At 52.7% G+C, this 115,343-nt stretch carries 102 protein-coding genes and 1 tRNA gene (2 of these 103 cut by a window edge); 57 read left to right on the forward strand and 46 right to left on the reverse strand.

Annotated features, from left to right (window positions below; all coding sequences use genetic code 11):
• The 5 genes from OGV93_RS02885 to atoS all read right to left on the reverse strand — a co-directional run.
• A protein-coding gene (locus OGV93_RS02885) for a TIGR00366 family protein (RefSeq protein ID WP_016153794.1) crosses the window boundary here: on the reverse strand, window positions 1–721 show its 5' portion. Its footprint begins 602 nt before the window's first position; only the first 721 of its 1,323 coding nucleotides appear in the window; it begins with the start codon at window positions 719–721; the stop codon falls past the left edge of the window.
• Window positions 718–1,368: a 3-oxoacid CoA-transferase subunit B gene (locus OGV93_RS02890; RefSeq protein WP_287109347.1), complete on the reverse strand. Its 651-nt coding sequence runs from the start codon at window positions 1,366–1,368 to the stop codon at window positions 718–720. The genes OGV93_RS02885 and OGV93_RS02890 overlap by 4 nt, the downstream gene beginning before the upstream one ends.
• A gap of 2 nt (window positions 1,369–1,370) precedes the next feature.
• Window positions 1,371–2,030: an acetate CoA-transferase subunit alpha gene (gene atoD, locus OGV93_RS02895; RefSeq protein WP_016153792.1), complete on the reverse strand. Its 660-nt coding sequence runs from the start codon at window positions 2,028–2,030 to the stop codon at window positions 1,371–1,373.
• 199 nt (window positions 2,031–2,229) lie between these two features.
• Window positions 2,230–3,615, reverse strand: a complete 1,386-nt coding sequence (atoC, locus tag OGV93_RS02900; RefSeq protein ID WP_019077262.1) for an acetoacetate metabolism transcriptional regulator AtoC — start codon at window positions 3,613–3,615, stop codon at window positions 2,230–2,232.
• On the reverse strand, window positions 3,612–5,450 hold the full coding sequence (gene atoS / locus OGV93_RS02905; RefSeq protein ID WP_032947136.1) for a two-component system sensor histidine kinase AtoS: 1,839 nt from the start codon (window positions 5,448–5,450) through the stop codon (window positions 3,612–3,614). Before atoS ends, atoC begins: the two co-directional genes overlap by 4 nt.
• Before the next feature lie 168 nt (window positions 5,451–5,618).
• Here atoS and rcsC point away from each other — a divergent pair, with 168 nt between their 5' ends.
• On the forward strand, window positions 5,619–8,465 hold the full coding sequence (gene rcsC, locus OGV93_RS02910; RefSeq protein WP_287109348.1) for a two-component system sensor histidine kinase RcsC: 2,847 nt from the start codon (window positions 5,619–5,621) through the stop codon (window positions 8,463–8,465).
• A gap of 112 nt (window positions 8,466–8,577) precedes the next feature.
• Here rcsC and rcsB read toward each other — a convergent pair whose 3' ends face one another.
• Both rcsB and rcsD read right to left on the reverse strand, forming a co-directional pair.
• Window positions 8,578–9,228, reverse strand: coding sequence for a response regulator transcription factor RcsB (gene rcsB / locus OGV93_RS02915; RefSeq protein WP_003027592.1), 651 nt, complete (start codon window positions 9,226–9,228; stop codon window positions 8,578–8,580).
• Window positions 9,229–9,244: 16 nt separating this feature from the next.
• Window positions 9,245–11,914 carry a phosphotransferase RcsD gene (rcsD, locus tag OGV93_RS02920; RefSeq protein ID WP_016157016.1) on the reverse strand — a complete coding sequence of 890 codons (2,670 nt, stop codon included), beginning with the start codon at window positions 11,912–11,914 and terminating at the stop codon, window positions 9,245–9,247.
• Window positions 11,915–12,652: 738 nt separating this feature from the next.
• Here rcsD and OGV93_RS02925 point away from each other — a divergent pair.
• The 6 genes from OGV93_RS02925 to mgtE all read left to right on the forward strand — a co-directional run bounded on the left by OGV93_RS02925 (window position 12,653) and on the right by mgtE (window position 19,976).
• Window positions 12,653–13,753 carry a porin OmpC gene (locus tag OGV93_RS02925; protein WP_016153787.1) on the forward strand — a complete coding sequence of 367 codons (1,101 nt, stop codon included), beginning with the start codon at window positions 12,653–12,655 and terminating at the stop codon, window positions 13,751–13,753.
• Window positions 13,754–13,868: 115 nt separating this feature from the next.
• A complete protein-coding gene (gene apbE / locus OGV93_RS02930) occupies window positions 13,869–14,921 on the forward strand; it encodes an FAD:protein FMN transferase ApbE (protein ID WP_016153786.1) in 1,053 nt (350 codons plus the stop codon).
• 79 nt (window positions 14,922–15,000) lie between these two features.
• Complete coding sequence (gene ada / locus OGV93_RS02935) at window positions 15,001–16,065, forward strand: bifunctional DNA-binding transcriptional regulator/O6-methylguanine-DNA methyltransferase Ada (RefSeq protein ID WP_101700081.1); 1,065 nt, start codon at window positions 15,001–15,003, stop codon at window positions 16,063–16,065.
• Entirely contained in the window at window positions 16,065–16,715 is a 651-nt protein-coding gene (alkB, locus tag OGV93_RS02940) for a DNA oxidative demethylase AlkB (protein ID WP_019077256.1), read from the forward strand. Before ada ends, alkB begins: the two co-directional genes overlap by 1 nt.
• 75 nt (window positions 16,716–16,790) lie before the next feature.
• Window positions 16,791–18,434 (forward strand): multidrug ABC transporter permease/ATP-binding protein, encoded by a 1,644-nt coding sequence (locus OGV93_RS02945; RefSeq protein WP_287109349.1) that lies wholly within the window; start codon window positions 16,791–16,793, stop codon window positions 18,432–18,434.
• Between the two features lie 105 nt (window positions 18,435–18,539).
• The gene (mgtE, locus tag OGV93_RS02950; RefSeq protein WP_016153782.1) at window positions 18,540–19,976 is read left to right on the forward strand and encodes a magnesium transporter; all 1,437 of its coding nucleotides are present in this window, start codon (window positions 18,540–18,542) and stop codon (window positions 19,974–19,976) included.
• Here the strand turns inward: mgtE and OGV93_RS02955 are convergent.
• Complete coding sequence (locus tag OGV93_RS02955) at window positions 19,939–21,186, reverse strand: SulP family inorganic anion transporter (RefSeq protein WP_286455414.1); 1,248 nt, start codon at window positions 21,184–21,186, stop codon at window positions 19,939–19,941. The genes mgtE and OGV93_RS02955 overlap by 38 nt on opposite strands.
• A 278-nt stretch (window positions 21,187–21,464) precedes the next feature.
• Between OGV93_RS02955 and mqo the strand changes: the two genes are divergently transcribed.
• Window positions 21,465–23,126 carry a malate dehydrogenase (quinone) gene (mqo, locus tag OGV93_RS02960; RefSeq protein WP_016153779.1) on the forward strand — a complete coding sequence of 554 codons (1,662 nt, stop codon included), beginning with the start codon at window positions 21,465–21,467 and terminating at the stop codon, window positions 23,124–23,126.
• A gap of 47 nt (window positions 23,127–23,173) precedes the next feature.
• Here the strand turns inward: mqo and eco are convergent, their stop codons facing one another.
• Window positions 23,174–23,671, reverse strand: coding sequence for a serine protease inhibitor ecotin (gene eco / locus OGV93_RS02965; protein ID WP_029139607.1), 498 nt, complete (start codon window positions 23,669–23,671; stop codon window positions 23,174–23,176).
• A gap of 412 nt (window positions 23,672–24,083) precedes the next feature.
• On the opposite strand from eco, the gene napF reads away from it, so the two are divergent.
• The 15 genes from napF (at window position 24,084) to OGV93_RS03040 (ending at window position 36,269) form a co-directional block, all read left to right on the forward strand.
• Complete coding sequence (gene napF, locus OGV93_RS02970; protein ID WP_016157008.1) at window positions 24,084–24,575, forward strand: ferredoxin-type protein NapF; 492 nt, start codon at window positions 24,084–24,086, stop codon at window positions 24,573–24,575.
• Window positions 24,565–24,828, forward strand: a complete 264-nt coding sequence (gene napD / locus OGV93_RS02975; RefSeq protein WP_016153776.1) for a chaperone NapD — start codon at window positions 24,565–24,567, stop codon at window positions 24,826–24,828. The genes napF and napD overlap by 11 nt, the downstream gene beginning before the upstream one ends.
• Window positions 24,825–27,311, forward strand: a complete 2,487-nt coding sequence (napA, locus tag OGV93_RS02980; RefSeq protein WP_016153775.1) for a nitrate reductase catalytic subunit NapA — start codon at window positions 24,825–24,827, stop codon at window positions 27,309–27,311. Before napD ends, napA begins: the two co-directional genes overlap by 4 nt.
• A 6-nt stretch (window positions 27,312–27,317) precedes the next feature.
• Window positions 27,318–28,013: a ferredoxin-type protein NapG gene (napG, locus tag OGV93_RS02985; RefSeq protein WP_016153774.1), complete on the forward strand. Its 696-nt coding sequence runs from the start codon at window positions 27,318–27,320 to the stop codon at window positions 28,011–28,013.
• A complete protein-coding gene (gene napH / locus OGV93_RS02990) occupies window positions 28,000–28,863 on the forward strand; it encodes a quinol dehydrogenase ferredoxin subunit NapH (protein WP_287109350.1) in 864 nt (287 codons plus the stop codon). The genes napG and napH overlap by 14 nt, the downstream gene beginning before the upstream one ends.
• Window positions 28,860–29,309 carry a nitrate reductase cytochrome c-type subunit gene (gene napB, locus OGV93_RS02995; protein ID WP_016153772.1) on the forward strand — a complete coding sequence of 150 codons (450 nt, stop codon included), beginning with the start codon at window positions 28,860–28,862 and terminating at the stop codon, window positions 29,307–29,309. The genes napH and napB overlap by 4 nt, the downstream gene beginning before the upstream one ends.
• Before the next feature lie 9 nt (window positions 29,310–29,318).
• Window positions 29,319–29,921, forward strand: a complete 603-nt coding sequence (gene napC, locus OGV93_RS03000; protein ID WP_003027548.1) for a cytochrome c-type protein NapC — start codon at window positions 29,319–29,321, stop codon at window positions 29,919–29,921.
• A gap of 20 nt (window positions 29,922–29,941) precedes the next feature.
• Window positions 29,942–30,562 (forward strand): cytochrome c biogenesis heme-transporting ATPase CcmA, encoded by a 621-nt coding sequence (gene ccmA, locus OGV93_RS03005; protein WP_016153771.1) that lies wholly within the window; start codon window positions 29,942–29,944, stop codon window positions 30,560–30,562.
• On the forward strand, window positions 30,559–31,218 hold the full coding sequence (ccmB, locus tag OGV93_RS03010; RefSeq protein WP_287109351.1) for a heme exporter protein CcmB: 660 nt from the start codon (window positions 30,559–30,561) through the stop codon (window positions 31,216–31,218). The genes ccmA and ccmB overlap by 4 nt, the downstream gene beginning before the upstream one ends.
• Window positions 31,219–31,294: 76 nt before the next feature.
• Window positions 31,295–32,032 carry a heme ABC transporter permease gene (locus tag OGV93_RS03015; protein WP_016153769.1) on the forward strand — a complete coding sequence of 246 codons (738 nt, stop codon included), beginning with the start codon at window positions 31,295–31,297 and terminating at the stop codon, window positions 32,030–32,032.
• On the forward strand, window positions 32,029–32,241 hold the full coding sequence (gene ccmD / locus OGV93_RS03020) for a heme exporter protein CcmD (RefSeq protein ID WP_016153768.1): 213 nt from the start codon (window positions 32,029–32,031) through the stop codon (window positions 32,239–32,241). The genes OGV93_RS03015 and ccmD overlap by 4 nt, the downstream gene beginning before the upstream one ends.
• Window positions 32,238–32,717 carry a cytochrome c maturation protein CcmE gene (gene ccmE, locus OGV93_RS03025; RefSeq protein ID WP_016153767.1) on the forward strand — a complete coding sequence of 160 codons (480 nt, stop codon included), beginning with the start codon at window positions 32,238–32,240 and terminating at the stop codon, window positions 32,715–32,717. The genes ccmD and ccmE overlap by 4 nt, the downstream gene beginning before the upstream one ends.
• Window positions 32,714–34,669 (forward strand): heme lyase CcmF/NrfE family subunit, encoded by a 1,956-nt coding sequence (locus OGV93_RS03030; protein WP_016153766.1) that lies wholly within the window; start codon window positions 32,714–32,716, stop codon window positions 34,667–34,669. Before ccmE ends, OGV93_RS03030 begins: the two co-directional genes overlap by 4 nt.
• Window positions 34,666–35,223 (forward strand): thiol:disulfide interchange protein DsbE, encoded by a 558-nt coding sequence (gene dsbE / locus OGV93_RS03035; RefSeq protein ID WP_003834613.1) that lies wholly within the window; start codon window positions 34,666–34,668, stop codon window positions 35,221–35,223. Before OGV93_RS03030 ends, dsbE begins: the two co-directional genes overlap by 4 nt.
• Window positions 35,220–36,269 carry a cytochrome c-type biogenesis protein CcmH gene (locus tag OGV93_RS03040; RefSeq protein WP_101700079.1) on the forward strand — a complete coding sequence of 350 codons (1,050 nt, stop codon included), beginning with the start codon at window positions 35,220–35,222 and terminating at the stop codon, window positions 36,267–36,269. Before dsbE ends, OGV93_RS03040 begins: the two co-directional genes overlap by 4 nt.
• Window positions 36,270–36,328: 59 nt before the next feature.
• On the opposite strand, the gene narP is transcribed toward OGV93_RS03040, so the two are convergent.
• The 4 genes from narP to OGV93_RS03060 form a co-directional block, all read right to left on the reverse strand.
• Complete coding sequence (gene narP / locus OGV93_RS03045) at window positions 36,329–36,976, reverse strand: nitrate/nitrite response regulator protein NarP (protein ID WP_016153764.1); 648 nt, start codon at window positions 36,974–36,976, stop codon at window positions 36,329–36,331.
• Between the two features lie 207 nt (window positions 36,977–37,183).
• A tRNA-Pro gene (locus tag OGV93_RS03050) sits at window positions 37,184–37,260 on the reverse strand.
• 74 nt (window positions 37,261–37,334) lie between these two features.
• Complete coding sequence (gene yejM / locus OGV93_RS03055; RefSeq protein WP_065554077.1) at window positions 37,335–39,095, reverse strand: LPS biosynthesis-modulating metalloenzyme YejM; 1,761 nt, start codon at window positions 39,093–39,095, stop codon at window positions 37,335–37,337.
• 31 nt (window positions 39,096–39,126) lie between these two features.
• Window positions 39,127–39,354, reverse strand: a complete 228-nt coding sequence (locus OGV93_RS03060; RefSeq protein WP_047500945.1) for a YejL family protein — start codon at window positions 39,352–39,354, stop codon at window positions 39,127–39,129.
• A gap of 134 nt (window positions 39,355–39,488) precedes the next feature.
• Between OGV93_RS03060 and yejK the strand changes: the two genes are divergently transcribed.
• A complete protein-coding gene (gene yejK / locus OGV93_RS03065; RefSeq protein ID WP_016157002.1) occupies window positions 39,489–40,496 on the forward strand; it encodes a nucleoid-associated protein YejK in 1,008 nt (335 codons plus the stop codon).
• 120 nt (window positions 40,497–40,616) lie between these two features.
• On the opposite strand, the gene rplY is transcribed toward yejK, so the two are convergent.
• Window positions 40,617–40,901 (reverse strand): 50S ribosomal protein L25, encoded by a 285-nt coding sequence (gene rplY / locus OGV93_RS03070; protein WP_016153758.1) that lies wholly within the window; start codon window positions 40,899–40,901, stop codon window positions 40,617–40,619.
• A gap of 124 nt (window positions 40,902–41,025) precedes the next feature.
• Window positions 41,026–42,786 (reverse strand): DNA repair helicase RadD, encoded by a 1,761-nt coding sequence (gene radD, locus OGV93_RS03075; RefSeq protein ID WP_019077249.1) that lies wholly within the window; start codon window positions 42,784–42,786, stop codon window positions 41,026–41,028.
• Window positions 42,787–42,936: 150 nt separating this feature from the next.
• On the opposite strand from radD, the gene rsuA reads away from it, so the two are divergent.
• From rsuA to OGV93_RS03090, 3 genes are all read left to right on the forward strand, one after another.
• The gene (gene rsuA / locus OGV93_RS03080) at window positions 42,937–43,644 is read left to right on the forward strand and encodes a 16S rRNA pseudouridine(516) synthase RsuA (protein ID WP_047359190.1); all 708 of its coding nucleotides are present in this window, start codon (window positions 42,937–42,939) and stop codon (window positions 43,642–43,644) included.
• Between the two features lie 15 nt (window positions 43,645–43,659).
• Window positions 43,660–44,850 (forward strand): Bcr/CflA family multidrug efflux MFS transporter, encoded by a 1,191-nt coding sequence (locus OGV93_RS03085; RefSeq protein WP_287109352.1) that lies wholly within the window; start codon window positions 43,660–43,662, stop codon window positions 44,848–44,850.
• Between the two features lie 333 nt (window positions 44,851–45,183).
• A complete protein-coding gene (locus OGV93_RS03090; protein ID WP_029139605.1) occupies window positions 45,184–45,528 on the forward strand; it encodes a YejG family protein in 345 nt (114 codons plus the stop codon).
• A 3-nt stretch (window positions 45,529–45,531) separates the two neighbouring features.
• Here the strand turns inward: OGV93_RS03090 and yejF are convergent, their stop codons facing one another.
• The 9 genes from yejF to OGV93_RS03135 form a co-directional block, all read right to left on the reverse strand.
• Complete coding sequence (gene yejF, locus OGV93_RS03095) at window positions 45,532–47,121, reverse strand: microcin C ABC transporter ATP-binding protein YejF (protein ID WP_047500955.1); 1,590 nt, start codon at window positions 47,119–47,121, stop codon at window positions 45,532–45,534.
• A gap of 1 nt (window position 47,122) precedes the next feature.
• Complete coding sequence (locus tag OGV93_RS03100; RefSeq protein WP_287109353.1) at window positions 47,123–48,148, reverse strand: ABC transporter permease; 1,026 nt, start codon at window positions 48,146–48,148, stop codon at window positions 47,123–47,125.
• Window positions 48,148–49,242: a microcin C ABC transporter permease YejB gene (locus OGV93_RS03105; protein WP_016153751.1), complete on the reverse strand. Its 1,095-nt coding sequence runs from the start codon at window positions 49,240–49,242 to the stop codon at window positions 48,148–48,150. The genes OGV93_RS03100 and OGV93_RS03105 overlap by 1 nt, the downstream gene beginning before the upstream one ends.
• Entirely contained in the window at window positions 49,243–51,057 is a 1,815-nt protein-coding gene (locus tag OGV93_RS03110; RefSeq protein WP_287109354.1) for an extracellular solute-binding protein, read from the reverse strand. It lies immediately after the preceding gene.
• A 99-nt stretch (window positions 51,058–51,156) separates the two neighbouring features.
• The gene (locus OGV93_RS03115) at window positions 51,157–52,716 is read right to left on the reverse strand and encodes a cyclic di-GMP phosphodiesterase (protein WP_016156997.1); all 1,560 of its coding nucleotides are present in this window, start codon (window positions 52,714–52,716) and stop codon (window positions 51,157–51,159) included.
• Between the two features lie 172 nt (window positions 52,717–52,888).
• A complete protein-coding gene (mepS, locus tag OGV93_RS03120) occupies window positions 52,889–53,458 on the reverse strand; it encodes a bifunctional murein DD-endopeptidase/murein LD-carboxypeptidase (protein ID WP_287109355.1) in 570 nt (189 codons plus the stop codon).
• A gap of 413 nt (window positions 53,459–53,871) precedes the next feature.
• A complete protein-coding gene (locus OGV93_RS03125) occupies window positions 53,872–54,585 on the reverse strand; it encodes a phosphatase PAP2 family protein (protein ID WP_046275466.1) in 714 nt (237 codons plus the stop codon).
• 35 nt (window positions 54,586–54,620) lie between these two features.
• Window positions 54,621–55,607, reverse strand: coding sequence for a CobW family GTP-binding protein (locus OGV93_RS03130; RefSeq protein WP_016153747.1), 987 nt, complete (start codon window positions 55,605–55,607; stop codon window positions 54,621–54,623).
• 119 nt (window positions 55,608–55,726) lie between these two features.
• Window positions 55,727–57,193: a mannitol dehydrogenase family protein gene (locus OGV93_RS03135; protein ID WP_287109356.1), complete on the reverse strand. Its 1,467-nt coding sequence runs from the start codon at window positions 57,191–57,193 to the stop codon at window positions 55,727–55,729.
• A 202-nt stretch (window positions 57,194–57,395) separates the two neighbouring features.
• Here OGV93_RS03135 and uxuA point away from each other — a divergent pair, with 202 nt between their 5' ends.
• The gene (gene uxuA, locus OGV93_RS03140; protein ID WP_016156994.1) at window positions 57,396–58,586 is read left to right on the forward strand and encodes a mannonate dehydratase; all 1,191 of its coding nucleotides are present in this window, start codon (window positions 57,396–57,398) and stop codon (window positions 58,584–58,586) included.
• Window positions 58,587–58,631: 45 nt separating this feature from the next.
• Here the strand turns inward: uxuA and pdxR are convergent, their stop codons facing one another.
• On the reverse strand, window positions 58,632–60,104 hold the full coding sequence (pdxR, locus tag OGV93_RS03145; RefSeq protein WP_046275464.1) for a MocR-like pyridoxine biosynthesis transcription factor PdxR: 1,473 nt from the start codon (window positions 60,102–60,104) through the stop codon (window positions 58,632–58,634).
• A 165-nt stretch (window positions 60,105–60,269) separates the two neighbouring features.
• Between pdxR and torC the strand changes: the two genes are divergently transcribed.
• From torC to torD, 3 genes are read left to right on the forward strand one after another with little or no spacing between them, the layout of a single operon-like run.
• On the forward strand, window positions 60,270–61,409 hold the full coding sequence (gene torC / locus OGV93_RS03150; RefSeq protein WP_287109357.1) for a pentaheme c-type cytochrome TorC: 1,140 nt from the start codon (window positions 60,270–60,272) through the stop codon (window positions 61,407–61,409).
• A 3-nt stretch (window positions 61,410–61,412) separates the two neighbouring features.
• Window positions 61,413–63,911 (forward strand): trimethylamine-N-oxide reductase TorA, encoded by a 2,499-nt coding sequence (gene torA, locus OGV93_RS03155; protein ID WP_287109358.1) that lies wholly within the window; start codon window positions 61,413–61,415, stop codon window positions 63,909–63,911.
• Window positions 63,901–64,533: a molecular chaperone TorD gene (gene torD / locus OGV93_RS03160; RefSeq protein ID WP_016156990.1), complete on the forward strand. Its 633-nt coding sequence runs from the start codon at window positions 63,901–63,903 to the stop codon at window positions 64,531–64,533. The genes torA and torD overlap by 11 nt, the downstream gene beginning before the upstream one ends.
• Before the next feature lie 56 nt (window positions 64,534–64,589).
• Here the strand turns inward: torD and yeiP are convergent, their stop codons facing one another.
• The gene (gene yeiP, locus OGV93_RS03165; RefSeq protein WP_016153740.1) at window positions 64,590–65,162 is read right to left on the reverse strand and encodes an elongation factor P-like protein YeiP; all 573 of its coding nucleotides are present in this window, start codon (window positions 65,160–65,162) and stop codon (window positions 64,590–64,592) included.
• Between the two features lie 157 nt (window positions 65,163–65,319).
• Between yeiP and OGV93_RS03170 the strand changes: the two genes are divergently transcribed.
• Window positions 65,320–65,574 (forward strand): YkgJ family cysteine cluster protein, encoded by a 255-nt coding sequence (locus OGV93_RS03170; protein ID WP_287109359.1) that lies wholly within the window; start codon window positions 65,320–65,322, stop codon window positions 65,572–65,574.
• Here OGV93_RS03170 and setB read toward each other — a convergent pair.
• A complete protein-coding gene (gene setB / locus OGV93_RS03175; protein WP_016153738.1) occupies window positions 65,571–66,752 on the reverse strand; it encodes a sugar efflux transporter SetB in 1,182 nt (393 codons plus the stop codon). The two genes, OGV93_RS03170 and setB, sit on opposite strands and share 4 nt — an antisense overlap.
• Before the next feature lie 368 nt (window positions 66,753–67,120).
• Here setB and fruB point away from each other — a divergent pair, with 368 nt between their 5' ends.
• From fruB to fruA, 3 genes are read left to right on the forward strand one after another with little or no spacing between them, the layout of a single operon-like run.
• Window positions 67,121–68,251 carry a fused PTS fructose transporter subunit IIA/HPr protein gene (gene fruB / locus OGV93_RS03180; protein ID WP_287109360.1) on the forward strand — a complete coding sequence of 377 codons (1,131 nt, stop codon included), beginning with the start codon at window positions 67,121–67,123 and terminating at the stop codon, window positions 68,249–68,251.
• Window positions 68,251–69,189 (forward strand): 1-phosphofructokinase, encoded by a 939-nt coding sequence (gene fruK, locus OGV93_RS03185; protein WP_003834544.1) that lies wholly within the window; start codon window positions 68,251–68,253, stop codon window positions 69,187–69,189. Before fruB ends, fruK begins: the two co-directional genes overlap by 1 nt.
• A 16-nt stretch (window positions 69,190–69,205) precedes the next feature.
• The gene (gene fruA, locus OGV93_RS03190) at window positions 69,206–70,894 is read left to right on the forward strand and encodes a PTS fructose transporter subunit IIBC (RefSeq protein WP_016153736.1); all 1,689 of its coding nucleotides are present in this window, start codon (window positions 69,206–69,208) and stop codon (window positions 70,892–70,894) included.
• 79 nt (window positions 70,895–70,973) lie between these two features.
• Here fruA and OGV93_RS03195 read toward each other — a convergent pair whose 3' ends face one another.
• Window positions 70,974–72,272 carry an anaerobic C4-dicarboxylate transporter gene (locus OGV93_RS03195; RefSeq protein ID WP_019077234.1) on the reverse strand — a complete coding sequence of 433 codons (1,299 nt, stop codon included), beginning with the start codon at window positions 72,270–72,272 and terminating at the stop codon, window positions 70,974–70,976.
• A 76-nt stretch (window positions 72,273–72,348) separates the two neighbouring features.
• A complete protein-coding gene (cuyB, locus tag OGV93_RS03200; protein ID WP_016153734.1) occupies window positions 72,349–73,068 on the reverse strand; it encodes a cysteate racemase in 720 nt (239 codons plus the stop codon).
• A gap of 353 nt (window positions 73,069–73,421) precedes the next feature.
• On the opposite strand from cuyB, the gene hypT reads away from it, so the two are divergent.
• The 4 genes from hypT to OGV93_RS03220 all read left to right on the forward strand — a co-directional run bounded on the left by hypT (window position 73,422) and on the right by OGV93_RS03220 (window position 77,848).
• Window positions 73,422–74,333 (forward strand): hypochlorite stress DNA-binding transcriptional regulator HypT, encoded by a 912-nt coding sequence (gene hypT / locus OGV93_RS03205; protein ID WP_016153733.1) that lies wholly within the window; start codon window positions 73,422–73,424, stop codon window positions 74,331–74,333.
• A gap of 303 nt (window positions 74,334–74,636) precedes the next feature.
• A complete protein-coding gene (locus tag OGV93_RS03210; RefSeq protein WP_016153731.1) occupies window positions 74,637–75,578 on the forward strand; it encodes a pseudouridine kinase in 942 nt (313 codons plus the stop codon).
• Complete coding sequence (locus OGV93_RS03215) at window positions 75,566–76,501, forward strand: pseudouridine-5'-phosphate glycosidase (protein WP_169329957.1); 936 nt, start codon at window positions 75,566–75,568, stop codon at window positions 76,499–76,501. The genes OGV93_RS03210 and OGV93_RS03215 overlap by 13 nt, the downstream gene beginning before the upstream one ends.
• 96 nt (window positions 76,502–76,597) lie before the next feature.
• A complete protein-coding gene (locus OGV93_RS03220; protein ID WP_016153729.1) occupies window positions 76,598–77,848 on the forward strand; it encodes a NupC/NupG family nucleoside CNT transporter in 1,251 nt (416 codons plus the stop codon).
• A 43-nt stretch (window positions 77,849–77,891) separates the two neighbouring features.
• On the opposite strand, the gene OGV93_RS03225 is transcribed toward OGV93_RS03220, so the two are convergent.
• The 3 genes from OGV93_RS03225 to OGV93_RS03235 all read right to left on the reverse strand — a co-directional run bounded on the left by OGV93_RS03225 (window position 77,892) and on the right by OGV93_RS03235 (window position 80,961).
• The gene (locus tag OGV93_RS03225) at window positions 77,892–78,980 is read right to left on the reverse strand and encodes a sugar kinase (protein WP_169329958.1); all 1,089 of its coding nucleotides are present in this window, start codon (window positions 78,978–78,980) and stop codon (window positions 77,892–77,894) included.
• A 2-nt stretch (window positions 78,981–78,982) separates the two neighbouring features.
• Complete coding sequence (gene nfo, locus OGV93_RS03230; RefSeq protein ID WP_016156981.1) at window positions 78,983–79,840, reverse strand: deoxyribonuclease IV; 858 nt, start codon at window positions 79,838–79,840, stop codon at window positions 78,983–78,985.
• 71 nt (window positions 79,841–79,911) lie between these two features.
• Entirely contained in the window at window positions 79,912–80,961 is a 1,050-nt protein-coding gene (locus OGV93_RS03235; protein WP_016153726.1) for a YeiH family protein, read from the reverse strand.
• 245 nt (window positions 80,962–81,206) lie between these two features.
• On the opposite strand from OGV93_RS03235, the gene yieE reads away from it, so the two are divergent.
• Both yieE and lysP read left to right on the forward strand, forming a co-directional pair.
• Complete coding sequence (gene yieE / locus OGV93_RS03240; protein WP_016153725.1) at window positions 81,207–82,079, forward strand: DNA-binding transcriptional regulator YeiE; 873 nt, start codon at window positions 81,207–81,209, stop codon at window positions 82,077–82,079.
• A 203-nt stretch (window positions 82,080–82,282) separates the two neighbouring features.
• Window positions 82,283–83,752 carry a lysine-specific permease gene (gene lysP, locus OGV93_RS03245; RefSeq protein ID WP_016153724.1) on the forward strand — a complete coding sequence of 490 codons (1,470 nt, stop codon included), beginning with the start codon at window positions 82,283–82,285 and terminating at the stop codon, window positions 83,750–83,752.
• 65 nt (window positions 83,753–83,817) lie between these two features.
• Here lysP and OGV93_RS03250 read toward each other — a convergent pair whose 3' ends face one another.
• Window positions 83,818–85,803, reverse strand: a complete 1,986-nt coding sequence (locus OGV93_RS03250; RefSeq protein ID WP_016156980.1) for a ligand-gated channel protein — start codon at window positions 85,801–85,803, stop codon at window positions 83,818–83,820.
• 348 nt (window positions 85,804–86,151) lie between these two features.
• Window positions 86,152–86,988 (reverse strand): S-formylglutathione hydrolase, encoded by an 837-nt coding sequence (gene fghA, locus OGV93_RS03255; protein ID WP_016153722.1) that lies wholly within the window; start codon window positions 86,986–86,988, stop codon window positions 86,152–86,154.
• 321 nt (window positions 86,989–87,309) lie between these two features.
• Here fghA and folE point away from each other — a divergent pair, with 321 nt between their 5' ends.
• The 6 genes from folE to mglC all read left to right on the forward strand — a co-directional run bounded on the left by folE (window position 87,310) and on the right by mglC (window position 94,230).
• Window positions 87,310–87,978 carry a GTP cyclohydrolase I FolE gene (folE, locus tag OGV93_RS03260; protein WP_003027410.1) on the forward strand — a complete coding sequence of 223 codons (669 nt, stop codon included), beginning with the start codon at window positions 87,310–87,312 and terminating at the stop codon, window positions 87,976–87,978.
• 14 nt (window positions 87,979–87,992) lie between these two features.
• The gene (yeiB, locus tag OGV93_RS03265; RefSeq protein WP_287109361.1) at window positions 87,993–89,150 is read left to right on the forward strand and encodes a DUF418 domain-containing protein YeiB; all 1,158 of its coding nucleotides are present in this window, start codon (window positions 87,993–87,995) and stop codon (window positions 89,148–89,150) included.
• Between the two features lie 144 nt (window positions 89,151–89,294).
• A complete protein-coding gene (galS, locus tag OGV93_RS03270; RefSeq protein WP_047359172.1) occupies window positions 89,295–90,320 on the forward strand; it encodes an HTH-type transcriptional regulator GalS in 1,026 nt (341 codons plus the stop codon).
• Between the two features lie 293 nt (window positions 90,321–90,613).
• A complete protein-coding gene (gene mglB / locus OGV93_RS03275; RefSeq protein WP_016153719.1) occupies window positions 90,614–91,612 on the forward strand; it encodes a galactose/glucose ABC transporter substrate-binding protein MglB in 999 nt (332 codons plus the stop codon).
• 71 nt (window positions 91,613–91,683) lie between these two features.
• Window positions 91,684–93,204: a galactose/methyl galactoside ABC transporter ATP-binding protein MglA gene (mglA, locus tag OGV93_RS03280; protein WP_016153718.1), complete on the forward strand. Its 1,521-nt coding sequence runs from the start codon at window positions 91,684–91,686 to the stop codon at window positions 93,202–93,204.
• A 15-nt stretch (window positions 93,205–93,219) separates the two neighbouring features.
• Window positions 93,220–94,230 (forward strand): galactose/methyl galactoside ABC transporter permease MglC, encoded by a 1,011-nt coding sequence (mglC, locus tag OGV93_RS03285; RefSeq protein WP_003027393.1) that lies wholly within the window; start codon window positions 93,220–93,222, stop codon window positions 94,228–94,230.
• 57 nt (window positions 94,231–94,287) lie between these two features.
• On the opposite strand, the gene preA is transcribed toward mglC, so the two are convergent.
• The 8 genes from preA to OGV93_RS03325 form a co-directional block, all read right to left on the reverse strand.
• Window positions 94,288–95,523, reverse strand: coding sequence for an NAD-dependent dihydropyrimidine dehydrogenase subunit PreA (gene preA / locus OGV93_RS03290; RefSeq protein WP_019077224.1), 1,236 nt, complete (start codon window positions 95,521–95,523; stop codon window positions 94,288–94,290).
• A complete protein-coding gene (locus tag OGV93_RS03295) occupies window positions 95,517–96,758 on the reverse strand; it encodes an NAD(P)-dependent oxidoreductase (RefSeq protein ID WP_287109362.1) in 1,242 nt (413 codons plus the stop codon). Before OGV93_RS03295 ends, preA begins: the two co-directional genes overlap by 7 nt.
• Window positions 96,759–96,990: 232 nt before the next feature.
• Window positions 96,991–97,230: a DUF2542 family protein gene (locus tag OGV93_RS03300; protein WP_016153715.1), complete on the reverse strand. Its 240-nt coding sequence runs from the start codon at window positions 97,228–97,230 to the stop codon at window positions 96,991–96,993.
• A gap of 2 nt (window positions 97,231–97,232) precedes the next feature.
• The gene (sanA, locus tag OGV93_RS03305) at window positions 97,233–97,952 is read right to left on the reverse strand and encodes an outer membrane permeability protein SanA (RefSeq protein ID WP_016153714.1); all 720 of its coding nucleotides are present in this window, start codon (window positions 97,950–97,952) and stop codon (window positions 97,233–97,235) included.
• A gap of 181 nt (window positions 97,953–98,133) precedes the next feature.
• The gene (gene cdd, locus OGV93_RS03310) at window positions 98,134–99,018 is read right to left on the reverse strand and encodes a cytidine deaminase (protein WP_016153713.1); all 885 of its coding nucleotides are present in this window, start codon (window positions 99,016–99,018) and stop codon (window positions 98,134–98,136) included.
• A gap of 148 nt (window positions 99,019–99,166) precedes the next feature.
• The gene (locus OGV93_RS03315; RefSeq protein ID WP_016156974.1) at window positions 99,167–99,862 is read right to left on the reverse strand and encodes a CidB/LrgB family autolysis modulator; all 696 of its coding nucleotides are present in this window, start codon (window positions 99,860–99,862) and stop codon (window positions 99,167–99,169) included.
• On the reverse strand, window positions 99,859–100,257 hold the full coding sequence (locus tag OGV93_RS03320) for a CidA/LrgA family protein (protein WP_016153711.1): 399 nt from the start codon (window positions 100,255–100,257) through the stop codon (window positions 99,859–99,861). Before OGV93_RS03320 ends, OGV93_RS03315 begins: the two co-directional genes overlap by 4 nt.
• Window positions 100,258–100,388: 131 nt before the next feature.
• Window positions 100,389–101,297, reverse strand: coding sequence for a LysR substrate-binding domain-containing protein (locus OGV93_RS03325; protein ID WP_016153710.1), 909 nt, complete (start codon window positions 101,295–101,297; stop codon window positions 100,389–100,391).
• 126 nt (window positions 101,298–101,423) lie between these two features.
• On the opposite strand from OGV93_RS03325, the gene mhbT reads away from it, so the two are divergent.
• From mhbT to dusC, 6 genes are all read left to right on the forward strand, one after another.
• Complete coding sequence (gene mhbT, locus OGV93_RS03330; RefSeq protein ID WP_080858904.1) at window positions 101,424–102,782, forward strand: 3-hydroxybenzoate transporter MhbT; 1,359 nt, start codon at window positions 101,424–101,426, stop codon at window positions 102,780–102,782.
• Between the two features lie 11 nt (window positions 102,783–102,793).
• On the forward strand, window positions 102,794–103,831 hold the full coding sequence (gtdA, locus tag OGV93_RS03335; RefSeq protein WP_103928379.1) for a gentisate 1,2-dioxygenase: 1,038 nt from the start codon (window positions 102,794–102,796) through the stop codon (window positions 103,829–103,831).
• Window positions 103,832–103,846: 15 nt separating this feature from the next.
• Window positions 103,847–104,548, forward strand: a complete 702-nt coding sequence (locus tag OGV93_RS03340; protein WP_016153707.1) for a fumarylacetoacetate hydrolase family protein — start codon at window positions 103,847–103,849, stop codon at window positions 104,546–104,548.
• 8 nt (window positions 104,549–104,556) lie between these two features.
• Window positions 104,557–105,201, forward strand: a complete 645-nt coding sequence (maiA, locus tag OGV93_RS03345; RefSeq protein WP_075849054.1) for a maleylacetoacetate isomerase — start codon at window positions 104,557–104,559, stop codon at window positions 105,199–105,201.
• Between the two features lie 14 nt (window positions 105,202–105,215).
• Window positions 105,216–106,409, forward strand: a complete 1,194-nt coding sequence (locus OGV93_RS03350) for a 3-hydroxybenzoate 6-monooxygenase (protein ID WP_047359167.1) — start codon at window positions 105,216–105,218, stop codon at window positions 106,407–106,409.
• A gap of 61 nt (window positions 106,410–106,470) precedes the next feature.
• Window positions 106,471–107,421: a tRNA dihydrouridine(16) synthase DusC gene (dusC, locus tag OGV93_RS03355; RefSeq protein ID WP_019077218.1), complete on the forward strand. Its 951-nt coding sequence runs from the start codon at window positions 106,471–106,473 to the stop codon at window positions 107,419–107,421.
• A gap of 32 nt (window positions 107,422–107,453) precedes the next feature.
• Here the strand turns inward: dusC and OGV93_RS23900 are convergent, their stop codons facing one another.
• Together OGV93_RS23900 and OGV93_RS03360 are read right to left on the reverse strand one after the other, a co-directional pair.
• The gene (locus OGV93_RS23900) at window positions 107,454–107,537 is read right to left on the reverse strand and encodes a small membrane protein YohP (protein WP_019077217.1); all 84 of its coding nucleotides are present in this window, start codon (window positions 107,535–107,537) and stop codon (window positions 107,454–107,456) included.
• 68 nt (window positions 107,538–107,605) lie between these two features.
• On the reverse strand, window positions 107,606–108,340 hold the full coding sequence (locus OGV93_RS03360; protein ID WP_016156970.1) for a class I SAM-dependent methyltransferase: 735 nt from the start codon (window positions 108,338–108,340) through the stop codon (window positions 107,606–107,608).
• Window positions 108,341–108,509: 169 nt separating this feature from the next.
• On the opposite strand from OGV93_RS03360, the gene mdtQ reads away from it, so the two are divergent.
• Entirely contained in the window at window positions 108,510–109,949 is a 1,440-nt protein-coding gene (gene mdtQ / locus OGV93_RS03365; RefSeq protein ID WP_287109363.1) for a multidrug resistance outer membrane protein MdtQ, read from the forward strand.
• A gap of 24 nt (window positions 109,950–109,973) precedes the next feature.
• Here the strand turns inward: mdtQ and OGV93_RS03370 are convergent, their stop codons facing one another.
• Window positions 109,974–110,546, reverse strand: a complete 573-nt coding sequence (locus OGV93_RS03370) for a DedA family protein (RefSeq protein ID WP_016153701.1) — start codon at window positions 110,544–110,546, stop codon at window positions 109,974–109,976.
• 164 nt (window positions 110,547–110,710) lie between these two features.
• Here OGV93_RS03370 and OGV93_RS03375 point away from each other — a divergent pair, with 164 nt between their 5' ends.
• Window positions 110,711–111,298, forward strand: a complete 588-nt coding sequence (locus OGV93_RS03375) for a Yip1 family protein (RefSeq protein WP_016153700.1) — start codon at window positions 110,711–110,713, stop codon at window positions 111,296–111,298.
• 180 nt (window positions 111,299–111,478) lie between these two features.
• A complete protein-coding gene (gene pbpG / locus OGV93_RS03380; protein WP_016153699.1) occupies window positions 111,479–112,426 on the forward strand; it encodes a D-alanyl-D-alanine endopeptidase in 948 nt (315 codons plus the stop codon).
• Between the two features lie 100 nt (window positions 112,427–112,526).
• Here the strand turns inward: pbpG and dld are convergent, their stop codons facing one another.
• Window positions 112,527–114,236 carry a D-lactate dehydrogenase gene (dld, locus tag OGV93_RS03385; RefSeq protein WP_016153698.1) on the reverse strand — a complete coding sequence of 570 codons (1,710 nt, stop codon included), beginning with the start codon at window positions 114,234–114,236 and terminating at the stop codon, window positions 112,527–112,529.
• A gap of 232 nt (window positions 114,237–114,468) precedes the next feature.
• On the opposite strand from dld, the gene bglX reads away from it, so the two are divergent.
• On the forward strand, window positions 114,469–115,343 hold the 5' end (the start) of the coding sequence (gene bglX, locus OGV93_RS03390) for a beta-glucosidase BglX (protein ID WP_016153697.1). The gene runs 1,423 nt beyond the window's last position; the window shows 875 of its 2,298 coding nt (coding positions 1–875); its start codon is at window positions 114,469–114,471; its stop codon lies off the right edge, out of view.

The raw sequence follows: 115,343 nt of genomic DNA on the forward strand, positions 1-115,343 counted from the left end.
CCAGTTTTTCAGATGGCGGCGCATCCGGCGGCAGTTTCTTTTGAAAATCAGCTTCTTCCAATAAAAGTTTTGGATCGATGCTCACCACATCTGAAGGTTTTGGCGTCATCATCCGGGTGATAAACGGCATCACCACAATCAGGCCGAGCGTGATGAAAATATTGAAGCCGGTGAACAGGGTATCCGCGACAGGAATGAGGCCCGCTACGTGCTCGACCGGGTTGCCAGGCGTTGCCGCCAGCAAAGGCATTGAGCCGGAGAAGCCGCCGCCCCAGGTCAGGAACCCGATGTAGGCGCAGGCAATCAGTAACGGATAATCGGAACCCGGTACCCGACGAGCAACTTCGCGGGCGAACATCGCCCCGACCACCAGACCAAATCCCCAGTTAATAACGCAGGCAACTGAACCAAAAAAAGTCACCAGCATGACGCCCTGAGCGGGGGTTTTGGCGGCGGATGCCGCCGTACGCAGCAGGCTTTTCACCGGCCCGGAACTGGCTAACGCATGGCCGGTTACGATGATCAGCGCCATCTGCATACCAAACGCCAGCAGGTTCCAGAAACCGTCACCCCAGAATTTCACCATGCTGATGGGGGTCTGCGGCGTTAACCACAGCGCGATGCCAAAGGTCAGCAACGTTAATAACATGGCGAAAATCAGTGGGTCGGGCAGCCAGCGGCTGACTACCCGTGTCATAAAGCGAGCGATGCGGCCAATCATGCGTCACCTCGCAGGATGCGCAGATCGTCGGCAATTTCAAACTGTGCTTCGGTTTTTTCACATAGCGTGGCGATGTCGCATCCTTCGACGATTTCAGTCAGCCACATCTTGCCATCTATAAAGCGGAATACAGCCAGCTCGGTGACCAGCATATGCACAGCATGCTGTGCAGTGAGCGGCATGGTGCATCGACGCAGGATTTTTGCGGAGCCGTCTTTTGCGCAATGCTCCATGGCGATAATGACTTTACGCGCACCGGTCACCAGATCCATTGCGCCACCCATGCCGGGCACCATCTTGCCGGGAACCACCCAGTTGGCGAGGTTTGCCTGCTCGTCGACCTGCAACCCGCCAAGCACACAGGCATCAACATGACCGCCGCGAATCAACGCGAACGACATGGCGCTATCAAACATCGCCGCGCCCGGCAAAATACCGCACGGTTGGCCACCCGCGTTCACCAGGTCAGGATGGGCGGTGGTGACTGGGCCCAGTCCCAGAAAACCGTTCTCAGATTGCAGCGTAATGTGAATATCAGCAGGTAAATAGTTAGCTACCATCGTTGGCAGGCCGATACCTAAGTTGACGATATCGCCATCGCGAAGTTCTTGCGCCACCCGGCGCGCAATACGTTGTTTAGCATCCATGATTAGCTCTCCTGTGGAATGACGATATGGTCGATAACGGCGGCGGGGGTCACAATCTGGTCAGGCTGCAGCTCCCCTGTTTCAACCATTTCGTCCGGTTCGACCAGCGTGATATCAGCGGCGAGGGCAATCAGAGGGTTAAAGTTACGGGCGCTGAGCTGGTAGGTGAGGTTGCCAAGCATGTCAGAGCGGTGGGCGCGAATAAGCGCTAAATCGGCGCGTAATGGGCGTTCAAGCAGCCAGGTTTTACCCTCAAGCGTCATGGTTTGCTTGCCTTCTTCCACGATGGTGCCAACGCCAGTGGGGGTCAGAAAGCCGCCAAGACCCGCGCCGCCGCAACGAATCTGCTCGATCAGGGTACCTTGCGGAACCAGCTGTACATCCATCTCGCCGGCAATCATGCGACGACCGGTTTCCGGGTTTGTACCAATGTGCGAGGCAATCACTTTGCTCACCCGCCCATTGACGATCAGGGGGCCGATACCGGTATCGACAAAGGCGGTATCGTTAGCAATCAGCGTCAGATCTCTGACGCCGGACTCCAGCAGGGCTTCAACCAGACGAGGTGGTGTGCCAACGCCCATAAAACCACCGACCATGATGGTCATGCCGTCACGAAAGAAGCCCGCAGCGTCTTGTAAGGTAATCAGTTTTGTTTTCATTATGTTTCCCTTTTTGCATACTCCATTTTGGGTACGCTCAGGGAATTGCAAGCAGGGTGCCAGAATGACTAAAGAAACGTATTAATATTTAATTGATTGAATTTATTGGTTTATTTTTGTGGTCTTGGTGAAAGGAGACCACGAGGGGTTATGCAGAATTTTGCGCAGTGTGCAAAATTCTGCATAGCAAACTTGCGTATCAGGAACCCGATGGGTCGATGCCGTACTCTTGTAATTTATACATTAAAGCGCGACGGCTAATTCCCAGCATCAGCGCCGTGCGGGTGCGATTGCCGTCCTGATTGTCGAGGACTTCGAGGATAATTCGTTTTTCCTCACGTTTAATCTCTTCTTTCAGATTGCGTTCCCCGGAGTAAGTCGGTTTTGTTTCTGTTGTGGCGCTCACCGGGTTGCGCAACGGGTCGGGGAGATCGTCGGCAAAGATCACCGCACCGGTATTCATAACGACTGCACGTTCGATGACGTTTGACAGTTCGCGAATGTTACCGGGCCAGGGCCAGGCGGTGAGGATCGACATCGCCGTCGGGTCGATTTCGATAATATCCCGCTGATTTTCAGAGCTGAATTTTTGTAAAAAGTGGTTTGCTAATAAGGCAATATCTTCACGACGCTCGCGTAAGGGCGGCAAAGTCAGATGGATAACGTTGAGCCGGTAAAACAGGTCTTCGCGAAACGTTCCTTCCTTCACCATCGTTTGCAGACAGCGGTTGGTGGCGGCGACGATTCGAATGTCAACGCGAATGGTCTGGTGCCCGCCGATGCGTTCAAACTCCCTCTCCTGCAAAATGCGCAGCAGCTTGGCCTGCAGCACCAGCGGCATCTCGCCAATTTCATCAAGCAATAAAGTTCCCTGATGAGCGCGTTCGAACAATCCCTGGCGCAACGTCTGTGCCCCGGTAAACGCGCCTTTTTCGTGACCAAATAGCTCGCTTTCCAACAACGACTCCGGCAGAGCCGCGCAGTTAATTTTGATAAAAGGGCCATTGGCGCGTTTGCTGTTGTAGTGAATGGCGCGGGCGATCAGCTCTTTTCCTGTGCCGCTTTCACCACTAATCAACACGTTTGCCTGGGAGAGGGCGATTTTCGCCGTGTCTTTACAGATATCCATCATACGCGGGCTGGTGGTCAGAATATGTCCCCACTGCCAGCTGGTGGTCAACGCTTTATGCAGATTGCGGATTTCCTGTTTCATCTCCTGCAGTTGCAATGCGCGTTGAATCACCATGCTTAGCTCGTCGAGATCAAAGGGCTTAATCACGTAGTCGAATGCGCCGCTACGTAAAGCTTCTACTGCGGTTTCTACTTCAGCGTAAGCGGTCATCAGAATGACGGGGATCCGTGGTTGCTGCGTGCGCATAACTTTCAGCGCGTCGATACCGTCCATCTCCGGCATGCGAATGTCCATCAGCACCACGTCTGGCTGCGTTTCGCTAAACAGGCTCAGCGCGGCTTTCCCGTCGCTGGCGCAATGTGTCTCATGCCCTTGCAGGGAAAATGCGGTGGCAAGCATACGGCGAACATTTTCTTCATCATCAACGATGAGAATACGATAGGTCGTTTTCATTCTGACGGATTTCCCTGCGGGTTAAGAGGTAAAATCAGAGTGAATATCGCCCCGCAGCCAGGCTGGCTGGTTACGTGGATATCCCCCTGATGCGCGTTGATGATGCGCTGGCTCAGCGCCAGTCCAAGACCGGTGCCTGATGCTTTTGTCGTAAAAAAGGGATCGAATATTTTCTTCTGTATGGCGAGATCGATACCGTTGCCATTATCTTCAATCATCACGGCCTGTTGCGAGGCCGAGTATTGCCAGGTACGGATGCGAATTTCGCCTCGCGCAGCGATCGCCTGCACCGCATTGATTAAAATATTGAGGATCACCTGTTTGAGAAGCTCGCGATCGGCGACGATCGGCGGCAGGCTGGGATCTAATTCCGTTGTAAAGGCGATCCGTGCCTGTAGGCCAGCGGTTTGCACCAGGATTAGCGTCTCTTCAATGAGCGCATTGAGCCGAATCTGTTGCCACTGGCTTTGTCGTGGGCGTGAGAAATCTAACAGTTGCTGAATAACTTTATTGATGGAATCAATTTCATTCAGCACAACAGATAAATATTCCTGATGTTCCGGCAGCGAGGTTTGCTGGCGGATGATCTGGACGTACCCACGAATTGCGGTCAGCGGGTTTCGCACTTCATGCGCGACGCCGGCCATCAGCTCACCCAGGGTGGCAAGCCTTTCGGTTTGCGCCAGTCGACGCTGGGTCTCTTTACGGGCGGTTAAATCGGAGAAAATAACCAGCGCGCCAATCAGCTCGCCGTGTGCGTTATGGATCCGACTGGTGGTTACACTGATCTCAATGGTGCGTTCACGTCCTGGAAAGCTAATTTCCTGGGCCACATGTTCAGTACCGTGCTCAAGGGTGTCCAGTACCGGGCTATAAAACTGCGTATTGGCAAAGAGCGTCGCATAGGGCTGTCCGACCAGCTCATGCAGCGTGTAGCCCGTTATCTGTTCTGCCGCCGGGTTCATGGTGGTAACGTCGCCTTGCCTGTCGATGGCGATCACGCCATCTGCGGCATTTTCAATGATCAGATCGTTAAGGGTTTTGGTTTCCCGTAGCGTTTGTGCCAGCGCATTGACGCTACGGCTGATTTGTCCTAACTCGCCGGGGAGTTCAGGCAATCGGGTAGGGGTTTTTTGTGCCAGCGTGGAAAGCCCATCGGTGATGATGTCGATATTCGCACTGAGTCGGCGGGAGAAGTGCACGATGAGCAGCAGACTACAGATGAGCCCGGCAACCAGTACGGCAATAATCCTGACGTCCATTCTCCAGGCCTGCTGGCGGATATCTTCGGTGAGCTCATTGGCCCAGATATACCCAATAACCTCTCCCTGGCGCGCTATTGGGATCATCGAGTTGAGTATGTCGCCGCGAACCTGTCGCCCGGAATAGACCACAGGGGCGTTGCTACTCATCACTTCGCGTCCGGGATGATCCTCGGTGATGGTGATACCTACGTTGCCTTGGTAAAGCGCGGAGGGAGCGTAGGTGATAATGGCATCCAGCGCTTTGTGATAATACCCGGCGCCAATGCCGGGAAACGCTTGCGTAATGCGCTCGGTGATGGGGGCCAACTCTTGATTAAGCGCGCGAATGCGTGCTTCACGCGGCAAATTTGGGTAGTGACTAAAGCGGTCGCCCAGCGCATCGTTTAGCAGGGTTATCACCGATGACAGTTTTTTCTCTTTTTCAGATAAGACTGCTGAACGGCCTTCAGTTTCTACGATATAACCTATAGATATCGTCGGAATGATGACCATCAGGATGGCCATCATGATCATTTGGTTGCGTAATCGTCGTGGGTATAACCGACGAGCCAGCCATCTCAGGTCGCGCATTCTGACATCCGTGCAGTGTTTTTCAGGCAAACGATGATTATCACGGGTTAAGACAATGGTTTCAGAGCGGTGTATCATATTCCCGTAAAGAGAGGGCATTGCGACGCCGGACATTTACCGCTACCTTAACCACACTCTATTAATGCCCTGAGGCGGAGCTTCGCCCCTTTGAAATACCTTGCTTCCGTTCATTCAACGCTAAAAGTCTCACGCTATCTGTTCAGGGCGTTGGCGCTCCTGATCTGGGGGCTAATCGCATTTGCCTCCGTTTTCTACATCGTGAATGCGCTGCACCAGAGAGAGTCCGAGATTCACCAGGAGCTTAACCTCAGTTCCGATCAGGCCCAACGTTACATTCAGCGCACCTCTGATGTGATTAAAGAGCTGAAATATATCGCGGAGAATCGCTTAACGGCGGAAAACGGCGTGATGTCGTTGCGCGTGCGAGATGATAAAACCGCCGTGCCAAACTTCGAGCCGCTGTTTGCCGACTCCGACTGCTCGGTGATGGGCAACGCCTGGCGAGGTTCGCTGGAATCGCTGGCGTGGTTTATGCGCTACTGGCGGGATAACTTTTCCGCGGCCTATGATTTGAATCGTGTGTTCCTGATCGGCAGCGACAACCTTTGCATGGCCAATTTCGGTCTGCGTGATATGCCTGTCGAACGTGACGGGGCGTTGAAGGCGCTGCATGAGCGCATTATTAAGTATCGCAATGCGCCGCAGGACGAAAACGGTAATAACCTGTTCTGGATTAGCCAGGGGCCGCGGCCGGGGATAGGCTATTTCTATGCGCTGACGCCGGTTTATCTCGCTAATCGCCTGCAGGCGCTGTTGGGTGTGGAACAGCCTATCCGCATGGAGAACTTTTTCACGCCGGGCAGTTTGCCGATGGGAGTGACCATCCTTGATGAAAATGGTCATGCGCTGATTTCGCTCACCGGCCCCGAGGGGAATATTAAGGCTGAACCTCGCTGGATGCAGGAGCGCTCCTGGTTTGGCTATACGTCGGGTTTTCACGAACTGGTGCTGAAGAAAAACCTGCCCCCGTCATCGCTAAGCATTGTTTATTCAGTACCGGTCGATCTGGTGCTGGAGCGGATCCGCATGATGATCCTGAACGCTATTCTGCTGAATGTGTTGGTTGGCGCGGCGTTATTTATGCTCACGCGCATGTATGAGCGGCGCATTTTTATTCCTGCGGAAAGCGATGCCCAGCGTCTGGAAGAGCACGAGCAGTTTAACCGTAAAATCGTGGCTTCCGCGCCGGTTGGGATTTGTATTCTGCGTACGATAGATGGCATTAACATCCTGAGTAATGAGCTGGCGCACACCTATCTCAACATGCTAACGCATGAAGACCGGCAACGGTTAACGCAAATTATCTGCGGCCAGCAGGTCAATTTTGTTGATGTGCTGACCAGCAACAATACCAATCTGCAAATCAGCTTTGTGCACTCGCGCTATCGTAATGAAAACGTGGCAATTTGCGTGCTGGTTGACATCAGCGCGCGCGTTAAAATGGAAGAGTCGTTGCAGGAGATGGCGCAGGCGGCGGAGCAGGCGAGCCAGTCCAAATCGATGTTCCTTGCGACGGTAAGCCACGAGCTGCGTACGCCGCTGTATGGCATTATCGGTAACCTTGATTTGTTGCAAACCAAAGAGTTACCCAACGGAGTGGATCGCCTTGTGACGGCGATGAACAACTCTTCCAGCCTGCTGTTGAAAATTATCAGCGATATTCTCGATTTCTCGAAAATTGAATCTGAACAGCTGAAGATTGAACCGCGCGAGTTTTCACCGCGTGAAGTAATGAATCATATTACGGCTAACTATCTGCCGCTGGTGGTTCGCAAACAGCTGGGGTTGTACTGCTTTATCGACCCGAATGTACCGGTGGCGCTTAATGGTGACCCGATGCGTTTACAGCAGGTGATTTCCAATCTACTGAGTAATGCTATCAAGTTTACCGATACCGGCTGCATTGTGCTGCACGTGCAGTGTAACGAAGACTATCTCAGTATTCGCGTGCGTGATACCGGGGTTGGGATCCCAGCTAAAGAGGTCGTCCGCTTGTTCGATCCTTTCTTCCAGGTGGGAACCGGCGTACAGCGTAATTTCCAGGGAACCGGGCTTGGTTTGGCTATCTGTGAAAAACTGATCAGCATGATGGATGGGGATATTTCCGTCGATTCTGAACCGGGAATGGGTAGCCAGTTTATGCTGCGTATTCCGCTTTATGGCGCGCAGTACCCGCTGAAAAAAGGTATCGAAGGGCTTGTCGGCAAACGTTGCTGGCTGGCGGTGCGTAACGCGTCGCTGTACCAGTTTATTGAATCCAGTCTGGCGCGTAACGGGATGACGGTGCAGTGCTATGAGGGACAGCAACCGGATGCGGATGACCTGCTGATTGCCGACGATGTGCTGGACCAGGCGTGGCAGGGACGCGCCGCGGTGATTTTCTGCCGTCGTCATATCGGTATTCCGCTGGAAAGGGGGCCTGGGGAGTGGGTGCACAGCGTGGCATCGCCTCACGAACTGCCCGCGCTGTTGGCGCATATCTACAGCCTTGAGCTGAGCAGTGAAGAGCTTTCAACGGCGTTGCCAGCCCCGGATAAAGTTGCTGCAACTAACGATGACATGATGATTCTGGTGGTCGACGATCATCCTATCAACAGGCGTTTACTGGCCGATCAGTTGGGATCGTTGGGGTATCAGTGTAAAACCGCGAATGACGGCGTGGACGCACTCAATGTACTGAGTAAAAACCATATCGACATCGTGCTGAGCGACGTTAACATGCCGAACATGGATGGTTATCGCCTGACCCAGCGTATTCGCCAGTTAGGATTAACCCTGCCGGTTGTTGGCGTGACGGCTAACGCGCTGGCTGAAGAGAAGCAGCGTTGTCTGGAGTCAGGTATGGATAGCTGTCTGTCTAAGCCGGTGACGTTAGATGTATTGAAGCAGACGCTGACGGTCTATGCGGAAAGAGTGAGAAAGGCGCGGGAATAAAAGAGGCCGGATGGGGACGTTTGCCTTATCCGGCCTACGTAACACGCACAATATCGTGTCATTCGTAGGCCTGATAAACGCCGTGCCATCAGGCACGTCGATGTTAAAAGAATTACTCTTTGTCTGACGGACTCAGCGTGACGGAAGAAAGGTAATTCAACAGGGCGATATCGTTTTCCACACCGAGTTTCATCATTGCCGACTTTTTCTGGCTGCTGATGGTTTTAATACTGCGGTTGAGTTTTTTCGCGATTTCAGTAACCAGGAAACCTTCGGCAAACAGGCGTAGAACTTCGCTCTCTTTCGGTGACAGACGTTTGTCGCCGTAACCGCTGGCGCTGATTTTTTCCAGCAGACGAGAAACGCTTTCCGGGGTGAATTTCTTACCCTTCTGCAGCGCGGCAAGCGCTTTCGGCAGATCTGTTGGCGCGCCTTGCTTCAGGACAATTCCTTCAATATCGAGATCCAGTACCGCGCTCAGGATTGCCGGGTTGTTGTTCATGGTGAGAACAATAATCGACAGGCTCGGGAAATGGCGCTTGATATACTTAATTAACGTGATCCCGTCACCGTATTTATCTCCCGGCATGGAGAGGTCGGTAATCAACACATGAGCATCTAACTTAGGCAAATTGTTGATCAGTGCAGTGGAGTCTTCAAATTCGCCGACAACGTTTACCCACTCGATTTGCTCAAGTGATTTACGAATACCGAACAGTACAATCGGGTGGTCATCGGCAATAATTACGTTCATAGTGTTCATGTATTGGGCTACCTTGCTACAGCAAGCTCTTGACGTAATCGTCAATGTCGCTGATGTATTTTTCTATACCTGGAGCATCTTTCTCTTGAATAAGATGTTCCAGCGCTTCACATAACTGCTTGCCGGGTACCAGATTAAGCATGGCAAACACGCCTTTCAGGCGATGGGCCGTTTGGGCTAACGCAGCGAAATCGCTGGTTGCTGCCTCAGTATACAACCTCTTAACATCATCCGGTACTGTGTCTACAAAGAGTGCATAGTAACCACTGGCATGAAGTTCGGCGTTTTCATCTCCGCCGAGGGGGAGTTCCTGGATCTCTTCTTGTGCCAGCTGCTCTTCTATCAGCTCGAGGACAGCTTCCTGCATAGCATTGCTCATATTAAAGTTGACGCGCAGCTGACCAGGGCCAATTTTCCGCACGCCAGACTCATCATCGCTTAAAAGAAGGCCTGAGGCAGTAAGATTAGACGGATTATCTGTTAAAAAGAGATCATATTCTTGACTATTCAACCGCTCATCAGGCGTGATGCAGGTTGCTCCCCAGTTCTCCAGTTGGCGTAATACGATGCTGCGTACGTCATTAGAGGTGACATCAACCATTATGCAGACGTCATCTAACAAACGCTCTTCACTTTCAGCATGTTGATCGTGCAGCGGCATTTTAACATGGACTATATAACGTGTTCCAAGTTCTTCCCGAGCTTTAATGTTCAGGTGTCCACCTAGCTTGCGGGCGAGCTGATCGCATAACCAGAACGTCAGCGGGTTGGCCTTGCTATACCGATCGCCCTGGGTGTCATTGATGAACGGGAAGTGCAGGTTATCAACTTCATTCAACGTGACACCTTGCCCGGTATCCAGAATGCGGAAGGTCAGGCGTTCAGTCTCCGATTCATCCTGGTCGACTTCCAGCGTGATTTTGCCAATTTGCGTGGTGGTTACCGCATATTGGATCAGCAACAGCAAAATACGGCGCAGGGCATCGCGGTCGCCGCGGCGTTCATCATGGGCGCTAAGGTGATTTTTAATCAGTAGCTGCAGCCCTTTACGTTTAATGGCTGGCAGAACCTCCGGAACCACGTCATCAATTAACGACTGCACGGAAAACAGCGTCGATTCACTTTTCCAGGCGTCGCTTTCCAGCAGGTTGGCCAACTGGATTTCATCTACCATACGCACCAGAACGTCTGCCTGATTGGCCAGTTTCTGGCTGTCCGGGCTATTCAGTGCGGCAGCATTAGCGGCAAGTGTTTTCGCCGGGTCTTTCAGTGCGCTGCCGATATTCTGCATAAAGGCCGCCCGGGCCTGCTGGTTTTTCTCATACAGTCGCTGCGCTTGCTTCAGCTTCTTATTAACCAGCACTTCGCGGTCCTGGTCACGAATAATAAAGATCTGCGTTCTCGATGAGATCTGGCTGCGGAACAGCCGGATCTCATACAGCTCATTATTGATGGTGGCCTGAATCACCCCCTGATGCTGCTCCGCCATACTGGTAATGTTTTGCAAATTTAAATGTGGTAACAGGTGGTCGGCAATTTTATTGCTGATAACCGTGCGGTTTGCTTCTTGATCGTGCACCAGCAAGCCCAGAGGCAGCAGAGACACAATCTCTTCATTGATGGCGCGCAGAACACGCAGTTCATTATTTGCCGCAAGGTTTGGTGCCACTTCGGTGGAACGGGCAGGGAGGTGGCGAAAGGTGGTATAGCCAAACAGCGCCAGGGCCAACAAAGCAATGTTGAGTAACAGCGGCAGCAGAATGCTTTGCAAGGTGTCGAGCAGCAATGAGCCAAACGGAACCTGCCACACCAGCCGCATATCCGTTGAGTTTAGCGCCGAAGAGATCTCAATTTTACTGTTGTTGAAATTAATGCTGACGCTGTCAGGCGACTCTTTTTCATTCAGATGCTCGGTTGTTGACGTGGCATCTGGAACCAGATGGAAGCTGTCCAGCGGCATGCCGGGTGGGATCAAGTCATTAATCGGCAGGTCAAAGGCGACAACCGTTGCCAGATGTCCAGGCTGATTAAAGGTCGTGCGTAGCGTGAAGTAATGCCCGTTCTGCCACGCCAGACGGCGCAGTGAAGAGAAGCTTTCACGTTCATCCAGCGCATTGGCCTGTTGTAACATTTCCGCGCGCCGTGAATCGACAATATTACCAATCGTCGACTCTTTAAAACCGGAAGTCAGATCTTTTAGCGGCAACGTTGAGATAAGGATCAGGCTATTGTCCTGACCATTCAGGTAATACATAGACCACGGAACATTTTCCGCGCCCCACAGCGTATCAAGATAGGTTGAGATGCGTTGGGTCATCTCCAGCGTAGAACTGTCATGGGAACCGAAAATCAGCGCCTCGGTCTTTCTGCGCGGTTTCTCAAGATAATAGACGTCTTGTTTCAGACGCGTTTCCTGCAGTCCTTCTGCACCAGGTGAACTGGCCGTGGCGGCAATATTGTCATAGATTTGCCAGGTCACGTATCGCCAGGTATCGACCCTTTTATGAATGGCATGGGTGATATCGACAATCTGATAGCTCTTATCCTTTAACCAGGTGTTGACGGCGCTCTGGACCATAACGCCCATCATCACCAACAGCACAACGATCAGTAATAAGAAGAAACGGGTAATACTTCCCGGTAGCAGGGAGAATCGGGTAGAAGCCGTTGTGTCAGACTGACTCATTCGTGTTTATGACCTGTTAAACGACGCGAAAGATGATGGGGCAGTATAAAGGGTAATATATGAATTGCCACACTTACACCACGCCGGATGGCCCGCATTTTTTACGCTCCATTCTGTTGCAGCTATGACAATGCAAAGGTGTACAGTGGATAAAGGCGGGTACAAATATTTGTACGGAATGTATACATTTAGCATTAAATAACAAGAAATTATTAATCAGATTTATATCTGAATACGACGCAATGAGATAGTTAATAGTTGTTATAGTTTTGCATCGGTAGCACAGAACGGTAAGTTTTGTGTAAAGAAGGGTAAAAAAAAACCGAACGCGAAGCATTCGGTTGAAATAGGGGTAAACAGACATTCATGAATGAATGACGGTAATAAATAAAGTTAATGATGATAGCGGGTCTATTTTAGTTGCGAGTGAAGATTTTGTTTTGTCATTCAGTGCTATAACTATTTTCAAGGTAACCTATTGATTTTAAATTTAATTAAAATAGTTCTTGATTATTTGTGCTTATTTTGACTGTTTTTTGATTTTAAAAAAGTTCCCTCGTATTAATATTTTGAAACACCTATGCCGATAAATGAAACACCTTAAAAGTTTTAGTATCATATTCGTGTTGGATTATTCTGTGTTTTTGCGGAGAATGAAGTTGCCGACTGGTTAATGACCTTAATCAGTATGCAGTGGCATAAAAAAGCAATAAAGGCATATAACAGAGGGTTAATAACATGAAAGTTAAAGTACTGTCCCTCCTGGTACCAGCACTGCTGGTAGCAGGCGCAGCAAATGCGGCTGAAATTTATAACAAAGACGGCAACAAATTAGACCTGTACGGTAAAGTAGACGGTCTGCACTATTTCTCTGATGACTCCACTAAAGATGGCGATCAGACCTATATGCGTATCGGCTTCAAAGGCGAAACCCAGGTTAACGACCAACTGACCGGTTACGGCCAGTGGGAATACCAGATTCAGGGTAACTCCTCTGAAAACGAAAACAACTCCTGGACCCGTGTGGCGTTTGCTGGTCTGAAATTCGCTGACGTAGGATCTTTCGACTACGGTCGTAACTATGGCGTAGTTTACGACGTAACGTCCTGGACCGACGTTCTGCCGGAATTCGGCGGCGACACCTACGGTTCTGACAACTTCATGCAGCAGCGTGGTAACGGCTTCGCGACCTATCGTAACACCGACTTCTTCGGTCTGGTTGATGGCCTGAACTTTGCCCTGCAGTACCAGGGTAAAAACGGTAGCCCGGAAGGCGAAGGTATGACTGGTGTGACCGGCAACGGTCGTGATGCGCTGAGTCAGAACGGCGACGGCGTTGGCGGATCTATCACTTATGATATCGGTGAAGGCTTCGCGCTGGGTACTGCAGTCACCAGCTCCAAACGTACTGACGAGCAGAACCGTCTGAACTTCGGTACCGGTGACCGTGCTGAAACCTACACTGGCGGTCTGAAATACGACGCGAATAACGTTTACCTGGCAGCACAGTACACCCAGACCTACAACGCAACGCGTGCGGGCAACCTGGGCTGGGCTAACAAAGCACAGAACTTTGAAGCTGTTGCGCAGTACCAGTTCGACTTCGGTCTGCGTCCGTCCGTGGCTTACCTGCAGTCCAAAGGTAAAGACCTGAACAATGGTTACGGCGACCAGGATATCCTGAAATATGTTGATGTTGGCGCGACCTACTACTTCAACAAAAACATGTCTACCTATGTTGATTACAAAATCAACCTGCTGGATGACAACCAGTTCACCCGTGATGCTCGCATCTCTACCGATGATATCGTAGCGCTGGGTCTGGTTTACCAGTTCTAATCTGCGCTCATGTCGTTAAAAGGCCCTGCGGGGCCTTTTTTAATGCCGTTTTTTCGTCGTACAAACAACGATTTTTGGTGTACTCTTGCGCCCGTTCGCATGAGGATAATTACGTATGGAAGTGAATTTCTATCGCGCAGCACTACTGGCTGTGACGATCTTTTTTGTCGGGTGCGATGAAGCCCCGAAACCTGCCCAGACCACACAACCTGCCACCGTTCTGGAAGGTAAAACCATGGGCACTTTCTGGCGGGTCAGTGCGGTGGGCGTAGATGCCAAACGCGCCGGGGAACTGCAGGCGAAGATCCAGGCTCAGCTGGATGCCGACGATCAGCTTCTCTCTACCTATAAAAATGATTCTGCGTTAATGCGCTTTAACCTGTCGAAAAGCCTGTCGCCATGGCCGGTTAATGATGCTATGGCCGATATCGTGACTTCGGCGTTACGCATTGGCGCAAAAACCGGTGGGGCCATGGATATTACCGTGGGTCCGTTGGTCAATCTGTGGGGCTTTGGCCCGGATCAGCAACCGGTGCATATTCCTACGCAGGCGCAAATTGACGCCGCAAAAGCGCAAACCGGGCTTTCACATCTGAAGGTTGTTAATGAGGCGCATCGGAACTACCTGCAAAAAGATTTGCCCGAGCTGTACGTGGATCTCTCGACCGTTGGCGAAGGTTATGCCGCCGATCATCTGGCACGATTAATGGAGCAGGAAGGGATCGCCCGTTATCTGGTATCCGTTGGTGGAGCATTGAACAGCCGCGGTATGAATGCAGACGGGCTTTCGTGGCGAGTCGCGATTCAGAAACCGACCGATCGCGAAAACGCGGTGCAGGCGATTGTCGACATTAACGGGCATGGCATTAGCACCTCCGGCAGCTACCGTAACTATTATGAGCTGGATGGTAAGCGCCTTTCCCATGTTATTGATCCGCAAACCGGTCGTCCGATTGAACACAACCTGGTGTCTGTAACGGTAATCGCACCAACGGCGCTGGAGGCTGACGGTTGGGATACCGGATTGATGGTTCTCGGCCCGGAAAAGGCCAAAGAGGTGGTGCGTCGTGAAGGACTCGCGGTCTATATGATTATAAAAGAGGGCGAGGGGTTTAAAACCTGGATGTCGCCGCAGTTTAAAAGCTTCCTGCTCAGCGAAAAAAATTAAAAAGCAAGATTGCGGGTTTTTGTATCCGGCTATGGGGACACACTGAGGCTAAGCGCTATGCTTAACAAAGGAGTCCATAATGAAAAATCGTATACGCATAACTGATGATGACCGCTGGCAGTCCGTTGTGGATCGTGACGCCGACGCTGACGGTCAGTTTGTTTTCGCCGTCCAGACTACCGGCATTTTCTGCCGTCCGTCCTGTCGGGCGAAACATGCGCTGCGCAAAAATGTCAGTTTCTTTGCCGATGCCCGGCAGGCGCTGGCCGCCGGTTTTCGTCCCTGTAAACGTTGTCAGCCGGATAAAGACAGCGCCCACCAGCATCGGCTGGAGAAAATAGCCCACGCCTGCCAGTTACTGGAGCAGGAATCTCCCCTCACGCTGGACGAGCTGGCGCAGCAGGTGGCGATGAGCCCGTATCACTTACATCGCCTGTTCAAAGCCACAACGGGCATGACCCCCAAAGCGTGGCAGCAGTCCTGGCGCGCCCGCCGTCTGCGCGATGCGCTGGCGAAAGGCGTTCCGGTAACGCAGGCAATTCTCAACGCCGGATTTCCCGACAGCAGCAGCTACTACCGAAAAGCGGATCAGACGTTAGGCATGACCGCAAAGCAATTTCGTAAAGGTGGTGACAACGTTTCTGTACGCTATACCCTGGCAGATTGCACTCTGGGTCGCTGTCTGGTGGCGGAAAGCGAACGTGGTATCTGCGCGATCTTACTAGGTGATGATGACGCTACGTTGGTTGCGGATCTGCATGAGCTGTTTCCGGCCGCTCAGGATGTGCCAGCAGATACCGATTTTCAGCAGCGCGTGCGCGAAGTGATCGCCGCAATCAATGCGCGTGACGCGCCGTTATCGCTGCCGCTGGATATCCGGGGAACCGCATTTCAGCAGCAGGTGTGGCAGGCGTTGCGCGCAATTCCGTGCGGCGAAACGATGAGCTACCAGCAACTGGCCAGCGCCATTGGCAAACCGAAGGCGGTGCGTGCGGTGGCCAGCGCCTGTGGGGCGAATAAACTGGCAATCGTCATCCCGTGTCACCGGGTGATCCGCGGCGATGGCGCGCTTTCTGGCTACCGGTGGGGCATTGCGCGCAAAGCACAGTTACTGCAACGTGAAACGACTGGCGAGGAAACATAATGCTCGATCTCTTTGCGGATGCGAAACCCTGGCAGGAGCCGCTGGCGTCAGGCGCGGTTATTCTGCGACGCTTCGCTTTTGACTGCGCACCGTCTCTGCTGCAGGCGATAGCGGCTATCGCCAGACAGTCGCCGTTTCGCCAGATGGTGACGCCCGGCGGCTACACGATGTCGGTGGCAATGACCAACTGCGGTCGTCTGGGCTGGACGACCGATCAACATGGTTACCTTTATTCTCCTTTTGATCCGCTAACCGGCGCGCACTGGCCGCCGCTGCCGGATGCATTCGCTGACCTGTGCCAACAGGCAGCGACGGCGGCGGACTATGCTGATTTTCAACCCGATGCTTGTCTGATTAACCGCTACACGCCAGGGGCAAAACTGTCCTTACATCAGGATAAAGACGAACCCGACCTGCGGGCGCCAATTGTCTCGGTGTCGCTAGGATTGCCGGCCATCTTTCAATTTGGCGGCTTGCGCCGTAATGACCCCTTAAAGCGTTTGCTGCTGGAACATGGCGATGTGGTGGTGTGGGGCGGTACTTCGCGGCTGTTTTATCATGGGATCCAGCCGCTTAAGACGGGGTATCATCCGTTGACCGGAGACTGTCGCTACAATCTGACGTTTCGTCAGGCGGGTAAAAAAGAATAAAAATAAGAATTATTATTGCTGTCAGCGAAGAGATGTTTAAACTGCGGGCTGTTATTACTTGTCCGGGTTGTTCGCATGGAACTTTTACTTCTTGTCTGGCGGCAGTATCGCTGGCCATTTATCAGCGTCATGACGCTCAGCCTCGCCAGCGCTGCGTTGGGGATTGGGCTGATTGCGTTTATCAACCAGCGTCTGATTGAAACGGTCGACACCACGCTGATGGTGCTGCCGGAGTTTCTTGGCCTGTTGCTGCTATTGATGGTTGTCACTCTCGGCTCTCAGCTGGCGTTGACCACGCTCGGCCACCACTTTGTGTACCGCCTGCGTAGCGAATTTATCAAACGTATTCTGGATACCCACGTCGAGCGTATTGAACTGCTTGGCAGCGCCTCGTTGCTGGCCGGTTTAACCAGCGATATTCGCAACATCACCATCGCATTTGTTCGTCTGCCTGAGCTGGTGCAGGGGATTATCCTGACCATCGGGTCGGCGGCGTATCTGGCGATGCTGTCGACCAAAATGCTGCTGGTGACGGCTATCTGGATGGCAATCACCATCTGGGGGGGATTTGTGCTGGTGGCGCGGGTGTATAAGCACATGGCTACCCTGCGCGAAACCGAAGACAAGTTGTACAACGATTATCAGACGGTGCTGGAAGGGCGCAAAGAGCTGACGCTCAACCGCGAGCGCGCCGAGCATATCTTTAATCAGATGTACGTCCCGGATGCCAAAGAGTACCGTCACCATATTATTCGCGCCGATACCTTCCACCTGAGCGCGGTCAACTGGTCAAACATTATGATGCTGGGCGCCATTGGCCTGGTGTTCTGGATGGCGAATAGTCTGGGCTGGGCGGATACCGCCGTGGCGGCGACTTACTCACTGACGCTGTTATTCCTGCGTACGCCGCTGCTCTCTGCCGTTGGCGCGCTACCGACCCTGCTCACTGCGCAGGTGGCTTTCAACAAGCTGAATAAATTCGCACTGGCACCTTTTAAGGCCGAATTCCCGCGCCCAACCGCCTTTCCAAACTGGCAAACGCTGGAACTGCGTAACGTGGTTTTCCACTATCAGGATAATGCCTTTTCCGTAGGGCCGGTCAATCTGACGATTCATCGCGGTGAACTGATCTTCTTGATTGGCGGCAACGGCAGCGGGAAATCTACGCTGGCGATGTTACTGACCGGGCTATACCAGCCGCAGTCAGGTGAAATTTTGCTTGATGGTAAGGCCGTGGCCGTTGAAAAGCCGGAAGATTATCGCAAGCTGTTTTCCGCCGTGTTTACCGACGTCTGGCTGTTCGACAAATTGCTGGGGCCGGAAGGTAAAGAAGCCAATCCGCAGCTGGTAGCGAAGTGGCTGGAACATCTAAAGATGGGTCACAAGCTGGAGATGAACGATGGCCGCATCCTCAATCTGAAGCTGTCGAAAGGGCAGAAGAAACGCGTGGCGCTGCTGCTGGCTTTGGCGGAGGAGCGCGACATCATTCTGCTGGATGAATGGGCTGCCGATCAGGATCCCCATTTCCGTCGTGAGTTCTATCAGGTCCTGTTACCGCTGATGCAAGAAATGGGTAAAACTATCTTCGCCATTAGCCATGACGATCACTATTTTATTCACGCCGATCGTCTGCTGGAAATGCGTAACGGACAGTTGAGTGAACTGCTGGGCGATGAGCGTGATGCCGCCTCGCGTGACGCGGTGGCCCGCACTGCGTGATCCCACATGCCGCCGGTTTTTTATCCACCCGGCGGCACTGTTTATTGTTATTTACATAAATCGGCATCATGATTAATGATATTTCATATCATGGATTTATGATTAATGCCTGTAACAAATAAAAACAGCGCCAGACTGCGTGATGAAGAGCGTGCGCGTCTTATCTGGCTGCTGACCACTGATAAAGCCGTTGTTTCAACGCTATTGGGCAAGCTTACCCTGGCTGAGCAATATGACGTCGGCACGTTAGCCGACGATATTGCTGAGGTAGGGGCGCTGGTCGCCCACCTGCCGCCGCCCGATCTGGCGGATACCCTTGAAGCATTACCTTCTGAAGAGCGTCACGCCCTGTGGCGACTGGTCGAAAGTGAAAAGCGCGGTAACGTCCTGCTTGAGGCGTCTGAAAACGTCTGGGACGACCTGATCGATGAGATGAGCGATCGTGAGCTGCTGGATGCGTTGCAATACCTTGATATCGACGAACAGATTTATCTGGTTCAGCATCTCCCTCGTAACCTCACGGGTCGACTGTTGGCGACGTTACCGGCCGAGGAGCGGGCGCGCGTCCGCCAGGTGCTGCACTACGAGAAGAATCGCGTCGGTGCGATTATGGAGTTCGAAGTTATCACCGTGCGTCCGGACGTGACGCTGGAAGTGGTGCAACGCTACCTGCGGCGGCTGGGAAAAATGCCGGAGAACACCGATAAACTCTTCGTGACCGACCGCAATAAAGTGCTGGTCGGGGAACTGACGCTCACCTGTATTCTGCTCAATGACGTGCAGCGAAAAGTCAGCGAGGTGATGGAAGATGATCCGCTCACCTTTTCTCCGGAAGATATCGCCGAACACGCCGCGCGAACCTTTGAACGTGACGACCTGGTCAGTGCCGCGGTCGTTGACTCTTCAGGTAAACTGATGGGCCGTTTAACCATCGATGAGATCGTCGATGTGGTCTATGAAGAAACCGATACCGATCTGCGTCGAATGGGCGGCTTAAGCGCCGGAGAGGATGTGTTTGCCCCCGTCACGAAAGCGGTAAAAACCCGCTGGGCGTGGTTGGCCGTTAACCTTTGTACCGCCTTTATCGCTTCGCGAGTGATCGACGGCTTCGAACATACAATTTCGCAACTGGTCGCGCTGGCCTCGCTGATGCCGATTGTGGCGGGGATCGGCGGCAACACCGGGAATCAAACCATCACCATGATTGTTCGCGCGCTGGCGCTACAAAATATTCAGCCGGGAAACCTGACGTTTTTGATCCTGCGCGAAATGGGCGTGGCGTTGATTAATGGCCTCGTGTGGGGCGGAATTATGGGCGGCATTACCTGGTGGCTGTACGATGACATGGCGCTCGGCGGCGTGATGACCCTGGCGATGATGCTCAATTTGCTGATGGCGGCGTTGATGGGCGTTATTATTCCGATGACGATGGTGAAGCTCGGGCGCGACCCGGCGGTCGGCTCGAGCGTCATGATTACGGCAATCACCGATACCGGTGGTTTCTTTATTTTTCTCGGTCTGGCAACGCTGTTTCTGATGTAGCCGCACGTTTGCCTCTGACGATACGCGGCAGAATGAGCATCGTCATCACCCCGGCAACCACGCCAAGCGCCAGGTTGCCGGTTGACACCGTCGCCGCGACGGTCATCAGCATCACCAGCGTTTCAGTAACGGGGAGTTGCCGCAGCGTAGCGGGCTGGATGCTGTGCCAACTGAAGGTTTTCACCGCCACAATCACCATAATTCCCGCCAGCACCGACATGGGGATTTTCGCCATTACTTCGCTTAAGGCGGTGACCAGCAACAACAGCACCAGCCCGGCGGCGACCGTCGAGATGCGGCTGCGTCCTTTGCCCATCTCGACGTTAACGATGGTTTGACCAATCATCGCACACCCGGCGATGCCGCCATAAAAACCGGCCAGAATATTGGCTATCCCCAACCCGGCGCTCTCGCGATTCTTATTCGACGGCGTAACCGTCAGGTCATCCACCAGACGGGCGGTTAACAGCGACTCCATTAATCCGACAAAAGCGATGCTCAGCGCGCAGGGCCAGATAATCGCCAGCGTTTGCAGGTTGAGTGGTACCAATAACTGCGTGAATCCCGGCAGGCCGCCGCGCATTGAACCTTCGTCACCGACGGTCGGTAATAGTTGTCCGCTGGTGACAGTGAACACCGTCAGCAGCACGATGGCGATAAGCGGCGCGGGGATCGCTTTAATAAACCGCGGAACCCACAGCACAATCAGCAGGGTCAGGACAAACAGCCCCCAGATTAGCGGGCTTTTACCCCAGAAATGCGGGACCTGGGCAAAGAAAATCAAAATACCCAGCGCGTTCACAAAACCGGTCATGACGGCTGTAGGAATGAATCGCATCAGACGCGCCATCCCCAATACGCCAAACAGGATCTGAATAATCCCGGCCAGCACCACCGCAGGCAGGATGTACTGGACGCCGTGTTGATGCACCATCGGGCCAATCACCAGCGCGACCGATCCTGCCGCTGCGGTAACCATTGCCGGACGGCCACCTAAAAATGACATTGCCAGGCACAGTACGACTGAGGCTATCAGGCTGACTTTAGGATCGACGCCGGCGATAACGGAAAAAGAGATCACTTCCGGGATCAGCGCCAGGGCGGTTACCACACCGGCCAGCGTTTCGCGAACCAGTAAACGGGGTTGGCGCAGCACTGCGCGCGTCGCGTGCTCCGCTACTGCGACAGAGGAGGGTTGAGTGGCAGACATCGTTACTCTTAGGTCAAAAATGGCCCGATACAGCAGACCGACAGGCATCCGTGCGGTGAATAGCAAAGCGCAGCATAGTACCTGTCTGACGGACCGGTTTCCAGAAATGATTGTCAATAACCGTATAAACTATCAACGTATTAATAACATTTTTAAAAATTAAATATAATTTATAAACAATATTTAAATATTTTTACTTAAGTGTTACCGTTGATGCCGCTCGATTTTCACCTGCATTAAAAGCAAAAAAGCGATACTAAAAGTAAGGCATTAACATTATGAAAAAAGTGACTGCCATGCTCTTCACCATGGCCGTTGGGCTGAATGTTGTCTCGATGGCGGCAAAAGCGAAAGCGGCGGAAGAGCAGGAAACGGATGTACTGTTGATTGGCGGCGGCATCATGAGCGCCACGCTGGGAACCTATTTACAGGAGCTGGAACCGCAATGGTCAATGACCATGGTTGAGCGACTGGATGGTGTAGCGCAGGAAAGCTCAAACGGCTGGAATAACGCCGGAACAGGCCACTCCGCACTGATGGAGCTGAACTACACGCCTAAAAAGGCCGACGGTAGCATCAGCATTGAAAAGGCAGTCGAAATCAACGAAGCCTTCCAGATCTCCCGCCAGTTTTGGGCCTATCAGGTCAATAATGGCGTAATGCATGAACCACGCTCATTTATCACCACCGTTCCGCACATGAGTTTTGTCTGGGGTGACGAGAACGTGAACTTCCTGCGTGCCCGTTACACCGCACTGCAGCAGAGCACGTTATTCCGTGGCATGCGTTATTCCGAAGATCACGCGCAGATTAAAGAGTGGGCGCCGCTGGTCATGGAAGGCCGCGATCCGAAGCAGAAAGTCGCGGCAACGCGTACCGAGATTGGTACTGACGTAAACTACGGCGAAATCACGCGCCAGCTGATTGCCTCGTTGCAGAAAAAGCCCAACTTTGCGCTGCAGCTGAGTACCGAAGTGCGTGGCTTTAAACGCAATGCCGACAATAGCTGGACCGTCACGGTCGCCGATCTGAAAAATAACGAAGCGGAACACGATATCAAGGCGAAGTTTGTCTTTATCGGTGCCGGTGGCGCTGCGCTGAAGCTGTTGCAGGAAACCGACATTCCGGAAGCGAAAGGTTATGCCGGATTCCCGGTTGGCGGGCAGTTCCTGGTTGCGGATAATCCGGACGTGGTGAATCGCCACCTGGCGAAAGTGTACGGTCAGGCCTCCGTTGGCGCGCCGCCGATGTCCGTGCCGCACATCGATACCCGTATCCTTGATGGCAAACGCGTCGTGCTGTTTGGGCCATTCGCGACATTCTCCACCAAGTTCCTGAAAAACGGTTCATTGTGGGATCTGCTCAGCTCGACCACCACCTCGAACTTTATGCCGATGGTCAACGTGGGTCTGGATAACTTCGATCTGGTGAAATATCTGGTAAGCCAGGTGATGCTCAGCGATGACGACCGTTTTGCCGCGCTGCAAGAGTACTATCCGCAGGCGAAAAAAGAAGACTGGCGTTTATGGCAGGCGGGCCAGCGTGTGCAGATCATTAAAAGTGATGCGGAGAAGGGCGGTGTGCTGCGTCTGGGTACCGAAGTCGTCAGCGATAAAGAGGGCACCATTGCCGCGCTGCTGGGCGCTTCTCCGGGTGCATCAACCGCGGCGCCGATTATGCTGCATCTGATGGAAAAAGTGTTTAAAGATAAAGTGGCCAGCCCTGAATGGCAGGCGAAACTGAAAACCATTATTCCGTCTTATGGTACCAAGCTGAACGGTAACGTTGAAGCTACGGAACAAGAGCTGCAATACACCAGTGATGTTCTGGGGCTGAAATATGACAAGCCGCAGGCTGCTGATGAAGCGCCGAAACCTCAGCTGAAACCTCAGGCGCAACCGCAGCCTGAGCAGAAAGCTGTAGCGGATATCGCACTGTAAATAAAATGCCGGATAAGGCGGTACGCCGCCCTCCGGCACATTCTTACTTATCGCGCGACTGCGTCCTGAATCTTCTCTTCCGCTTTCCAGATACGGTATTTCACTTCCACGTTCTCCGGCGTATAGACCACAATCGGTAACTTGCTGTTGTAGCGCAGCATGCCGTCATCACCCAGATACGCGGTAATAAATTTCTTCTCTTTCTTACCGTCCGGGCAGGCCATCATGGTTGAAACCGGAGACGTCACTTTGTCGAAGACATAGTAGTCATATCCCCAACCTTCCAGCGTTTTGCTGTCCAGTTCTCCGCCCAGGCGGTGTTGGTTGCAGTCAACTTCCAGCGTTTGTCCGATTAGCAGTTCTACTTTCAGAGTAGATTCATCTTTCTCAGGAGTAAGCTGGATAACCTGGCGCTTCATACCCTTTTCCGCCTTAGGATAAGGGGCGACTTTTTCCAGCGGCTGAGCGCCGGCATCGTTACTGGCAGCCCATGCAGAGGCGCTGGCAAAGGCGGCGAAAAGTACGGCAGGGACAATTGTTTTCATCTTATTGTTCACAGTGTTTCCTTTCTTCTGTCTTATGAACGAGTCTGGGGCAGGTTAACATATTTACATAATCGATTAATCTGTATTTACTTATATTTTAAGTGTATTTGGTAGACGTCTTCTTTCAGGCTAGCGATATGTTCTAAGAATAATCTTAATTATAAAATCATTCTCTTTTTGAGTGGTTCGTTATATACAGTGTTATATAACTCATTGAAATGTGAGCAAAAGCGCATTTTTTCCCGCCAACTCAACACTCCTTTGATCCGGCAACAGCATTTACCCCGATTGGGGTATGCACCTCTAACACATCCTGAAATATCTTACGACTAAAAATAACTACTCATAAATAGTGCAGTTTTTATGTCGTTCAACCCACCAGGGGAGGGCGTCATTATGGAAGGACAATGTCATGGTTGATTTATCCCGTCGAGGCATGTTGACAGGCAGTTGGCGAAACGCCAACTCAGGGATCCGTCCGCCCTGGAGCAAGGAAGACTCTCACTTTCTGGCCCATTGCCTTCGTTGTGACGCCTGCATCCAGGCGTGTGAAACCGACATCCTGCAGCGAGGCCAGGGCGGTTATCCGAGCGTAAATTTCAAACACGGCGAGTGTAGCTTTTGCTATGCCTGCGCAGAGGCCTGTTCTGAATCCCTTTTTCTTCCGCGCCACACCAGGGCATGGGATCTGAATTTTACGATTGGGGAAAACTGTCTCGCACATCAGTCCGTTGAATGTCATCGCTGTCAGGATAGCTGTGAACCCATGGCCATAACCTTTCGTCCCACGCTGTCCGGCATTTATCAGCCGCAGCTCGACAATCAGGACTGTAACGGATGTGGCGCATGTGTCGCTATCTGCCCGGTATCAGCCATTAACGCGGAGTACAACCATGGACAATAACTGGCAGGTCTGCAGCCTGGTCGTTCAGGCCAAAAGTCAGCATATCAATGATATCGCCACGCAGTTGCGTTCGTTCCCAGGTTGCGAAGTTGCACTCAGCGATGTGGAAAGCGGTCAACTGATCGTGGTGGTGGAAGCTGAGCACAGCGAGACGTTAATGAAAACTATTGAGTCAGTGCGCAACGTTGCGGGCGTGCTGGCGGTGTCGCTGGTTTATCACCAGCAGGATGAGCAAGGTGAGGAAACACCATGAAACTCAGTCGTCGTAGCTTTATGAAAGCTAACGCCGTTGCGGCCGCTGCGGCGGCTGCCGGGTTAAGCGTGCCGGGCGTAGCCCGTGCGGTAGTCGGTCAGCAAGAAGCCATCAAATGGGACAAAGCCCCGTGCCGTTTTTGCGGGACGGGCTGTGGCGTATTGGTCGGGACGCAGCAAGGGCGTGTTGTGGCATGCCAGGGCGATCCGGATGCGCCGGTTAACCGTGGGCTTAACTGCATCAAAGGTTACTTCCTGCCGAAAATCATGTACGGAAAAGACCGTTTAACGCAGCCGATGCTGCGCATGAAGGACGGTAAGTATCACAAAGAAGGCGAGTTCACCCCGATTAGCTGGGACCAAGCCTTTGACGTGATGGAAGAGAAATTCAAAACGTCCCTGAAAGAGAAAGGCCCGGAGTCTATCGGTATGTTCGGCTCGGGTCAGTGGACGATTTGGGAAGGTTATGCCGCTGCCAAATTGTTTAAAGCGGGTTTCCGTTCGAATAACATCGACCCGAACGCGCGTCACTGCATGGCGTCAGCGGTAGTCGGCTTTATGCGTACCTTCGGTATGGATGAACCGATGGGCTGCTATGACGATATCGAGCATGCAGATGCTTTCGTCCTGTGGGGCGCGAATATGGCGGAGATGCACCCGATCCTGTGGTCGCGCATCACCAACCGTCGTCTGTCTGATCCCAATGTTAATGTCGCGGTGCTCTCCACCTTCCAGCACCGCAGCTTTGAGCTGGCGGATAACGGCATGGTCTTCACGCCGCAAACCGATCTGGTGATCCTCAACTACATCGCTAACTACATCATTCAAAACAATGCGATCAACCAGGATTTCTTTAGCAAGCACGTTAATCTGCGTAAAGGCGTGACGGACATCGGCTACGGTCTGCGTCCAACCCACCCGCTGGAAAAAGCGGCGAAAAACCCGGGATCCGATGCCTCTGAGCCGATGAGCTTTGAGGATTACAAAGCCTTTGTTGCCGAGTACACGCTGGATAAAACCGCCGAAATGACCGGCGTACCGAAAGATCAGCTGGAACAGCTGGCGCAGCTGTATGCCGATCCGAAGAAAAAAGTCATCTCCTACTGGACGATGGGCTTCAACCAGCATACCCGCGGCGTGTGGGCCAACAACCTGGTCTATAACCTGCACCTGTTGACCGGTAAAATCTCCCAGCCAGGCTGCGGTCCGTTCTCTTTGACCGGTCAGCCTTCCGCCTGCGGTACCGCGCGTGAAGTCGGTACGTTCTCCCACCGTCTGCCTGCGGACATGGTGGTTACGAACGAAAAACACCGCGATATCTGTGAGAAGCACTGGAATATTCCGGCGGGGACCATTCCGGCAAAAATCGGTCTGCATGCCGTGGCGCAAGACCGTGCGCTGAAAGATGGCAAGCTCAATGTCTACTGGGCGATGTGTACCAACAACATGCAGGCCGGTCCGAACATCAACGAAGAGCGTATGCCGGGCTGGCGCGATCCGCGCAACTTCATCATCGTCTCCGATCCGTACCCGACGGTCAGCGCTCTGTCGGCCGACCTGATCCTGCCGACCGCGATGTGGGTAGAGAAAGAAGGTGCTTACGGTAACGCGGAACGTCGTACACAGTTCTGGCGTCAGCAGATTAAAGCGCCGGGTGAATCGAAATCGGATCTGTGGCAACTGGTGCAGTTCTCTCGTCGCTTCAAAACAGAAGAAGTGTGGCCGGAAGCGCTGTTGGCGCAGAAACCGGAACTGCGCGGCAAAACGCTGTATGACGTACTGTTTGCCACGCCTGCAGTGACGAAATTCCCGGTGGCTGAACTGGCAGAAGATCAACTGAACGATGAATCCCGCGAGCTGGGTTTCTATCTGCAAAAAGGGCTGTTCGAAGAGTACGCCTGGTTTGGCCGCGGTCACGGGCATGACCTTGCGCCATTTGACGATTACCACAAAGCGCGCGGTTTACGCTGGCCGGTCGTTGAGGGCAAAGAGACCCAGTGGCGCTACAGCGAAGGCAACGACCCTTACGTGAAAGCGGGTGAAAGCTACAAGTTCTACGGTAAGCCGGACGGCAAAGCGGTCATCTTCGCGCTGCCATTTGAACCTGCCGCAGAAGCGCCGGATAAAGAGTACGACCTGTGGCTGTCTACCGGACGTGTGCTGGAGCACTGGCATACCGGCAGCATGACGCGTCGCGTACCTGAGCTGCACCGTGCTTTCCCGGAAGCTGTGCTGTTTATCCATCCGCTGGATGCAAAAGCACGCGATCTGCGCCGTGGCGACAAAGTCAAAGTGGTTTCCCGTCGTGGTGAAGTTATCTCGATAGTTGAAACGCGCGGGCGTAACCGTCCACCGCAGGGGCTGGTCTACATGCCGTTCTTCGACGCCGCACAGCTGGTGAACAACCTGACGCTGGATGCGACGGATCCGCTCTCCAAAGAGACGGATTTCAAGAAGTGCGCTGTGAAACTGGCGAAGGTGTAACGCGTTATGTCCCGGTCAGCAAAACCCCAAAATGGCCGCCGCCGCTTTCTGCGCGATATGGTTCGCGCAGCGGGCGGATTGGCCGTCGTTGGCGTGGCGCTGGGGTTGCAACAGCAAACCGCACGTGCAACCGGCGTGCGGCTGCGCCCGCCAGGCGCACTGAGCGAGGAGGCATTCGCCAGTGCCTGCGTGCGCTGTGGTCAGTGCGTTCAGGCCTGCCCGTATGACACGCTGAAGCTGGCGACGCTTGCCTCAGGGCTGGCTGCTGGTACGCCGTATTTTGTCGCGCGTGATATTCCCTGCGAAATGTGTGAAGACATTCCGTGCGCCAAAGTTTGCCCCAGCGGTGCGTTGGACAGGGACATTGAATCTATTGACGATTCACGCATGGGGCTGGCGGTACTGCTGGATCACGAAAACTGCCTCAACTATCAGGGATTACGCTGCGACGTTTGCTATCGCGAATGCCCGAAAATCGATGAGGCTATCACCCTGGAGCTGGACCGCAACATGCGTACCGGCAAGCATGCGCGGTTTATTCCGACCGTACACAGCGACGCCTGTACCGGCTGCGGGAAATGCGAAAAAGTGTGCGTCCTGGAGCAGCCAGCAATAAAAGTGCTGCCCCTGTCGCTGGCGAAAGGGGAGTTAGGACACCATTACCGCTTCGGTTGGCTGGAGGGGAACAATGGCAAATCGTAAACGTGACGCCGGGCGTGAAGCGCAGGCAAAAAAAGGATGGTGGAAGAGTCATCGCTGGCTGGTGCTGCGTCGTCTGAGCCAGTTTCTGATACTGGCGATGTTCCTTAGCGGCCCGTGGCTTGGCGTCTGGATCCTGCATGGCAATTACAGTAGCAGCCTGTTGCTGGACTCCATCCCGTTCACCGATCCGCTGATTACCCTGCAAAGCCTGGCCAGCGGACACCTGCCGGCGACGGTTGCGTTAACGGGGGCGGTCATCATCACGGTGCTGTATGCCCTGGCGGGTAAGCGACTGTTTTGCAGTTGGGTTTGTCCCATGAACCCTGTCACCGATTTAGCCAGTTGGTTGCGCAGAAGGTTTGACCTGAATCAGTCTGCAACCCTGCCGCGCCATATACGGTACGTCCTGCTGGTGGTTATCCTGGTCGGTTCCGCGCTGACCGGTACGCTGCTGTGGGAGTGGATAAATCCAGTCTCTCTGCTCGGACGGAGCCTGGTCATGGGATTTGGCAGCGGGGCGCTGCTGATCCTCGCGCTGTTTTTATTTGATCTACTGGTCGTTGAGCATGGCTGGTGCGGGCATCTTTGCCCACTGGGTGCGCTGTATAGCGTGGTGGGGAGTAAAGGTGCATTAACCGTTTCGGCAAAAGAACGTAACAGATGTAACCGCTGTATGGATTGTTTTCATGTTTGCCCGGAACCGCATGTGCTACGTGCGCCGGTGCTGGATGAGCAAAGTCCGGTGCAGGTAACCAGCCGCGAATGCATGGCCTGCGGTCGCTGTGTGGATGTCTGTTCTGAGGATGTTTTTACAATAACAACACGATGGAGTTCGGGAGCGAAATCATGAAAAGCCATGACCTGATTAAAGCGCTGAGTCAATGGACGGCTGCGCTGGCCCTGGTAGTCAGTGGGGCCGTTTGGGCTGCAAACGGAGTGGATCTGAGTCAGTCACCAGAAGTCTCAGGGACACAAGAAGGGGCGATTCGCATGCCGAAAGAGCAAGTGCGTATGCCGCTGAACTATGTGAATCAGCCGCCGATGGTTCCGCACAGCGTTGAAGGGTATCAGGTGACGACTAATACTAACCGCTGCCTGCAATGTCACGGTGTGGAAAGCTATCGCACCACCGGTGCGCCGCGCATCAGTCCGACGCACTTTATGGACAGCGACGGTAAGGTATTGGCTGAAGTCGCGCCGCGTCGTTATTTCTGCCTGCAATGTCACGTGCCGCAGGCTGACGCCGCGCCGATTGTTGAAAATACCTTCACCCCCTCGAAAGGTTACGGGAAATAAGAGGTCATTATGGAAAATTCTAACCGTAAACCAGGCTGGATTAAGCGCGTCTGGCAATGGTGGCGTCGCCCCAGCCGTCTGGCGCTCGGCACGCTGTTGTTAATCGGCTTTGTGGGCGGCATTATTTTCTGGGGCGGCTTTAATACCGGTATGGAAAAGGCCAATACAGAAGAGTTCTGCATTAGCTGTCACGAAATGCGCAATACGGTGTACCAGGAATACATGGAAACCGTACACTACAACAACCGTAGTGGTGTGCGAGCGACTTGCCCTGATTGCCACGTCCCACATGAGTGGGGTCCGAAAATGATTCGTAAGATCAAGGCCAGTAAAGAGCTGTACGCGAAAGCACTGGGGCTGATAGATACACCGCAGAAATTTGAAGACCATCGTTTAACGATGGCGCAAAATGAGTGGCGGCGTATGAAAGATAACAATTCGCAAGAGTGTCGAAACTGTCACAACTTCGAGTTTATGGATTTAACCGCCCAGAAAGGCGTTGCGGCCAAAATGCACGACCAGGCCGTGAAAGACGGGCAAACCTGTATTGACTGTCATAAAGGGATAGCGCACAAACTGCCTGATATGCGCGAAGTCAAACCGGGATTTTAACAGGATGTAGATAACCAGGTATGCTTGAAGCCAGAGAATTACTTTGCGAGCGGGATGACAGAATACTGTTCAGCGATTTGTCATTTCGCGTCAACGCAGGGGAATGGGTACAAATTACCGGCAGCAACGGCGCAGGGAAAACCACTTTGCTGCGGTTACTTACCGGGCTGGCGCGTCCCGACGCAGGGGAGGTTTGCTGGCAAGAGCAACCGTTGCATCACGTGCGGGACAGCTACCATCAACAACTGCTGTGGATCGGACATCAGCCGGGGATAAAAACCCGGCTTTCGGCGTTGGAAAACCTGCGTTTCTTTCACCATGACGGCGACGTCGCACAGTGTCTGGCTGCGCTGGCGCAGGCGGGGCTTGCCGGATATGAAGATATCCCGGTGAATCAACTCTCCGCCGGACAACAGCGGCGCGTGGCGCTGGCCCGTTTGTGGCTGACCCGCGCCCGGCTGTGGATCCTCGACGAACCCTTTACCGCCATTGATGTGAACGGCGTTGAGCGACTGACTCAGCGTATGGCGCAGCATACGGAGCAGGGCGGTATTGTTATTCTCACCACCCACCAACCGCTCAATGTCGAGACCGATAAAGTGCGACGTATTGCGCTGACCAGCGAGAGGGCAACGCAATGATGCGGCGAATCTTCCGTTTAGAACTACGAGTTGCGTTTCGTCATAGTGCGGAAATCGCCAATCCTTTATGGTTCTTCCTGATTGTTATTACGCTGTTCCCGCTGAGCATTGGGCCGGAGCCGCAACTGCTGGCGCGTATTGCGCCGGGCATCATCTGGGTTGCGGCGCTGCTGGCGTCGTTGCTGGCGCTGGAACGCCTGTTTCGTGATGATCTGCAGGACGGCAGCCTTGAGCAACTGATGCTGCTGCCGCTGCCGCTGCCGGCAGTGGTGCTGGCGAAAGTGATGGCGCACTGGGTCGTGACCGGCCTGCCGCTGCTAATCCTCTCGCCGCTGGTGGCGTTGCTGCTGGGCATGGATATGTACGGCTGGAAAATTATGGCGCTGACCTTGTTACTCGGGACGCCGACATTGGGCTTCCTCGGCGCGCCGGGCGTGGGGTTGACGGTGGGCTTAAAGCGCGGCGGCGTGCTGTTAAGCGTGCTGGTACTTCCGCTCACCATACCCTTACTGATTTTTGCGACCGCGGCGATGGATGCGGCTTCCATGCACTTACCGGTTGAAGGGTACATGGCGATTCTGGGCGCGTTGCTGGTCGGCAGCGCCACGCTAAGCCCGTTTGCCACAGCTGCGGCGTTACGGATCAGCGTGCAGTAGCGCAGTTGAGATATGCAGGCCGGGCAAGGCGCTCCGGCACAATGGATATTAATTTACGGAGTCTGGTGACTGAACTATGTGGAAAACACTTCATCAATTGGCGATGCCTCCTCGGCTCTATCAGATCTGCGGCTGGTTTATCCCGTGGCTGGCGATTGCCAGCGCGGTGGTACTGATAACCGGGTTGATCTGGGGCTTTGGCTTCGCGCCTGCGGATTATCAGCAGGGGCAGAGCTATCGCATTATTTATCTGCACGTTCCGGCGGCAATCTGGTCGATGGGTATTTATGCATCGATGGCCGTTGCCGCGTTTATTGGCCTGGTCTGGCAGATGAAAATGGCCAATCTGGCGCTGGCCGCGATGGCGCCCATTGGTGCCGTGTTTACCTTTATTGCGCTGGTGACGGGCTCTGCATGGGGCAAACCGATGTGGGGCACCTGGTGGGTCTGGGATGCCCGACTCACCTCTGAACTGGTATTGCTGTTTCTCTACGTCGGCGCCATTGCGCTGTGGCATGCCTTTGACGACCGCCGTCTGGCTGGTCGCGCTGCCGGCATTCTGGTGCTGATTGGCGTGGTCAACTTGCCGATTATTCACTACTCGGTCGAGTGGTGGAATACGCTGCATCAGGGGTCGACCCGTATGCAGCAGAGTATCGATCCGGCAATGCGCGCGCCGCTGCGTCTGGCGATCGTCGGCTACCTGTTACTGTTTGTCACGCTGGCGCTGATGCGCATGCGTAACCTGATTTTGATGATGGAAAAACGCCGCCCGTGGGTGAGCGAACTGATCTTAAAAAGAGGCCGCCAATGACCCCTGCATTTGCATCATGGAGTGATTTTTTCGCGATGGGCGGTTACGCCTTGTATGTCTGGCTGGCTGTGGCGATGAGCATTGTCCCGCTGGTGGCGCTGGTGCTGCATTCTGCGTTACAGCATCGTGCAATCTTACGCGGTGTCGCGCAGCAGCGAGCGAGAGAAGCGCGCATGCGCGCGGCGCAAGTGCAACGGGAGGCGGCGTGAATATTCGACGTAAAAATCGGTTATGGATAGCCTGCGCGGTCCTGGCAGGTCTGGCTTTGACCATTTCGCTGGTGCTCTACGCGCTGCGTTCCAATATCGATCTGTTCTATACGCCGGGAGAGATACTCTACGGTAAGCGCGAAACGCAGCAAATGCCTGAAGTCGGCCAGCGCCTGCGCGTGGGCGGTATGGTTATGCCTGGCAGCGTAAAGCGCGATCCGCAGTCGCTGAAGGTGAATTTCAGCATCTATGACGCCGAAGGTGTGGTGGATGTCACCTATGAAGGCATTCTGCCGGATCTGTTCCGCGAAGGGCAGGGCGTCGTCGTTCAGGGCGAACTGGACGGGGGAAATCATGTGCAGGCCAAAGAAGTGCTTGCTAAACATGATGAAAATTACACCCCGCCGGAAGTCGAAAAAGCGATGCAGGAAAACCACCGTCGCCCGGAAAGTGTTTATAAGGATAAAACGTCATGATGCCTGAAATTGGCAATGCGCTGTTGTGCCTTGCGCTTGGCGTTGCATTACTGCTGTCGGTCTATCCGTTGTGGGGCGTAGCGCGCGGCGACGTGCGGATGATGGCCTCCGCGCGTCCCTTTGCCTGGGTACTGTTTATCTGTGTGATGGGGGCGTTCCTGATTCTGGTCAACGCCTTCGTGGTTAATGACTTTACCGTGACCTACGTCGCCAGCAACTCCAACACCCAGCTTCCGGTCTGGTATCGGGTGGCGGCGACGTGGGGGGCGCATGAAGGCTCGTTGCTGCTGTGGGTGCTGCTGATGAGCGGCTGGACGTTCGCCGTTGCGGCGTTCAGCCAGCGCATGCCGCTGGATATCGTCGCCCGCGTGCTGGCGGTCATGGGAATGGTCAGCGTCGGTTTCCTGCTGTTTATTCTGTTTACCTCCAACCCGTTTGCCCGCACGTTGCCGAACTTCCCGATTGAAGGACGTGACCTGAACCCGCTGTTGCAGGATCCGGGGCTGATTTTCCATCCGCCGCTGCTGTACATGGGGTATGTCGGCTTCTCGGTCGCCTTTGCGTTTGCGATTGCTGCGCTGATGAGCGGTCGACTGGACAGCACATTCGCCCGTTTTTCGCGTCCGTGGACGCTGGCGGCGTGGGTGTTTCTGACGCTGGGCATTGTGCTCGGTTCGGCCTGGGCCTATTACGAGCTGGGCTGGGGCGGCTGGTGGTTCTGGGATCCGGTTGAAAACGCCTCGTTTATGCCATGGCTGGTGGGAACGGCGCTGATGCACTCGTTGTCGGTAACCGAACAGCGCGCCAGCTTTAAAGCCTGGACGCTGTTGCTGTCAATCTGCGCATTCTCACTTTGTCTGTTAGGTACTTTCCTGGTGCGCTCAGGCGTACTGGTGTCGGTGCATGCTTTCGCCTCCGATCCGTCGCGCGGGATGTTTATTCTGGCCTTTATGGTGCTGGTAATTGGCGGCTCTCTGCTGCTGTTTGCGGTGCGCGGTCACAAGGTTCGCTCACGGGTGAACAACGCGCTGTGGTCGCGTGAATCACTGCTGCTGGGGAATAACGTCCTGCTGATTGCCGCCATGCTGGTGGTGCTACTGGGCACACTGCTGCCGCTGGTGCACAAACAGCTGGGACTGGGCAGCATTTCGATTGGCGAGCCGTTTTTCAACACCATGTTCACCTGGCTGATGGCGCCGTTCGCACTGTTGTTGGGGATTGGGCCATTAGTGCGCTGGGGCCGTGACCGACCGCGTAAACTGAAAACGTTATTGCTTATCGCGTTTGTCACCACCCTTGTTCTGTCGCTGCTGCTGCCGTGGCTGCTAGAGGATCGCATTGCCGCCATGACAGTGGTGGGGCTGGCGATGGCGTGCTGGATATTCGTACTGGCGATGTCCGAAGCGTTCCTGCGTATTTCCCGTGGGACAAAGCTAACGCCAAGCTACTGGGGCATGGTCTCGGGTCACGTTGGGCTGGCGATTACCATTGTTGGTATTGCCTTTAGCCAGAACTACAGCGTTGAACGCGATGTGCGCATGAAAGCGGGTGATAGCGTTAGTATCCATAACTATCAGTTCACTTTCCGCGAAGTGAAAGATATTACCGGGCCAAACTACCGGGGCGGCGTTGCCATTATTGGCGTTACCCGAGACGGTAAGCCGGAAGCCACGCTGCATGCGGAAAAACGCTTCTATAACAGCACCAGTTCGATGATGACCGAAGCGGCAATTGACGGTGGATTCACGCGCGATCTGTACGCTGCGCTGGGTGAAGAACTGGATAATGGCGCATGGGCTGTACGCCTGTACTACAAACCGTTTATTCGCTGGATTTGGGCCGGAGGATTGCTGATGGCGCTGGGCGGGTTGTTCTGCCTGTTTGATCCACGCTATCGCCAGCGGACGCGTCCTCGCGCCGCGGTGCAAAAAAATGCGTCGGAGGCTGTATGAAGCGCAACGCACTGTTAATTCCGTTTATTATTTTTCTCATCATTGCGGCGGCGCTGTTGTGGCAGCTCGCGCGTAACGCTCAGGGGGACGATCCCACTAATCTGGAATCGGCGCTGATCGGCAAACCTGTTCCAACATTCCGCCTGGAGTCACTGGAAAATCCGGGTCAGCACTATCAGGCCGATGTGCTGACGCAGGGCAAACCGGTATTGCTGAACGTCTGGGCGACCTGGTGCCCGACCTGTCGCGCCGAGCATCAGTATCTGAATCAGCTGTCTGCGCAAGGCGTGCGGGTAGTGGGTCTGAACTATAAAGATGATCGTCAGAAAGCCATTGTCTGGCTGAAAGAGCTGGGTAATCCTTACTCATTAAGTCTGTTTGACGGCGACGGTATGCTCGGTCTGGATCTTGGCGTGTACGGTGCTCCTGAGACGTTCCTGATCGACGGCAAAGGCATTATTCGCTATCGCCATGCCGGCGATCTGAACGCCCGGGTGTGGGAGAGCGAGATCAAACCGTTATGGGACAAGTACAGTAAGGAGGCTGCGCAATGAGATTTTTACTGGGCCTGCTAATGCTGGTTATCTCGGGATCCGCGCTTGCGACTATCGACGTGATGCAGTTTAAGGACGAAGCGCAGGAGCAGCAGTTCCGCCAGCTTACTGAGCAACTGCGTTGTCCTAAATGCCAGAACAACAGCATTGCCGATTCTAACTCGATGATTGCCACCGACCTGCGTCAGAAAGTGTACGAACTAATGCAGGAAGGAAAAAGCCAGAAAGAAATTGTCGATTACATGGTGGCGCGCTACGGCAACTTCGTCACGTACGATCCGCCGTTAACGCCGCTCACCGTGCTGCTGTGGGTGATGCCGGTGGTAGCGATTGGTCTGGGGGGCTGGATTATTTTCGCCCGTACTCGCCGACGCGTTCGGGTGAAACAGGAAGAGTTTCCTGACGATGTTATTCCGAATGGCAAGCGCGGTGGATTCGGGTTGTTTGTGCCTGGTATCGTGGTGGCGCTGGTGGTTGGCGCAGTAAGCTATTACCAAACCGGCAGCTATAAGCAGGTTCAGGTCTGGCAGCAGGCCACTGCTCAGGCTCCGGCGCTGCTGGAGCGGGCGTTGGATCCGAAAGCGGAACCGCTCAATGAAGAAGATATGGCGCGTCTGGCGCTGGGGCTGCGTACGCGTTTACAAGCCGATCCCGCAAATGTTGAAGGCTGGATCATGCTTGGACGCATTGGCATGGTTCTCGGTAACGCCAGTACGGCCACTGAAGCCTATGCCAATGCCTATCGACTGGATCCTAAAAACAGCGATGCGGCGCTGGGCTATGCGGAGGCGCTGACCCGTTCTTCCGATCCTGATGATAACCGTCGGGGAGGGGAGCTGTTACGCCAACTGGTGCGTGGCGAACATGCCAACGTGCGGGTTCTCAGCATGTACGCTTTCAACGCCTTTGAACAGCAGCGCTTCGGCGAGGCGGTTGCGGCGTGGGAGATGATGCTGAAACTATTACCTGTCAACGATACCCGTCGGGCGGTAATAGAACGGAGCATTAAGCAGGCGATGGAGCAGCTAACGCCGCAGGAGAAATAAGTATCCAGAATAGCCCCGATAGCGCTTCGCATATCGGGGCTATCCGGCCTCTTCATGGATTACTGCATTCCGCGCGTTTGTAAAAACAGAATGGTAGCTGCAACGCGAGAGCGCACATTGAGTTTGCGCAGCAGGTTGCGAATATGCACTTTCACGGTCTGTTCGGAAATATTCAGCACTGACGCAATCTGTTTATTCGACAGCCCCTGAGCCAGTTCATGCAATACATCCAGTTCACGTTCGGTGAGAATGCTGAAGGGATCTTCTTGTGCGCCGAACAGATCGCGTTCGCGCAGATATTCGCTGACGCGTGTGCTAAAAGCTTTACCGCCTTTGGCGCCGCTGCGAATGGCCTCCAGCAAGACTTCAGGATCGCTGTCTTTGAGTAAATAACCATCCGCGCCGGCATCAATTAAGGCGTACACATCGCTGGCGGCATCCGAGACGGTAAGAATAATAATTTGCGCGGTGACGCCATCCCGGCGCAGCGCATTCAGGGTGTCCAGTCCGCTCATGCCTTTCATATTGAGATCCAGCAGGATCACATCCAGGTCCAGACGGTTAGCCAGATCGATAGCGCTGGCACCGTCACCTGCTTCCGCGACTACGTTAAATGCGGGATCCAGTTGCAATAATTGACTAATTCCTCGCCGCATTAGTGGGTGGTCGTCGACAATCAGCACCCGAAAAGGCGTTGCTTCAGGCATACTATTCTCCTGAGTTTTTATTAGTATCATTATTGTTTTCAGCGCATCACTCGTCTAGTTTCATCGCGCTGATGAGAGGGTAAATTTTACCCTAATTTGTGCATGGGTAAGTAGTAAAACCTGTGCTAAAGGCCGGGGTAATAATAAGAAACGTGGAATCGCGGGTATAAAAAAACCAACCATGAAGGTTGGTTTTTCTGGGATTTTTGGTCGGCACGAGAGGATTTGAACCTCCGACCCCCGACACCCCATGACGGTGCGCTACCAGGCTGCGCTACGTGCCGACGCTATGGCTGCTAATACTACTGCTTTCCGCTGCGAATGCAAGGGGAAGCATCGCTAAGTGATTTATAATTAATCAGTTAGCAATAAATCGTTTCTCATCCGTCAGAACCTGTAGCAGCAGGCTTAGCTGCGGTTTCTGATCTTTTATTTTTTCGCCGCGTAAATCATAGGTCTGATAATTACCGTTGTTGTTCAGCACCAGCGTCATCTCTGGCGTGGTAACGGCCATCGTGCTGCCGTCGGCGGCGGTAACCCAGTAATGGCGGCGGTTTGCATTGAACAGATCCTGCCCCTGCGAGTATTCGTTAGCAGGCGTGCTGACGTGCAGCAGGCGCTGCATGAGCGTAGTCATCAGGTCTGTATGATCGGTCAGGCTATTGATGCGTTGGGCAGGCGTTCCCGGCCAGTGAATAACCAGTGGAACCTGCAGATGGCCACGTGACCAGGCAAAATTGTTCTCTTCCTGAGTCAGCGGCACGCCCCGACCTGCGGTAATAATCACCACCGTGTTGTTCAGTTTACCGGAGTCGCGCAGGGCACTAAGAACACGGTTAATATTGGCATCCACATCCTGAGCGGCGCTGGCATAGCGTTTGGCAAAGTTCTTCTGGTTGCTGTTATCAAGGTTCGTCCCGTTAAAGGAGACCCACGAGAACCAGCGGTTATCTTCCTGCGCGTAGCGTCCCAGCCAGTTAATCCACTGGCTTGCGGTTTGTTCGTCAGATTGCGTTTGTACGCTTGGCATGGAGAAGTCTGACAGCAGCGCCTGGCGATACAGCGGGCTGGTAAAGCCATCCGAGGAGAATAGCCCTAACTGGTAACCCTGCTGGTTCAGTGCAGTAATCAGCGCCGCAGGCGTACGGGTCGACAAAATGCCGTCCATGTAGCTTGGCGAGACACCATAGAACAGGCCAAAGATCCCGTTATCCGTGGTGTTGCCTGAGCTCATGTGACGCGTAAACGAGATATTCTGCCCGGCGAATTCAGCCAGCGCAGGCATCTGTTTTTCAAAGCGTGAGTAGTTCAGACCGTCGACGGTAATCAGCAGCACGTTCTGACCGGTGCCCATATCGCGATAGCGCAGTTCGCTGAGCGGGTACTGCACGGAAACCGCTTCCGGATTGCCCTGTTCGATCAGGCGTCGCTGATACTCTTGCGCATCCAGCAGACCATGTTTTTCCAGGAATTTACGTGCCGTCATCGGGTAGGAGAGCGGCAGATTCGCACGCTGCATGGTAATCGGGCGATAGAAATTGGCATCCGCCCAGATATACACCACGTGCGAGGCGATAAAGGAAACGAAGAAGAATGCTGCTAACGGTTTGGCAAAATGGCGACGACGCGTCAGGCTGCGCAGCTTTTGCCAGCTCCAGGTTGCAAACAGCATTTCAATTAACAGAATAACCGGTACGCTGATAAACATCAGTTGCCAGTCACGCGCCGCTTCATTCTGGTCTGGGTTGATGACCAGTTCCCAGACGATTGGATTGAGATGCAGGTGGAAGCGGGTGAAAACTTCGCTGTCGATTAGCAACAGCGTCATGCCAGCCGTCGCCAGAATAGCTGATAAGAATCGCATCAGCCTCTGGGACATGACGATAAACGTCAGGGGAAACAGGATCAGCAGATAGGTGGCGAACACCAGAAAGCTAAAATGCCCGACAACGCTCAGGTAGGAATAAACACGACCTGCAAGGGTTGTCGGCCAGTCGGCGACAAACAGGTAACGGCTACCGAGCACCATGGCCAACAGAATGTTGAACAAGGCAAACCAGTGCCCCCAGCTAACCATCTGGGAGACTTTCTCACGGTAGCGTTGACGATGAGTTACCATAAACTGTTGTTCGTTTCCCCGGAGCAGGCTCTTAATGCGCTTGGTCGTCGTTTACCGAAGACTGCAATGCGCGGGCAAAAGAGTTGGCAATCGCCTGGCGCTGGGCCGGAGCGATGCTTGTATTGATAAGGTTAGTCACCATATTTCCCAGTACCATCAGGGAAAGGTCGGTCGGCACCTTATGTTTTTCCAGTACGTTGAGCATCTCATTCAGCAGTTGTTCAACGTGTTCGTCACTATAGCGGGAAATTTGTGGCATAAATCGAAATCAGTCTGTTCATGAAAGGGCAACATATTACCGTACAGACAGTTTTTTTTCTGCTTTTTTATCTTCTATTGCGTCACTGCCCGGCAGGTGGTTGAATACCGCCCGGTCTAAAAGGAGAGTTTATCATGAGTCTGGATATCAACCAGATTGCCCTGCACCAGCTTATCAAACGTGACGAGCAGAACCTTGAGCTGGTCTTGCGCGATTCATTACTGGAACCGACAGCGACCGTTGTCGATATGATGGCTGAGTTGCATCGGGTGTACAGCGCCAAGAATAAAGCTTATGGCCTGTTTAGCGCAGAGAGTGAACTGGCGCAAACGCTGCGTTTACAGCGTCAGGGCGAAGAGGATTTTCTGGCCTTTAGTCGTGCAGCGACTGGGCGCTTGCGAGACGAACTGGCGAAATATCCTTTTGCTGATGGCGGCATTGTCCTGTTCTGCCATTACCGCTATCTGGCGGTAGAGTATCTGCTGGTCGCCGTGCTGAACAATTTAAGCAGTATGCGCGTCAATGAAAATCTGGATATCAACCCGACGCACTATCTGGATATCAATCATGCGGATATCGTGGCGCGTATTGATTTAACCGAGTGGGAAACCAACCCGGAGTCCACGCGCTATCTGACGTTCCTGAAAGGACGGGTAGGGCGCAAAGTCGCCGATTTCTTTATGGACTTCCTGGGCGCCAGCGAGGGGCTTAACGCCAAAGCGCAAAACCGCGGCCTGTTGCAGGCGGTCGATGACTTTACCGCCGAGGCGCAACTCGATAAAGCTGAACGCCAGAACGTGCGTCAGCAGGTGTACAGCTACTGCAACGAGCAACTGCAGGCCGGTGAAGAGATCGAGTTGGAGTCGCTGTCCAAAGAGCTTTCCGGCGTCAGTGAAGTCAGCTTCAGCGAATTTACCGCTGATAAAGGCTACGAACTGGAAGAGAGCTTCCCGGCAGATCGCAGCACGCTGCGCCAGTTAACCAAATTTGCCGGAAGCGGCGGCGGGTTAACCATCAACTTCGACGCCATGTTACTGGGTGAGCGTATTTTCTGGGATCCAGCCACAGATACTTTGACCATCAAAGGTACGCCGCCGAACCTGCGCGATCAGCTACAGCGTCGTACCTCGGGCGGGAAATAAAGCCGTTTGCCGGATGGGGGCGTTAACGCCTTATCCGGCTTGCGTGAGTCATCTTTACCGCCAACAAAATCCCATAAAAAAACCCCGCCGAGGCGGGGTTTTTCTTCAACTTGTAGGCGATTACGCGCGAACGAAGTCGATGTGTGCCAGCTTCGGCTTGAACGGGTGACGCTGTACAGCCTGAGCTTTAACTTTCACTTCTTTACCGTCAACAACGATGGTCAGAACTTCGCTGTAGAATTCAGCTTTAGCTTGCATGTTCATAACTGCATCGTGATCCAGTTCGATAGCAACCGGGGCTTCTGCGCCACCATAGATGATTGCCGGGAACTTGTTAGCGGCACGCAGGCGGCGGCTCGCACCCTTACCCTGCTCTTTACGTACTTCAGCGTTGATAGTAAACATTTAAATCTCTCTTTTATAATTCCTGCTACAGGCGACCCAGCAACAGGTAAGTGATCTGCTTTGCGTATGCAAAAGCGGGCGAGATTCTATACTTAAACGGCTGGTACATCAATCAAAAGTACGATTAACCGCGTAATTCATGTGCCCGACGATAGCGTCCTTCATAATCGAAGACCTTTTCACGGACCTGCCAGTACTGACCTTTCATGCGCGCCACCACGAAATCAGGATGACGTAACAGCGCCTGCTGGGCGAGGATATCGGCGGCGGTTATCCAGCGTAAGGGAATGCCGGGCGTTCGGGTGTGCGGGCGAATAAACAGTTGCTCGAAAGCCGTACGCTGCGCGGGAGTATGCAGGCGAAAGCGTTCGCTAACGTCGGCACCATCTTCATCGTAATAGGTGATTTTTAGCCATTCGCCTTTTTCATCCTGGCCGTTTTGTAACACCATGCCGCTACAGCGCAGGACCAGCGCATCTTTGAGCCTGAGCGCGGCTTTCAGCATGTCATCCGGGTCAACCAGCACCGTGTCGCACTCCCGGCAACGGCGGGCGGCGATATCATTTTCCGCGTTGCATTGTGGGCAGTTTTTAAAACGAAAACGAAAATCGCACTGTTCGCGATGGCCGTCATCATCTTCAAACCACCCCTGACAGCGGCGGCCAAAGTGTTCAATCAGCGTGCCGTCTGCCGTTGTTTTGCCCCAGAAGGTGTTTGCAAACCCGCAGGCGGGACAGAACACCTGCACCGGAACGTTATCGCTTTTCCCTTTCGGCGCACCCACTTCCGGCGCGTAAAGATCGTGCGGGTTACCGGCATAATCGAGGATCAGACAGTCGGTTTTACCCGGTGCCAGGCGCAGGCCGCGACCAACAATTTGTTGGTAAAGGCTAACTGACTCCGTCGGGCGCAGAATGGCGATAAGGTCGACGTGCGGGGCATCGAAGCCAGTGGTCAGGACCGACACATTCACCAGATAGCGAAAGCGCTGGGCTTTGAACTTTTCAATCAGCACATCACGCTCAGCGCCAGGCGTGTCTCCGGTGATTAGCGCGGCATCGTCAGCAGGCAGCAGGCCCAGAATTTCTTTGGCGTGCTCCACTGTGGCGGCGAAAATCATCACCCCTTTGCGCGTCTGGGCAAACTCGACAATCTGGCTGATGATATGCGGCGTTATTCGCTGCTGCTTTTTCAGTTCCTGATTCAGATCTGTTTCGCTAAACAGGCCGTTACTCTGCGCCTGCAGGCGGCTGAAGTCATACTGCACTACCGGCATGTCGAGGCGTTCTGGCGGCGTCAGGTAGCCGTGTTTAATCATGTAACGCAACGGTAATTCATAAATGCAGTCACGAAACAGCGCTTTTTCATCGCCGCGCACCATACCGTGATAATGAAAGTGATAAATCCAGCCTTTGCCCAAACGAAAAGGAGTGGCAGTAAGCCCGAGCAGGCGTAAGTGGGGATTTACTTTGGTCAGGTGAGTGAGGATTTGCTGATATTGACTCTCGTCATCATCACCAATACGGTGACATTCATCGACGATAAGCAGCGAGAACTCTCCCTGAAAGGCGTCAAGATTACGCGCCACCGACTGTACGCTGCCAAATACCACTTTCCCATGGCTCTCTTTACGCTTCAGACCTGCGGCAAAAATATCGGCTTCCAGCCCCAGCGCGCGATATTTGGCATGGTTTTGCGCGACCAGTTCTTTAACGTGCGCCAGTATCAGTACGCGACCACGCGCCACGCGGGCCAGTTCAGCAATCACCAGGCTTTTTCCCGCACCGGTTGGCAGGACGATAACCGCTGGCGTGCGATGGTGGCGGAAATGGTTGAGCGTGGCATCCACGGCTTCTTTTTGGTACGGGCGAAGAGTAAAAATCATGGGCTCATTAAGGTAAGCAGCAACAATGTATAGTATGCCATGAATCATTTCCCTTGAGGGATGGTGTAACGCCGCTATACTGGGCGGATAATCGTCCCACTTTTCGGGCGCAATCCCGCTTCTTGTTTTTTACAGGCAAAAATCACACTCATGCGACTTGATAAATTTATCGCTCAGCAACTCGGCGTCAGCCGCGCTATTGCCGGGCGTGAGATCCGTGCTAACCGCGTTACCGTCGACGGTGAAATCGTCAAAAACAGTGCCTTTAAGCTGCTGCCAGAACACGACGTAGAATATGACGGCAATTCCCTGATTCAACAAAATGGCCCGCGCTATTTTATGCTGAATAAACCTCAGGGTTATGTTTGCTCAACGGATGACCCGGATCACCCGACAGTGCTCTATTTCCTTGATGAGCCGGTTGCCTACAAACTGCATGCGGCAGGGCGCCTGGATATCGACACCACCGGACTGGTGCTGATGACCGATGACGGACAGTGGTCGCATCGCATCACTTCGCCACGTCACCATTGTGAGAAAACCTATCTGGTAACGCTGGAGTCGCCGGTGGCAGATGACACCGCCGAACAGTTTGCCCATGGCGTACAACTGCATAATGAGAAAGACCTGACCAAACCGGCCGTGCTGGACGTCATTACGCCAACTCAGGTGCGATTGACCATCAGCGAAGGGCGCTATCATCAGGTTAAACGTATGTTTGCCGCCGTCGGTAACCACGTTGTGGAACTGCACCGTGAACGGATTGGTGACATCAAGCTTGATGAGGATCTGGAGCCGGGTGAATACCGTCCATTGACCGAAGAAGAAATCGCCAGCGTTAACTTAACCCCGCGTTAATTTCAGGAGCTAAATGTGACCACCCGGCAGAACTCGTCAATTGCCATTGTCTTTATCCTTGGCTTGTTAGCCATGCTGATGCCGTTGTCGATTGATATGTATCTTCCGGCACTACCTGTTATCTCTGAACAGTTTGGTGTGCCTGCAGGTAGCGCGCAGATGACCCTCAGTACCTATATTCTTGGGTTCGCGGTGGGGCAGTTACTCTATGGTCCAATGGCTGACAGCATTGGGCGCAAGCCGGTGATTCTGGGCGGGACGCTGGTGTTTGCGGCGGCGGCAGTTGCCTGTGCGCTGGCACAAACTATCGATCAACTGATCGTGATGCGTTTCTTCCATGGTCTGGCTGCGGCTGCGGCGAGCGTGGTTATCAACGCCCTGATGCGCGATATCTATCCGAAGGAAGAGTTTTCGCGCATGATGTCATTTGTCATGCTGGTCACGACAATTGCACCCTTACTGGCACCCATCGTGGGCGGCTGGGTATTGGTATGGCTGAGCTGGCACTACATCTTTTGGATCCTCGCCGTGGCGGCTATTCTGGCGTCGGTGATGATCTTTACGCTTATCAAAGAGACCTTGCCAGTTGAGCGCCGCCAGCCGTTTCGCTTGCGTACTACTCTCGGCAACTTTGCCTCGCTGTTTCGCCACAAGCGTGTACTGAGCTATATGCTGGCCAGTGGGTTTAGTTTTGCCGGGATGTTCTCGTTCCTGAGCGCCGGACCTTTTGTTTACATTGAGATTAACCACGTTTCACCGCAGCATTTCGGCTATTACTTCGCTCTGAACATTGTTTTCCTGTTCGTGATGACCATCATCAACAGCCGCTTTGTTCGTCGGGTTGGGGCGTTGAATATGTTCCGTACTGGCCTGTGGATCCAATTCGTGATGGCGGGCTGGATGGTCTTTAGCGCGCTGTTCGGGGTTGGTTTCTGGGCGCTGGTGATGGGCGTTGCGGCGTTTGTTGGCTGCGTGTCGATGGTGTCATCCAACGCCATGGCGGTCATTCTGGATGAATTTCCGCATATGGCGGGAACGGCGTCATCGCTGGCAGGGACGTTCCGTTTTGGCATTGGTGCCATCGTTGGGGCGCTGCTGTCACTGGCGACTTTTAACTCGGCCTGGCCGATGATCTGGTCGATAGCGTTTTGCGCTACCTGCTCAATTCTCTTCTATCTCTACGCCAGCCGCGCCAAAAAACGGTGATCTATTACACAACCTGGGGGCGATAGGGCCTCCAGAGTTGATGTACATCAACCGAAAATCTATCAACTTCCCCGCTTATGTTTATTTTATGTAAAATCAATTTATGTAAAAAGTCACATCATTGTAGTTAAAAAGGTTGAGTTAGATCGCAGAAACGAGTACATATAGCGCGGAAATATGCCAGAACCGTTGAATAAATTTAAATATTTGGTTCGGAAAGTGGCATAAAGTCAGGGTGTAAACGTTTACGAACTGTTTAAAGACGTATTGTCAATGATGTGTTAATATTGATGTAAAATAATTGTGAAGTGATTGTACTTCCAGGGAAAGAAAGTGATGACATTACAACTCTCAATCGTTCATCGTCTGCCACAGTGCTATCGTTGGTCGGTGGGTTTCGCAGGTTCAAAGGTTGAACCGATTCCGCAAAACGGTCAGAGCAATGAGAACAGCCTGGTGGCGCTCAAATTGCTTAGCCCTGATGGTGACAGCGCGTGGTCAGTCATGCATAAACTCAGCCAGGCCCTCAGCGACATTGAGGTACCTTGTTCCGTGTTGGAATGCGAAGGGGAGCCGTGCCTGTTTGTGAATCGTCAGGATGAATTTGCCGCGACCTGCAGACTGAAAAATTTCGGCGTGGCCATCGCAGAGCCGTTTTCAAATAACAATCCGTTTTGAGCGTCAGCTTAGCGCGAGCAGCTGACGCGTATATGCCTGCTGTGGCGCATTAAATACGTGCTCGCATTGTCCTTGCTCCACGACCTCTCCCTGCCTTAGCACAATAACCTGATGGCATAACGCGCGTACTACGTGCAAATCATGGCTGATAAAGATATAAGCCAGGCGATGCTTTTCCTGTAAAGACTTTAATAACGTCAGGATTTGCGCCTGTACGGTTCTGTCGAGCGACGATGTTGGTTCATCCAGAATGATCAGGGAAGGCTTGAGAATCAAGGCTCTGGCAATGGCTATGCGTTGACGTTGACCGCCTGAAAACTCCGCCGGGTAACGATGCCGCGTTTCGCTATCCAGTCCCACTTCCGCCATTACCGCTTTCACCTGCGCTTCGCGCTGCTCGGCTGACAGGGTTGGCTGATGAACGCGCAGTCCCTCCTCAATAATCTGTAGCACGCTCAGGCGCGGGTTCAGCGAGGAGTTGGGATCCTGAAAAACGACCTGAATGCGGTGACGTACCGGTAACAGCTGGCGGCGATTTAAGGTATGCAGCGCCAGGCCATCGAACACAATGCTTCCCTGTGAGGTGATTAACCTCAGTAGCGCCAGCCCGGTAGTGCTTTTCCCCGATCCTGACTCCCCGACCAGGCCCAGCGTTTCACCGGGTCGGAGGGAAAAACTGACGTTGTTAACCACAACGTTATGGTCCACCACGCGCTTCAGGATACCTTTACGGATGGGGAAGGCGACGCAGAGTTTTTCCACTTCCAGCAATGGAGCTTGCCCGGCAGGTACAGGCACCGGATCGCCGGAAGGTTCGCTGTTTAACAATTTCTGCGTGTAGGGATGTGTTGGCGCAGTGAGCAGCTGTGCTGCTCGATTTTGCTCAACGCACTGGCCGTTTTGCATCACCGCAACGGTATCGGCCAGTTTTTTCACAATGCTGAGGTTATGGGTGATAAACAGTAATCCCATGTTCAGCTCGCGCTGTAGCTCCCGCAGCAGTTGCAGGATTTGCGCCTGTACGGAGACATCCAGCGCGGTGGTCGGTTCATCGGCAATAAGCAGCTCCGGTCGCGTAAGCAGCGCCATGGCGATCATTACGCGCTGGCGTTCGCCGCCGGACAGTTGGTGCGGATAGTCTGCAAGACGTTTGGCCGCCTGACGGATGCCGACCCGATCCAGACAGGTCAGTATTTCTGCCCGCGCGGCCTCCCGACGCATTCCCCGATGCAGCGACAGCACTTCATACAGCTGTTTTTCCAGGTTGTGAAGCGGGTTTAGCGACACCATTGGTTCCTGGAAAATCATGGCGATTTTATTCCCGCGAACGCCGCGAAGCGTCTGCTCATCGGCATGAAGCAATGATTCACCATGAAAACGGATGTCGCCGGAAAGGTAGACTGCGGGAGGGGTCGGTAATAACCGTAGAATAGAAAGTGCGGTCACGCTTTTACCCGAACCGGACTCGCCCACCAGCGCCAGAGTTTGCCCGGCTTCAACCCTCAGTGAGAGGGTATTGACCACGGTGCGCACGGTCTCCTGTTGGCGAAAACCTACCGATAAATTTTCAATAGCTAACAGTGGTTGTGTCATCTTAAATCGCCTTGTTGGGATCGAACGCGTCGCGTACCGCTTCACCAATAAATATCAGTAGCGATAATAGCAGGGCAACGGAGATGAACGCGGTGATGCCAAGCCACGGTGCCTGCAGGTTGTTTTTACCCTGTAACAGGAGTTCTCCCAGCGACGGCGAGCCAAGCGGTAAGCCGAAGCCAAGAAAATCCAGCGAGGTCAGAGTGGTGATCGAGGCGCATAATATAAACGGTAAAAAGGTCAGAGCGGCGACCATCGCATTGGGCAGCATATGGCGCAGAATAATACTGTGATCGCTCACGCCGAGCGCCTGAGCGGCACGAATGTAATCAAAGTTTCGGGTACGTAAAAATTCCGCGCGTACCACGCCAACCAGGCTCATCCAGCCAAACAGCACGGTAATGCCCAGTAGCCACCAGAAGTTTGGCTGGACCACGCTCGACAGCAGTATGATCAAAAACAGCGTTGGCATACCTGACCAAACCTCAATGAATCGTTGCCCCCACAGATCCACCTTACCGCCATAATAGCCCTGGATTGCGCCAGCCATGATCCCCATCACGCTGGAGCACAGGGTTAGCATTAATCCGAACAGGACAGAAATACGTGTGCCGTAGAGGATCCGTGCCAGCACATCACCACCGTTGGCGTCCGTTCCCAGCCAGTTTTGTGCAGAAGGCGGGGAAGGGAAGGGCTTATCAGTGGCAAAGTTAATGCTGGTGGCTCCAAAGCGTATCGGTGCCCACAGGATCCAGCCCCGGTTTTCCAGGCGCTGCTGTAACCACGGATCCTGATAATCAGCCTGGGTCGCCAATGGTCCGCCGAAGTCGCTTTCACTGTAGTTTTTGAACAGGGGGAAATACCAGCTATTGTCGTAGCGCACCAGTAGCGGCTTATCATTGGCAATCAGTTCTGAACACAGGCTAAGGCCAAAGAGCAGTAGAAAAATCCACAGCGACCAATAGCCGCGACGGTTATGGCGAAAACGCGCCCAGCGGGCCTGATTGACGGGGCTTAATCGCGACATTAGCGTCCCTCAAAATCAATACGGGGATCGACCAGCGTGTAGCTGATGTCGCTGAGGATATTCAGCAGCAGACCGATCAGGGTGAAGATATAGAGCGTGCCAAACATTACCGGGTAGTCACGTGATACGGTGGATTCATAACCCAGTAGTCCCAGACCGTTAAGCGAAAACATCACTTCAATCAGCAGCGAACCGGTAAAAAACATGCTGATAAACGTTGCCGGGAAGCCAGCGATTACCAGCAACATGGCATTGCGAAACACATGTTTCCACAGAATGTTTTTCTCGCTGACCCCTTTGGCGCGCGCGGTGACGACATACTGTTTGCGTACCTCATCCAGAAATGAGTTTTTGGTCAGCATGGTTAGCGCGGCAAAACCCCCAACCACCGTCGCCAGCACTGGCAGGGTAATATGCCAAAGGTAGTCGGTCACTTTCTGATACCAGGGCAGGGAATCAAAATTGGCGGAAACCAGTCCGCGAAGCGGGAACAGGTCGTAATAGCTGCCCCCGGCAAAAAAGACAATCAGTAAAATCGCAAACAGAAAAGCCGGTATGGCATAGCCAATAATAATGAATGCGCTGCTCCAGACATCAAATCGGCTGCCGTTGTGAACGGCTTTGCGGATCCCAAGCGGTATCGACACCAGATAGATAATGAGCGTACTCCATAGCCCCAGCGTGACGGAAACAGGCAGGCTGTCTTTGATAAGCGTCAGCACTGAGGCGCTACGAAACAGGCTGTCGCCGAAATCGAAACGAATATAGTCCCAGAGCATTTTAAAATAACGCTCATGAATGGGCTTATCGAACCCGTAACGGCGAGTGATTTCGGCGATCACTTCCGGGTCAAGACCACGGCCACCTCGGTAATTACTGTCGCTGATATTGCCTACGCCGGTTTGCGCGTGGCTGGCGCGAATGCCTTCGCTACCCGCGCCGGGTAATGCCCCGCTTTGTCCGAACTCAATAGCGGCGACGGCCTGCTCAACCGGACCACCGGGGGCAATCTGCACGATAAAAAAGTTGATGGTGATGATGGCCCAAAGCGTTGGGATCACCAGTAGCAGACGTCGAATCAGATAAGCGCCCATTTATTCTCCCTGCCGTCTGGCTGCTGGCAGTTTCGCCGCTTTGTTAACGTCATACCACCAGTTGTCGAGACCAATGGTATAAATGGGGCGAATAGCTGGATGCGAAAACTTATCCCACCAGGCGATGCGATCCTCTGCCATAAACCACATCGGCAACATGTAGTAGTTCCAGGTTAATACCCTGTCCAGTGCCCGACCGAGTGGGATTAGTTTGGCTTTATCACCCTGCGCCGCGATGATTTGGTTGATCAGTCTATCAATCACCGGGCTTTGCACGCCCGGGGCGTTATAGCTGGAGTCAATATATTCAGAGGCCCAGAGAATTTGCAGGTCCGAACTTGGCCATGGCATTGCGCGATACAATCTCGGCATCATGTCATAGTCACGACTGCGCAGCCGGTTTGTGATTTGTGAGTTATCAACCTGGCGGATGTTCATTGTAATGCCTAAGCGCTGCAGGTTGTGCTGGAACGGCAGCACCCACTGACTGTTACTGCCCGCCGGGAGCAACAGTTCAAAGCTCAGGGGTTTACCGTTGGCGCTGTTTACGCGCTGTTGTCCCTTAAGTACCCATCCGGCCTGCTCCAGTAAGGCATCGGCTTTCAACAGGTTGTCACGATCGTAGCCATCGCCTTTTGATTTCGGCGGCTGATAAATTTGGCTGAAGACCTCAGGAGGGAGATCTTTTTTCAAGGGCGCAAGTATCACCAGTTCATCCGCATCGGGGTAATTTTTAGCGGCATACTCGGTATTCTGAAAATAGCTGTTGGTCCGGCTCCAGGCGTTATAGAACAGAGCTTTATTCATCCATTCAAAATCAAAGGCCAGGGTGATGGCTTCTCGCACCCGTCGGTCGCTGAACACCGGGCGCTGAATATTAAACGCCAGCCAACGGGTATCCTGGGCGGATTCGTTTTTTTGCTCATCTTTGATGATGTAATGATTCGCGAAATTTTTACCGGTATAACGTGTCGCCCAGTTTTTGGCATCGTTTTCAAGACGCAGGTCAAACGCTCCGGCCTTAAACGCTTCAAAGGCGACGTTGTCATCCAGATAGTAGTCGTAGCGGATGGTATCAAAGTTCCAGCGGCCACGGTTGACGGGCAGATTAGCGGCCCAATAATCGTTGACGCGCGAATAGACAATGTACTGACCCATCTTCCATTTCGTGATGCGATAAGGACCGCTGGCGAGCGGAGGCGATGATAAGGGATCGCTGAGCTTATGATCTTTCCAGTACTTCTCTGGCATCACGGGTAATGAAAACAGGCTGAGCATGTCCTCTTTACCCGGTTTGGCTAATTCAATACGTACGGTTAATGGCGCGATCGCTTTTACCGTTGTTCCCTTGTAGACCAGGCGAAATTGCGGCACGCCTTCAGTCATAAATTTGTGGAAGGTGAATGCGACATCGCTGGCGGTAATGGGGGAGCCATCGTGAAAACGCGCTCGCGGATTGATGGCGATTTCTACCCAGGAATAGTCATCAGCATAGCGTGCGCTGTCGGCGATGAGCGGATAATAGCTGCCAGGTTCATCGTCAGAGGTAGTAAACAGCGTATCGTAAAGCGTTTCGGTACGTGCTCCGGGATTACCGCGCATCGCATAGCGGTTGAAGTTATCGAATGTGCCGATGGCGGAGAGGGTGATTTGCCCGCCTTTGGGGGCCGCAGGGTTGACGTAATCAAAGTGATTAAAGTTAAACGCGTACTTTGGTTCGCCCAGTACGGCAAAAGCATAGCTTTCTTTGATGGACTGCGCCTCGGCGCTAAACCCGATGAGGGCGATAAACAGCAGCAATACGCGAGGGATCATTAAAAGCGATTTCCTTTTCCTGCCACAACCCGACGGGCATCATGCCTGAAAGATAAGGGATGTGGCGGCGAGTGAGAGTATATGATTCGCATACTGCGATCACCACGTCGGCTTATTGGGCTGCGCCATCCAACGCACGAAATCAGCAAGTTTTAATGGTCGGCTAATCCAGTATCCCTGGAAAAAATGCACTCCACGATCGCGCAGCCAACGGGCTTGCTCAGGCGTTTCAACCCCTTCAGCCACCGTCAGCATATTAAGACGCTTAGAGAGTGTCAACACGGCGTCCAGAACCGGAGAGGTCAGGGTCTCTGTTCCAATGGCGTTAATAAACCCGCGATCGATTTTCAGGTAGTCAACGGTAAAGCGTTCCAGATAAATCAGCGCGCTATGACCGGTGCCAAAATCATCAATGGCAATTTCAAAACCTGCGGAATGAAGCCATTCAAAAAGCTTTGTGGCCTCGTGTTGATTAAGCATATCCCGTTCGGTGATTTCCAGCACCATCTGGAAATGGTTTGCGGGAAGCGAGGCCTGCAGGTGATGAATGTCGTCTTTAAACGTCTCGCCGTGCAGATGCGTTGGCGCGATATTGATCCCCAATTTTGCACCAGCGGGTAACACTTTTTGCAGCATCGGTGCGTCCTGGGCTATCAACTTAAAGAGATGCTGGGTCAGCGGGACAATCATTTTCTGGGATTCGGCGTAGTGAATAAAAGCATCCGGTGGGATCTCACCCGTTGTCGGATGATTCCAGCGTAATAACACCTCTACACCTTTCACCTCCAGTGTCTGCACCTCTACCACGGGTTGGTACACCACATAAAACTGGTTATGTTTTATAGCGTTGAGGATATCTTTGCCCGGACGTAAACGGATGGTGTAGATGTAGTACCAGAGAAGAAGCGCAGCAATAATCCCCGCCATGCATCCCAACATAATCGAATACCAGATGTCGGTATAGGTCCACTCATCGGCATATAAACGAATCTGTAGCGGAATACCTTCCAGGGTCGCCTGCCGCCAGTGAGAGTGGGGCAGAGCGGAGGCATCAATAATCCGTGATGAAAATGTTGAAATCGCGTTATCACCGACGACTATGGCAATGCCATTAAAATCATCCTGTCGGGCGGTATAAAGCAGGTAAGGGGCCAGATTAATATTCAGTGAGGTAAACACGCCGCTATCAGTGAACGATGGGTTCCGGTGCCAAATCATTATCGCTGGCTTGTTCGGCATCATGGGCGTACCGGGGAGTAATTCCACATCAATATTTCTGCTGATATCGAGGCTTGGGACCAGATCTAAAATCGGGGTGAACATTGCGCCCGTTGCGGAGGAGCAGAAAGCAATGCCGTTTTTGACCAGTAAAAATGCGCGAACGTTGAGGCTAAAGGCCGCGCTGGAGGTCAGTTGAGCAGCGACTTGTTGGCAACTGTTGGCGACCAGTGGCTGGAGGTCATCTGTGGTGGATTTGAGATCGGCGAAGTAGCTGCTGACATAATTCTGGATATCGGAAAGGAGCGTGTCGTACTTAATGTCTCGTTTATGCCAGGTCACGAAAAATTGCAGGGTACTCACCAGGAGCGCGACGATAAGCCCCGTTAACATACAGGAAAGCAGGATTTTCTGATTGGATGAAGAGGAGCGTTTAAACATAGTTCCTTATGTTTACCTGAGTTAACCGCTTATTCTGTATGAATATAACCTGAAATGACCCACCTTGTGAGATTTTTCTTAGTCACAAGACAAAGCCAAAAAAAAGCACCGCCGAAGCAGTGCTTTTCAAAATGTCTCATCAGGATAGCCAAGGGATAGCTGCCAAACGAAATTAACTGCGGCTCAGGACCCGGCGAGCTTCGTTGTAACGTTTTTTCCAGTAAGGTTCGTTCATGCTGGAAATGATAACGCCGCTGCTGGTCGAGGCGTGTACAAACTGGTTGTTGCCGATATAAATACCGATGTGACGGCCAGTGGAGCCAGCACGGAACAGAACCAGATCGCCTGTGCGCAGGTTAGTGCGCGAAACGGATTTACCCGTTTCCTGTTGTTCGTAGGTTGAGCGAGGAAGCTCTAAACCAAATTGCTCGCGGAACGTACGTTGTACGAAGCTTGAACAATCAATGCCTTTTTTGGTGCTGCCGCCAAGGCGGTAACGCACGCCTTTCCAGTCAGCATACTGGTCCATAATACGTGATTTAACATCGATATTACGGACCATATTTTCAAATTCATCCTGAGAGGCTTGCAGTGAAGAGTTATCTCCATTGCCCACAGCATGCGTCTCAGAATGCATATTCCTGGCGGTGTTCGTTGTGCTACATGCAGAAAGCAGAACCGCAACTGCTATCGCGGGTATGCCCCGCAAGATATATCTCAAAATCGGTTGAGATTTGACCATTTTGTTTGTTTTCCCTTGAAGTCCTTAACGATAAATATCGTTATAAAAAATGCCAAACGTGACGAGACTAATTACCATCGCACGATGAGACAATTCTTTAAGGTCAAATCTGTGGCAGAACGCACAAATTTATTCCTGAAGAGAATAATTATCCCGCGAGGCAAAACGAGTTCGAGATTACCCGATCGGTCCGGTCATTGCGAGTGAATTTACGTGATTTCTTATAAGAAAAATTGATACAGAAAGTGAATAACCGGCATTGCCTAAATTAAGAACAATCGGGATAAAAAAGACGCAACCCAATCATTTTAAAGATGAATAAGATGACGAGAGAATGACAGCCAGAATGATGAAATATCGACAAGCATCATCAGGGAATCAGAGTTTTCCCTGATGATGTTAATTACTCTGCGTTATTTGTTTAAAAAATGTTTGTTTTTACCGGGCAGATAATTCGCAAACAGAGTGACTAATCGGTCGCTTAACGGTGTCATTAGCCACCAGGGAAGACCAATCAAGACGACAGTCATGGAACCGATCACGATATCGGTGAGCCAGTGAGCGCCAATCATTATGCGTGGAAAGGCAAAAACCACAGCGATAATAAGGCCGATTATTCCGGCGACTTTTCCGAAATAACGCAGCATAAATGCGGAAAAAATAAGCAGCATCATACCGTGATCGCCGGGGAAACTGTCTCTGGACGCATCTTTAGTCGGAATATGCAGCAGTTCGCTGACGCGATAAATATTATCCAGCATCAGAGTAGGGCTGGCGCGTTTAACGGGTATAAGCGCCTGGCCTAACTGATTTAATACCACTGCGGTGAGCAGCATAACCAGGCCAATAGCGACAATGCGTCGGCGACCTTCCGACGTTTCTTTCAGCCAAAAATGCAGCATCAAGGCGCCCATTGCCAGCAATGAGCACCCATCAAATGCCCGGTTATTGGTGATAGCAACAATCCACAAGAACAGCGGGCTTTCCACCAGTTTCTGGTTAAAGAAGCGGAAAACACCCGTATCCAATGAAGACCAGATCCCATGTCCGGCAGGAAGATACCAGGACAGAAACAGCGCCAGTCCCGCAATATTGAGTAGGAGAATAAGAGGGTATCGGGTTTTCATCATCGTTTACCATTGCTATAAAAACGAAGGCAACCTTACGCGTTAGCGTCTAAACGAAGTCTCAACAATGCACTCTGTAGCGTATTCCAGTCGGTCTCGGTATCGGCGATGAGTTCAATACGGCTATCCGGTGGCGCGACGTTTTGCGTCTCAATATGCCAGTCGTCTCCCTGGCGGTTAATGCGCACCAGCCCTTCCTTTATACGCATGACACCTTTCACGCGCCCCACGGGGGCAAGACGAGACCATTCCAGCAGACCGATGGTATCGAACACCGTATCGGCGTCAAAAATCCAACCGCAGGCCTGATGGCCCTGGCCGCTGTTCAGGCTGCGCCGCCAGCGCTGCTGTGACGGCAGACTCAATGCCGCCAGTCCCTTTTTGTCTGCATGGCTATGGGCGTGCTCTGCGCTTGCAGGAAGCTCTGCCAGGTTTAGTCGGGGTAAATCCAGTAACTGCCCGTCAATTTGCCCATGGTCGGCATGAACCAACTGGCGATTGCCGCCGTAGTGTTGCCACCAGGTTTGCAAGGCGTTTTCGCTTTCCGCTGTGGCGCGGTCGGCTTTATTGGCAACAATGATATCTGCGGCGGCCAGCTGATCGCGGAAATTGTCATTGGCGACGCTTTTTTCATCCAGTAACAGCCGGGGGTCAAGAATACAGAGGGTCGCGCGCAGATCGATCCACGGTTCGTAAACCGGTGCGGTGAGTAAATCCAGAATTTGTTTAGGGTGTCCGAGGCCAGTGGGTTCAATCAGCAATCGATCGGGTTTTCCCTGACGCAGCAGCGTATTGAGGCCAACCTGCATCGGTAGACCGTTAACGCAGCACATACAGCCGCCGGGGATCTCTTTTAGCAATGCGCCGCTGTCGGCTAACAGGGCGCCATCAATACCTACTTCACCAAACTCATTGACCAGCACGGCCCACTTCTCTGCGGGATCCTTGTTCGCCAATAGATGAAGAATAGAGGTGGTTTTGCCACTGCCGAGAAAACCAGTGATGAGATTGGTTTTAGTCACAATTACTCCAGAATCATAAATTACCGTAATGGCATTTAACAATCCTGGCGAAAAATGGGGAAAAAGAGAAGGGGGGAGGGGACGAAGACGTGCTTCGTCCTGTTTAATGGCAGAAATCGTTAATTTTTTAACGTTTCAATGACAGCCTGATGTGCACCGTATTGGGCAATACGTTGCCAGGCCTGCTGAATGACCGCGACAAACTGCGGATTCTGTACGAGATCGGCGGCGAAAATCTCATGCAGCGAAAGCAGGGCGCTGACGCGTTCTGATTCAGTGCTCTGTGCCACCAGAGCGGCAATTTTCTCACTGAGCGGGTCACGAATATCAATCGTAGCGCCTGAATCATCCACACCGCTCACGTAGCGCATCCAGCCTGCGATGCCGAGCGCCAACAGCGGCCACTCGCTTTGACGTGCTAAATGCACGCGGATCCCTTCCAGCATTCGCTGGGGTAATTTCTGGCTACCATCCATCGCGATTTGCCAGGTTTTGTGTTTCAGCGCCGGATTGGCAAAGCGGTCCAGCAGGCTTAAGGCATACTGGTTTAAATCAACATCGGTAATTTGCAGCGTGGGGGCCTGTTCGGTGAGCATTAGCCGGTAAGCGGCTTCACGAAATGCGCTATCCTGCATACAGTCGCTGATGTGCTGGAATCCGGCCAGATAGCCGAGATAAGCGAGAAACGAATGGCTGCCGTTCAGCATCCGCAGTTTCATTTGTTCCCACGGCAAGACGTTTTCAACCATCTGGACACCCGCGGTTTCCCATTGCGGACGACCACAGACAAAGTTGTCTTCAATCACCCACTGAATAAACGGCTCGCAGCTGATTGCGCAAGGATCGGCAACGCCCAGCTCACGGGCGATTTCAGCCAGCGACTCTTCGGTGGCGGCGGGAACAATCCGATCCACCATAGTACCCGGGAAACTGACGTGTTCCTGGATCCAGTGCGCCAGCTCAGGAGAGCGTTTTTCCGCCATCCCCAGTACGGCATTTTTTATCACATGACCATTGTCCGGGATGTTATCGCAGGAGAGGACGGTAAACGGCTGCAGCCCACGTTCACGTCGGCGGTGCAGCGCTTCAACGATAATACCGGGGGCGGAGTGCGGTTCAGCCGGTGTCTGCAGATCGTGAATAATACGCGCATTAGAGAGATCTAACGAACCCGTTGCCGGATCGATGCAGTAGCCTTTTTCCGTGATGGTTAACGAGACAATCGCGACCTGAGGCTCGCAGAATTTTTCAATAATGGCCGCCAGCGAATCCAGCGTGGCGTTCAGGCATTCGTTAACGGCACCGATAACAATAGGCTGGTTGCCGTTAGCCCCTTTTTCTAACACGGTAAATAAATGATCCTGTTCGCGAAGCTGACGCATCAGCCGATCGCCACTGAACAGGCTAATCTCGCAAATCCCCCAGTCTCCGCCCTGCGCGTTCAGCACCCTGTCGGTTAATAACGCCTGATGGGCGCGATGAAAAGCACCGAAACCAAAATGTACAATCCGCGTTTTTAATTTTTGGCGGTCGTACTGCGGCATCATGACATTTTCCGCCAGTGGCGCTGAGGCAATAGTTTTCATTAAATACACCTGATTAACCATTAATTAACAATGGCAGTATAAAGTTATATGACAGCAAATTGAATTGGTGTGCCTCATTTATCCGGGGAATGTGAGCTGGATCAATCAATGATAGGCCATCTGTTGAACATCTCCGGGATGGCTGTATGGTAGTCGTCATTCAGATAGTTTAATTTGGTATAACAACTTGTGGGGTGAAACAATGGAACAAACCTGGCGTTGGTACGGACCTAACGATCCGGTATCGCTTGATGATGTGCGTCAGGCTGGCGCAACGGGTGTTGTGACCGCCTTGCACCACATTCCCAACGGTGAAGTGTGGCCGGTAGAAGAGATTCAACAGCGTCAGGCTATTCTGGCTGAAAAAGGGCTGACCTGGTCGGTGGTGGAAAGTATTCCTGTCCACGAAGATATCAAAACGCGTTCAGGCCAGTATCAAACGTGGATTGCCAATTATCAGCAAAGTATCCGTAATCTGGCGACCTGCGGCATCGATACCGTGTGCTATAACTTCATGCCGATCCTCGACTGGACACGTACCGATCTCGAATATCAGCTGCCGGACGGCTCCAAAGCGCTACGTTTTGACCAGATTGCTTTTGCGGCCTTCGAACTGCATATTCTTCAGCGCCCAGGCGCCGCAGCGGATTACACCGCAGAAGAACAACGCCAGGCGCTGAATTACTTCAATGCTATGAGCGATGCCGATATCGAAAAGCTGACCCGCAATATCATTGCCGGCCTGCCCGGTGCGGAAGAGGGCTATACGCTGGATCAGTTCCGTGCGCGTCTCGCTGAATATGACGGCATCAGCAAAGACGATCTGCGCGATAATATGGCGGTATTCCTGCGGGCGATTGTGCCTGTGGCGGAAGAAGTCGGCGTGCGTCTGGCTGTCCACCCTGACGATCCGCCGCGTCCGATCCTCGGCCTGCCGCGCATTGTTTCGACTATCGAAGATATGCAGTGGCTGAAAGAAACCGTCGACAGCATCAATAACGGTTTCACCATGTGCACCGGTTCCTACGGCGTGCGCGCCGATAACGATCTGGTGAAAATGATCGAAACCTTTGGCGATCGAATCCACTTCACGCATCTGCGCTCCACCTGCCGTGAAGATAACCCGAAAACCTTCCACGAAGGTGCGCACCTGCAAGGCGATGTGGATATGGTATCGGTGGTTGCTGCCATCCTGAGCGAAGAACAGCGCCGTAAAAAGGCGGGCGATTTGCGTCCTATCCCGATGCGTCCGGATCACGGACACCAGATGCTTGACGACCTGCACAAGAAAACCAACCCAGGCTACTCCGCGATTGGTCGCCTGAAAGGGCTGGCGGAAGTTCGCGGCGTTGAACTGGCGTTAAAACAAACGCAGTTCCGCGATCTGCTGTAAGGTTAACAACAGGGATTGTGCCGCAGGCGCGATCCCTGAAATTCATCAAGGCTGCGCTAGCGCCTGCTCCAGTACCGACAGCACCTTTTTGATCTGCTGTATCTGCAATCCGCCAAACCCGAAAAACATAACAGCATCGCTGTTCTCCCTACGCCATGCGGCTCCTGACCCATTTTCAATATCTGGCAGAGTGTCAAAGCGGATCCCTGCCAGCAGGCAGCGCTGTTGCAGCCTGGCTATCATATCTGGGTGTCTGTCAACGCGTAACGAGAGGTGCAGACCCGCCGTTGCGCCAGCGATTTTCCCTGACGGAAACAGAACAGAAAGGCCATCGCGTAACAGATTGAGGCGCGCCGCATAGTTGCAGGCCAGCTTGCTGATGTGCGAGTAAAACACCTGATTTTGCATTAATTCGGCTAAAAATTGCTGCAATAGCCACTGACTGCCGTTGTTGTTGAGCGCTTTCATATTCTTTACTGCCGGGAGCAGTTCATCAGGACAAATGAGATAGCCAAGACGCGTTCCCGGCCCCAACGTTTTGGAAAATGTCCCCATGTAGATAACCCGGTTGTGATAATCCATAGCTTTCAGTGCAGGAAGGGGGTTCTCGCCATAGGTAAAAACAGCATCGTAGTCGTCTTCAAGGATATAAGCGCCGACGCGCTGCGCCCACGTCAATAATGACTGACGGCGCTCCAGCGAAAGGACGCTTCCCATTGGATACTGGTGAGCCGGAGTCACATAGCAAAGCTGGGTTTCATATTCGGGTAATTTATCTGTTTGCAGCCCGTGGTTATCTACAGCAATTGACGTAATGTCTGCACCGTAATAATTAAACAGATGCCATGCGCCAGAATAGCAAGGGGATTCGGCCACAACGTGGCACTTTTTTTGCTGACTGACGGCATGATGAACAATAAATATTTGACTGAGCAGCGACAATCCTTCCTGAATCCCATTGGTAATGATGATGTTCTCCGCCCGGGTATTAATGCCGCGAGATAAATTAAGGTACCTGGCTAGTTGCTCACGCAGTGAAAATAATCCATTTGATGAATGATATCGGGTAAACAATTGCTCTTTAAGTACGCTTGGCGCGTTATTCCATTTTCGCCAGCTTGCCCAGGGAAAAGCATTGGGATCGGGGACGCCCATCCGGCAGTAGCACTCCCGCCCAGGCTCTGCGTAAACATCGGTAGAGACCCCGGCCGCTTTTGGTGTTACTGGCGGAGAGCCCTGGGGTACGGACACATGCGCTGGGGTTACACGTACAGGCGTGGTGAATATCACCTCATAGCCAATGCCGTGTCGGCTCTTAATTAATCCAGCCGCCACCAGCTTATCATAGGCCATCACCACCGTTATTTTGGCAATGTTCAATGCCTGAGCCTGCTCGCGAATAGAGGGGAGTTTATCTCCACACAGCAAATCCCCCCGCTGAATGGCCTGTAAATAAAATTGAAATATCTGCAACTGCAGCGGAGTCCGGCTTTCTCTATCGAGAGTCAGTTTGAGCATGATAAATTCCTTATTTATAGATGGTAATTATATTACGGACTTCTGCTCTTTACTATTTGACGAACCTCATAGAGTGGATGCTGTTCCTATAATCTGCCTTCGCTGTCTCTATTTTTGATTTTTATTATCCCTTAGCGTGTCGCTATTAAAAAAATGGAGGCAAGCATGTCGTGGATAAGAAAAAACGCACTATGGTGCGCATTCACCGGGGCGGTAGCAATGACCCTGGCTATTTGGGGAACGTGGCAAGGCGTTCATTACACCAGTTCTACCGAGTTTTGTTTATCGTGTCACTCGATGCGCACATCTGGCGAGGAGTATAAAACCAGCGTGCATTTTCGTAATGCTTCTGGTGTGCGTGCGGAGTGTAAGGATTGTCATATTCCGCCAGGCATCGTCCCAACGCTGGTTCGTAAAACGCAAGCCTTAAACGACCTCTACCACACCTTTATCTCTCCTTCGATCGATACCCCGGAAAAATTTGCCGCAAAGCGGGCGGAGTTGGCCCAGCGAGAATGGGCGCGCATGAGCGCGAATAATTCAGCGGCGTGTAAATCCTGCCATAGCTACGAGGCGATGGATCACGGCAAGCAATCGGCAAATGCAGCGGCGCAAATGACCGCGGCGGCGGCAAAAGACAGTAACTGTATCGATTGTCACAAAGGCATTGCCCATCACAAACCCGATATGAGCAGCGGTTTTCGCGATCGTTACAAGCAGCTGCAGCGTCAGGGAGAGCAGTTACCCACGGCGACGACGCTGTATTCGTTAGGCGAAAAATCACTGACTGCGACAGCAGAGAGTCCGGCAGGTAAAGCCATGCTGTACCCGGCAACGCAAGTGCGTGTGCTGAAAAGAGAAGGAAAAAACGTTCAGATAGAGCTGACCGGCTGGCGGGAAAGCAAAGGACGGGGACGGGTGATTACTCAGTATATGGGTAAACGCGTTTTTGCTGCCGTATTAGATGCCTCGCTGATGAGCAATGTGAAGGTTGAGCAAACTCAGGTTGATCCGGAGTCACATCAGGAGTGGCAGCAGGTCAGCGTGATGGCCTGGAGTTCGGCGGAGGGGTTTACCGACAATATTGACCCCCTCTGGCAATACGCCGATCAGATGTTGCAATCCACCTGTAGCGCTTGCCACAGCACGCCGCCGCCGACCCGTTATTCCGCGAATGGCTGGATCGCCGGACTGAAATCCATGTCCACCTACTACCGGCTTAATCCGGTGGAAGACCGTACGTTGTTGAAATATCTCCAGACTCACGCCAGCGATATACCTCAATCTAACAATCCAAAAGGATAATTTATGGATATTCATGATTTTAATCCGTCACGTCGACGGTTTTTAAGTGGAATGCTGGCAGTCGGTGCCGTCAGCGCTTTAGGGCCAAATCCACTGATCTCAAAGGTCTGGGCAGCGGGTGAAAACCCGGAGCAATGGATCCAGTCTGGCTCGCACTTTGGCGCTTTTGAAGCCAAAGTCGTGAACGGTGAATGGGTCGATACCCGCCCCTTCAAACATGACAAATACCCCTGCGATATGCTGAATGCGGTGCGTGAAGTGGTCTACAACCCATCGCGTGTGCGCTACCCGATGGTGCGGCTGGACTGGCTGCGCAAGCGTGAAAAGTCAGATCGCAACCAGCGCGGCGATAATCGCTTTGTCCGTGTGAGCTGGGATCAGGCGTTGGATCTGTTCTATGAAGAGCTGGAGCGGGTACAAAAGACCTACGGATCTTCTGGCGTCTTTACCGGGCTGGCGGACTGGCAAATTGTTGGCAAATATCATAAGGCCGGCGGCGCGATGGATCGGGGACTCGGCTTGCACGGTAGCTATGTAACGACCGTCGGCGACTACTCGGCAGCCGCAGCGCAGGTCATTTTGCCGCATGTGATTGGTTCGCTGGAAGTTTACGAGCAGCAAACGTCACTCCCGCTGGTTATCGAAAATACCCAAACCATCGTGCTGTGGGGCTGCGATCCTATCAAGAATCTGCAGATCGAGTTCCTGGTTCCCGATCACGATGCGTTTGGCTATTGGCAGCAGATTAAAGAAGCGGTTGCGCAGGGTAAGAAGCGCGTTATCAGCGTTGATCCGGTGCGTAGCAAGTCGCAAAACTATCTTGGCTGTGAGCAGCTGGCGCTGCGACCGCAAACGGATGTCGCGTTATTGCTGGCGCTGGCGCATACCCTGTTCGAAGAAAAACTGTATGACGTGGCGTTCATTAACGATTATACCGTGGGCTTTGAACAGTTCTTGCCGTATCTGCTTGGGGAAAGCGACAAGCAGCCGAAAAACGCCGAATGGGCGGCGGAAATCTGCGGTCTGACGGCGGAGCAGATCCGCGACTTCGCCCGCCTGCTGGTCAAAGGCCGGACACAGTTTATGGGCGGCTGGTGCGTGCAGCGTATGCACCATGGCGAGCAGTATCCGTGGATGCTGGTGGTGCTGGCCAGCATGGTTGGCCAAATTGGCTTGCCGGGCGGCGGAGTAGGGTTTGGCTGGCACTATAACGGCGGCGGGACGGTCACCTCTGTCGGTCCCGTCCTGTCCGGCCTCGGGAGCATCAACAATCCCCCGGCCGCGAAATACAAAGCGGATTTCCGCGGCGCTTCAGAGCATATTCCTACCTCGCGAATGATCGATTGTCTGCTGGCGCCAGGCAAAAAGATCGCTTTCAACGGTGAAACATTAACTTTCCCTGATATCAAAATGGCGATTTTCAGCGCCGCCAATCCGTTCCATGCGCAGCAGGATCGTAACCGCATGATCGAAGCGTGGAAGAAGCTGGAAACCGTGGTCGTTCTGGATCATCAGTGGACAGCATCCTGTCGTTTTGCCGATATCGTCCTGCCTGTGACCACGCGCTTTGAGCGTAATGACATTGAGCAGTTCGGTACACACTCGAATAAAGGGCTGATGGCGATACATCAGGTGGTTAAACCGCAGTTTGAAGCGCGACATGACTTTGATGTCTTTGCCGGTCTGTGCAAACGCTTTGGTCAGGAAGAGACATACCGCGAAAAGCGGGATGAAATGCAGTGGATAAAAGCCATTTATGATGAGGGCGCGAAAACGGGAGCGTCCCTTGGCGTGAGTATGCCGAACTTCGAGAGTTTCTGGCAGGGCGAAGGATACATTGAATATCCTGCCGGGAAGCCGTGGGTGCGTCACGGAGAATTTCGCGAACAGCCGGATATCAACCCGTTAGGAACACCCTCTGGTCTGATTGAAATTTACAGCAAAACCATCGCGGGCTTTGCCTACGAGGACTGCCCGGGGCATCCGGTGTGGATGGAACCCTTTGAGCGTACCCATGGCAGCAAAACAGATAAATATCCGCTGCATCTGCAGTCCTGCCATCCGGATAAACGTCTGCACTCCCAGTTGTGCTCAAGCGAGGCGTTTCGTAACACCTATGCGGTGGCAGGAAGAGAGCCGCTGTACATGAGCCAGTCGGATGCCCGCGCACGTGGCTTGAAAGCCGGGGATATTGCGCGCGTGTTTAACGCCAGAGGCCAGGTGCTGGCCGGGGTGGTGATCAGTCCGGATTACGCGCCTGGCGTCGTCCGGATTCATGAAGGCGCGTGGTATTCGCCGCAGGAAGGCGGGAAAGCGGGCACACTATGCACTTATGGCGATCCGAATGTGCTGAGTGCGGATATCGGTACATCACAACTGGCGCAGGGGCCTTCGGCGCATACGGTGCTGGTCGAGGTGGAGCGGTACCAGGAGAATGCCCCGCAGGTCACGGGCTTTGGCGGGCCGGAGGTTGTGAAAGAGGAGGGGGCAAGTGCAGCATAATCACATTCATCGACAGCGGGCGGCGGTGTACCAGTGGTTTTCGCAACTGCTGTTCCGCGAGCTGGACGAGGAGCAACTCATCCGTCTGGAAAGTGGGGAAAGCCGAAAGTGGCTGGCGTCGTTGACGGCTATCCCTGGGTTATCCGTTGATGTTAAAAACCTGGAACGTAGTCTCGTTCGGGCGCTGCGCCGGGAAAGCCGACAGCTGGAGCTGGCGGCGGACTATGCCTCGTTGTTTTTGCTGGCACCTCCCGGCGGCGTTTCTCCCTATGCGGGGCATTATCCGCATACGACCGCGCCTGATGAACGCAAGGAAATGAATGTGCTGTTAGTCGAGTATGGGCTGACCCCGCAGGACAACGAGCCTGCCGACCATATTGCTGTACAGCTGGCACTGATGGCGAGAATGGTTACCAAAAAGGAGACGTTATCGGCGCAATATTACTTTTTGCATCATCACATTATGTGCTGGGCACCCCTGCTACGGGAAAGTTGTTTACACCGGGACGAAGAGGGGGTTTATCCTCAGGCGGTTAACGTCATAACGCATTTTATGCGTGAGGATGAGCTGTATCTGGAATCTCTGTTGGTGGATGATTTTTACCTCAGCAGCCAGGGCTGAAAAGAACAAAGGGACAGCAAATGCTGTCCCTTTTCGCCGGTGTCGCAGCAGAAAAGTTAGTCTGCGCGGCCCATATAGCGACGTTCTTCGATATGAATACGGATTTTTTCACCTGCACTCAGATATTCAGGAACCAGGATAACCAGACCGGTGCTCATGGTCGCTGGTTTGTTACGCGCACTTGCTGACGCGCCTTTAATGCCCGGTGCCGTTTCAACGATTTCCAGGTCTACCGTTTGCGGCAGTTCAAGCGCCAGCAACTGACCGTCCCAGGTCAGTACCTGCATATCCGGCATTCCGCCTTCCGGGATGAACAGCAATTCTTCTTCGATCTGGTCTTTGGTGAAGGTATACGGGGTATAGTCTTCTTTATCCATGAAGACGTATTCGTTGCCATCGACATAGGAGAAATCAACGCCACGACGGCTCAGGGTGACGGTATCAACGATGTCATCACCTTTAAAGCGCTCTTCAACTTTAAGACCGGTACGAACATCAGAAAAACGCATTTTGTACAGCGTGGCGGCGCCACGTGCGGTTGGTGATTGAATATCAATATCTTTTACAATCAGCAGTTTGCCGTTGTAATTCAGTACCATACCTTTTTTAATTTCGTTCGCTCTTGGCATCGAAAAAATCCTGTAATGAGGAGTGTCTAAAATATCGCGTAAAACTACTCGCGCCGGGGCATTCAGGCAAGCGGAATTGATGCTTTTGCTGGTGCAAAAAAGGTGTTACTGTGCGCTTCCTGCACAATCCGATGGTTTACGATAAAGAGAGTACTGTATGGAATGCCGTCCGGATTGTGGTGCATGTTGCACCGCGCCTTCAATTTCCAGTCCCCTCCCCGGCATGCCTGATGGCAAGCCCGCTAATACACCATGCGTTCAGCTGGATGAATCCCTGCGCTGTAAAATTTTTGCTTCGCCTCTGCGGCCAAAAGTGTGCGCCGGTTTACAGCCCAGTGCGGAAATGTGCGGACAGACGACGCACCAGGCCATGGTCTATCTCATCGAGCTCGAGGCGCTGACCGCACCTTAAACGTCTTTGATGCGCGTCAGACACGCGACGGTGGCGACGATCATCACCAACGCAAACCAGAATACCGCGTGATAGTTCCAGATTTCAGCGGCAATACCCGCCAACGATCCGGCAATAATCCAGCCCACGCGAATGGTATTTGTATAGAGAGTTGTGGCTGAACCCGCTTGTCCCGGCATCAGATCCTGGAAATAGAGCATGCCAATCCCGCCGAGGATGCCGATGTAAATCGCGTTCAGCAGCTGTAAGCCAAGCAATATCGCCGGAGAGTGGGCCAACAGCATGCCGGCATAAAAGAAAAATCCGGCGACAACGGCGATTCTCATCAACAGGCGTTTGCCCAGACGCTTCGCGAAGTATCCGGCAATCAACATGGTTGGGATTTCCAGCCCCGCGGCAGTTCCCATCATTATGCCCGCCAGCTTTTCCGGCAGATGCAGTTCGTTGATAATAAACAACGGCATATTAATGATATAGAGACTGTTAGTCCCCCACATTAACGTGCAGATAACAAACAGCAGCAGCGTGTCGCGTCGATTGCGGCGCGGGGCTTCTACCGCGCCTGTCGCGAGAGGCACGTTTTTACTCATCGAGGGTAAGAACAGCCAGACCATTACGCCGCAGACAACAAACGCCACCGCCGCGCTGAGGTACATCACCGTAAAGCTAAACCCCATGGCCAGCGCGTAGGCCAGCGGCGGGCCAATCACCCAGGCCAGCGAAACCTGCGCACGTAATATCGAGCTGAACATGACGGCTTCCCGACCCGTACGGTCGGCGTGCTCGCGGGCGAGAGCAAACATTTGCGGGTTGGCGGTCGAACCAAAACTGCTGAGGAATACCCCGACAAACAGCAGAATAAAATAGTTACGGTTCCAGGCGAACAGCACGCAGGCCAACATCCCCAGCACGCAGCAAAACACAATCAGGTTTTTGCGATCGCCTTTTTTATCCGAACGTCCGGCCAGAAACTGACTCACCAAAATGCCGATTACGGCGCTACCGGTAAAAAAGAACCCGACCATGCCGGGACGGGCATGGACTTCATCCGTCAGAAAAAGGCTGAGCGTTGGCGTCTGCAACGCACCGGCGATACCCGTCAGAAACGCGACAAGCAGGAACGCCGAAGACGTTAAATCAAACGCCTTGGGTGTGGCGGCTACGGGGGTGTTGTGCATGTTTTGATATCAATAATGTGAAGAGACGCGGAGTTTACGCTGCTTGTCAGAAAATAAACAGGGAGCCAAATCAAAATCGGCATCAAAAATCAAAATAGCATTTCAGTCAGAGAACGCAGTTTGCTGACGCTGCTGAATCTGACAGGCTGACGCCGTTTTTGCGTCAGCAATTTTTTCTCCTCCGCGGAAAAAATGTGCGTTATCTCTAAATTCAGCAAGTAATTTGTCAACTTTACTTGTGTGCTGAAGAAAAAAGAGCAAGACTTCTTGAAACGTTTCAGCGTCATCTTGCCATAACTGATGGAGTCAGGTGACGCCTTTTTTCTCATGTTAGCTGAATCGTTTCAAATCAGCGGGAGAGGAGAACCATGTTCCAGTTATCTGTTCAGGATATTCACCCGGGCGAACAGGCCGGGAATAAAGAAGAGGCTATTCGCCAGGTTGCCGCTGCCTTAGTGCTGGCAGGTAACGTAGCGGAAGGCTACGTCGATGGCATGCTGGCGCGTGAACAACAGACGTCCACGTTCCTCGGCAACGGTATTGCTATTCCTCACGGTACGACGGACACGCGCGATCGGGTGCTGAAAACCGGCGTGCAGGTGTTTCAGTTTCCGCAGGGCGTGATCTGGGGTGAAGGGCAGGTTGCTTATGTGGCAATCGGCATCGCCGCCAGCTCTGATGAGCACCTCGGTTTACTGCGTCAGCTGACGCATGTGCTGAGCGATGACTCCGTCGCTGAACAGCTGAAATCTGCGACCACGGCGGAAGAGTTGCGCGCGTTGCTGATGGGTGAAAAGCAAAGCGAACAGCTGAAGCTTGATAACGAAACGCTGTCGCTGGACGTCGTTGCCAACTCGCTGGTCACGCTGCAGGCGCTCAACGCCGCACGGCTGAAAGAGGTCGGCGCGGTTGACGCCACCTTTGTGGTCAGAGCCATTAATGAGCAACCGATGAATCTCGGTCAGGGGATCTGGCTGAATGACTGTGCTGAAGGCAATGCGCGCAGCGCCGTTGCGGTCAGCCGCGCAGCAACAGCGTTCGATGTACAAGGTGAAGCGGCAGCCCTGCTGGTGACCGTCGCCATGAATGACGAACAACCGGTTGCGGTGCTGAAGCGCCTTGGCGATCTGCTGCTGAATAATAAAGCTGACCGTTTGTTGAAAGCCGATGCGGCAACGGTGTTGGCGCTGCTGACCAGCGATGATGCCTTAACTGATGATGTACTGAGCGCCGAATTTATTGTGCGCAATGAGCATGGTTTACACGCCCGCCCGGGCACCATGCTGGTGAATACGATTAAACAATTTAACAGTGAAATTACCGTGACAAATCTTGATGGAACCGGCAAGCCGGCGAATGGACGCAGTCTGATGAAAGTTGTGGCATTAGGCGTGAAGAAAGGACATCACCTGCGCTTTACCGCCCAGGGTGAAGATGCTGAACAGGCGCTGAAAGCGATTGGCGAAGCCATCGCGGCGGGTCTTGGGGAGGGCGCGTAATGAGCAGACGTGTTGCTACTATCACCCTTAACCCAGCCTACGATCTGGTGGGTTTCTGCCCGGAAATTGAACGCGGTGAAGTGAACCTGGTTAAAACGACCGGTCTGCATGCGGCAGGGAAAGGGATTAACGTCGCTAAGGTTCTGAAAGATTTAGGTATCGATGTAACGGTGGGTGGTTTCCTCGGTAAAGACAACCAGGATGGTTTTCAGCAGTTGTTCAGCGAGCTGGGTATCGCCAACCGTTTTCAGGTTGTACAGGGGCGTACGCGTATCAACGTCAAGCTGACCGAAAAAGACGGCGAAGTGTCCGATTTCAATTTCTCCGGCTTTGAAGTCACCCCGGCTGACTGGGAACGCTTTGTGAATGACTCGCTGAGCTGGCTGGGCCAGTTCGACATGGTGTGCGTCAGCGGCAGTTTGCCGACCGGCGTTAGCCCGGAAGCATTCACCGACTGGATGACGCGCCTGCGCAGTCAGTGTCCTTGCATTATCTTTGATAGTAGTCGTGAAGCACTGGTGGCCGGTCTGAAAGCGGCGCCGTGGCTGGTAAAACCAAACCGTCGTGAACTGGAAATCTGGGCTGGCCGTAAGCTGCCAGAAATGAAAGATGTGATTGAAGCTGCACATGCGTTGCGCGAGCAGGGTATTGCTCACGTGGTGATTTCACTTGGCGCGGAAGGTGCGCTGTGGGTTAACGCTTCGGGTGAGTGGATTGCTAAACCGCCGTCAGTCGAGGTGGTAAGCACCGTAGGCGCGGGTGATTCAATGGTTGGCGGCCTGATTTACGGCCTGCTGATGCGTGAATCCAGTGAACACACCCTGCGTCTGGCAACCGCTGTTGCCGCCCTGGCGGTAAGCCAAAGCAATGTGGGCATTACCGATCGTCCTCAGTTGGCCGCAATGATGGCGCGTGTCGACTTAAAACCGTTTAACTGACAGCAGGAGAGGCATAATGAAAACGCTGCTGATTATTGACGCTAATCTCGGCCAGGCTCGCGCTTATATGGCGAAAACCCTGCTTGGAGCGGCGGCGCAGAAAGCACATCTGGAAATTATTGATAATCCTAATGATGCCGAACTGGCAATTGTTCTGGGCGACACGCTTCCTGCCGACAGTTCGCTGAACGGCAAAAAAGTCTGGCTGGGCGATATTGGTCGTGCGGTTGCGCATCCTGAACTTTTCCTCAGCGAAGCGAAAGGCCACGCAAAACCTTATAGCGCTCCGGTTGCGACAGCGTCCGTGGCCAGTAGCGGTCCAAAACGCGTGGTGGCGGTGACGGCTTGTCCAACTGGCGTTGCCCATACGTTTATGGCCGCTGAAGCTATTGAAACAGAAGCGAAAAAACGTGGCTGGTGGGTGAAGGTTGAAACCCGTGGGTCTGTTGGCGCAGGCAATGCCATTACGCCGGAAGAGGTGGCTCAGGCGGATCTGGTGATTGTGGCGGCTGACATTGAAGTTGATCTGGCGAAGTTTGCCGGAAAACCAATGTACCGTACTTCTACTGGCCTTGCGCTGAAGAAAACGAAGCAGGAGCTGGATAAAGCGCTGGAAGAAGCAACGCCGTACCAGCCAGCCGGCAAAGCGCAGTCTGCAACCACTGAAGGTAAGAAAGAGAGCGCTGGCGCGTATCGTCACCTGCTGACGGGCGTATCCTACATGCTGCCGATGGTGGTTGCTGGCGGTCTGTGTATTGCACTCTCATTCGCTTTTGGTATCGAAGCGTTCAAGGAGCAGGGTACGCTGGCGGCGGCGCTGATGCAGATTGGCGGTGGTTCAGCTTTCGCGCTGATGGTGCCGGTTCTGGCGGGCTACATCGCGTTTTCCATCGCTGACCGTCCGGGTCTGACGCCTGGTCTTATCGGCGGTATGCTGGCGGTGAGCACCGGTTCCGGCTTTATTGGCGGGATTATTGCCGGTTTCCTTGCCGGTTATGTGGCGAAGCTTATCAGCACGAAGCTGAAACTCCCGCAGAGTATGGAAGCGCTGAAACCGATCCTGATCATTCCGCTGCTCTCAAGCCTGGTGGTTGGTCTGGCCATGATCTACCTGATCGGTAAACCAGTGGCGGGCATTCTGGAAGGTCTGACCCACTGGCTGCAAACCATGGGAACCGCGAACGCGGTGCTGCTTGGGGCAATTCTTGGCGGCATGATGTGTACCGATATGGGCGGTCCGGTTAACAAAGCGGCGTATGCTTTCGGTGTGGGGCTGCTTAGTACGCAAACCTATGCGCCGATGGCGGCGATTATGGCGGCGGGTATGGTGCCTCCGCTGGCCCTGGGCCTGGCAACGCTGGTGGCGCGTCGTAAGTTCGATAAAGCGCAGCAGGAAGGCGGTAAAGCTGCGCTGGTATTGGGCCTGTGCTTTATTACCGAAGGGGCTATCCCATTCGCTGCCCGTGACCCGATGCGCGTTCTGCCTTGTTGTATCGTTGGCGGCGCGATTACCGGGGCTATCTCGATGGCGGTGGGGGCTAAGCTGATGGCGCCGCACGGCGGTCTGTTCGTGCTGTTAATCCCTGGCGCAATCACTCCGGTGGTTGGATACCTGCTGGCCATTATTGCCGGTACGCTGGTAGCCGGTCTCTCCTACGCGGTGCTGAAACGCCCGGAAGCAGAGGTTGTGGCAAAGGCGGCCTGATTTAACGCTGACATCCGGGGCAGAGATTTCTCTGCCCCTTTTTTTATCCATTAAATCTGCCTGGCTGTGTTAAACCGGTTCAGGCAATCATTGGCGCGATGATAAAACCAAAGGCAACGCCAGCAATGATCCCGCCAAGCCCTGGCAACATAAACGGATGGTTTAAGACATACTTACCCACGCGCGTTGTCCCGGTGGTGTCGAACTCCATTGCCGCCAGCGAAGTCGGATAAGTTGGCAGAACAAACACGCCGGTCACTGCGACATAGGAAGCCAGAATGGCCCATGTAGGTACGCCGAGCGCGACGGCAAGAGGGATAATCAGCGGCGTGGTGGCTCCCTGCGAATAGAGAAGCGCGCAGGTACCAAACAGCACCAGCGCCAACAGCATCGGATAAGCCCGTAGAATATCGCCCGCGATATCCTTTATCTCCGTTAAGTGGGCATCAATGAAGGTTGTGCCCAGCGTAACAATTCCCAGAATCACAGCCAACGAACTCATACCCGCGCGAAACGTGGATGTCAGGACAATCGCGTCTGTTGATGTTTTGCATAGCACCACCATCAGACATGCGGCAGCTAGCATGCAGATAATGATAATATCCCGGGTATTCATTGCGTTACCTGCATCGAATCCAGGGCGCAATTGAGGGCATGCGGCAAGAATAACGATGACCACCGTTGCCAGCATAAACAGGGCGACTGACAGTCTGGCACCTGGCGTTGTGCTGTTTTGCCCTGCATATTTACGCACCAGTCCTTTTTGCAGGCGTTCCAGATAGACTTCATCATCCTGTAGCTCACATCCCTGACGTGAGGCGATAAAAGCGGCGACCATCGCGGCGACAAATGAGGCAGGCAGACAAACCGCCATGACCTGAATAAAGCTGATACCGTTGCCTTCCATAATAGTCAGCATAGCGGCCATTGCGGCACTGATCGGCGAACCGGATATCGCCACCTGAGAAGCGACTACGGAGCCTGCGAGCGTACGAGAAGGGCGAATTCCTGACTCTTTGGCAACTTCGGCAATCACTGGCAGAGTAGAAAAGACGATGAACCCTGTTCCCGCCATAATCGTCATCGACCAGGTGATAATCGGCGCAATAATATTGATATATTTAGGGTTACGGCGCATAAAATTACCGGCAATGCGAACCAGATAATCCATGCCTCCGGCGGCCTGTAGCGCCGATGCCGCCACCACCACCGTCATAATAATAAGAATAACGTCAACGGGTGGTGAACCAATTTGCAGCCCAAACCCCAGCGTTAAAATAGCCAGCCCCAGCCCGCCGCATAAACCAATACCAATTCCGCCAAGGCGGATACCGAAAAATATTGCGCCCAACACTACGATAATTTCTAGCCAAATCATAATGGCCTCCGCCAGAGAGTAATTTGTAATTAAAATGGGTTTTTATTTAATGCAACAATTAAACAGGTAGGGATATTCATTGCGCCAAAAGGTGATTTTTACCCACGCGTTTCTCGTACCATTTAATACCGGCACGAACCAACGAACCGGTTGAATCAATATATTTCTCAGGTGACTTGTTGACTGCTTCGGCAAGAATAACAGGAACTTCAGTACATCCGAGCACGATGACTTGTGCCCCGCGTGAGAAGAGTGCTTCAGCCTGTTCATTCATCAGCGTTTGTGCCCGCTTAGCATCACCAGCTTTTAAGCAATAGATGCTTTCCATCACTTTTTCCTGACTGGATGAGTCAGGGCTAATGCAGGTTAACCCAAGAGATTCTATGCCTTTTTGATAGAGGCCCATGTATAAAGTGGCGTTGGTGGCGAGTAATCCGATTTGCGATTTCCCGCAGTTTTTAACCTCATTGATGGTCGTTTCAACGATACTGAGCAGCTCTGTATGGCAGCACGCTTTTAATTCATTAAACCAAAAGTGGGCGGTGTTACAGGGGATCACAATACACTCGGCGCCAGCATCTTCGAGTTTATGCATATAATCGCGCATTGCCGGAAGTGGGGAATGACCATGATGCATTAACGCGTCGGTTCGGTCTGGAATGTCAGGAATAGATGAAATAATTAAGGGGATATGTTCCTGGTCACGTTGCGCAGCGGTAAAAGTGACGAATTTATTAAACAGATCGACCGTTGCAGCAGGTCCCATACCACCAAGCACGCCAATTAAACCTTTCACGATATATACCTCAATTCACCGATAATTAATATTCAGAGCCGGGTTGTGTCTGCTGATAATGTTTAACAGCAGTGAGACGTGAGGAGAAATGCAATAATGTATGGTTCAATGCAAAAACCGCATGACTGTTGTTTATTGTGTAACCTCAGCAGGCCGGTATTCGGCCAGAGGCTACGCGTTACGCGGCGGGCAAGCGGTCGTAACCGATAGGGAGAGAAGTATGTTAATGTTAAAAATGAAGCCTTGATGCAAAAAACGAATCACCAGGCGCTAATGATGAATGTCATCTCCGGAACTATTCAGGCATGATGCTTTAAGGCTAATAGGCATATTTAAATATCCGCGTGATAAGCATGAAAAATATTGAGACAAAATGGTTATACGACTTTCTGACGTTGGAGGCATGCCGTCATTTTTCCCAGGCAGCTGAGGAGCGTAACATATCCCAACCGGCATTTAGTCGGCGGATCAAGGCGCTCGAATCAGCCGTGGGTGTGCTGCTTTTTGATCGCACAACGAGCCCACTGCAACTCACGGAGGAGGGCAAGCTATTTCATTCGCAAACCCGTAGTTTGTTGCAACAGCTGGAATGTAATCTGGATGAGCTAAGCGGCCACAATTTACTGGGTGTACCCAATATCAAAATAGCGGCGGCACATTCTCTGTCGCTGACGATGTTGCCCAGATTGGTGCACTCAATGGCGGCCTGGGGTGAGGAGTTTGTCTATCACGTTGAAGCTATTGATGTTGTTCAGGCGGTGAATACTCTGCGCGAGGGGAAAAGCGATTTTATTATCTCCTTTCGGGATGAAGATTTAATGCAGTCACCTTTCTGCGGCTTGAAGGTTTTTGAGTCTGAACTGTACCCCGTGTGTGCAGTTGATGCGCAGGGTAAGGCGTTGTTTGATATCTACCAGTCGCAGGCGCCGATTCTGAACTATACCAGCACATCCTACATGGGAAGATTGGTAAACCGTCATCTGGCGGAAGTAGGCGGCATTTCAGCCCGAACGCTGTTTATGTCTTCGATGAGTGAGTTATTAAAAAATATGGCATTGGATGGGCATGGTATCGCCTGGCTGCCGGCGTGGACAATCGTAAACGAACTGCGCGAAAAGCGGCTGGTTTGTCTGCAGACGCCGGAACTGATGGTGCCTATTCAGGCTTATATTTACCGAATGGATACCCGGTTGAATAAAACGGCTGAGCACTTCTGGCGGATTTTGTACAACCATATGCCAGAGGACCTTGTTTCGCTCAGTTGATACGAACCGGATCGTCTGGCGCATCTGAAAAATCTCCGGTTATGCCGGAGTTAAACTCTTTAGACTGCTTGAATTGTGTACTACCTCTCATTTTCTCTTTCCTTTACAGACTGTATCTATAAAAAATTGTGATTCTGTTCATATCTATTGAGTTTAGATCTTGAATATGGATTTACTTTGTCAAAAACACGCTTACTATGAACATGTGTTTGATAGTGAACATGTGCTCTAATAACCTGATGTGTGGCGTTGGTTATTTTTAACGAACTCATTTGTGGCAAGTTAATTGCCAGGGGACGTGCTATGCGTGAAAAGGAATACATAGTAACTATTGGCTCGGCCAATATGGATGTTGCTGGGTATTCGCATGCTTCTCTAAATTATGCGGATTCGAATCCAGGAAAGATAAAATTCACCCCCGGCGGAGTTGGACGTAACATTGCACATAATCTCGCGCTGCTGGGGAAAAATTCATGGTTACTGACGGCGGTTGGTAATGATTTTTATGGACAATCGTTATTGGCGCAAACCAATCAATCCGGAGTTCATGTTGATAAGTGTCTTATCGTTCCCGGAGAGAATACGTCCAGTTATTTATCATTGCTTGATAACACCGGTGAAATGTTGGTTGCCATTAATGATATGAGCATTACCGAACATATTTCAGCTGATTTTTTATCACAGCATCATGATTTTATTCGGCAGGCGAAAGTCATCGTCGCCGATTGCAATATCAGCGAAGATGCCCTGGCATGGGTGCTGGAAAATGCCGGAGAGGTTCCGGTGTTTGTTGACCCGGTATCGGCATGGAAATGCGTCAAAATTCGCGAGCGGCTTGGACAAATTCACACTCTTAAACCCAACCGGCTTGAAGCCGAAACGCTAAGCGGTATTGCGCTTTCCGGGCGTGATGACGTGGGTAAAGTCGCCGCCTGGTTTCATGATCGCGGCTTAAATAGGCTGGTGCTCAGCATGGGCGGCGACGGTGTTTATTACAGTGATATTGCGGGGAGTCGTGGTTGGTCGCTGCCGATTAAAACTCACGTCATTAATGTTACCGGGGCTGGCGATGCGATGATGGCTGGACTGGCTTCCTGCTGGGTAGACGGCATGCCCTTTATTGATTCGGTTCGATTTGCGCAGGGTTGTTCATCAATGGCGTTAGCCTGTGAATATACCAATAACCCTGATTTGTCTGTTGCGAATGTAAGCTCATTAGTGGAGAACACAGAATGTCTGAATTAACTCTTTCCTCTGAATTATTACAAATATCTCCAGAAGTACAGGAAGCATTAAACAGTAAGAAGCCGATTGTTGCACTTGAATCAACCATTATTTCTCATGGTATGCCATTTCCGCAGAATGCCCAGACAGCGATTGAAGTAGAAGAAACTATTCGTAAACACGGTGCGGTTCCTGCGACCATTGCCATTATTGGCGGAATAATGAAAGTTGGTTTAAGCAAAGATGAAATTGAGCTGCTTGGGCGAGAAGGTCATAGCGTTACGAAAGTAAGTCGTCGTGATTTGCCGTTTGTGGTCGCGGCAGGAAAAAATGGTGCAACGACGGTTGCCTCAACCATGATTATTGCCGCCCTGGCGGGAATTAAAGTATTTGCGACAGGGGGAATAGGTGGGGTTCATCGTGGTGCTGAACATACCTTTGATATTTCCGCGGATCTGCAAGAACTGGCGCATACCAATGTCACGGTAATTTGTGCCGGGGCGAAATCTATTCTTGATCTCGGCTTAACTACTGAATATTTAGAAACCTTTGGTGTGCCGTTAATTGGTTATCAAACCAACGCGTTGCCAGCATTTTTCTGCCGTACCAGTCCGTTTGAGGTCAGTATCCGTCTGGACAGTGCGCAAGAGATTGCCCGTGCCATGGCGGTGAAATGGCAAACGGGTCTCGACGGCGGTCTGGTTGTTGCGAACCCCATCCCAGAGCAGTTTGCGATGGCCGAAGAGAAAATTAATGCGGCAATCGATCGGGCGGTAAAAGAAGCGGAAGATCAGGGCATCGTGGGCAAAGAGAGTACGCCGTTCCTGTTAGCGCGGGTTGCAGAGCTGACCGGTGGTGACAGCCTGAAATCAAATATTCAGCTGGTGTTCAACAATGCGGTACTGGCCTGTGAAATTGCGAAGGAGTATCAGCGCCTCGTCTGACAGAATTTCCCGGGCAGAATGCGGTCGCCCGCGAATATCAAACCTACCAAAACCTGGCGATAACGCCGGGTTTCCTGGCATGAAGGGAATTTCATTATGGATATAATGAGAAGTGTTGTGGGTATGGTGGTATTACTGGCCATCGCGTTTCTGCTGTCAGTAAATAAAAAACGTATAAGTCTGCGCACGGTCGGGGCTGCACTGGTACTGCAAATCGCAATCGGCGGCATTATGCTGTACTTCCCGCCAGGAAAATGGCTGGTTGAACAGGCTGCGCTCGGTGTCCACAAGGTGATGTCATACAGTGACGCGGGAAGCGCATTTATCTTTGGCTCCCTGGTTGGGCCAAAAATGGATGTGCTGTTTGACGGAGCCGGGTTTATCTTTGCTTTTCGGGTGCTTCCGGCCATCATTTTTGTGACCGCACTGATCAGTCTTCTCTACTACATTGGCGTGATGGGACTGTTGATCCGCATCCTCGGCGGTATTTTCCAGAAAGCGCTGAACATCAGTAAGATCGAGTCATTTGTCGCCGTAACGACGATTTTCCTCGGGCAAAACGAGATCCCGGCGATCGTGAAGCCGTTTATTGACCGCCTGAATCGCAATGAGCTGTTTACCGCTATTTGTAGTGGGATGGCCTCGATTGCTGGCTCAATGATGATTGGTTACGCCGGAATGGGCGTTCCGATTGACTATTTGCTGGCGGCATCGTTGATGGCAATTCCTGGCGGTATTTTGTTCGCGCGTATGCTGAGTCCGGCTACTGAAGAATCTCGCGTCACCTTTGAGAACCTGTCATTTACTGAAACGCCACCGAAAAGCATCATCGAAGCAGCGGCGAGCGGAGCGATGACCGGGCTGAAAATTGCTGCTGGCGTGGCGACGGTCGTAATGGCATTTGTCGCCATTATCGCGCTGATTAACGGCATTATTGGCGGAATTGGTGGGTGGTTTGGCTTTGGTCACGCCACTCTGGAAGGGATCTTTGGCTATGCGCTAGCCCCGCTGGCGTGGATTATGGGTGTGGACTGGGGCGATGCGACGCTGGCAGGCAGCCTGATCGGACAGAAGCTGGCGATTAACGAGTTTGTCGCTTATCTCAACTTCTCGCCGTATCTGCAAGCGGGTGGAACGCTGGATGTGAAGACCATTGCGATTATCTCGTTTGCGCTGTGCGGTTTCGCTAACTTTGGTTCGATTGGCGTTGTCGTCGGAGCATTTTCGGCGATAGCGCCACAGCGTGCCCCGGAAATCGCGCAGCTTGGCATGCGCGCGCTGGCAGCAGCAACGCTGTCAAACCTGATGAGCGCTACTATAGCCGGTTTCTTTATCGGGCTGGCATAGCGAAAATAATGCCGGATACGCGTAGCGCCATCCGGCATTACATTTAAGCAGTTTGCAGCAAATACAAGGCGTTATCTGCTGAGAGGGTTGGGTTGTTGATGCTGACGCTGGCTCGCGATAATGCCGCGCAGGCCATGGCAAAGTGAGCGCTTTCACGAAATTCACTACCTTCCAGAAAGCTGTACAGCAATCCCGCCATAAAAGCATCGTCGGCGCCAAAACTGTCTACAATCGTATGCTCAGGAGGCGTCAGTAAAAACTGTTCCCCGTCCTTTTCGCTGCAAAAAACGGATTCATCTTCCAGGCAAACAAAGATTCGTTTTACCCCTTGCTGATGGAGACTATTGACGGCCAGTACGCGATCGGCATCTGAATGAATAGGTTGACCCCACAAAATCGCCAGCTCTTTCTGCGTTGGTTTTAGCGTATGAATACGCGTAAACCAGGTCTTCATTTTTGCCGCTTTGAACTCTGAAACGGTGTCAATGAATACCGGAATATCATCAGCAATAGTAAAGACCCACTCAATGGCTTCGGCAGTCAGATTGCAATCTGCCAGTACGACACCGGAATGGCGGATCAAATCTCGCGAACTGTTCAGTAACTGCGGCGTCAATTGTTGCAGGATATGGGTATCGTTAATTGCCAGTACGGTCTCTTCCTGCTGATTAGCGATCGACAGGTAAGTTGAGGTGTTATGTCCATGCAGGCGTATGCAACTGGAAACGTTAACACCGGCCTGACGCGTTTGTTCCAGCAATGTTTCGCCATAGAAATCACTGCCAACAGCGGAAATTAAGTGGACGTCACGGCCCAGCAGCGCCAGGTTGTGGGCGATGTTGCGTCCCACGCCGCCTGCCGAGCAGTGAATGTTACCAGGGTTAGAGGCAGCCTGAGGATAGTGGATGTCAGCAACACCACGAATATCCATATTGATCGCCCCAACAACCACGCAATAATCCTGTTCGGTAAGGATATAACCTTTACCTTTGATCATGCCTTTACGCATCAAATCCATAATATGCGCAGCAACGCGTGAACGGCTGATCTGCAAAATATCGGCGATTTCATTCTGCTGAATCAACGGATTGCGACGCAGGATCTTAAGGATCTGCTTTTCCCTGTCGTTCATGATTATGCCACCGCTTTTTCTGTTTGCTGGGCTTTCAGCCAGGCAATCTCTTCTGCCCAGATATCCGGATTAATCGTTTCGAGCACCAGCGGAATGCCGTCAAAACGATTGTCCTGCATGATCCAACGGAAGGCATCGTGGCCAATATTGCCTTCACCTAAGCTGTGGTGACGGTCAACGCGACTGCCAAATGCGCTCTTGGCGTCGTTCAGGTGCATACCGCGTAGGTACCTGAAGCCGACAATACGCTCAAATTCCGTAAACGTCTTTTCGCATTCCTCGACGGAGCGCAAATCGTAACCGGCCGCGAAGGCATGGCAGGTATCAATACAGACGCCGACGCGGGACTTATCTTCGACGCCGTCGATAATGGCGGCAAGGTGCTCAAACTTAAATCCAAGGTTGCTGCCTTGTCCGGCGGTATTTTCGATAACTGCCGTAACGCCCTGGGTCTGAGCAAGGGCGATGTTGATGGATTCGGCAATGCGCGCCAGACACTCATCTTCCGGGATCTGCATCAAATGGCTGCCCGGGTGAAAGTTCAGCAAGGATAAGCCCAGCAGTTCACAGCGCTGCATTTCATCTATAAACGCATCACGTGATTTTTCCAGCGCATCGCTAACCGGATGACCGAGGTTAATCAGGTAACTGTCGTGAGGCAGGATCTGGGCGGCAGTATAATGATACTTCTCGCAGGCAGATTTAAAATCATCAATGATTTCGGTGGTCAGCGGCGCGGCACGCCACTGGCGCTGATTTTTGGTGAACAGGGCGAATGCGGTCGCTTCGATTTCTGCGGCTCGAATAGCGGCGTTAGCCAGACCGCCAGCGGCGCTTACGTGCGCTCCGATATATTTCATAAATTTAACCCGCCATACTCAAATACAAAAAGGGAGAGTATAGCGGGTTAATAGAGGTGAGTCGTGATCGTTTATGCCATCAGCGCGTGGATAGCGACGTTAATCGCACCGCCACCCACAATCAGCCAGACAAACAGCAGCAGGGCCATCAGTAACGGTTTGGCACCGGCTTTTTTCAGCGCGCTAACGTGCGTGGTCAGCCCCAGGGCAGCCATCGCCATTGCCAGCAAAATGGTGTCCAGCGTTACCAGCATGTTCACTACTGACTGTGGCAGCAGGTGGAACGAGTTAAAAATTGCGACCACAATGAACAGGATGGCAAACCATGGAATGGTTATTTTGCTCTTCTCACCGCCCGTGGCCGGAGACAGTTGTTTAACGCGTGCGGCCAGGAGGATAAGGAACGGTGCCAGCATCATGACGCGCAGCATTTTGGCAATAACCGCGGCGTTTTCCGCATCCGGGCTAATGGCGTGCCCGGCAGCCACAACCTGTGCAACTTCATGCATGGTGGAGCCAATGTAAATGCCGTAGGTTTCTGGGCTAAACCAGTGTGAAAGCAACGGATACATCGCCGGATACAGGAAGATAGCGATAGTACCGAAGATAACCACGGTGGCGACAGCGACGGTCACTTTACTGGCTTCTGCTTTCACCACTGGTTCGGTTGCCAGCACGGCGGCGGCACCACAAATGCTGCTACCCGCGCCAATCAGCCAGCTGGTGTGACGGTCCAGACCAAATACTTTCTGCCCCAGGAAACAGGCAATCATAAAGGTGCTGCTTAGCGTTAACACATCAATCACGATACCGCTGACGCCGACGTCAGCAATTTGCGCGAAGGTGAGGCGGAAACCGTAGAGGATAATCCCCAGACGTAATAAATGTTGTTTCGCGAACAGCACGCCGCCGTCACAGCTTTTCCAGATGTGCGGATAGACGGTGTTGCCGAGAATCATCCCCAATAAGATGGCTAAGGTGAGGGCGCTGAACCCGGCACCTGCGACGGCGGGAATAGATCCTCCCCATAAGGCGACCCCAGTGATAACTGCACTCAGGGCAAGCCCCGGAATAAAATGCCACGCTGTACGACGATGAGTCTGTAAGGTGAGTTCTGTCATATCCTTCTCCTTTATCTGGGTAAAAGAGTAAGGCGAAGTGGTTTAAAAATAAAATTGATTATATATTTATAATTAATCTATATAAGTGGTATACCCGTGATACTTCAAGTTGCATGTGCGTTGGCTGCGCTCGTTCACCCCAGTCACGTACTTAAGTACGCTCCGGGGGGATGCTCTCTCTTGCCGCCTTCCTGCAACTCGAATTATTTAGGGTATAAGTAACGGCTATCCGGTGGAAAACGACTATGCATATCACCCTGCGACAACTTGAAGTGTTTGCTGAGGTACTAAAAAGCGGCTCAACGACCCAGGCATCTGTCATGCTGGCATTGTCGCAGTCGGCGGTGAGTGCGGCGCTTACCGATCTGGAAGGGCAACTTGGCGTGCAACTGTTTGACCGTGTCGGCAAACGGCTGGTGGTTAACGAACACGGACGCTTGCTTTATCCGCGCGCGCTGGCGTTACTTGAGCAAACGACCGAAATCGAACAGCTTTTTCGCAAAGATAATGGCGCCATTCGGGTCTATGCCAGTAGCACCATCGGTAATTATATTCTGCCCGCCATGATCGCTCGTTATCGCCAGGACTTCCCCGATTTGCCGCTGGAACTTAGCGTGGGCAACAGCCAGGACGTGATCAATGCGGTGCTGGATTTTCGGGTAGACATCGGGCTGATTGAAGGGCCGTGTCACAGTACGGAAATCATCTCTGAACCGTGGCTGGAGGACGAACTGGTGGTGTTTGCCGCACCGTCGTCACCGCTCACAAAGGGGCCCGTTACGCTGGAACAGCTGGCTGCTTCGCCGTGGATCCTGCGTGAGCGAGGATCGGGTACGCGTGAACTGGTGGATTACCTGCTGTTGTCTCATCTGCCAAGATTTCAGATGGCGATGGAGTTGGGGAACTCCGAGGCCATTAAGCATGCGGTGCGCCATGGTCTCGGGATCAGCTGTTTGTCGCGTCGGGTCATTGCGGAGCAGTTACAGGCAGGGACGCTGAGCGAAGTTACCGTGCCACTGCCGCGTTTAGTGCGCACTCTCTGGCGCGTTCATCACCGGCAAAAACATATCTCCAATGCCATTACGCGTTTTTTATATTACAGCGACCAGGTTGAGTAGGGCGAATAGCGCGCTAACTCTCGTCAGGCCACCCTATCCATAATGGCTGTTACGTCTTAACCGCCTTGTGCCGCCCGTTTTCTGCTTTACTTATAATCCGCGGCCAGTCATGAAGGTCTCTTATAACAGCGCATTTGTGCCGGAAGAATGCCATTTCGTCTGCTACAATCGCGCCTCATTTTTTGGATGGATAGCATTTTCACATGGTTTCCGAAACTAAAACCACAGAAGCGCCCACGCTACGTCGTGAACTGAAGGCGCGTCACCTGACGATGATTGCCATTGGAGGCTCCATCGGTACAGGTCTTTTCGTTGCATCTGGTGCAACTATTTCTGCGGCGGGTCCTGGCGGCGCGTTGTTCTCTTATATCCTGATCGGTCTGATGGTGTACTTCCTGATGACCAGCCTCGGTGAACTGGCTGCCTATATGCCGGTTTCCGGCTCGTTCTCCACTTACGGTCAAAACTACGTAGAAGAAGGCTTTGGCTTCGCGCTGGGCTGGAACTACTGGTACAACTGGGCGGTAACGATTGCCGTTGACCTGGTGGCCGCACAGTTGGTGATGAGCTGGTGGTTCCCGGACACGCCGGGCTGGATCTGGAGCGCACTGTTCCTCGGCGTTATCTTCCTGCTGAACTACATTTCCGTTCGCGGATTTGGTGAAGCGGAATACTGGTTCTCGCTGATCAAAGTCACCACTGTAATTATCTTCATCGTGGTTGGCGTGATGATGATTTTCGGTATCTTCAAAGGCACTCAGCCGGTGGGCTGGAGCAACTGGACGACCGGTGATGCACCGTTTGCCGGGGGTTTTGCCGCTATGATTGGCGTGGCGATGATCGTCGGCTTCTCCTTCCAGGGAACTGAGCTGATTGGTATCGCGGCAGGCGAATCTGAAGATCCTGAAAAGAACATTCCACGTGCGGTGCGTCAGGTGTTCTGGCGAATCCTGCTGTTCTATGTGTTCGCGATTTTGATTATCAGCCTGATTATCCCGTACACCGATCCGAGCCTGCTGCGCAACGATGTGAAAGACATCAGCGTTAGCCCGTTCACGTTGGTATTCCAGCATGCGGGTCTGCTGTCAGCCGCAGCAGTAATGAACGCGGTTATCCTGACGGCGGTACTGTCAGCGGGTAACTCCGGGATGTATGCCTCCACGCGTATGCTTTACACCCTGGCATGCGACGGTAAAGCGCCGCGTATTTTCGGCAAACTGTCTCGTGGCGGCGTACCGCGTAACGCGCTGTATGCGACGACCGTGGTGGCGGGGCTGTGTTTCCTGACCTCGATGTTTGGTAACCAGACCGTGTACCTCTGGCTGCTGAACACCTCCGGGATGACGGGCTTTATCGCCTGGCTGGGGATCGCTATTAGCCACTATCGTTTCCGTCGCGGTTATGTGTTGCAGGGTCACGATGTGAAGGATCTGCCGTACCGTTCTGGCTTCTTCCCGCTGGGTCCGATCTTCGCCTTTGTGCTGTGCCTGATTATCACTCTGGGCCAGAACTACGAAGCGTTCCTGAAAGATAGCATTGACTGGGGCGGCGTGATGGCAACCTATATCGGTATCCCGCTGTTCCTGATTATCTGGTTTGGCTATAAGCTGGCGAAAGGAACTCATTTTGTTCGCTACAGCGAAATGAAATTCCCGGATCGCGTGAAGAAATAACAGTATAAAAAGCATAACAAAAACCCCGGCATGATGAGTGCCGGGGTTTTTTTATTGCGCCAGACTTAGAAGCTGTAAGTCAGGCCAACCGTGTAACGACGACCATCGAGAACAGTGTCGTAGGTATCGTAATCGATTTGCTTATCCAGCACGTTATACACGCCAGCGGTCATCAGCAGATCTTTGTTAGCATAATAGCGTAAACCAACATCGACCTGAGTATAGGACGGGGTGCCCTGCGCCATGGAGGTACGGCTCAGGTATTCAGACGTTTTCCCGCGCAGATTCAGACGGCTCCAGAAACCGAGATCCTGCGTGGCCTGCCAGTCCAGCGTGGTGTTGAACATATGCTTTGGCATTTTGTTCAATGGCTGACCGGAGAACTGACCGCTTTTCTGTTCAGATTCCGTGTAAGTGTAGTTCGCCGTCCAGTTGATGTCGGAAGTCATCTTCCAGCCGAAAGTGGATTCTACGCCGCGCATATTGGCTTTATCGACGTTAACGCGATCGCTGACGAAGTCATAGTGGGTATTGCCGATGGTACAGGCCGGATCGGAGCTGCTGTTACAGCGGCGCACTTCGGTGATTTTGTCTTTGAAGTCAGTATTGAACAGCGTGACGCCCGCGTTGAGATCGTTGCCGTTATCCCACAGTAAACCGATCTCTTCGCTGAGGCTTTTCTCCGGCTTCAGGTCCGGGTTGCCGACAATGATGCCGTTCAGTCTACCGCCGCCGGTGACCTGTCCCCAACTGGCAGACGACTGGCGCAGATCCGGTGCGCGATAGCCCGCTGAAACGCCGCCTTTTAAGGTCCATTGATCGCTCAGATGCCATACGCCATAACCGCGCGGCGTCCAGTTGTCGCCGTAGTTTTCATCTTTATCCATACGCAGACCGCCAGTCAGCGTGAAGGTATCGGTAACGGCCCACTCATCTTCAGCAAACAGCGCCCAGCTCCAGCGGGTCAGTTTGTTCAGTCCATCAGCAGCTTGCAGCTGGTTGCCGTTATCACTCAGTTTTTCATAACGGTATTGCCCGCCTAACGTCAGGGTGTGCGCCCCAAGGAAGACCTGGTTCTGGTTATTGAAAATCGTGTTGTAGGACTTCATCTGGCGACCTGGGTTTTCGGTCTCTTCCTGCTGGACATAGCTGGTGGAGTTGAAGTCGTCGTAATAACCGCTGTGGGTTAGTGAATACGTTGTGTGCACATACTTGTTTTCGCTTTTACTGTTGGGCTTGCAGCTTCCGTTGCGGCAGCTTTCCTCGGCCATGGATTTGCCTGGCGTGCTGTCGCGATCCTGCAGTTCACGTGCGTAATCGAAGTCGATGTCATTTTTATCATCTGGCGTAAAGTTCAGGGTTAAGCCCCCGTTACGCATACGCTGTTCATTGTAGCCATTGAGGATTTTGTCCTCCGCCCGATGAGAGAATAATCCGGTCACTTTTGCGCCGAGTAATCCGTCAATCAGTGGCCCAGACGCATAGGCGTTGGTCTGATAAATATCGCCGGAGTCTCTGTCTTCCTGGAAAGTGGCATCGCCGTGCAGAGAGCCGGTCCAGGCTTTGGTATTCGACACTTTCTTGGTGATGACGTTAATGACGCCGCCCATCGCATCGGAGCCGTACAGAGATGACATTGGGCCACGGATTACCTCGATACGCTCGATGGATTCCAGCGGCGGCAGCCAACCTTGCTCAATACCTGAGTTGTCGCTGTTAGGACGTGTGCCGCGTGTGCTGATGCGTTTACCGTTGACCAGGAAGAGCGTGTATTGCGAAGCCATACCACGAATACTGATATCGCTGCTGCTACCCCCGCCGGTGACGACGACGCCAGGGACATCTTTTAGCGCATCGGTAACATCGCGATAGGCTTTGTCCTCAATCTGCTGCTTGGTAATAACAGATATCGAAGCGGGAGCGTCCTGAATTTTCTGTTCGAAGCCGGTGGCGGTAACCACCACGGTGTCTTGTTCAGCGGCATGCCCGAGTGATGGGAGACTGGCGACGCATACTGCGGCAGCTACAGCCTTAACGTGAGGTATAGTCATTTGTATCATTCCATTTAAATGAATTTACCCGGCATACTTCAAGTTGCAGATGCGTGGCTACGCGCGTTCATACAACTCGAATTATTTAGGGTAACGATCAGCGCGTCATGTGAAAGGCCATGACAATTGTATGTATTTGTCTTTTAAGGACTCTTTTCAGTAAAGAAGCGAATGGATTGTACAAAAGTATGAATGTTTGTAAACACAAATGATAATCGAAATCATTTGTGTTTGATCTTGTTTTGAGGGTAATGCTTTTTAAATCAATAGGATAGTGGAGAAAGAAAAAAGGAGAAAAAGTGAAGGAATGATGGAGAAATGAAGAGGGCTGGCGCCCTCACTCAGGCGTTACTTCAACAAATACTGGGCATGGAAGCGCAGGTGATCCTCAATAAACGACGCAATAAAGTAATAGCTATGGTCGTAACCTGGCTGGATGCGTAGCGTCATTGGCCATGCGGTTTGACGGGCCGTTTCGGCTAGTACCGCGGGTTGCAGCTGATCGGCGAGAAACTGATCGCTGTCTCCTTGATCAATAAGCGTCGGAATCGCGTCTGCGGGCTTGCTGGCCAACATTAACTCGCAGCTGTCCCACGCGGCCCACTGTGATTTATCTTCACCCAGATACGCGCTAAAAGCCTTCTCCCCCCACGGAACGCGGCAAGGATTTACGATCGGCGCAAAGGCGGAAATGCTGGTGTATTTCCCGGGATTTTTCAGCGCCATAATCAATGCGCCGTGACCGCCCATGGAGTGTCCACTGATGGCGCAGCGATCGCTGACGTTAAACTGCGATTGAATCAGTGCTGGCAGCTCATCACGCAGATAGTCATACATGCGAAAATGCGTTGCCCATGGCTGTTGGGTGGCATTGAGGTAAAATCCCGCCCCCTGGCCTAAATCGTAGCCATCATCATTGGCAACCTGTTCGCCGCGCGGACTGGTGTCCGGCATCACCAGTACAATGCCCAGCTCAGCCGCGATGCGTTGTGCGCCGGCTTTAGTCGTGAAGTTTTCATCATTGCATGTCAGACCCGACAGCCAGTACAGCACCGGAGGCGGGGTGTTATCGCGCGGGGGAGGAAGAAAAATACTGAAGGTCATGGTGCAATTTAACGTGGCGGAGTCGTGACGCCAGCGTTGCTGCCAGCCTTCAAAACAGCGGTGCTCTTCAAGCATTTCCATGCGGGGCTCCTTGTTGTGTTGAACCTGAATATGTTTGCGAACTCACCATAATACAGATTATTCATGGCACTGTGAGCAACTTTCACTTCCGCATTGAGCAAACATACTTCATCATCTATATAACTTTACATTAACACTCGACGTCGCCGGGTAGAACGACAAGTGAAATCGCTACGCTGAAAGGCTGTACCAATTTCAATAATTATCGCGGTGAATACTGGATTATGTGCGCCGCCTCACGCACAATGTTCTGGCTGTGACACAGCCTAAAAACTTTGCCCCATGCAGGGCAGAGGCGCCCCACCTGCAGGAGAAGAAGAAATGTCATCACTCAGTAAAGAAGCGGCCCTGGTTCATGAAGCGCTGGTCGCGCGTGGTCTTGAAACGCCACTACGCCCGCCCGTGCAAGAGATGGATAACGAAACGCGCAAACGTCTTATTTCGGGCCATATGACCGAGATTATGCAGTTGCTCAATCTCGATTTGAGCGATGACAGTTTGATGGAAACTCCGCATCGCATTGCGAAAATGTATGTCGATGAGATTTTCTCCGGCCTCGACTACGCCAACTTCCCGAAAATTACCGTCATTGAAAACAAAATGAAGGTGGACGAGATGGTCACGGTTCGCGATATCACGCTGACCAGCACCTGCGAACACCACTTTGTTACTATCGATGGCAAAGCGACGGTGGCGTATATCCCGAAAGATTCGGTTATTGGTCTGTCGAAGATTAACCGCATTGTGCAGTTTTTCGCACAGCGTCCGCAGGTACAGGAACGTCTCACCCAGCAAATTCTCACCGCGCTGCAAACGCTGCTCGGGACGAATAATGTGGCGGTGTCGATTGATGCGGTACATTACTGTGTGAAAGCGCGTGGCATTCGCGATGCGACCAGTGCGACCACGACCACTTCTCTTGGCGGATTGTTTAAGTCCAGCCAGAACACGCGTCAGGAATTCCTGCGCGCAGTACGTCATCACAACTGATTAGGGCAGGGACCATGGAGCGTAATGTCACGCTGGATTTTATTCGTGGCGTCGCCATTCTTGGTATCCTGCTTCTCAATATTAGCGCCTTTGGCCTGCCAAAGGCGGCATACCTCAATCCCGCGTGGTATGGCAACATCACCTTATCCGACGCCTGGACCTGGGCGCTGCTCGATCTCTTTGCGCAGGTAAAATTCCTCACGCTGTTTGCGCTGCTGTTCGGTGCCGGTCTGCAAATGCTGCTCCCGCGCGGCAAACGCTGGATCCAGTCGCGGCTTACGCTGCTGGTTCTATTGGGTTTTATTCACGGTTTACTCTTCTGGGATGGCGATATCCTGCTGGCATATGGCTTAATCGGCCTGATTTGTTGGCGGTTGATCCGTGAAGCGCCGTCGGTAAAAAGCTTATTTAACACCGGCGTACTGCTTTATCTGGTGGGCGTTGGCGTATTGCTGCTGCTGGGGGTAATCTCCGGGAGTGAAACCAGTCGTGCCTGGACGCCGGATGCCTCAGCGTTGCTGTATGAAAAATACTGGAAAATAAACGGTGGAATGGAAGCCGTCAGCAATCGCGTGGATATGATGTCCAATAGCTTGCTGGCGCTGGGCGCACAGTACGGCTGGCAACTGGCGGGGATGATGCTGCTCGGCGCGGCATTGATGCGCAGCGGTTGGTTAAAAGGGCAGTACAGCTTACAGCATTACCGACGCACCGGTGTATTGCTGGTCATTCTCGGGATGGCGATTAACCTGCCTGCTATCGTCGCTCAGTGGCATCTGGACTGGGCATATCGCTGGTGTGCCTTCTTGCTACAAGCCCCGCGAGAGCTGGGCGCGCCGTTGCAAACCATTGGTTACGCCGCGCTGATGTTCGGCTTCTGGCCGCAGCTTAGCCGCTTAAAATGGGTCATTGCCATCGCCTGTGTGGGGCGCATGGCATTAACTAACTATCTGTTACAAACCTTAATCTGCACCACGCTGTTTTACCAGGTCGGCTTATTTATGAAATTTGACCGACTGGAGCTGCTGTATTTCGTCATTCCGGTTTGGGCCGTTAACCTACTTTTCTCCGTCATATGGCTACGTTTTTACCGCCAGGGTCCGGTGGAATGGCTGTGGCGTCAATTAACCCTGCGTGCTGCGGGGACATCATTGCCGCGTACATCCAGATAACGATCTGGATCACATTCATTAACAAAACGGATGTAAGCGCTTTCATTCCTGTGACATCTCTCACGCAGTGCGTTTCATTGTGCTGACAAAATACCCAGCCTGGGGTGTCTGCGGGCAACCGCAATCTAAAACAGGGCAGTGAATATGATCACCATACGTGATGTGGCACGACAGTCTGGCGTTTCTGTAGCCACCGTTTCCCGCGTACTGAACAACAGTGCGCTGGTGAGTCCCGATACGCGTGAAGCGGTAATGAAGGCAGTTACTCTGCTGGGCTATCGACCTAATGCCAACGCGCAAGCGCTGGCGACGCAGGTGAGCGACACGATTGGTGTTGTGGTCATGGATGTATCAGACGCCTTTTTTGGCGCGCTGGTAAAAGCCGTGGATATGGTTGCCCAGCAGCATCAGAAGTATGTCCTGATTGGCAACAGCTATCATGAGGCTGAAAAAGAACGTCATGCCATTGAGGTGTTGATTCGTCAGCGTTGTAACGCACTGATTGTACACTCTAAAGCACTGAGCGATCGGGAACTCGCCGAGTTTATGGATCAGATCCCCGGTATGGTGCTGATCAACCGTCTGGTGCCGGGGTACGCCCACCGCTGCGTCTGCCTGGATAACATCAGCGGTGCCAAAATGGCGACCCGAATGCTGCTGAATAATGGTCATCAACGCATCGGTTATCTGGCGTCAAGCCATCGCATTGAAGATGACACCATGCGCAAAGAAGGGTGGTTAACAGCCCTGAAAGAGCAGGGGATTGTTGCGGCAGAAAGTTGGGTCGGCACCGGTTCGCCCGATATGCAAGGCGGAGAGTCTGCGATGGTAGAACTGCTGGGACGTAACTTACAACTGACGGCGGTTTTCGCCTATAACGACAATATGGCTGCCGGCGCGCTGACTGCGCTAAAAGATAACGGCATCGCTATTCCATTACACCTTTCTATCATTGGCTTTGATGATATTCCTATCGCGCGTTACACCGATCCGCAACTGACCACCGTACGCTATCCCATTGCCTCCATGGCAAAAATGGCGACGGAGCTTGCGCTACAGGGGGCTGCAGGCACGTTAGACCTGGAGGCGACGCACTGCTTTATGCCGACGCTGGTCCGTCGCCATTCTGTGGCGCTTCGGCAGAATGCGGCACCGATCACTAACTCATAACGTTGCGCGATGTAACCGCTTTCAATATGTGAGTAAATTCACAGTATATTAACAATGCGATAGCTATGATGACACTGTTTGTTGCGCTGTAACTACTATGTAACGGTGAATAATCACTTTCACCGAGGTAAAGGTGCCTTAAACAAAAATTAAAGCCTGTTTTTGGAGCGTTGCCAGACACGGAAGAAATATTTTTTAAAAGTGAGCTTCGGCGTTCAGTAACACTTCAGTAACGTTCTGCCTGCCGAGCATTTATCTCAAGTACTACCCTGCATAATAAAACCGGAGATACCATGAATAAGAAGGTGTTGACCCTGTCTGCTGTAATGGCAAGCATGTTATTCGGCGCGGCTGCGCACGCTGCTGATACCCGCATTGGTGTGACTATCTATAAGTATGACGATAACTTTATGTCTGTAGTACGTAAGGCTATTGAAAAAGATGCCAAAGCGGCGCCAGATGTACAGCTGCTGATGAATGACTCGCAGAACGACCAGTCCAAACAAAACGACCAGATCGACGTGCTGCTGGCAAAAGGCGTTAAAGCACTGGCGATTAACCTGGTTGACCCGGCAGCGGCAGGCACGGTCATTGAAAAGGCACGCGGGCAGAACGTACCGATCGTGTTCTTTAACAAAGAACCTTCTCGTAAGGCGCTGGACAGCTATGACAAAGCGTTTTACGTCGGTACTGACTCTAAAGAGTCCGGTATTATTCAGGGTGATTTGATCGCCAAACACTGGGCAGCGAACCCGAACTGGGACCTGAACAAAGACGGCAAAATTCAGTTTGTTCTGCTGAAAGGCGAACCGGGACACCCGGACGCTGAAGCACGTACCACTTACGTGATTAAAGAGCTGAACGATAAAGGTATTAAAACTGAGCAACTGCAGTTAGATACTGCAATGTGGGATACCGCTCAGGCAAAAGATAAAATGGATGCGTGGATGTCCGGTCCGAACGCCAACAAAATCGAAGTGGTTATCGCAAACAATGATGCGATGGCAATGGGCGCAGTTGAAGCATTGAAAGCGCACAACAAAACCAGCGTACCGGTATTTGGTGTGGATGCGCTGCCTGAAGCGCTGGCTCTGGTGAAATCTGGCGCAATGGCTGGTACCGTGCTGAACGACGCCAACAACCAGGCGAAAGCCACCTTCGATCTGGCGAAAAACCTGGCTGATGGCAAAGGTGCGGCAGATGGCACTAACTGGAAAATTGAGAACAAAATTGTTCGCGTTCCGTACGTAGGTGTCGATAAAGATAATCTGGCAGAGTTTACCAATAAGTAAATACTCCGTCTTTGGGCGCAATGTCATTGCGCCCTTAATAACGCACTCTGCAAGGCCAACAAGGTATAATTATGGTCAGCACACATACTCAGTCGTCAGGCGAATACTTGTTGGAAATGACCGGCATCAACAAGTCCTTCCCCGGCGTTAAGGCTCTTGATAATGTCAATTTAAAAGTCCGCCCACATTCCATTCATGCCTTAATGGGGGAGAATGGCGCGGGGAAATCAACATTATTGAAATGTCTTTTCGGCATCTATCAAAAAGATTCCGGTAGTATTTTATTTCAGGGTAAAGAAATCGATTTTCATTCTGCTAAAGAAGCGCTTGAAAATGGTATTTCGATGGTACACCAGGAATTAAACCTGGTATTACAACGTTCTGTGATGGATAACATGTGGCTGGGACGCTATCCCACCAAAGGCATGTTTGTCGATCAGGACAAAATGTACCGCGATACCAAAGCGATATTTGATGAGCTGGATATTGATATCGATCCGCGTGCGCGTGTTGGTACATTATCCGTTTCTCAAATGCAGATGATTGAAATTGCGAAAGCGTTCTCCTATGACGCAAAAATCGTCATCATGGATGAGCCAACGTCATCGTTAACCGAGAAAGAAGTTAATCATCTGTTTACCATTATCCGTAAGCTGAAAGAGCGTGGATGCGGTATTGTTTATATTTCTCATAAGATGGAAGAAATCTTCCAGCTATGCGATGAAATTACCGTGCTGCGCGATGGCCAGTGGATTGCGACCCAGCCGCTGGAAGGGCTGGATATGGATAAGATCATCTCCATGATGGTCGGCCGCTCACTGAACCAACGTTTTCCGGATAAAGAAAACAAACCCGGTGAAGTCATTCTGCAAGTGCGTAACCTGACCTCGCTGCGTCAGCCGTCGATTCGTGATATCTCGTTTGATTTGCACAAAGGGGAAATTCTCGGGATTGCCGGGCTGGTCGGCGCAAAACGTACTGATATCGTAGAAACGCTTTTTGGTATTCGTGAGAAATCATCGGGTACGATTACGCTACACGGCAAAAAAATTAATAACCATAGCGCAAATGAGGCCATTAATCATGGTTTTGCGCTGGTCACGGAAGAGCGCCGCTCAACCGGTATTTACGCGTATCTGGATATTGGTTTTAACTCGTTAATCTCCAATATCCAAAACTATAAAAACAAAGTTGGTCTGCTGGATAATTCCCGCATGAAGAGTGATACCCAGTGGGTAATTGACTCAATGAGGGTGAAAACGCCGGGCCATCGTACACAAATCGGTTCACTGTCCGGTGGTAATCAGCAAAAGGTGGTTATTGGTCGCTGGTTATTAACGCAGCCAGAAATCCTGATGTTAGATGAACCCACGCGTGGTATCGATGTTGGCGCGAAATTTGAAATTTATCAGTTGATTGCCGAACTCGCGAAAAAGGATAAGGGGATTATTATTATTTCCTCTGAAATGCCGGAGCTGCTAGGTATTACCGATCGTATTCTGGTGATGAGCAATGGTCTCGTTGCCGGAATTGTTGACACTAAAACAACAACGCAAAACGAAATCCTCCGTCTTGCGTCTTTGCACCTTTAAGATTAGGGGCTCCTCATGAGTGCGTTAAATAAGAAAAGTTTTCTTACTTATCTGAAAGAAGGCGGAATTTACGTTGTTCTTTTGGTTTTGCTGGCGATTATTATTTTCCAGGATCCCACTTTCTTAAGCTTACTGAACCTGAGTAATATTCTGACGCAATCCTCGGTGCGTATTATTATCGCATTGGGTGTGGCTGGGCTGATTGTTACCCAAGGGACAGATCTGTCGGCGGGACGTCAGGTTGGCCTGGCGGCAGTCGTGGCGGCAACCTTGCTACAGTCGATGGAGAACGCCAACAAGGTGTTCCCGGAAATGGCTACAATGCCAATCATCGTAGTCGTGCTGATTGTTTGCGTGATTGGCGCCATTATCGGTCTGGTGAACGGTATTATCATTGCTTATCTGAATGTGACGCCGTTTATTACCACCCTGGGTACGATGATCATCGTTTACGGGATCAACTCCCTGTACTACGACTTTGTCGGCGCATCGCCAATTTCTGGCTTTGACAGCGGATTCTCCACCTTCGCGCAGGGCTTTATTGCGCTGGGTAGTTTCCGCCTCTCCTACATCACCTTCTATGCGCTGATTGCGGTGGCGTTTGTCTGGGTGCTGTGGAACAAGACCCGCTTCGGTAAAAACATTTTCGCCATCGGCGGAAACCCTGAAGCAGCGAAAGTGTCCGGGGTCAACGTTGCGCTGAACCTGCTGATCATCTATGCGTTGTCTGGCGTGTTTTATGCCTTTGGTGGTTTGCTCGAAGCCGGGCGTATCGGCTCGGCGACTAACAACCTCGGCTTTATGTATGAGCTGGATGCGATTGCGGCGTGCGTGGTTGGCGGCGTGTCGTTCAGCGGCGGGGTAGGAACCGTGTTTGGCGTGGTGACCGGTGTGATTATCTTCACCGTCATCAACTACGGTCTGACCTACATTGGCGTGAACCCTTACTGGCAGTACATTATCAAGGGCGGCATTATCATCTTCGCGGTCGCGCTGGACTCACTGAAGTACGCGCGTAAGAAGTAATCGTATACCGCAAAAAGCCCGGTGCAGCGTAATCTGTACCGGGCTTTTTTGTCAGAGTTACAACGTTAACGCATGCTCTTTCTCACCGGATTTAAATTTCACCTCACCCAGCTCAATACAGGCTACCGGGCAAACGTGACCACACAGCAGGCATCCCACACATTTTTCTGTGTTGCAGTGCGGTGTGCGGGTTTCCTCATTCCATTCCATCGCCTGATGTCCGCCGTCATAACAGGAGATGTAGCAGCGGCCACAGCCAACGCATTTATCAAGATGAATGTTCGGGTAGACGATGTAGCTACGGTCAAGATCCTCCGCGGGGATGATATTGGCATTGGCAAGACCAACCATCTCCTCCAGTGAGTCAAACCCTTGATCGGCGAGGTAATGTGACAGCCCGCTGGTCATGTCCTCCACAATCCGGTAGCCATACTGCATGATCCCGGTGGTCACCTGCAGCGTGGCCGCGCCTAACAGTAAAAACTCGGCGGCATCTTCCCAGGTCTCAATTCCCCCGATGCCGCTGATCGGGAAATCGCGCAGTTCAGGGTGCATGCGCAGTTGTTGGATAAATCGCAAAGCAATAGGTTTAACGGCCTTGCCGGAGTAGCCGGAAATACTGGATTTACCGTTGACGATCGGCATCCCGATTTTTCGGTTCAGATCGATATTCGTGATGGATTTAACCGTATTGATGGTCGCGATACCGTCGGCACCTCCGTGTTTTGCTGCCAGAGCCACCTCACACATATCACCAATGTTCGGTGTCATTTTCGCCAGCATCGGCAGGGACGAGCCGCGTTTAACGGCCCGACAATACTTTTCAACCAGCTCAGGGCTTTGCCCGACATCGCTACCCATGGCATGTGAGGTCATTTGCGGGCACGAGAAGTTACACTCGATCATGTCTGCACCCGCGTCTTCAACCAGGCGGGCCAGTTCCTGCCATTGCTGCTCATTTTCCCCCATAATCGACGCAATCAGGACTTTGTCCGGGTAGTCCTGTTTCAGTCGGCGAATTGCGGCCAGATTCTCCTCCAGCGGATGCTCGGCAATTTGTTCCATGTTTTTGAAGCCAATAAAGCCGGTATCTTCTTTGGTGAGATGGTCAAAGCGAGGGGAGACTTCATTAGCAATAAAGAACCCGATCGTTTTAAAAACAATGCCACCCCAGCCGCTATCATAGGCTTTGGCGCACATTTCATAGCAGTTGCCCACCGGAGAGGAAGAGAGGCAGAACGGGTTGGGGAATTTGACGCCGCAAAAAGTAATAGAAAGATCTTTCGTTAACATGAGCAAGCTCCCTCTAAATAGTGATGAATGGCCTGAGCGGCTTCTTTTCCTGCTTTCACGGCGTAAACAACTGTTTTATCGCCTTTAACAATATCGCCCGCAGCAAACAGAGCCGGATCGGCGGTTTGATAATTGTGCGTATCGATAAGATTGCGCTGTGGCTTTAACGCGGCGAATTTATCAAGCTGAGCATGTTGGCCGACGGCGAGAATAATCTGTTCGGCTTCAAGCGTGAGTTCTCCAGGCTGACGTACGTGCTTAAAGGTGACTCGATTTCCGCTAACCGCCACGGGCGTGAAGCCGTCAATTATCGACACCCCTAAAGCCTGTGTGCTGCTGAATTCTTTGTCGCTGGCCGGGAAGTCAGCGAGTTCTTCACGCGCGACACAGGTGACTGACGGGCAGCCCAGCAGCTTCAACGTACTGGCGACATCCATCGCCACGTCGCCACCGCCGATGATTAATGCACTTTGTGCGACGGTAATATCGCCGTTGGATTGGCGGGCTCGTTGCAGAAAATCGACGGCGATTTCGACGTGATTCGCCCTCTCAAACAGAGGTAATGTTGAACCGTAAGACATCCCTACGGTAACCAGTACGGCGCGGTATTCTGCTTTGAGTTGCTCAACGGAAAGGGCATTGCCGACTTCACAATTGCACTTGATGGTCACGCCCATTTCAACGATACGGGCAATTTCAAGATCCAAAACTGCCTGCGGCAGACGAAACTCAGGAATGCCATAACGCAACCAGCCACCTGGCTGGGCCTGTTTTTCGAAGATTGTGACATCATAACCAAGATTACTTAGCGTTACGCTGGCCTGTAACCCTGCCGGACCCGCCCCGATGATAGCTACCTTGCCGAGCGTTTTTGTTGCCGGCTGATAGATTTTCATTGCGGTCTGCTGTTCAAAATCGGTAATAAAGCGTTGCAGACGTGCAATATCGATAGGTTTATCAATTCCTGAGCGCGTACATCCGCGCTGGCATAATTTTTCGGTTGGGCAAACCCGGGCGCACACCGCACCGAGCGCATTATTTTCGCGGATAGTTTCGGCAGCGCCTTTAAAATTACGAAAATAAATAGAGCGAATAAATTTCCCTGGGTCTGTTTGCGCCGGGCAATCATGACTACAGGGGGCGTCGTGACATAATAAACAGCGGGAAGCCTCTTTTATTGCTAATAATGGGGTAAAAGCAGGCGTGAGCTCATCCAGATAATTTTGTTGTGGCATATTTTCTTCCTTAATGCTTGAGTAAATTAAGGCAAACCGTTAATAACAAAATATAAAAAGTGAAGGCTATTCTTAAGGCTAAGCACTGCAGGAAGAGTATTCTGTGAAAGGATTCACAAATAGAAGATAGTCTGAGGGAAATGCTGGCGGGCAGCATTAATCCCTTACATTGAAATGGTAACTATTATCAAAATATTAGCTATTCTCAAATGCTAATATAAAGGAAAATTCTTTAGCGATAAAAGACTAAGTAAATAACCATCCCGAAGGATAAACATCCGCACCCGGCATAAACCAGCACATAAGACCAAAATTGCAGGGGCTCTTGATTGCGATAAGCGTAAACCGGTTCGCGTGCATTCTTTTTAATTTTATCTACGGCCCCAGAGCGCCAGCCTTTCCATGCTTCGCGAAAACAAAATACGGGAATGAGCAGAAAGGCCAACACGACGAAAAGGGTTTGTACATCCATGCTTATTTTCCTTGTTTCTTTTGTAATTCGAGTAGTTGTTCAGGCGTGACCGCCGGATATCCCTGTGCATCGTCCGGTACCTGATGCATGGTAGGGATGGGCACCAGCGGACCTAAAAAGCGGGGTTCACGTTTGAAAATATAGAGATCGGCCAGTGCGCCAAAGCGGGCGCCAAATTCACGTACCCGCACGGTGAGCATATCTTTTGGTGAGGGCACCGCATAGCACTGGGCCTGGATGCCCATATGCAGCGCAATAAACAAGGCGCGCTCACAGTGGAATCGCTGAGTAATAATGATGAAATCGTTGGTATCGAACACCTTGCGGGTTCGTACAATTGAATCGAGCGTCCGGAACCCGGCGTAATCAAGCACGATGTCAGCGGGATCGACACCTGCGGCAATCAGATCTTTACGCATCGTCATGGGTTCGTTGTAGCTTTGCTGTGCGTTGTCGCCGCTCAGCAGCAGATAGTTTACCTTTCCACTGTTATAGGCGTTCAATGCGCCCTGAATGCGGTAGCGGTAATACTGGTTGATGACGCCGGTGCGATAGTATTTCGCCGTGCCAAGGACCACACCGACCTGGCGGTAGGGTAAATCCTGCAATTCGTCGTAGATGTAAGGAGCGGTCTTCCAGCTCATCCACCTGTCGAGCCCAAGCACAGTCAAAAGCAGCAAGCCTACCAGGACTAACAGGCTGTAAAACACGCGCTTTAACATGCAGAAAACTCGTTATTTGGATGGAATTTCAATCAGGCTACTGTACCGGAAGACGTAGCGCAAGAAACAGCAATCTGATTGAGGGGATTTTCAGCAAAACGGCCCTGTTGGATGGTAGCAACAGCAAATCTGGCCGACAACCTGGAGCGATTGCAGGCCAGATAAGCGTAGCGCCAGGCAATTAACCGAGCAGCACGCGCTCAATATTATTGCAGCCCAGCGCTTTCAGGGTAGCGGAGGTCGCATCCCACTGAATCAACGGCGCATCGGCTTTTTCAGCCAGCACAGCACGCTGGATATCCGGGTAGTCATAACCGTTAAGGTTCAACAGGTTTAACGCGCCTTGCAGCGGCGGCAGGGTCGGGTTGAAGGCGGCATTTTCCGCATAGCTACCGCTAAAAATTCGACCATCTTTACATTCCAGCGCCACGCCGCTTGGGGAGTTGCTGTACGGCATATGACATCTGTTGGCGGCGGTGATAGCCGCTTGGGTCAACGCATCGCCCTGCAGCGCGAAGCCGTGATCCTGATCGTCCATCAGCAGCGTTTTAATCTCCAGATCTTTCGGTCCGAAGGCATCTGGCAGGTAATCGCGCAGCACGTGTGGCGCACGTCCCGGCAGATGAATACGTAAATCCAGTCCGCTGTTCAGTTCGTTCATAAACTGGCGACAGTGGCCGCACGGCGTGTAGTTGACGGTGATGGCGGCGAGCCCTTTTTCACCGCGCAGCCAGGCATGGCTAATGGCGCTTTGCTCGGCATGAACGGTTTGCTGCATGGTCGCCCCCAGGAACTCCATGTTCCCACCGAAGTACCAGGTGCCGCTGATGCCGCGAGAAATTGCCCCAACGTTGAAGTTGGACAGCGGAGTACGCGCGCAGGCCGCAGCCAGCGGCAGTAGAGCGAATGCCAGCGCGTCTTCGTCCAGTCCCGATTCGCGTTTCAGCAAAGAGACCTGCTCAGCAGTCAGCATGGCGGGGAAATGCGCATCCGCCAGAACAGGCGCCAGGGCTGATTGCAAGTTATCCGCGAGTTGGGCAAAAGCAGTTTGAAAACGTGGATGCATGGCGATGCCTCATAACAATGTAATGGAATCGTAGTTTACGGGCCTGTTACGGCTTTATATGTGATCCAAATCTCATTGTGTATGCAACTTATGAAACTTAAATTAAAAATGTGCAACGCATCGCAAATAATTAGCCAAAAATTGAAGGTTAACCGACCAGGGCCAGAATAATCGGGAACAGGAATGGGGCGACCAACGAGGTGATAATGCCGCAAATAACCAGCGCCAGAGAGCTAAACGCGCCTTCCTGATAGTCCAGCTCTGCACAGCGTGCGGTACCCAGGGCGTGCGACGCGGTACCCATAGCCAGTCCACGTGCGGCTTTGGTGCGAATACGCATCGCATTGAGCAAAGTATGACCAAACACAGCCCCGAGGATACCAACAAAAATGACGCACACGGCGCTGATGGCCGGAATACCACCAATACTGCCTCCCACTGCCATAGCGATAGGCGTGGTTACCGATTTCGGCATGATTGACGCAGCAATTTGCGGCGATGCGCCCATCAACAAGGCGATTGTTGTACCTGTGACCATCGCCACAAGGCTCCCCGCAAAGCAGATGGCAATAATTGATTTCCAGCGAGCGCGAATCTGGTGCAGCTGTTCGTATAACGGATAGGCCAGCGCGACCACGGCAGGTTGCAGTAAATCGTTCAGCACCTCACTGCCTTTGAAATAGTGATCGTAGGGAATTCCGGTCAGCATCAGAATGGGAATGATCACCACCATGGCGACCAGTAGCGGGTTCAATAGCGGCATTTTAAATCGTGCAGCCAGCTTACGTGCGCCAAAAAATACCGCCAGCGTAAGGGGTAACGACCACCAGATATACGACATCATTCTTTAGACCCTTTTTGCCCAACGATTTTGCGCTCACCGTGCACAATGTGAGAACTCCAGCTCACCACCAGGAAAACGACCAGCGTACTGATGGTACAGGACACCACCACCGGACCAAATTGCGCACGGAGCAGATCAAAGTACTGCATGATCCCCACGCCAATCGGGACAAACAGCAGGGCCATATAGCGAATCAGCACATAGCAGCCGGGGTTAACCCATTTTGCCGGTAGCACCTGCAAAGCCAGTAAGACAAACAGAATCAGCATGCCGATAATGCTGCCCGGAATGGTGATGGGGAGTAGCGATGCAAGAAAAATACCTGCATAGAGGCAGGCATAAATCAGGACGAATGCGCGCAAATATTGCCAGATAATGTTCAGTGCTTTGCTCATAGTTGAAACCCTTGACGAGACTGATTCATCATACAATTAAACTTCAAAACGTGCTACCGATCACATCATGAATTCTAAGCATAGAAGAAATAGATATCTGGAACATCGGGCGATGGCCCTAACTGTTCACGTTAAACCTGTGCCAGGTAATACAGAAAACGATTCAGGGCGGTCGTGGGTGTTTCATTGTTGCGCCAGAACACGCCTACGCTGCCTTTTTGTTCAATCTTCGGCAGATTCAGGATAGCCAGCTGTCCCTGGGCGGCATAACGCTGCGCCAGGCGTAGAGAAAGAATAGAGATCATGTCGCTACTTTGCAGCAGGTTGGTGCTGACGTTTATCGATGCCGACTCAATGATGTTTTCCGGTAGCATGACGCCGTTATCTACCAGCGCGTTGTCAATGCTTATCCGGATGGGCGTTCCCGTCGGCCAGACAATCCAGCGCCAGTTAGCCAGATCATGCCAGGTGAGCAGGGGATATTTTGCCAGCGGATGGTCGGGGCGCGCGACGAAACAGACCGGCTCGGTATACAGCACCTGGTAATTGAGCGGCAGCTGAAGCGCCCGGCCACCGACGCGTCCGACCACCACATCCACCGAACCCGCGAGCAGATCGTGCAACAGCGGGGTCATCACCTTCTCTTCAATATTAAGATGCAAGGTCGGCAGCTCTGTGAGCAAACCCAGTATCGCCTGTGAAACGCAGTCCGTCGCCACCGGCGAGCAGCCAATCTTCAGACTCCCTACCAGGCCTCCCTGCTTAAAACGGGCGATTTCATACTGTGAACGTTCCATATCATTGATCAGGCGTTGGGCATGCTGCAGTAGCAGCTTGCCGCCTTCTGAAGGGCGTAAGCCTTTGCTATGACGTTCAAAGAGTGTGATACCCATCTCATCTTCGAGCTGTGATAACCATTTTGACAACGCTGGCTGGGTGATATTCATCATTCGGGCGACGTGAGTCAAATTCCCCTGTTCGCCCAGCGCAATAAGCGTTTGCAGGTGGTGTAACTTAAGTTTCTGCGCCCAGTTAGCCATTTGCTATAACCTCCAGGTTATGCCTCTGCATGAAAAGCCATTGTACATTTCATCTCCAAACATACAAAGTCGCAACATACCTAAAACAAAACAGACATCTACTCTACCTGCACTGAGGCATTCACTATGACTCAACAACGTGATTTACAAGCACTGATCGATTCCGCCCCCGTCGGTAAGACCCAGTGGCGCGTTATCATTTGCTGTTTTTTGGTCGTCATGCTCGACGGTTTTGATACTGCAGCTATTGGTTTTATCGCGCCCGACATTCGCACCCACTGGCAACTGACGGCCGGAGATCTGGCGCCGTTGTTTGGCGCAGGCCTGCTGGGTCTGACCGCTGGCGCACTGCTCTGCGGTCCGCTATCGGATCGTTTTGGCCGCAAACGGGTGATTGAATTCTGCGTGGCGCTGTTCGGCGCACTGAGCCTGATTTCGGCTTTTTCCCCCGATCTGCAAACGCTGGTTTTTTTGCGCTTCCTTACCGGGTTAGGCCTGGGCGGCGCGATGCCAAATACTATCACTATGACCTCAGAATACCTGCCAGCGCGTCGGCGTGGTGCACTGGTCACAATGATGTTCTGCGGTTTTACCCTGGGCTCGGCGATGGGCGGGATTGTCAGCGCACAGCTGGTGCCGGTTATTGGCTGGCACGGCATCCTGGTGCTGGGAGGCGTGCTACCGCTGATGCTGTTTGTGGCTCTGCTTTTTGCGCTGCCGGAATCCCCGCGCTGGCAGGTTCGTCGTCAGTTGCCGCAAAACGTGATTGCCAGAACCGTCAGCGCCATCACCCGGGAACGTTATGACAATACCCAATTTTATCTCAACGAAGGCGCCGCGATTGCCAAAGGCAGCATTCGCCAGCTGTTCGTCGGGCAACAGTTGCCCATTACCCTGATGTTATGGGTGGTGTTCTTTATGAGCCTGCTGATTATTTATCTGCTCTCCAGCTGGATGCCAACGCTGCTTAACCATCGTGGAATTGACCTGCAGCATGCCTCATGGGTGACCGCTGCCTTTCAGATTGGCGGTACGCTCGGTGCGCTGGTGCTGGGAGTGCTGATGGATAAATACAACCCTTTCCGCGTGCTGGCAGTGAGCTATGCGCTGGGTGCGGTGTGTATTGTCATGATTGGTCTGAGCGAGAACGGCCTGTGGCTGATGGCGCTGGCCATTTTTGGCACCGGCATCGGCATCAGCGGTTCGCAGGTGGGCCTGAATGCCTTAACCGCCACGCTTTATCCGACGCAGAGCCGGGCCACGGGCGTCAGCTGGTCTAATGCGATTGGCCGCTGCGGCGCGATTGTCGGCTCGCTCTCCGGCGGCGTGATGATGGCGATGAATTTCTCATTCGATAACCTGTTTTTCATTATTGCCGTTCCGGCGGCCATCAGCGCGGTGATGCTTATGCTGCTGACGGTTGTTATCCGCCAGTCGGCCTCTGTCCCTGACGCGTTGTCACGCGTAGGCATCGTGAACAAATAAGGAGAATCTCTATGTCAGAACTTAATCAGGATGTTAAGAACAGCCGTCAGCAGTTTTACCAGCATATTTCCGGGCAGAATCTGACCCCTCTGTGGGAGTCGCTGCACCGCCTGGTACCGCCAACGCCGAACGCACATTGTGCTCCTGCGTACTGGAACTACCAGGAGATCCGCCCGCTGCTGCTGGAAAGCGGCGATCTGATTGGCGCGAAAGAGGCGATTCGTCGCGTACTGGTGCTGGAAAACCCCATGCTGCGCGGACAGTCTTCAATCACCCCAACGCTGTACGCCGGATTGCAGTTAATCATGCCGGGCGAGGTTGCCCCGAGTCACCGGCATAATCAGTCTGCGCTGCGCTTTATTGTCGAAGGGAAAGGGGCATTTACCGCGGTGGATGGCGAGCGCACCCAAATGCATGAAGGCGATTTTATTCTGACGCCACAGTGGCGCTGGCACGACCACGGCAACCCAGGCAGTGAACCGGTGGTGTGGCTGGACGGTCTGGATCTGCCACTGGTGAATCTGCTGGGTTGCGGCTTTGCGGAAGATTACCCGGAGGATCAGCAGCCGGTCACGCGTAAGGAAGGGGATTACTTACCACGCTACGCGGCCAATATGCTGCCGCTGCGTCATCAGAAGGGTAACTCATCGCCAATTTTCAACTATCGCTACGATCGCAGCCGTGAAGCGCTGCATGACCTGACCCGCATGGGCGACGCCGATGAGTGGGACGGTTACAAGATGCGTTACGTCAACCCGGTAACCGGTGGTTATCCCATGCCTTCAATGGGGACCTTTTTACAACTGTTGCCGAAGGGCTTTTCCTCGCGGATGGCGCGTACCACCGACAGCACTATCTATCACGTGGTGGAAGGAAGCGGGCAGGTCACCATCGGCACCGAGACTTTAAATTTTTCGCCAAAAGATATCTTCGTGGTGCCAACCTGGCACGGCGTGTCATTCCAGGCCCACGAAGATGCCGTCTTATTTAGTTTTTCGGACAGACCGGTTCAGGAAGCGCTGGGGTTGTTCCGTGAAGCACGTTATTAATTTGGGAGAGAGAAAATGACGCAATACGTATTCGAACCACAAGCGCCTGTTACCGTTCCGGTCGTTGGCAGTAATGAACAGTTTCCCGTGCGTCGCGTTTACTGCGTGGGCCGCAACTATGCTGCTCATGCACGTGAAATGGGTTTTGATCCGGATCGCGAACCGCCGTTCTTCTTCTGTAAACCTGCCGATGCGGTGGTCCCGGTGGCGGCCGGTCAAACCCTCGAGCTGCCATACCCGTCGCAGACCGATAACTATCACTATGAGATAGAGCTGGTGGTGGCGATCGGTAAAAAGGGCAGCGATATACCCCTGGAAAAAGCGCACGAATATATCTGGGGCTATGCCACTGGTCTGGATATGACCCGCCGCGACAGGCAGATGGAGATGCGCCAGATGGGGCGTCCGTGGGAAATCGGCAAAGCATTTGATCTCTCTGCCCCCATCGCGCCGCTGCATAAAGCCAGCGAAAGTGCGGATGTTAACAACGCCCCTATCTGGTTGCAGGTCAACGGCGACGATCATCAGCGTAGCGATATTCGCCACCTCATCTGGTCCGTTAATGAAACCATTAGCTATCTGTCCGGCTTTTTCGAACTACAGCCGGGCGATTTGATCTACACAGGCACGCCAGAGGGCGTGGGCGCAGTGGTGAAAGGAGATGTGATCACCGGCAATGTAGACGGTTTAACCCCCATCGCTGTGAAGATTGTCTGAGGTGGATGATGAAGCTGTACAGTTTCTTTAACAGCTCCGCGTCATATCGCGTACGCATTGCGCTGGCGCTGAAGGGGCTTGATTACCAGACGGTGGGTGTCAACATTCGCATCGGTCAGCAGAACGAGCTGGCCTACCGGCGGATGAACCCGGTAGGGCTTGTACCGACGCTGGTCACTGATGAGGGAGAATCACTCGGGCAGTCGCTGGCGATAACCGACTGGCTGGATGGTCACTTTCCGCAGTCGCCGCTGCTGCCAGCCGACTTCCCGGCGCGCAGCCGGGTGCTGGAAATTGTTTATGCCATCGCTTGTGATATCCATCCCGTGAATAACATGCGGGTACTGCGCTACCTGAGCGAAGAGCTAAAGGTCAGTGAAGAGGATAAAAAACGCTGGTATGCGCACTGGATCCAGCAAGGGTTAAGCGCGGTTGAACAGATGCTGCGCCAGAGTCAGTCGGGGACGTTCTGCGTGGGGGATGCGCCGACGCTGGCGGATTGCTGTCTGATCCCACAGTGGGCGAACGCGTTACGTATGGGCTGTGATCTGAGCGGGTATCCGCGCTGTAAGGCGGTATATGATGCCTGTACCCAGCTTCCGGCGTTTATCGCCGCCGCGCCCGAGAATCAACAAGACAAAATTCCAGCCTGATAAGGAGAACGACAATGGCTAAAGTGACACGCGCAATTATCGTGGGTGGCGGGATTGGCGGCGCGGCGACCGCGCTGTCGCTGGCCCGTCAAGGCATTAAAGTGATGTTGCTGGAGAAAGCGCACGAGATTGGTGAGATTGGTGCGGGCATTCAGCTCGGGCCGAACGCGTTTTCTGCTCTGGACAGCCTTGGCGTGGGTGACGTCGCTCGCAAGCGCGCCGTTTTTACCGATCACATCACCATGATGGATGCGGTAAACGCGAAAGAGGTTGTACGCATTGAAACCGGGCAAGCGTTCCGCGATCACTTTGGCGGTCCTTATGCGGTTATCCATCGGGTTGATATTCATGCTTCTGTCTGGGAAGCAGCACTGGTTCATCCCAACGTTGAGTATCGCACTTCAACTAACGTGGTTGATATTCGCCAGACAGAAGATGATGTGACGGTCTTTGATGAGCACGGTAACAGCTGGACAGCGGATATTTTGGTGGGCTGTGACGGTGTGAAGTCGGTTGTGCGTCAGTCTCTGATTGGCGATGCGCCACGCGTGACCGGGCACGTGGTCTATCGCGCGGTGATTGATTGCGATGATATGCCGGAAGATTTGCGCATTAACGCGCCGGTGCTATGGGCCGGACCGCACTGCCACCTGGTGCACTATCCACTGCGCGGCGGCAAGCAGTATAACCTGGTAGTGACCTTCCACAGTCGTCAGCAGGAGGAGTGGGGGGTGAAGGATGGCAGTAAAGAGGAAGTGCTCTCCTATTTTGCCGGTATTCATGCGCGTCCGCGTCAGATGCTGGATAAGCCGACCTCATGGCGTCGTTGGTCCACCGCTGACCGCGAACCGGTAGAGAAATGGGGGACCGACCGCATTACGCTGGTGGGTGATGCTGCGCATCCGGTGGCACAATATATGGCGCAGGGTGCCTGTATGGCGCTTGAAGATGCTGTCACTCTCGGTAAGGCGTTACAGCAGTGTGACGGCGATGCGGCTGATGCCTTTGCCTTGTATGAGTCGGTGCGTATTCCGCGTACTGCGCGCATCGTCTGGTCGACGCGCGAAATGGGACGTGTGTACCACGCCGCAGGCGTCGAGCGCCAGGTGCGTAATCTGCTGTGGAAAGGCAAATCTCAGGCGGAATTTTATCGTGGTATGGAATGGCTGTACGGCTGGAAAGAAGATAACTGCCTGTTGCCGCGCTGAGCCTCTTTAATCTCCCGAACGGAGGCGCTACCATAGCGCCTCTTTTTTTGCGGGTGACGATATGCGTGTTTTACTGGCGCCGATGGAAGGCGTGCTCGACTCACTGGTGCGCGAGCTGCTGACTGAAGTGAATGATTACGATCTGTGCATCACCGAGTTTGTGCGCGTGGTGGATCAGCTCCTGCCGGCAAAAGTATTCCATCGGCTCTGCCCGGAACTGCATAACAATAGCCGGACGCCATCCGGCACGCGGGTGCGCATACAGTTGCTGGGGCAGTATCCGCAGTGGCTGGCGGAGAACGCGGCGCGTGCGGTAGAACTGGGCTCGTTTGGTGTCGATCTGAACTGTGGCTGCCCGTCGAAGCTGGTCAACGGCAGCGGCGGTGGCGCAACGTTATTAAAAGATCCTGAACTCATCTACCGGGGCGCAAAAGCCATGCGCGAGGCGGTGCCTGCGCATCTCCCCGTGACGGTGAAAGTGCGTCTGGGCTGGGACAACAGCGACAGGCAGTTTGAAATTGCTGATGCCGTTCAGCAGGCTGGCGCCAGCGAGCTGGCGGTGCATGGCCGAACCAAGGAACAGGGCTATAAGGCCGAGCATATCAACTGGCAGGCGATCGGTGAGATCCGCCAGCGGCTTACCATTCCGGTTATCGCGAATGGCGAAATCTGGGACTGGCAAAGCGCCCAGGACTGCATGGCTATCAGCGGATGCGATGCGGTGATGATTGGCCGTGGGGCATTAAATATTCCGAACCTGAGCCGTGTGGTGAAATACAACGAGCCACGTATGCCGTGGCCTGATGTCGTGATGCTATTGCAAAAATATACTCGTCTTGAAAAGCAGGGTGATACCGGGCTGTATCACGTGGCGCGGATTAAACAATGGTTAGGGTATTTGCGTAAAGAATACTCAGAAGCAACCGCGCTGTTTCAGGAAATCCGCGCATTAAACAATTCACCGGATATCGCGCGCGCGATTCAGGCCATTGATATCGCTAAATTGCATTAACACATTAATCGGCCACCGGAGTGGCCTTTGTTTCAAAAAATCATCTTAAACACGCCAGTCACCACCAATAACCCAATCAGAAAAATAACTAAAATAATCCACAGTAAGATTTTCATCAGCGTTCCTTTTTTGGTGAGTTCAGGTTAAGTATAGGAAAGCCTCTGAAAATCTTCCTGTAATGACCTTACTCCGGTTTACGTGCGCTGAGCAGAAACACCATTGGCCGCTCTTTTTCTTCATCCAGCGCCGGGTTTTCAGCAATCTGTTCAGCGGACGGTCCCCATTCATCGACACAAACGATTTCGAATCCGGCGGCTATCAGCGCATTAATCCAGGTCGCCAGCTTACGGTGCTGTTTTTTGACACCCTCCGCGAACCAGTTACTGATGCGTGTGCCTTCCTGCTGATAATGATTGACCGGCCAGGACTGTTGCCCGGTTTTATCTTTTATCCAACCCTGGTTAAGCGGTGCAGTATAAATGGGATGCTCGGCAGAGAATACCAACATGCCTCCCGGTGTTAACGACTGATAAATCGTTACGAATAATCGCGCGATATCGCGCAAATAGTGCAGGGCAAGTGAGCTGTAAACCAGGTCAAAGGAATTTGGCGACAGGCAAAGCGTCTCGAGATCTTCACGGCGATAAACGATGCCATTACCCTGCGTCATGCTGTGCGCCTGGGTTAACATCTTTTGTGAAATATCCAGTCCCACTACGCTGGCCGCCTGGTTATCGCGCGCGTAGCGGCAAAACCAGCCATATCCGCAACCCAAATCGAGGATATTTTTTCCCTGTAGAGCGGGGAGCATCGCTTGTATTGTCGGCCATTCTGGCGCACCGTCGAGCCCTTTTACTGAACGGTCCAGTGTGGCATATCCGGCAAAGAACTCGGGATCGTCATAGATATTCTGTGACATAATGTCTCCATCCATAAATTATTAAAATTAATTAATCTAAATTATTTGTTGGGTGTATATTTTTCCGATTATATATTTTTATTGCCAAAGGTGTATTGCCACGCGTAACTAAAAAAGGAAACGCGACAAGTCGTAATCTCAGCACATCTTTTCTTACCTGTGTCTCTCCATGAATCGTAATTCTGCTTTTGTCACGACGGCATTGTTGCCGCTTTTTATTTTGATGTCAGGTTGCGCGCCGATGCATGATGACCGCCAGTCTCTGTCACAGCAGACCCCCGCTGCGAATGTCGATACCACATTGCCTGCGGCGTTAAAAAATGGCTGGCCGGACAGCCAATGGTGGAAGGCATACCATGACCCCCAGCTTAATGCGCTGATTGACAGCACGTTACGAAACTCTCCTGATATGCAGGTCGCGGAACAGCGCATTCAACTGGCGGAGGCGCAGGCTAAGGCTGTGGAGGCGCAGGATGGCCCGGAGATCGATTTCTCTGCAGATGTGGAGCGTCAGAGAATGTCAGCCGAAGGGCTGATGGGTCCGTTTGCCATTACCGATCCGGCCACCGGGACGACCGGGCCGTGGTACACCAACGGCACCTTTGGTTTAACTGCTGGCTGGAATCTGGATCTGTGGGGTAAAAATCGGGCCGAAGTGACGGCACGTATTGGGGCCGTTAAGGCGCGTGAAGCCGAGCGCGAGCAAACGCGACAGGTGCTGGCGAGCGGTGTGGCTCGTCTATACTGGGAATGGCAAACGCAGGCCGGGCTGAAAACCGTGTTGACGCAAATCGAAACCGAGCAGCAGAACGTCATTAACGTTGATCGTCAACTGTATCAAAATGGTCTTACTTCTTCGGTGGAAGGCGTTGAAACCGATATCGATTCCAGCAAAACAGAGCAGCAGCTGAACGATGTCAGCGGTAAAATGAAGGTAATTGAAGCGCGGTTGAGCGCGCTGACCAACTCGCAGTCCACAGCCCTGAAACTCCATTCGACCCCGCTGCCCGCGGTGGAAAGCCAGCTCCCGTCCCAGCTAGGTTATTCGCTGCTGGCCCGCCGACCGGATTTGCAGGCGGCGCACTGGTACATTGAGTCATCGCTGAGCAGCATTGATGCGGCGAAAGCGGCGTTTTATCCCGATGTAAATCTGATGGCATTTTTACAACAGGATGCGTTACATCTGAGCGACTTGTTTCGCCATTCCGCGCAGCAAATGGGCGTAACGGCCGGGCTGACGCTACCTATCTTTGATAGCGGCAGGCTGAACGCGAATCTCGACATTACTCAAGCGCAAAGCAACCTGACGGTGGCGAATTACAACAAAGCCGTGGTGGATGCGGTGAATGACGTGGCGCGTGCAGCATCGCAGGTAGAAACCCTGGCGCAGAAGAATCAGCATCAGCAGCAGATTGAGCATGATGCACTGCGCGTAGTGGGTCTGGCGCAGGCGCGCTTCAATGCCGGAATTATTGCGGGCTCCCGGGTCAGTGAGGCAAAGATCCCGGCATTACGTGAACGGTGCAACGCTCTGCTTTTACAAGGACAATGGCTGGATGCCTCAATCCAGTTGAACCGTGCGCTGGGGGGCGGCTACCACGCTTCGTAACGCACCCGCCCGGTAGACATCGCGCTATCGGGCCGTACTTTTGCTGCTGCGTTTTTTTAACCACCACCGAACGCCTGGCACCAGCACAATCACCAGAGCCAGCCATATCCAGTGCTTAATATGCTGGTCGAGATTGTGTAGCCACGGCGCAATGACTTCTCCCCCCACGTAACCCAGAGTGGTAAATATCAGCGCCCACGCCAGCGCCCCCAGAATATTCAACGGCAGGAAAATTTTAGGCGGCAAATGGCTTGCGCCAATCAGCAACGGGCCGATCACGCGAAAACCATACATAAAACGGGTGCCAATCACGAACAGATAAGGACGGCGCTGGATCATTTTCTGCGCCCGGCGGATTTTGTCGCGATGTTTTGAGAAACGACGCAAAATTTTTCCACCGTAACGACGCCCAAGCAGATACAGCAATTGATCGCCAATCATCCCGCCCAGGGCCACAGAGATAACCACCAGAGGAAATTTAAGTAATCCCTGATGTGCCGCCACGCCGCCCAGCAGGGTAATGGTTTCACCTTCGGCCAAACTGCCAATGACCAATGCGGCGTAACCGTAATGTGCAATAAGACTGTTTATATCCATATGTCTGGATGACCTCCCGACGTTAAGCATACACCCTGTGAATCATCGTGGGGTTTAAAAGCGCTGAATTAGCGGTTCGTCATTTTTGTTGTTGTACAAAAATTAATCCAAAGCTGAATTATACTTGAACTGTTGAGGTCCGGAGCTGACAAGAAGGGGGCGGTATGAACCATGTCTGGGGGCTGTTTTCCCATCCCGATCGTGAAATGCATGTGATCAATAGCGAAAACGAAAGCGTTTCGCATCACTATACCCACCATGTACTGCTGATGGCGGCAATCCCGGTTGTTTGTGCGTTCATCGGTACCACACAAATCGGCTGGGATTTTGGCGATGGCAATATCCTTAAATTATCCCTGTTGACTGGATTTGCAATGGCGATTCTGTTTTACGGGGTGATGCTGGCGGGCGTTGCCGTCATGGGCCGGGTTATCTGGTGGATGGCGCGTAACTACCCGCAGCGTCCGTCGCTGGCGCATTGTATGGTCTTTGCCGGATATGTCGCGACGCCGCTGTTTTTAAGCGGGCTGGTCGCACTTTATCCGCTGGTCTGGCTGTGCGCATTAGTCGGGACTCTCGCGCTGTTTTACACCGGCTATTTACTTTATCTCGGCATTCCGACGTTCCTGAATATCACTCGTGAGGAAGGGTTAAGTTTTTCCAGTTCGACGCTGGCAATAGGTGTGCTGGTACTGGAGGTTCTGCTGGCTATTACGGTAATCCTGTGGGGTTACGGCTATCGGTTATTCTGACGGATAAACCTGTCTACGCTGCGTTGTTGACGTAAAAGTCAGCAACGCAGCATTTCGAGACGATTCTCCTGTGGCAGCAAACCTGCCGGATCGCTATGATGCCTGAGCTAGCTTGAGATAATACTTAATCTCTGGCGGTGTGCGTTGTGACGTGCGTGAACCATTATCAGAAATCTCATCATGCTGAAATTCCGAGTTTCATTATTAAGCCTTGCCCTGGTGCTGGCCGTTCCTTTTGCACCCCAAGCCGTGGCGAAAACGGCAACTACCGCAGCGGCTTCTCAACCTGAGATAGCGTCCGGTAGCGCGATGATCGTTGATCTGAATACCAACAAAGTTATCTATTCGAACCACCCGGACCTTGTGCGTCCGATTGCGTCGATTACCAAATTAATGACGGCGATGGTGGTGCTTGATGCACGACTGCCGCTGAATGAAAAGCTGAAAGTCGATATTAGCCAGACGCCGGAGATGAAAGGCATTTACTCTCGCGTACGACTGAACAGCGAAATCAGCCGTAAAGACATGTTACTGCTGGCGCTGATGTCATCAGAAAACCGTGCGGCGGCGAGCCTGGCGCATCATTACCCGGGCGGATACAACGCGTTTATCAAAGCCATGAATGCCAAAGCGAAAGCGCTCGGCATGACTCAGACACGCTTTGTGGAACCCACTGGCTTGTCGATTCACAATGTCTCGACCGCCCGTGACTTAACCAAGCTGCTGATCGCCAGCAAACAGTATCCGCTGATCGGCCAGCTAAGTACCACGCGTGAAGATATGGCGACGTTTGCCAACCCTGCGTATACGCTGCCGTTTCGTAACACCAACCATCTGGTATACCGCGATAACTGGAATATTCAGTTAACGAAAACCGGGTTTACCAATGCGGCAGGTCACTGTCTGGTGATGCGCACGGTGATTAACAACAAGCCGGTGGCGCTGGTGGTGATGGATGCCTTTGGTAAATATACTCACTTTGCCGATGCCAGCCGTTTACGTACCTGGATTGAAACGGGCAAGGTGATGCCGGTTCCGGCGGCGGCGCTGAGCTATAAAAAGCAAAAAGCTGCGCAGATGGCGGCGGCAGGTTCGGCGAAGGGCGAGCAAACCGCGCAGAACGATTAAATAAGATGTCTTATCCGGCCTACGCATAGCGAATATAGCAGTAGGCCGGGCAAGCGAAGCGCCCCGGCAACATGCCCGGTAGCGCTTATCTTTTTCAGATTTACGATTCTTTCCAGAACTTCTGCTTACTCGTTTTCCCAATACCCGGATTCATGCTGTTGGTGGGGTCATTCTCACGGTAAAAACGGGTCAAGGTTTCCGGCGCCTGATACAGATGCCCGACGTTATGCTCTGCCGGATACTGCGCCCCACGCTCACGAAGGAGTTCCAGCATCTGCTCTTTGAGCGCATGCGCATCCACGCCTTTTTTCACGATGTAATCCTGATGGAAGACGTAACACATAAAGTGACCGTAATAGAGTTTGTGCACCAGTTGACTGTCGATCTCTGGGGGCAGATGCTCGTACCATTCGGTGTCGTTACGACGCAGCGCGATATCCAGCGCCAGAATATCTTCCACCTCATCCGCATGTACGGCCTGATAACGAATAGCCGCGCCAGCCGCCGCAAATCGGTGCAAAAACGCCTTGCTGCCTTCTTCCGCCGTACAGGCAAAGAAGTCGCCTTCAGCGGTTTTGAAATACTCGCTTAGCCAGTTTTGGGCTTCAGCCACGCCGCCACCGGCCATTTTTAACAGCAGGTGATGCTCGTACTTATCGCGCCAGCTTTTCATGCGCGCCGGTAAGTGGCTGGGGAATAAATGACCAAATTTCTGCATTGCCCGGTCGGTGAAGTGAGGACGGAAAATTTTCACTTTTTCCAGCATCGCATCGGTGCGGCCTTTTAGGGTGAAGAAGAACGGCATTTTGTCGGTGCCGAGCTTGTCGATCATCAGAAACGTATCTTTGCCGTATTGCTCAGCGATATCGTAAATATCGCGGTGCATATATTCACCGGCGACCGGCAGATGCTCGAATTTTGCCAGAATATGACGGCGGATCTCCGTCAGCACCTCTGGCTGGTTGGTGCCGATGTAAAAGACCTGCTGGTTTTTTTCGGCTTCGAAGGTGTCCAGACGCACGGCAAAGACCGCGAGCTTGCCTGCACAACCGGACGATTCAAACAAGCGATCCGGGTCGGCGTTATAGCGTGCGGGCGTGTCTGCGTCGATATCTCTGACACGGGTAACGTAGTCGTGATCGTGCGCGTGACGCCCGTCGTGGCGAACATCGTCATCTCTAATACGCTCGTCATCCAGTTTGCTCAGGATCTGCTCCGGGGTCTGGCCCAGTTCGATACCCAGATGGTTAACCAGCTGTAATTTTCCCTGTTCGTCAATACGCGCAAACAGCGACATCTCCGTGTAGGCCGGGCCGCGCTGTACCAGCGAGCCGCCGGAGTTGTTGCAAATGCCACCGATAACCGAAGCGCCGATACAGGAAGATCCGATGACCGAATGCGGCTCACGGCCAAACGGTTTGAGCGCTTTTTCCAGCGAATAGAGCGTGGTTCCTGGATAGGCCAGCACCTGTTCACCTTTGCCGATGACGTGCAGCTTATCAAGACGCAGGGTGCTGATAATGACAATCTCGCGGTCGTAATCATTACCGCTCGGCGTAGACCCTTCGGTCAAGCCGGTGTTAGCGGCCTGCATCAGGATAATTTTATCCGCGGCGACGCAGGCGCTCAAAACGCGCCACAGTTCTAAAAGCGACCCGGGGAACACGACGGCAAGCGCATCGCCCTGGCCGGAGCGGAATCCCTTGCGATAGCGGGCGGTTTTAGCAGGTTCTGTCAGCAGGTGTGAATGACCTACCAGACGGGTCAGTTCATTCAGGAAAGCTTTATTATCTGTTGTAATGGAAGACATTCTCCACTCCTTGTGGTGGGACTCAATATCAGGAACAAGCATAGCGCTTTGTATGACAATACGCTTTCTCATTCATATTGTCTCTGGTTCGTCTTTTACTGATTCGCGCTGGTTTCGAAAATTAGGAGAATAACCTTAGCTTTCTTTATCGCTCCCGTTTAGTCTTACGGCAAACTGCGGTTTTTGTTATATTTTCGCTGCCTCGTCGGGAAAAAATAAAGAGAGAATCAACATGAAATGGCTATGTTCTGTAGGTGTCGCGGTGAGTCTGGCATTGCAACCAGCGTTGGCGGACACTCTGTTTGGTAACCATCCACTGACGCCAGAGGCGCGGGATGCCTTCGTTACCGATTTACTCAAGCAGATGACCGTGGATGAGAAGATTGGGCAACTGCGTTTGATAAGCGTCGGGCCTGATAACCCGAAAGAAGCCATCCGCGAGATGATCAAAGACGGGCAGGTTGGGGCAATTTTTAACACCGTCACGCGCCAGGATATCCGCAAAATGCAGGATCAGGTGATGGATCTCAGCCGCCTGAAAATCCCTCTCTTTTTTGCCTACGACGTATTGCACGGTCAGCGTACCGTATTCCCGATAAGCCTCGGTCTGGCGTCCTCCTTTAATCTCGATGCGGTCAGAACCGTTGGTCGAGTGTCCGCGTATGAAGCCGCCGATGATGGTCTGAATATGACCTGGGCACCGATGGTCGATGTCTCGCGCGATCCGCGCTGGGGCCGCGCCTCGGAAGGGTTTGGCGAAGATACGTATTTGACCGCTACGATGGGCAAAACCATGGTGGAAGCGATGCAGGGTAAAAGCCCGGCCGATCGCTATTCGGTGATGACCAGCGTCAAGCACTATGCCGCCTATGGCGCGGTTGAAGGCGGCAAGGAATACAACACTGTCGATATGAGCCCGCAGCGTTTGTTCAACGACTATATGCCACCGTACAAAGCCGGACTGGACGCCGGTAGCGGTGCGGTGATGGTGGGGCTTAATTCGCTGAACGGCACGCCGGCGACTTCGGATGCATGGCTGTTAAAAGACGTGCTGCGCGATGAGTGGGGCTTTAAGGGCATTACGGTTTCCGATCACGGCGCGATTAA

This window comes from Citrobacter sp. Cb031 (assembly GCF_030336725.1).
In the GTDB taxonomy this organism is placed as follows: domain Bacteria; phylum Pseudomonadota; class Gammaproteobacteria; order Enterobacterales; family Enterobacteriaceae; genus Citrobacter; species Citrobacter braakii.

What these genes read in the sequence shown, in the direction of transcription:
- OGV93_RS03215 (WP_169329957.1), top strand. Translation starts at nt 75,566, where the DNA reads ATGTCTGAATTAACTCTTTCCTCTGAATTATTACAAATATCTCCAGAA.
- preA (WP_019077224.1), bottom strand. Translation starts at nt 95,523, where the DNA reads ATGTTAACGAAAGATCTTTCTATTACTTTTTGCGGCGTCAAATTCCCC.
- mqo (WP_016153779.1), top strand. Translation starts at nt 21,465, where the DNA reads ATGAAAAAAGTGACTGCCATGCTCTTCACCATGGCCGTTGGGCTGAAT.
- eco (WP_029139607.1), bottom strand. Translation starts at nt 23,671, where the DNA reads ATGAAAACAATTGTCCCTGCCGTACTTTTCGCCGCCTTTGCCAGCGCC.
- uxuA (WP_016156994.1), top strand. Translation starts at nt 57,396, where the DNA reads ATGGAACAAACCTGGCGTTGGTACGGACCTAACGATCCGGTATCGCTT.
- atoS (WP_032947136.1), bottom strand. Translation starts at nt 5,450, where the DNA reads ATGCGCGACCTGAGATGGCTGGCTCGTCGGTTATACCCACGACGATTA.
- maiA (WP_075849054.1), top strand. Translation starts at nt 104,557, where the DNA reads ATGAAGCTGTACAGTTTCTTTAACAGCTCCGCGTCATATCGCGTACGC.
- napD (WP_016153776.1), top strand. Translation starts at nt 24,565, where the DNA reads ATGGACAATAACTGGCAGGTCTGCAGCCTGGTCGTTCAGGCCAAAAGT.
- OGV93_RS03360 (WP_016156970.1), bottom strand. Translation starts at nt 108,340, where the DNA reads ATGTCACAGAATATCTATGACGATCCCGAGTTCTTTGCCGGATATGCC.
- napC (WP_003027548.1), top strand. Translation starts at nt 29,319, where the DNA reads ATGGAAAATTCTAACCGTAAACCAGGCTGGATTAAGCGCGTCTGGCAA.
- napH (WP_287109350.1), top strand. Translation starts at nt 28,000, where the DNA reads ATGGCAAATCGTAAACGTGACGCCGGGCGTGAAGCGCAGGCAAAAAAA.
- OGV93_RS03030 (WP_016153766.1), top strand. Translation starts at nt 32,714, where the DNA reads ATGATGCCTGAAATTGGCAATGCGCTGTTGTGCCTTGCGCTTGGCGTT.
- OGV93_RS03040 (WP_101700079.1), top strand. Translation starts at nt 35,220, where the DNA reads ATGAGATTTTTACTGGGCCTGCTAATGCTGGTTATCTCGGGATCCGCG.
- OGV93_RS03375 (WP_016153700.1), top strand. Translation starts at nt 110,711, where the DNA reads ATGAACCATGTCTGGGGGCTGTTTTCCCATCCCGATCGTGAAATGCAT.
- folE (WP_003027410.1), top strand. Translation starts at nt 87,310, where the DNA reads ATGTCATCACTCAGTAAAGAAGCGGCCCTGGTTCATGAAGCGCTGGTC.
- OGV93_RS03340 (WP_016153707.1), top strand. Translation starts at nt 103,847, where the DNA reads ATGACGCAATACGTATTCGAACCACAAGCGCCTGTTACCGTTCCGGTC.
- OGV93_RS03115 (WP_016156997.1), bottom strand. Translation starts at nt 52,716, where the DNA reads ATGTTTAAACGCTCCTCTTCATCCAATCAGAAAATCCTGCTTTCCTGT.
- OGV93_RS03135 (WP_287109356.1), bottom strand. Translation starts at nt 57,193, where the DNA reads ATGAAAACTATTGCCTCAGCGCCACTGGCGGAAAATGTCATGATGCCG.
- napF (WP_016157008.1), top strand. Translation starts at nt 24,084, where the DNA reads ATGGTTGATTTATCCCGTCGAGGCATGTTGACAGGCAGTTGGCGAAAC.
- OGV93_RS03325 (WP_016153710.1), bottom strand. Translation starts at nt 101,297, where the DNA reads ATGGCTAACTGGGCGCAGAAACTTAAGTTACACCACCTGCAAACGCTT.
- OGV93_RS23900 (WP_019077217.1), bottom strand. Translation starts at nt 107,537, where the DNA reads ATGAAAATCTTACTGTGGATTATTTTAGTTATTTTTCTGATTGGGTTA.
- hypT (WP_016153733.1), top strand. Translation starts at nt 73,422, where the DNA reads ATGAAAAATATTGAGACAAAATGGTTATACGACTTTCTGACGTTGGAG.
- radD (WP_019077249.1), bottom strand. Translation starts at nt 42,786, where the DNA reads ATGATTTTTACTCTTCGCCCGTACCAAAAAGAAGCCGTGGATGCCACG.
- OGV93_RS03060 (WP_047500945.1), bottom strand. Translation starts at nt 39,354, where the DNA reads ATGCCACAAATTTCCCGCTATAGTGACGAACACGTTGAACAACTGCTG.
- OGV93_RS03350 (WP_047359167.1), top strand. Translation starts at nt 105,216, where the DNA reads ATGGCTAAAGTGACACGCGCAATTATCGTGGGTGGCGGGATTGGCGGC.
- OGV93_RS02925 (WP_016153787.1), top strand. Translation starts at nt 12,653, where the DNA reads ATGAAAGTTAAAGTACTGTCCCTCCTGGTACCAGCACTGCTGGTAGCA.
- OGV93_RS03315 (WP_016156974.1), bottom strand. Translation starts at nt 99,862, where the DNA reads ATGATGTCGTATATCTGGTGGTCGTTACCCCTTACGCTGGCGGTATTT.
- rcsD (WP_016157016.1), bottom strand. Translation starts at nt 11,914, where the DNA reads ATGAGTCAGTCTGACACAACGGCTTCTACCCGATTCTCCCTGCTACCG.
- narP (WP_016153764.1), bottom strand. Translation starts at nt 36,976, where the DNA reads ATGCCTGAAGCAACGCCTTTTCGGGTGCTGATTGTCGACGACCACCCA.
- mglB (WP_016153719.1), top strand. Translation starts at nt 90,614, where the DNA reads ATGAATAAGAAGGTGTTGACCCTGTCTGCTGTAATGGCAAGCATGTTA.
- yeiB (WP_287109361.1), top strand. Translation starts at nt 87,993, where the DNA reads ATGGAGCGTAATGTCACGCTGGATTTTATTCGTGGCGTCGCCATTCTT.
- ada (WP_101700081.1), top strand. Translation starts at nt 15,001, where the DNA reads ATGAAAAATCGTATACGCATAACTGATGATGACCGCTGGCAGTCCGTT.
- apbE (WP_016153786.1), top strand. Translation starts at nt 13,869, where the DNA reads ATGGAAGTGAATTTCTATCGCGCAGCACTACTGGCTGTGACGATCTTT.
- yieE (WP_016153725.1), top strand. Translation starts at nt 81,207, where the DNA reads ATGCATATCACCCTGCGACAACTTGAAGTGTTTGCTGAGGTACTAAAA.
- OGV93_RS03320 (WP_016153711.1), bottom strand. Translation starts at nt 100,257, where the DNA reads ATGAGCAAAGCACTGAACATTATCTGGCAATATTTGCGCGCATTCGTC.
- OGV93_RS03110 (WP_287109354.1), bottom strand. Translation starts at nt 51,057, where the DNA reads ATGATCCCTCGCGTATTGCTGCTGTTTATCGCCCTCATCGGGTTTAGC.
- cdd (WP_016153713.1), bottom strand. Translation starts at nt 99,018, where the DNA reads ATGCATCCACGTTTTCAAACTGCTTTTGCCCAACTCGCGGATAACTTG.
- atoD (WP_016153792.1), bottom strand. Translation starts at nt 2,030, where the DNA reads ATGAAAACAAAACTGATTACCTTACAAGACGCTGCGGGCTTCTTTCGT.
- OGV93_RS03300 (WP_016153715.1), bottom strand. Translation starts at nt 97,230, where the DNA reads ATGGATGTACAAACCCTTTTCGTCGTGTTGGCCTTTCTGCTCATTCCC.
- rplY (WP_016153758.1), bottom strand. Translation starts at nt 40,901, where the DNA reads ATGTTTACTATCAACGCTGAAGTACGTAAAGAGCAGGGTAAGGGTGCG.
- OGV93_RS03170 (WP_287109359.1), top strand. Translation starts at nt 65,320, where the DNA reads ATGGAATGCCGTCCGGATTGTGGTGCATGTTGCACCGCGCCTTCAATT.
- OGV93_RS03015 (WP_016153769.1), top strand. Translation starts at nt 31,295, where the DNA reads ATGTGGAAAACACTTCATCAATTGGCGATGCCTCCTCGGCTCTATCAG.
- OGV93_RS03100 (WP_287109353.1), bottom strand. Translation starts at nt 48,148, where the DNA reads ATGTCGCGATTAAGCCCCGTCAATCAGGCCCGCTGGGCGCGTTTTCGC.
- ccmA (WP_016153771.1), top strand. Translation starts at nt 29,942, where the DNA reads ATGCTTGAAGCCAGAGAATTACTTTGCGAGCGGGATGACAGAATACTG.
- OGV93_RS03105 (WP_016153751.1), bottom strand. Translation starts at nt 49,242, where the DNA reads ATGGGCGCTTATCTGATTCGACGTCTGCTACTGGTGATCCCAACGCTT.
- OGV93_RS03210 (WP_016153731.1), top strand. Translation starts at nt 74,637, where the DNA reads ATGCGTGAAAAGGAATACATAGTAACTATTGGCTCGGCCAATATGGAT.
- gtdA (WP_103928379.1), top strand. Translation starts at nt 102,794, where the DNA reads ATGTCAGAACTTAATCAGGATGTTAAGAACAGCCGTCAGCAGTTTTAC.
- mepS (WP_287109355.1), bottom strand. Translation starts at nt 53,458, where the DNA reads ATGGTCAAATCTCAACCGATTTTGAGATATATCTTGCGGGGCATACCC.
- OGV93_RS03225 (WP_169329958.1), bottom strand. Translation starts at nt 78,980, where the DNA reads ATGAACGACAGGGAAAAGCAGATCCTTAAGATCCTGCGTCGCAATCCG.
- torC (WP_287109357.1), top strand. Translation starts at nt 60,270, where the DNA reads ATGTCGTGGATAAGAAAAAACGCACTATGGTGCGCATTCACCGGGGCG.
- OGV93_RS03220 (WP_016153729.1), top strand. Translation starts at nt 76,598, where the DNA reads ATGGATATAATGAGAAGTGTTGTGGGTATGGTGGTATTACTGGCCATC.
- mhbT (WP_080858904.1), top strand. Translation starts at nt 101,424, where the DNA reads ATGACTCAACAACGTGATTTACAAGCACTGATCGATTCCGCCCCCGTC.
- dusC (WP_019077218.1), top strand. Translation starts at nt 106,471, where the DNA reads ATGCGTGTTTTACTGGCGCCGATGGAAGGCGTGCTCGACTCACTGGTG.
- ccmD (WP_016153768.1), top strand. Translation starts at nt 32,029, where the DNA reads ATGACCCCTGCATTTGCATCATGGAGTGATTTTTTCGCGATGGGCGGT.
- mgtE (WP_016153782.1), top strand. Translation starts at nt 18,540, where the DNA reads ATGCCTGTAACAAATAAAAACAGCGCCAGACTGCGTGATGAAGAGCGT.
- lysP (WP_016153724.1), top strand. Translation starts at nt 82,283, where the DNA reads ATGGTTTCCGAAACTAAAACCACAGAAGCGCCCACGCTACGTCGTGAA.
- OGV93_RS03250 (WP_016156980.1), bottom strand. Translation starts at nt 85,803, where the DNA reads ATGACTATACCTCACGTTAAGGCTGTAGCTGCCGCAGTATGCGTCGCC.
- galS (WP_047359172.1), top strand. Translation starts at nt 89,295, where the DNA reads ATGATCACCATACGTGATGTGGCACGACAGTCTGGCGTTTCTGTAGCC.
- sanA (WP_016153714.1), bottom strand. Translation starts at nt 97,952, where the DNA reads ATGTTAAAGCGCGTGTTTTACAGCCTGTTAGTCCTGGTAGGCTTGCTG.
- atoC (WP_019077262.1), bottom strand. Translation starts at nt 3,615, where the DNA reads ATGAAAACGACCTATCGTATTCTCATCGTTGATGATGAAGAAAATGTT.
- OGV93_RS02955 (WP_286455414.1), bottom strand. Translation starts at nt 21,186, where the DNA reads ATGTCTGCCACTCAACCCTCCTCTGTCGCAGTAGCGGAGCACGCGACG.
- ccmB (WP_287109351.1), top strand. Translation starts at nt 30,559, where the DNA reads ATGATGCGGCGAATCTTCCGTTTAGAACTACGAGTTGCGTTTCGTCAT.
- yejK (WP_016157002.1), top strand. Translation starts at nt 39,489, where the DNA reads ATGAGTCTGGATATCAACCAGATTGCCCTGCACCAGCTTATCAAACGT.
- OGV93_RS03295 (WP_287109362.1), bottom strand. Translation starts at nt 96,758, where the DNA reads ATGCCACAACAAAATTATCTGGATGAGCTCACGCCTGCTTTTACCCCA.
- fruK (WP_003834544.1), top strand. Translation starts at nt 68,251, where the DNA reads ATGAGCAGACGTGTTGCTACTATCACCCTTAACCCAGCCTACGATCTG.
- alkB (WP_019077256.1), top strand. Translation starts at nt 16,065, where the DNA reads ATGCTCGATCTCTTTGCGGATGCGAAACCCTGGCAGGAGCCGCTGGCG.
- yejF (WP_047500955.1), bottom strand. Translation starts at nt 47,121, where the DNA reads ATGACACAACCACTGTTAGCTATTGAAAATTTATCGGTAGGTTTTCGC.
- OGV93_RS03195 (WP_019077234.1), bottom strand. Translation starts at nt 72,272, where the DNA reads ATGATTTGGCTAGAAATTATCGTAGTGTTGGGCGCAATATTTTTCGGT.
- mglC (WP_003027393.1), top strand. Translation starts at nt 93,220, where the DNA reads ATGAGTGCGTTAAATAAGAAAAGTTTTCTTACTTATCTGAAAGAAGGC.
- OGV93_RS03370 (WP_016153701.1), bottom strand. Translation starts at nt 110,546, where the DNA reads ATGGATATAAACAGTCTTATTGCACATTACGGTTACGCCGCATTGGTC.
- yeiP (WP_016153740.1), bottom strand. Translation starts at nt 65,162, where the DNA reads ATGCCAAGAGCGAACGAAATTAAAAAAGGTATGGTACTGAATTACAAC.
- pdxR (WP_046275464.1), bottom strand. Translation starts at nt 60,104, where the DNA reads ATGCTCAAACTGACTCTCGATAGAGAAAGCCGGACTCCGCTGCAGTTG.
- napG (WP_016153774.1), top strand. Translation starts at nt 27,318, where the DNA reads ATGTCCCGGTCAGCAAAACCCCAAAATGGCCGCCGCCGCTTTCTGCGC.
- mglA (WP_016153718.1), top strand. Translation starts at nt 91,684, where the DNA reads ATGGTCAGCACACATACTCAGTCGTCAGGCGAATACTTGTTGGAAATG.
- fruB (WP_287109360.1), top strand. Translation starts at nt 67,121, where the DNA reads ATGTTCCAGTTATCTGTTCAGGATATTCACCCGGGCGAACAGGCCGGG.
- mdtQ (WP_287109363.1), top strand. Translation starts at nt 108,510, where the DNA reads ATGAATCGTAATTCTGCTTTTGTCACGACGGCATTGTTGCCGCTTTTT.
- rsuA (WP_047359190.1), top strand. Translation starts at nt 42,937, where the DNA reads ATGCGACTTGATAAATTTATCGCTCAGCAACTCGGCGTCAGCCGCGCT.
- torA (WP_287109358.1), top strand. Translation starts at nt 61,413, where the DNA reads ATGGATATTCATGATTTTAATCCGTCACGTCGACGGTTTTTAAGTGGA.
- napA (WP_016153775.1), top strand. Translation starts at nt 24,825, where the DNA reads ATGAAACTCAGTCGTCGTAGCTTTATGAAAGCTAACGCCGTTGCGGCC.
- dsbE (WP_003834613.1), top strand. Translation starts at nt 34,666, where the DNA reads ATGAAGCGCAACGCACTGTTAATTCCGTTTATTATTTTTCTCATCATT.
- OGV93_RS02890 (WP_287109347.1), bottom strand. Translation starts at nt 1,368, where the DNA reads ATGGATGCTAAACAACGTATTGCGCGCCGGGTGGCGCAAGAACTTCGC.
- pbpG (WP_016153699.1), top strand. Translation starts at nt 111,479, where the DNA reads ATGCTGAAATTCCGAGTTTCATTATTAAGCCTTGCCCTGGTGCTGGCC.
- nfo (WP_016156981.1), bottom strand. Translation starts at nt 79,840, where the DNA reads ATGAAATATATCGGAGCGCACGTAAGCGCCGCTGGCGGTCTGGCTAAC.
- setB (WP_016153738.1), bottom strand. Translation starts at nt 66,752, where the DNA reads ATGCACAACACCCCCGTAGCCGCCACACCCAAGGCGTTTGATTTAACG.
- OGV93_RS03125 (WP_046275466.1), bottom strand. Translation starts at nt 54,585, where the DNA reads ATGAAAACCCGATACCCTCTTATTCTCCTACTCAATATTGCGGGACTG.
- OGV93_RS03235 (WP_016153726.1), bottom strand. Translation starts at nt 80,961, where the DNA reads ATGACAGAACTCACCTTACAGACTCATCGTCGTACAGCGTGGCATTTT.
- napB (WP_016153772.1), top strand. Translation starts at nt 28,860, where the DNA reads ATGAAAAGCCATGACCTGATTAAAGCGCTGAGTCAATGGACGGCTGCG.
- fruA (WP_016153736.1), top strand. Translation starts at nt 69,206, where the DNA reads ATGAAAACGCTGCTGATTATTGACGCTAATCTCGGCCAGGCTCGCGCT.
- rcsB (WP_003027592.1), bottom strand. Translation starts at nt 9,228, where the DNA reads ATGAACACTATGAACGTAATTATTGCCGATGACCACCCGATTGTACTG.
- OGV93_RS02945 (WP_287109349.1), top strand. Translation starts at nt 16,791, where the DNA reads ATGGAACTTTTACTTCTTGTCTGGCGGCAGTATCGCTGGCCATTTATC.
- fghA (WP_016153722.1), bottom strand. Translation starts at nt 86,988, where the DNA reads ATGGAAATGCTTGAAGAGCACCGCTGTTTTGAAGGCTGGCAGCAACGC.
- dld (WP_016153698.1), bottom strand. Translation starts at nt 114,236, where the DNA reads ATGTCTTCCATTACAACAGATAATAAAGCTTTCCTGAATGAACTGACC.
- yejM (WP_065554077.1), bottom strand. Translation starts at nt 39,095, where the DNA reads ATGGTAACTCATCGTCAACGCTACCGTGAGAAAGTCTCCCAGATGGTT.